The following is a 115,343-nucleotide window of genomic DNA, read 5'->3' as shown; positions in this document are numbered from 1 at the left end:
TGACCAATTCGCAGCACAATCTGGTGGCATTGGAAGGCTATGGCCTGAACATTGTGGGCGAACGCGCGATCCCGGCGGGATAGGTCTAACTGTCAGGCCGTGGCGCTGGCCGCCATGACCTGACGCCCGTCTGCGGCATAAGCGGCAAGTTCAAGGGCTTCGGCTCCGGTGCGCATCACCAGATGCAGCGCATCGCCGCAGATCGCCGGAGAAAGCCCACGAAACGCGAAGGTTTTCAGCGCATTATCGCCAAGTTCGCGCTGCGCCAGATCGAGCAGCAGCGTGGCGGTGAGCGGGCCGTGGACGACGGGGCCGCGATAGCCTTCTGTCTGCGTGGCATAAGCCCGGTCATAGTGGATACGGTGGCTGTTGAACGTGAGCGCCGAATAGCGGAACAGCAGCGCTTCATCGGGCACAATCGCACGGTGGACCGGCCAGACTGCAGGATCAAACATTGTATCGCCGAGCGGGGGCGGGTTTAGTGGCGCGCCGGCTGGCGCGGCGCCGCGATAGACCACTGTCTGCACTTCACGCACGGCCAGAACGCCATCGGCCTTCGTCTCATGCAGGATCTCCACGAACACCAACGGCCCTGTCTCACCGCGCTTTTCGGTGACCGCCGAAAGGGTAGAATTGCGTTCTATTTCAGCGCCAAGGTGCAGCGGATGTAAAAGCTCAAGCGTACTTGAGGCCCACATCCGGCGCGGCAAAGGCACTGGGGGAAGAAAGCTGCTGGCACCGTCATCGCGCACCGGGTGGCCATCTGCCCCAAGACGCGCGGTAGGGGCATCAGGCAGGCACAGGCACCAATGCAGGCCTTGCGGCACGGCATTACCTCGCGGTGGTTCGCGGTCGAGCGTGGCCAGCCAGCGCGTCACCAATCCGGCATCGACACGATCGGCGCGGCGTTCAGTGCGCCCGATCCACTCGCCCCACCCCTCTGTTCGTGTCGAGCGAGGTTGAGACATGGTGGGTGGTGTCTCGACTTCGCTTGACACGAACGGGATGTGGTTGTGGTCCCGTTTGTCCTTATCAGCCATCAATTGCGCCCTTCCAGCAATCCGCGCGCGATCACTTGTGCCTGAATTTCGGCGGCGCCTTCAAAGATGTTGAGGATGCGCGCATCGCACAGCACGCGGCTGATTTCGTATTCCAGCGCATAGCCATTGCCGCCGTGTATCTGCAGCGCAGCATCGGCGTTGGACCATGCCGTGCGCGCCGCCAACAACTTGGCCATGCCCGCTTCGATATCGCAGCGTTTGCCGGAATCCTTGGCGCGGGCGGCGGCATAAGTCAGCTCGCGCGCCATGACCATGTCCACCACGCTCATCGTCAGCTTGTCGGCCACGCGGGGGAAGCGGATGATGGGCTGGCCAAATTGCTTGCGGCTCAGTGCATAGTCCAGCCCCAGTTCCAGCGCGCGGCGCGCCACGCCCACCGCGCGGGCGGCGGTCTGAATGCGTGCGCCTTCGAAAGTGCGCATCAGGTGCTTGAAGCCCTGCCCCTCTTCCCCGCCCAACAGTGCATCGGCAGGCGCGCGCATTCCATCAAACTGCAACGCATATTCGCGCATCCCGCGATAGCCGAGTACCTCGATCTCGCTGCCAGTCATGCCATGCGCCGGGAAAGGGTCCGCCCCGTTCCCGCGCGGCTTGGGCACCAGCAGCATCGACAGGCCCGCATAGCCTTTTGCATCTGAAACCGTGCGCGCCAGCAGGGTCATCATATCGGAGCGCGCGGCGTGGGTAATCCACGTCTTTGCCCCATCGATCACCCAGTCATCTGCATCACGCCGCGCCCGCGTTTGCAGCGAGCCGAGGTCGGACCCGGTATCAGGCTCGGTAAACACGGCGGTTGGCAACACGTCGCCGCTGGCGATGCGTGGCAGCCAGTAGGCCTTTTGCGCATCGGTGCCGCCCAGGACGATCAGCTCGCCTGCGATCTCTGACCGCGTGCCCAATGACCCTGCGCCGATCCAGCCGCGCGAAAGCTCTTCAGTAACCACGCACATCACCAGCTTGCCAAGGCCAAGGCCGCCATAGCTTTCTGGAATGCACACGCCGAACGTGCCCAGTTCCGCCATGGCCTGAACCGTTGCATCGGGTATCAAATCATTGGCCAGATGCCATTTGTGCGCGTGCGGCAGAATCTCGGCATCAGTAAAACGGCGAAACTGATCGCGGATCGTATCAAGATCGGGATCGCCCAGACTGTCAGAGGGCCATTGACCGACCGCCAGCGCCTCGGCCACACTGGCGCGCGCGGCGGCATGATCGGTATCCAGCAGATCCGCGCAAGCCTGCGCCAGCGCCCGTGCCGCTGCACCAAGGCCCAGATCGGCGGGGCGAAAAACCTCGTTCTGGCTCATCGGCAATCCGCCCACCAGTTGGGCCAACGTTTCGGCAAAGGCCAGACGTGCGAGTTCGGCATCGAGCGCGCTGCCTGAACGCGCCTGCCATTCCGCCACCGCTTCAAGAGCAGCGACGCAGGTTGCCACCCACGCAACACCATGCGCCGCACGCTGATGTGCGTCGATCCGCTGGCCATCCAGCCGCGCCTTCAACGCGGCTTGTGCGGCCGAGCGATAGGCGCGCGCGGCCCCAAGTAGCTGTTCGAACATCCTGCCTCCCGCACGGGATCAGGTTGAAACCCTGCCGCGCAGGAACAAGGCTATGGCCGCCATGCCATAGGCGTCAACCGGGCTTTCCTGTCATTTTTGCAAAGCCCTAGCGTGGCTTTTGCCGGGGATAAATTTGGCAAAAAAAGGGGGCCAGCTTACGCGGGCCCCCTTGGAAAAGTTTGGGAGAGGATGCCTGAAAGGCATGCTCTACATCGGCCTTGTTAACGCTACCCGCAAGTGCGAACGGCGCGAAAGCAATTGCAGTTTATGCAATCATTGATCGTTTTGCCGCCAGCACCGTATTGCTGAGCAGGCAGGCGATGGTCATCGGCCCCACACCGCCCGGCACCGGCGTCACCGCCTTGGCATGATCAAGTTCGTGCGTGGCGCAGTCTCCCACAATCTTTGTCTTGCCATCGAAATCGGTTACGCGGGTAATGCCCACATCGATTACCACCGCGCCCGGCTTTACCCAATAGCCGCGCACCAGATGCGGCGCCCCTGCGGCGGCCACGATCACATCGGCCTTCCGCGCCACATCGGGCAGATCGCGCGTTTCGATATGCGTGACGGTCACCGTCGCTTCGCGTTCCAGCAGCAGCATCGATACCGGTTTGCCCACGATGTTCGATTTGCCGATCACCACCACATTAAGGCCGCGATAATCATCGATCACGCTATCCAGCAGTAACATCACGCCCAGCGGGGTGCAGGGCACCAGTCCGCCCGTGCCGGTGGATAGCCGCCCGACATTGACCGGGTGGAACCCGTCCACATCCTTGCCCGGATCGATCCGGTCAAGCACCAGCGCGGCATCGATATGTTTGGGCAGGGGCAACTGCACCAGAATGCCATGGACCCCGGCATCGGCGTTCAGCGAACCGATCAGCGCCAAGACATCAGCTTGCGGTGTATCGGCGGGCAGGCGGTGTTCGATCGAGGTGATCCCTGCCTTGCGGCACTGCGCGATCTTGCGTCCGACATAAACCTCGCTTGCCGGATCATGCCCGACCAGTATGACAGCTAGGCCCGGCGCCGGTGCGCCCTGGGCCACCATTTCCGCCACATCTGCTGCAGTGCGCGCCAGCACTTGCGCGGCCAGCGCTTTGCCATCGATAATCTGGGCCATTTCTTGCCTCACCCTACGTGTTTGAGGATGATTGTATGTGTTACATACAAATTTATCAACCGGCGTTTTGCGCAACCAATGCCTCGGGCACCACCTTGGCCAGCACGTGTGCCAGCGCGCGGGCATTGATATCCTTGGCCTTGGCCTCGCTCTCTGCCTCGGTATAGCAGCGCAGTTCGGGCGCGTTGCCCGATGGGCGCAAGTGGATCACCGCACCATTGGCGAAGGACATGCGATAACCATCGGTGGTGTCGATCCCGGTCGGCAGACCCGCAATTTCGCCAAACAGCCGTGCGGCGCGCGCCAGTTGCCCGGATTGCGTACCGGTGGAAAGCAACGCGATCAGCGCCGCACTGTGCTGTTGCGGAAAGTCTGCCACCCGATCGCTGAAGGTAAAACGCGGCGGCAGGCTGGCCACAACTTCGGCAATCGACCGTGCCTTTGCCGCCTGCACCACCGCGATGATCGGCAAAAGTGCATCGCGGGTTGGCAGTGCAGCCAATTCCCCCACGGCCGTACCCAGAAGGAACCCGCCATTGGCTTCATATCCGCACACGCATGCCGCAGGATCGGCGTCAGCCGCCTCCATCATAGCCGCAATGACATAGGGCGAGCCAATGCGCGTGCGCACCACGGTTGGCACTGCGCGGCTCAATTCCAGCACGGTGTTCGAACTGACCGGCGTGACCGCCACATCAGCGCCGAGGCTTTGCGCGCACAGCAGGCCCACCACATCGCCGCGCAGCCACACGCCGCGCGCGTCAGACACCAGCGGCCGGTCCGAATCACCATCGGTGGAAATGATGGCATCGACCGCATTGTCTGCCGCCCATTGCGCAGCCAGCGCGATGTCCTCTGCCCGGATCGCTTCGGTGTCCACTGGCACAAACACCGTTTCACGCCCGAATGGCACGGCTGTGCCGCCAAGCGCCTCAACCGCGCGCACCAGCACATCACGGCCCACCGCGGTGTGCTGATAAACCCCGACCGTCAGCCCAGCCAGCGCATCGGCCCCGAAGTGCCTGACATAACGGTCAATATAGGCAGGCACCACATCTACCACAGTGGACAACAGCACAGGTTCCAGCAAGCTGTCATCATTGCCGAAGCACGCGGGATCAGACACGATCTGTTGCGAGACAATCCCCGCCTCGTCACTTTTCAGCACTTCGCCATGCGGGCGATAGAACTTGATGCCATTGCGGTCTGCCGGGATATGACTCCCGGTGACCATGATCGATGGCATCGCCTCCCCCCCATTCGATCCCATGGCAAAGAGCGCCAGCGCGGGTGTGGGAACATGGCCGCAGAACACCACCTCGCCCCCGCAATCGCGCACCGCCGTGGCGCAAGCGGCCAGAATGCGCGGCGTGCTGGCCCGCAGATCGCCTGCCAACGCCACCTGCTGGCCATCGGAAAATTCGCCAATCTGGCGCAAATACTGAAGGAACGCGGTGGTATAGGCGTGGCACAGCTTGTCCGTCATCGCGCTGGCCAGCCCGCGCACGCCGCTGGTGCCAAAGGGGACGCCGCTGAGCTTCATCAGTTCGGCCACACTTGTGCCCGACAGTTGCCGATTCTCGTTCATGCCAGGGTGTTCCATTCCATAACGTCCGCCCGATAGCCGGAAGAATACCCTGACTGCAACGCGCCGTGTCCAACAACGGTCCCGCTACTGCGGCTGCACATGCACCGTAATGAACGTATATACGGCCTACAGCGCATGTGGCACTCTTTGCGTCTCAGCAAAAAAAGTTCACACACCGGTCCGACAAAGACACCAAATCGTGTCCACTTGTGCTGCAACTGCGAAATATGGAATTGTCTTGATCGATGGGTTCTCCGAACGCCGCTTCTCATAATGGTGCGTCTCATGGTGGCGGGTCAGACCACCATGCGCCGCGCTTCCGCGATTTCGTGCGATGGGCCAAGCAGGTGCTGGGGCCAGATGCGGTCTTCGTGCGGCTGGCGCTGCTCTATGGAGCGGCGATATCGCTGCTTTCGCTGGCAACGCCGATCTCTGTTCAGTTGCTGGTCAATTCGGTTGCCAACACGGCCCTGCCTGCCCCGCTGCTGACGCTGGCGGCATTGCTGTTTGCTCTGCTGCTGCTGTCCGGCATGCTCAGCGCGTTTCGCGTGCATTTGCTGGCCCGGTTTGAGCGGCGCTTTTTTGCCCGGCTGGTGGGCGAAATCACGCTGCGCGCGGTTCATGCGCAAAACCCGTTCTTTGTCGATGCGCGGCGCGGTGACCTGTTCAACCGCTTTTTCGACATGGGCGTGGTCCAAAAATCGTTGACGAGCCTGCTGATCGCTGGGTTCACCATACTGCTGCAAAGCATCGTCGGACTGGTGGTGACGAGCTTTTATCATCCGTTCTTCCTCGCGTTCAATCTGGTGCTCGTCGCCCTGGTGCTGATCATCTGGCGGATCTGGACCAATTCATCGATCGCCAGCGCTGTGGCCAAAAGCCATGCCAAGCATGCAACCGCCCACTGGCTGGGCACCGTTGGCAATTCCAACGGCGTTTACAAATCCAGCCGCCACATGACTTATGCGATCGAACGGTCAGACGCGGTAACGGCAAACTATGTCGCGGCGCATCGCCTGCATTTCCGCTATACTTTCGGACAGACCATTGCGCTGCTGCTGCTTTATGCCGTGGCAAGCTCTGGCTTGCTGGCAATGGGTGGCTGGCTGATCCTGCAGGGCGAACTGTCCATCGGACAGCTGGTTGCCGCAGAGCTGATCCTTTCGGGCGTATTCTATGGAATTGCCCAGCTCGGCACATATCTTGAGATATTCTACGAAATGGCCGGCAGCCTTGAAGAATTGCACCTGTTCTGGGAAGTGCCGCAGGAAGCCCCGGTGGAATCGGAAACCCCCTGCCCGCCCGATGGCGCGATCCGCCTGCGCGATGTGAAGCACGCGGGTTATACTTTCGACTTCTATGTGAACGCTGGAGCCCAGGTCGGCGTGATGGCCGCACCCGGGGTGGAGCGCGTTCTGGCCTCGCTGCTCAAACGGCTTGATGTTCCCAAAAGCGGTTTCGTTTCAGTTGGCGGCGCTGATCTGGGCACGTTCGACATGTATCGCCTGCGCTCTGACGTGATCGTGCTTGACCGGCCGACCATTGTGGAAATGAGCGTGCGCGAATACCTGGGCCTCAGCGCGCCCGGCCGCCCCGAAGCCATGATCGAAGCGCTTGAGCTGGTCGGTCTGGACCGGCGGATAAGCGCTTTGGATGGCGGGCTTGATGCTATCCTTTCAGGAACCGGCTGGCCGCTTTCGGTGGGTGAGACGATGGCGCTGAAGCTGGCAGGCGCGGTGCTGGCCCGCCCCCGTGTGCTGATGCTCTCCCCGCTTTATGACATGATCCCGCCCACCCGGCTTGATCGCGTGCTCAAGGCTCTGCGCCAAACCGGCACCACTGTGCTGCAATTCACTGAACGGCCAGAGGGCCTGAAGCGCGATCTGTGGATGTGGATCGGCAAGGATGCGCAGGCGGCATCGAGCGAGCTTACCGAGATCCTGCCCCTCACAAACGGAGGGCGTTGAGCCATGGCACCTGCTCCAAACCCCCTGGCTGTCCGCTCCGGCCACCACGATCTGACCGCATTCCGCACCCTGTCCACGCTGCAGGTGCCGCGCACCACGCGCACGCTGGGGCGGATGATTGCGGTGACCATCCCGTTACTGCTGATTGTGCTGTTCCTGGTCAAATGGGTGCAGACTGCGCCGGGCCGGGGCGAGGTAATCGCGCTCAACCCGCAGGACCGTGTGCAGATGATCACTGCGCTGGTGCCGGGCCGGGTGGAACAATGGTTCGTGTCCGATGGCCAGCTGGTGAAGAAGGGCGATCCGATTGCCCGGATCATCGATAACGATCCCAACCTGCTGCGCAGTCTTGCGGCAGAGCGGGAACAGGTGATGGCCCAGATCAGCGCTGCCGAACAAGCGATGACGACCGCGCGGCTCGACGTAAACCGCTTCTCGCAACTCTATACCGAGGGTCTGGCCGCACGGCGCGATTTTGAAGCGGCGCAGATCAAGGTCGCCGAACTCAATGCCAAGCTGGCTGAAACGCGCGCCAAGCTGAACAAGGTTGATATCGCGCTCAGCCGCCAATCGGCCCAGTTGGTCACCGCGCCGCGCGACGGGCGCATCCAGTCGCTCAACACCGCCGCCGGTGGCACACTGGTGAGCGCAGGTGATATGTTGGCCACGCTTGCGCCAGAAAATTCGCAGCGCGTGGTGGAATTGATGGTCGATGGCCGCGATGTGGCGCTGGTGCGCAAAGGGCAGCCGGTGCGGCTGCACTTCGAAGGCTGGCCCGCCATTCAGTTCAGCGGCTGGCCATCAGTGGCGCAAGGCATGTTCGATGGCCGCGTGCTGGCAATTGATCCTTCGGCGCAGGCCAGTGGTCTGTTCCGTGTGCTGGTGGAACCCATGCCCGGAAAGCCCGCCTGGCCGGACGACAACTACATTCGCCTGAATTCCAAGGTGCGCGGCTGGATCCAGATGGAAACCGTTACCATCGGTTATGAACTGTGGCGTCAGTTGAACGACTTCCCGCTGGAGTTCCCGACCCCGGTCGACACCGGCCCCCGCAAGGGGACCGCTGCCAAGGCGCTGTCCGACAAGGACGCGGGCAAGGCGGTGAAGTCTAACGGCTATGACAGCGAATACGGCGGGAGCGGGGACGGCAAATGATCCGCTCAAGGATGGCGGACCTGTATAACGGAGCCATACACACCAGAGTCATGCTGTCGCTCTCAAGCGCGCTGGCAATGGTTCTGGTGGCAGGTCCGGCGGTGATGCTGACAGGCTTTGCAACGCCCGCTGCCGCGCAGGCGCAGGCACTGCGCAAGGAGGCTGTGCAGCCCATCACCTTGCAGGATGTGCTGCAATCATCAGCTACCCACGCACCGCAGATCATCGAAGCGATGGCGCGCCAGCGGCAGGCCGATGCCCGCGCGCTGACGGTTGAAGGCCAGTTCGATTTGGTCTTCAACGCAGATGCCAACGCCCGCCCATTGGGCTTTTATAATGGCTCTGTGGCCGAAGTGGGCGCTTATCGCCCGCTGCAGAACAATGGTGGCCAGATCTATGGCGGCTATCGCCTGTCAGCCGGGGATTTTGCCAGCTACGAAGGCAAATCGGTCACCAACCAGTTTGGCGAGATCAAGGTCGGCGCGGTCTTTTCGCTGCTGCGCGACCGGATGATCGACGAGCGGCGCGGACGGCGCGAGATTGCCGGGGCCGATATCGAACTGGCCGCGCTTGACCTTGATCTGGTGGCGATCGGCGTGCAGCGCCGTGCGATTGAGGCCTACCAACTGTGGGTTGCCGCCGGGTTGCGCGTGCGCATCTTTCGCGAGCTGTTCGAACTGGCTGAAGCGCGGCAGGATTCAATCGAACGGCAGATCACGCTGGGCGCGCGCCCCGAAGTGCTCGGCATCGAAAACCGCCAGAATATCGTGCGGCGGCAGGCGCTGCTGGTCCGGTCGGAACAGGACCTGCAGCTTCAGGCCAATGCCTTGTCGCTGTTCCTGCGCGATGGTCTGGGCCAGCCAATAGTCCCATCGGCCAATCGCCTGCCCCCTCGGCTGACCGATGGGGTCACCCCGCGTCTGGTCGATCAGAGCACAGCCATTGCCGGACGGCCTGATCTTCAGGCGCTGCTCACGCGCATCGAACAGGCTGGCATCCGCGCACGCCTGGCCGAAAACGAACTGAAGCCAAGGCTTGATCTGCGTGTCGAAGCATCGAAGGACTTCGGGCCGGGATCACCCGTGCGCGAACCTACCGAAGGTTCATTCGGCTTGCGCTTTTCGGTGCCACTTGAACAGCGAGCAGCCAAGGGGCGCATTGCCGAAGTGGCGGCTGAACAGGATGCACTGCAAGTGCGACTGCGCTTTCTGGAAGAGCAGATCGGCGTTGAAATCGCCAACTTGCGCACGCAAGTGGCCGCTGCAGAGAAGCTGGCAGGCCTTGCCACGGCAGAAGCCGCGCTCGCCCGCCGCATGGCAGAGGCCGAACGGCGACGGTTTACTTTGGGGGCCAGCGATTTCCTGCTGGTCAACTTGCGCGAAGAATCACTGGCCGATGCCACGATCCGTGAAATCGACGCCAACTACCGCCACGCCGCTGCGCAGGCCGAACTGGTAGCAGCGCTGGCAGACCGCGATCAGTTGGGGCTTTAGGGGCAAAGGGATTATGTCGTTTGCCAACAGGGCGGATGAACAGCCCACCGTGCTGCGACTAACTTCGCTTATCGCTCAATAAGTCTCGCTCCCCTCGCGCAGGCGGGAGCAACTTGGGGTGGGCATTTTGTTATCGATGCAATCACAGAACACACGCCTCAACGCTGCTTCTTCGCAATCGTTGCGGTGAAATCGGGGTCCTTGTTGGCCACCCAATCCACGAATTTGCGCACGGCCGGATTGGCCAGCAGCCCTTCCACGTCCATGCCATAGCGCTGCAGTTCCGAATTGGTGAAATTCACGGTCAGCGTTTGCTGGCAGATGCTGTGCATCGGCACCACATCGCGCCCGCCCCGGCTTTTCGGCACGGGATGATGCCAGACAATGGTCGATCCGGTGGGACGGCCGCACAACCAGCAGGGAACGACAGGCGCAGGGGCATCATCATCGGCTTCGGGCTGTGGATCGTCAAAGCGACCATGTTTGGGATGTTTGCGGGCCATGGGCATGCCTTATAGCAACCGCGCATCCGCGCAATCACCCTGCTGTGCAGACCGAAAAAAGCGGGACGGCGCGCAAGCGCCGCCCCGCCAGTAAAAGGAACCCTGCAATGGCAGAGCCCTTCGGGTCGCAGGTGCCTTATATCCAGATCGGGCGGATCATGATGTGCGTTGGTTCACATTCATCAGGCGTAAAAACGCACGCATTTTTACATGGCGGTGGCGATATGCCCTATGTCGCTAATGCAAACAATTCTCATTGACGATTCACAACCGTCTGCATAAGGGCCGTGGCATGCGCAATCGGGCGATCACAGCGGTGGTATGGATCCACAAGTGGAGCAGCCTTGTCTGCACGCTGGCGCTGTTCATGCTGTGCCTGACAGGCCTGCCGCTGATCTTCCACGATGAAATCGAAGGGCTGGGCGGCAGCTCTTCCTTGCAAGGCCCCGCCTCTGCCCGCAGCGGCCAGCCGCTGGACCGCATCGTGGCTTCGGCCTTGCAGGATTATACCAAAGCCGCAGGCCAGCCCGGCGTGCCGCTGTTCATTGGCTTTTCGGCAGACAATCCGCTGATCACCGTCACCATTGGCCCGCGCGCCGATGCGCAAGAGGCGCAAATGCGGCTCTTCTCCTATGACCGCGCCACTGGCGCAGCGGTGGGTGAGGTAGAGCAGGGTGGCGTCATGGACTTCCTGCTGCAATTGCACACCGATCTGCTGCTGGGCCTTCCGGGCATGCTGTTTCTGGGGGCGATGGCGGTGCTGTTTGTGGTGGCGCTGATTACTGGTGTGTTGCTCTATGTGCCGTTTATGCGCCGCTTGGCCTTTGGCACTTTGCGGCATGACCGATCGGCGCGGGTGCGAAATCTGGATCAACACAACCTGCTCGGCGTGCTGGCGCTGGGCTGGATGCTGGTGATCGGGCTGACCGGTGCAATAAATGCCTTTGCCGATCCGCTGACCGCCATGTGGCGCAATGGCGAATTGCAGAGCATGGTAGCGGGTCAGAACGGCCAAGCTGCGCTCGCGCCTGCTGACTACGGCTCGATCGACAAGGCAATGGCCAGCGCGCAGGCCGCACTGCCCGGGCAGATGCCGCAGTTCATCGGCTTTCCGGGCGGCGCGTTTTCATCGACGCGGCACTATGCGATCTTTTTTCAAGGCGATACGCCGCTAACCAGCCACTTGCTGACGCCTGCACTGGTTGATGCCAGCACCGGCACACTTGCCGACGTGCGCCCGATGCCCGTCACCATGCAGGCGCTCATGCTGTCAAAGCCGCTGCACTTTGGCGATTACGGCGGGCTGGCGCTGAAACTGGTGTGGGCCGCGCTGACGCTGGCCACGCTGTGGGTGCTGTGGACCGGCCTTGTCCTGTGGATCGGGAAATGGCGATGAGCCGCCCGCGCCCGCAACCCACCCGCACGATCCTCGCCTTGCCCCTGCTGTTGGCCGCGCTGGCGCTGGCCGGATTGGTGCTGGGCCTGACCGGCGATGGCTGGCGTGATGTCCTGTCCGTAGCGCTGCTGGCGCTGCCTTGTGCCCTGTTTGTGATCCACTGGCGCCGCCGCACGCGGCGCGTTCCTTAAGTGAAAGCCTTGTTAAAAATGAACCGTTATTCCTTGCTCGCAGCTGTCGTCCTTTTGCCCGCCCCCGCCTTTGCGCAGGAAGCATCGCCAGAGGACATGCCGAAGGACATGAACGACATCGTAGTCGTCGCCAAAGCGCTGAACGCCACGCAAGTGCTGGGCGAGGGTGATCTGGGCGCACTGGGCCGCAAGCGGGCCGAGGACGTGCCCTTCACCATCCGCGCCTATAACGAAGCGCTGATCCTTAACCAGCAGCCGCAGACGCTGGGGCAGGTGCTGGAAAACGATCCGACCGTGCGCACCAGCTATGGCTTTGGCAATGCCGCAGAACAGTTTGTGATCCGTGGCTTTGCGCTGTTTGGCGATGATGTCGGGCTGAACGGGCTTTATGGCATTGCCCCGCGCCAGTTGATCGCGCCTGAACTGTTCCAGTCGGTCGAAGTGCTGAACGGGGCTTCGGCGTTTCTGAACGGCGCGGCGCCGGGGGGATCATCCATTGGCGGCGCGGTGAACCTGCAGTTGAAGCGTGCGGGCGAAGATCCGCTCAACCGCGTGACTGTGGGCTATATCTCCGAGGGCAATTTCGGCGGCAGCTTTGATGTTTCGCGCCGCTTTGGCGATGATGGCGCAGTGGGCGTGCGCCTGAACGCGGCGTTCCGCAGTGGCGATGTGGCCATTGATGGCGAATTCCGCCGCACCGCCGTGATCGGCGCGGCGTTCGACTGGCGCGATGACAACACGCGCCTGTTCCTCGATCTGGGATACCAGCGCGTGGAAGTGGATGGCCTGCGCCCAAAGGTGACCATCGGCACCACCTCGATCCCCGCCGTTCCGGGCGCTTCGGCCAATTATGCGCAACCGTGGACCTATACAGACTTGCGCGATGTGTTTGGCGTGCTGCGGTTTGAACAGGATCTGGCTGACAACGCCATGTTCCACATCAGCGCAGGCGCACGCGATGGCAGCGAGCAGGGCATCTATGGCGGGATCACCTTGTTGAATGCCGCCACGGGCGCGGCCAATGGCAATGGCCTGTTCGTGCCGCGCACCGACAACAACGAAGCGGTGGAAGCAGGCTTCACCGTGAAGCTGGGCAAGGCGATCACGCAGGAAATCAACTTTGGCGGCAGCGCGGTGTGGCAGGTCAACCGCAACGCATATGATTTCTTATACGGCCCGGGCTTTGCTGGATTTGCCACGAACATTTATGATGCGCCCGCCGTTCCCGTTCCGGCCTCGGCGCTGGTGGGAGGCGATCTGGACAATCCCTTCCCGATCAGCCGCAGCCGCCTGCTTTCGGCCTTTGCGTCTGATACCGTGGGCCTGTTCGGGGACCGCGTGCTGATTACCGGCGGGCTGCGGTTGCAGGACATTCAGGTGCAAAGCTACAGCTATTTCGGCGGCGCACAGACCGGCAGCTATCGCGAATCTGCCGTCACGCCGATCGTGGGCCTGGTGGTAAAGCCCCTGCCCGGTCTGTCGCTCTTCGCCAACCGCGTGGAAGCGTTGCAGCAAGGGCCGAGCGCACCGGTTGATCCGCTGGTGGTGAATGCGGGCGAAGTGTTCGGCCCGATCCGGTCAAAGCAGTATGAAGTGGGCGGCAAGCTGCAGCTTGGCCGGTTTGAGGCTGGGCTTTCGCTGTTCCGCATCGATCTGCCGGTGGCTTATTCGGTCGATGCCGGGACGGGCGACGGGCGCGTCCGCTTTGGCCTTAACGGATTACAGCGTAACGAAGGCGTGGAATTCACGCTGAATGGTGAACCAGTCGATGGCTTGCGCTTTATCGGCGGCGCATCGGTGATCGATGCCAAGCTGCGTCGCACATCTGGCGGGGCCAATCAGGGCAACCGCGCGGTGGGCGTGCCCGAATGGACCGGCAATGCGGGCGTGGAGTGGGACATTCCCTCCACCGGCTTCACGCTGACCGGCCGCGTGATCCATACCGGCAAGCAGGCAGTAAACGTGGCCAATACGCTGGAAATCCCGGACTGGACGCGGTTCGATCTGGGCGCGCGCTATGTGCTGATCACCGGCGGAAAGCCGCTGACCCTGCGGGCGGGCGTGGATAACGTGGCCAATACGCGGTTCTGGGCATCGGCGTTTGATGTGTTCTCCGCCGCGCTACTGCAAGGCCAGCCGCGCACCTTCCGCGCGAGTGCGTCGATAGACTTCTGAGGCCGCGCCGCAGCGCATGATGATGCGCTGCGGCGGAAAAGAGGGAACCAGCAGGGCGGGCTGACGTTGAGAAACGTATCAGCCCACTATTTCTGGAACCCGTATTGGACCCGCAAGGCCCCCATGACCCCGTTGTTGTCGATTTTGCACGCGCACGTGCTCTGCCACCAGCCCGCTTGCCCGCACAGGCCAGCCTGTTCCTTGATTTTGATGGAACGCTGGTCGATCTGATCGATCGGCCCGATGCGGTGCAAGTGACAGACCGGGTGCGCGCGCTGATTGCGGCGCTCTGCAACCGGATGGATGGCAGGTTGGCCATCGTGACTGGGCGCGAAGCCGCTTTCGTGCGGGCGCAGCTTGGCCTCAAGGGCGTGGGGATCGCCGGAAGCCATGGGCAGGAAATCCATTTCCCCGATGGCACCAGCAGCATTCCGGCAACGCCTGCGACCCTTGCCGATGCCGCAGCCAGTATAGCCCGCCTTGCCGCAGCCCATCCCGGCATTCTGGTAGAGCGCAAGCCGCTGGGCATAGCCATGCACTATCGCATGGCCCCGCATCTGGAAGGATGGAGCCGGACGCTGGCCGAAGAGCTGGCCGATGCCCATGGCCTGCAGTTGCAGCCGGGCAAGATGATGATCGAACTGCGCGCGCCGGGCGGCGATAAAGGCAGCGCCGTGGCGCGGTTCCTTGAAACGGAGCCGTTTGCGGGCACGGTGCCGATCATGGTGGGTGATGATCTGACCGACGAGCCGGGCTTTGCCGCCGCCACCGCCCATGGCGGATGGGGAGTGCTGGTGGGAGCGAATCGGCCCAGCGCGGCGCACTACCGCCTAGAAGGCGTGCAGCATGTCCTGGCATGGCTGGAAGGGGTGCTGGAATCATGAGCAGCCCTGAAAATCCGAACAACCTTGAGCTGTGGCCCATCGGCAATTGTCATGTCTCTGCCCTGATCGATGAGGCCGGCCGTTTTGTCTGGGCCTGCGTCCCGCGTGTTGATGGCGATCCGTTGTTCAGCGCGCTGGTGGGCGGGGAAACGCCGGAAAACGGCTTTTGGGACATCGCGCTGGATGGTGTGGTGCGCACGCAGCAGCGCTATTTGCGCAACACGCCTGTCGTTGTAACCCGGCACGAGGATGATCACGGCAACGCCATCGAAGTGACCGACTTCTGCCCGTTTTATAGCCATTCGGGCCGCACCTTCCGCCCGGTGGCCTTTGCGCGGATTGTCCGTCCCGTCAGCGGATCACCCCGCATCACCGTGCGGCTGCGCGCTACGCGCGATTGGGGGCAGCCATCGCCCGGCGTGGTCGGCGGCACTAGCCACATTCGCTATCCCGGTCCCGCCATGACCATGCGGCTGACCACCACTGCCCCTGTCGGCATGGTGGCGCAGGAACGCACGTTCCGGCTGGAGCGGCCGCTGCACTTCTACCTTGGCCCGGACGAGAGCTTTACCGGCAATATCGCGCGCACAGTGGACGATATGCTGGAGCGCACCTGCACCGAATGGCGCGGCTGGGTGCGCGGGCTTGCCATTCCGCTCGAATGGCAGGACGCGGTGATCCGCGCGGCCATCACGCTGCGCCTGTGCCAGCATGCCGAAACCGGCGCGATTGTGGCGGCGCTGACCACATCGATCCCCGAACACGCCGGGTCGGAACGCAACTGGGACTACCGCTATTGCTGGATCCGGGATGCCTATTACACGGTGCAAGCGCTGAACCGGCTGGGCGCATTGGATGTGCTCGAAGGCTATCTCGGCTATCTGCGCAACATCGTGGACGATGCCAAGGGCGGGCATATCCAGCCGCTTTATGGCGTGCTGGGCGAAGCGCGGCTGGAAGAGGGTTTTGCGCCTGATCTGCCCGGCTATCGCGGCATGGGACCGGTGCGCGTGGGCAATCAGGCCTATGAGCAGATACAGCATGATGCCTATGGCCAGATCGTGCTGTCGAGCGCGCAGGCGTTTTTCGACCAGCGCCTGTTCCGTCTGGCCGGGCACGAGGATTTCGAGGCACTGGAAAAGGTCGGAGAGCGGGCCTGGCTGAGCCACGATCAGGCTGATGCAGGCCTGTGGGAGCTGCGCACGCGGCAATCGGTCCACACCTATTCATCGGCCATGTGCTGGGCCGCGTGTGACCGGCTGGGCAATATCGCCGCCACGCTGGGTCTGACTGAGCGCGCTTCGCTGTGGAACATGCGCGCCGCACGCGTGCGCGAAAAGATCGAGACATCGGCATGGCGCGATGAAACGCAGCGGCTTTCCGCCACTTTTGCGGGTGATGATCTGGACGCCAGCGTGCTGCAATTGCTCGATTTGCGCTTTCTGGCGCCGGACGATCCGCGGTTCCTTTCAACCCTTTCCGCCATAGAGGAAGGCCTCAGGCGCGGCTCGCACATGCTGCGCTATGCGACCGAAGACGATTTCGGGCTTCCGCAGACGGCCTTCAATGTCTGCACTTTCTGGCTCATCGAAGCGCTCCACCTGACCGGACGGACAGACGAGGCCCGCGCTCTATTCGAGGAAATGCTGATGCGACGCACACGGTCCGGCCTCCTGTCCGAAGATATCGATCCGGTCACCGGCGAGCTATGGGGCAATTTCCCGCAGACCTATTCGCTGGTGGGCATTATCAACTGCGCTGGGTTGCTCAGCAAACCATGGACTTCAATCCGATGAGCGGGGTCGCTACTCGCTCGGGGAGCCGGCTTATCGTCATCTCGAACCGCGTCAGTGCAGGTGGCGGGGCGCAAGGCGGGCTGGCCGTGGCGCTCTCTGCTGCCCTTCGCGCCAATGGCGGCATCTGGTTCGGCTGGTCGGGCGAAGTAACCAGCCAGTTTACCGGCCACATCAATTTCCAGCGCACCGATGGCGTGGCCACTGCCACGGTCGATCTGGAAGAGCAGGACGTTGAGGAATACTACAACGGCTATGCCAACCGCACGCTGTGGCCGCTGTTCCATTACCGCATAGACTTGGCCGAATACGAACGCAGCTTTGCCGGTGGCTATGAACGCGCCAATGCCCGCTTTGCCGAAACCGTGCTGCCGCTGATCGAGCCGGACGATGTGGTATGGGTGCAGGATTATCACATGATCCCGCTGGGCCGCGAGTTGCGCAACCGGGGCGTTCGCAACCGCATCGGCTTTTTCCTGCACATTCCCTGGCCCCCGCGCCGCCTGCTGGCCACCCTGCCCGAAGCCGCCGCGCTGGTGGAAACGCTGTTCGCCTATGACGTGATCGGTTTCCACACACAGGAGTGGCTCGATTCTTTCGTCGATTTCGTGAAGGCGGAGATGGGCGCGACGGTGGATGACAGCGGCATTGTCCACTGCAATGGCCGCACCGCGCGGCTGGTGGCCTGCCCCATCGGCATCGATGCCCGCGCGTTTGGCGAAATGGCGCTCAGCGATGCCGCGCGGGCGGCCTATGATCGGCTAAAGGCCAGCCTTGTGGGACGTTCGCTGATTGTCGGCGTGGACCGGCTCGATTACTCCAAGGGGCTGGAAGAGCGCTTTCTGGGCTACGAACGCTTTCTGGAAGAGCATCCCGAGGAGCGCAAGGAGGTGGTGCTGTTGCAGATCGCGCCGCCTTCACGCGGGGCGGTGGAGAGCTATCAGCGCATCCGCTCAACGCTGGAAGGGCTGGCTGGGCGGATCAACGGCGCGCATGCCGGGTTGGACTGGGTGCCGATCCGCTATGTCAATCAGGGCTATCCACGCGATGTGCTGGCAGGCGTCTATCGCGCCGCGCGCATTGGCCTTGTCACCCCGTTGCGCGATGGGATGAACCTTGTGGCCAAGGAATATGTGGCCGCGCAGGACCCGGAAGACCCGGGCGTGCTGATCCTGTCGCGCTTTGCAGGCGCGGCTGAACAGATGCAGGACGCGCTGCTGGTCAACCCCTATAGCGCCGAGGAGCTGTCCGACGCGCTGCAACGCGCGCTGGTCATGCCGCTGGCCGAACGCAAGGCCCGCTGGCAGGCAATGATTGGCAATGTGCGCGCACGCGATGTGATGTGGTGGCTGGAAACCTTCCGGGATGCGCTTGAGGCGATTGATAGAGCCAAAGCGGCAGAAGAAAGCCCTGCTGACCGCCAACAACCCCTGATCGATCACCCGGCAATGTAAGACGATCCGGCAGCAACTTACGCGTGCGATTGCGTGCGCAAACGCACAGCAACACGGCTTGCTTTACACGATAGGAGCTTTGCAGGTAGCCTGATCAGGCTTGGCAGGGGAGATCGGGGGCATGGCATCGCAATACGGCGGTCGATCTGGAGGAGCCGGGGCGGGAGGCACCTGGTCCACCATGGCTGGCAACTCGCTCAAACTGCTGGATCCGTCAAAGCCCACACCGCTTTTGCTACCGGCACCACAACCCGCCTCGGCCCCGCCGCCTTCTGCCTCCCCTCCTCCGGCCCCTCCTCCGGCCCCTCCTCTGGCACCGCCGCCTGCTCCAGCTGTTTGTGCCATTCCCAAACCTGCGCCGTTAACGCCGGTGCAATCCTGCCCCTATCGCCTTCAAGCGCCAGGCGGCGTCGCCGGTCTCCTCGCCCCGCCCAAACCACAATCGCTTGAACCGTGCGATCTCAATGCGATGACGATCAGCCTGCCGCCGCCGGATGAAAGCTTGTGGACGCGGTTCACATCCCAGAACTGGCTGGGAAAGCTGATCAAGGAAAAGACCGCCAGCGGATTTCAGACCGTCACACTTGCCCCGTTTGACGGGATGCCTGTGCCGCCTGCCAAGATTTCCGGCCGGATCAGACTGCGCAATATCGAACTGCAGCTTGTCGCCCCGGTTGAAGGCAGCCGCAAAGGCGATCCGAAGAAGATCAAGGTAACGCTTGAGGCTGGCCCGGGATTCTGCGGTGCCAAGTCGCACCCCGATCTGTCCGTCACACCCCTGCCCCCCGGCCTGTCCGGCCCTATGCCCATGCGCGGGCGCACCTCGTGCGAGTTCAGCGTGCTGGCAAAGCCGATTAGAGACCCGGTGATCGGTTCAAGCCTGACACCACTGGCCTTTATGGCAGCGCTGATTCGGCAGACAGACCTTTCACGCACCTACACGATCAGTTCGGACACCTGCGGAAATCGCAATTCCACGCAGGCCGTCAGCGGATTGTCCTGCACGGTCAAGATTCTGCCCGAAAAAGTCCTGATCCTGAAGCTGAGCTTTCCCGAATCGATGAGCGGATCAGTCTCAGCTTCCAGAACCACAACGACAAACAGGAACGGCGGCACCACCACCCGGACCATGGAATCGAAAGTGGAAGGCGAGTTTTCCAACCAATTTGCCAGCCGCGATTCCCGTGGCGTCGCGCTGGATGGCGGGAAGGTCAGCCTTTCGGACAAGCAGGTCACGGTGACCGATAAGAGCGGCATGGTCACCAACGTTTCCCAACAGGAAGCGAAGATCGGCCGCACTATCGATCGCAAGGGCGCAGGGACGTTCGATACGAGCCACACCTACGGCTCTGTCGAAATGCTGGACCCGGCTTCGGGGGCGTCGAACGGGTCTGATTACAGGACGGTCAAAAGCGACAATGGCCTTGGCTATGTGGCCGGCATTGGCATCTCGGTCGAACACGATGGTGTGGAACTGGGATCATCGTTCAAGGACTTTGTGGAAATGATCTCGATGGCCAAATCGGTCATCGATGGTGCTGACAAGCTGGGCAACTGGTTGAATCGCAGCGTCCAGATCGGTTGGAAGGTCAGCGGTTCGGTCAAAGCCTTGTCGGGCGAGATCAAGGTGGTTTGGGGCATAAAGCAGTTGCCCGATGCAGCGCTGGTCGGGCGATATTTCGGCGCTGAACTGGAAATCACCATCATCGATGTCGCACTTGAAGTCAGCTTCGGCCTGTGCGTTGCGTTCCCCGGCCTTTCCGACGAAGAGGATCTGCTATCGGCCCGCATCATCGGCACCCTGTCTGGCAGCGTAAAACTGAAAGGTGCCTACGAGGAACTGACCAATTCCCCGGTCGTGGGCCGCACTGCAACGGTGACCGGTGCGGTCACACTGAAGCTGGAAGGCAAAATCGTTGCCGCCAAGATCATTCACATTTCGGCCGATGTCAGCGGGGGCGTCCAGACACAGGGCAAATGGGATGGCAGCATCGGCCAGCCGCCCGAATCGACCATATCAGTTGGCCTGACCCCGGTCGAAGCCAGCGCCTCGGTCAAAGTATTCTTCTGGACACGCAAATATGGCCCGGAAACGCTGATCGGCGAGACTGAGCCATTTTACGAAGTGAAACTCTAGGACACCTGCCATGTACGCAATCAAGGCCGACAGCCGGAATGTGCGGGCCACAGCCGCGCTCAATGATGTGCCGCTTGCTGCGTTGACCGGCACGAACATTGGCAACGTGATCGAATTTGCCGGGCGCTGGCTTGAAGATGGCGAAAACCGGCTGCGCATCACTGTGCTTGGCCCCAGCTTGCTGCGCGGGGGCAATCCCGGTTTTTTGGGGTCGGATGGCCAGCCGCTGGGCTCTGCACTGGATGAGGCCGAGGCATGGGTGCAATTGCATCGCCTGCCGCCAGATTTCGCAGGGGGCGAGGTCAACGGCGAAATCGTGGCCGAAACGCGCTGGCGGATTGCCGATGTGCCGGGCGAACCTGCCTTTCCCACAGGCTCCGAAAGCCGCTTTCTGGGCTCGGCCCTGCCCGGCATGCTCTGGCGCAATTCGCGCCTGCCTGCCGATGCTGCGCTGGCCCGCCCGCAACTGATCGCCTGGCTACGCGGACTAGCCTCTGCGCTGGAACAGGGAGACAGCAACGCGCTGGTCAATGCCGCAGAGCCGGGTATCCGTGACACTTGCGCCGCCATCGGCCAGAACGCCGATGCCCAGCTCGAAGGCTTTCGCGCCATGCTGCGCAGCCAGGCGCAAGGTCTGCAGCTCCTGCCTTTCCGCGACGAGGATGTGCGGATAGAACCCATTGCCTTTGGCCGCCTGCTGAACTGCAGCAGAACCGATGGCACCCCGCTGCTGCGCGCAGGCCCGCGCAGCGCGACCGACTTTGAAATCGAAATCCGGGCCGGCATGGTCAATGGCGGCTGGGTGATGTTCTGATGCTGGAAATTTCGGCAGGGGTGGCAGCGGCCTTTGCGGCCCAGCGGATTCCGGCGGTGGCACAGCAGATGGCGGATCTGATTGCCACCGCCAACCCCGATCTTGCCGCATCGATGCCCCGTGACGAACTGCTGAACAGAGCCTTGGCAGGCACGCAAGTGGCGGCGCGGTTCAACCTCGAATCTTCGCGCGATATCATGCTGGTGTGCCTTGCCCATGCAGTGTTCGGGCCAGACATGCTCTCGCGCCCTGGCTTCGAATGGGTTGGGCCGCTGCTGTCCGAACCGGTGGACGGGCCCGATACACGGGCTTTCCGCTTTCACACCCGGCTTTCCGAACTCGGCTGAACGCGCGCCAGACCAGCTATTCTAGAGCTATTGCTTTCCGGGCATCGTCCCGCAAAGAAGACGGGTCGCCCGTACCATTTGCAAAGGTTGAAAGCTTTGGCCAGCCCTGCCCCGCACAACATGCTTTCCTTGTTTCAGTCCACCTGCGATGCCACGCCCGATGCGCCGTTTCTGATTGATGAAAGCGGCGCGGTGCTGACTTATGCCGCCGCCCATGCCCGCGCCGCGCAACTGGCTCATGCGTTCCGGGCGGCGGGTGTGCAGGCGGGGGATCGCGTGGCGGTTCAGGTGGAAAAATCGCAAACCGCGCTGCTCACGTGGCTGGCCGCGTTGCAGGCAGGCGTCGTCTACTTGCCACTGAACATCGGCTATACCACGGGCGAATTGCGCTACTTCCTTGGCGATGCGTCGCCAGCGCTGGTGTTGTGCCGCCCGCAAGATGAAGCGGCGCTGTCTGCGCTCTGCGCGGACCTGGGGTTGCCCGCACTGCTCACGCTCGACGCCAACGGCACTGGCGGCTCGCTGATCGATGCCGCTGCCAATCAGCCGACGACCTTCGCCCACACGCCTGCCGATCCCGCAGGCCTTGCCGCCATCCTCTATACTTCGGGCACCACCGGGCGCAGCAAGGGCGCGATGCTGAGCCACGCCAACCTTGCTTCCAACGCGCTCACCTTGCGCGAATACTGGCGCTTCACCGCGCAGGACCGCCTGCTCCACGCGCTGCCGATCTTCCACACCCACGGGCTGTTCGTAGCCACCAACACCGTGGTCGCCAGCGGCGCGGCGATGATTTTCCTGCCCCGGTTCGATGCCGATGCGCTGGTGCGGCTGATGCCGCAGGCCTCGGTGCTGATGGGTGTGCCCACGTTCTACAGCCGCCTGTTGGCCCACCCCGGCTTCACCCGCGATCTGGCAGCGGGGATGCGCCTGTTCGTGTCCGGTTCCGCCCCGCTCTCTGCCGAAACCCACCGCGAATTCAGCGCGCTGACCGGCCAGGCCATCCTTGAACGCTATGGCATGACCGAAACCAACATGAACACGTCCAACCCCTATGACGGCTCACGCAAACCCGGCAGTGTCGGCTTCCCCCTGCCCGGCGTGGACTTGCGTATTGCCGATCCTGAAACTGCGGCTGTCCTGCCACAGGGCGAAATCGGCGTGATCGAGGTCAAAGGCCCCAACGTGTTCGGCGGTTATTGGCAAATGCCCGAAAAGACGCGCGAGGAATTCCGCGCCGACGGCTTTTTCATCACCGGCGATCTGGGCTTCATCGACCCGGAAGGCTATGTCCACATCGTTGGCCGCGCCAAGGATCTGATCATCGCAGGCGGCTTCAACATCTACCCCGCCGAAGTTGAAGCCGCATTGGACGAAATCCCCGGCATTGCCGAAAGCGCGGTGATCGGCGTGCCCCATGCCGATCTGGGTGAGGCCGTGGTCGCCGTGGTCAAGGCCACCGATGCGGCCTTGGACCAATCCGCCGTGCTGGCCGCTTTGACCAACCGCCTCGCCCGCTTCAAACAACCGCGCGCGGTGGTGTTCGTCGATGAACTGCCGCGCAACGCCATGGGCAAGGTGCAAAAAGCCCAGCTGCGCACAACTTATGGCGGTCTCTTCGCACAGTGATTTTCCTGTCGGTCGCCATCCTGATTGCCATTTTCATCGCTGCGGTGTGGCTGCCGGTGAACATGGGGCTGGTCGGCTTTGCCGCCGCGCTCGGCCTTGGCGTGTTCGTGGCCGGGCTTTCGGTCAAGGATGTGCTGGAGGGCTTTCCGGCCGATCTGTTTCTCACCTTGCTGGGCATCACCTATCTCTTCGGCATTGCCAGCCGCAACGGTGCGATTGATTGGCTGGTCGCGCGGGCCGCCGGTCTGCTGGGCACGCATACCGCCTTTTTGCCCGCGCTGATCTTCATCGTGGCAGGCACGCTGACAGCGCTGGGCGCAGTTGGCCCCGCTGCGGTTGCCATAGTGGCGCCTATTGCGCTGCGTCTTGCCCGCACCCACGGCTTTTCGGCGCTGATGATGGGCTTGCTTGTCGTCCATGGCGCACAGGCCGGATCGTTTTCGCCGATTTCGATCTATGGAGGAATCGCCAACAAGGTGCTGGCTGCCAGCGGCATCGTGCCAAACCCGGTTTACCTGTTTCTGGCCAGTGCCCTGTTCAATGCCGCCATCGCGCTGGTGATCTGGGCGGTCCATGCCCGGAGTGAGGCCATGGCAGGCATCACGCACCACGCCCCCGCGCCACTTCCGGCCGCGTTGGGCCGCGAAGGTGCGTGGACTTTGGCAGGCCTTGCCGCGCTGGCCGCAGGCGCACTGCTGTTCCGGGTGGAAATCGGCTTCATGGCGCTGCTGGTCATCCTTGCGCTGGCCGTTGTCGCACCTGCCACGCAGGAAGGCGCATTGAAACACGTGGATTGGTCCACGATCCTGCTGATCTGCGGCATCGTCATCTATGTCAGCCTGATGGAAAGGCTGGGCACGCTGGCAGCCGTCAGCGACATGATCGGCACGGTCGGCTCCCCGGCGCTGGCCGTGCTGCTGCTGTGCTATCTGGCCGGGGTGGTTTCGGCCTTTGCCTCGTCCACCGCGCTGCTGGGCGTGATGATCCCGCTGGCCGTGCCGATCCTTGCCGGATCGCAACTGTCGGTCATGGCAGTGATTTCGGCATTATGCGTGGCCAATACCATTGTCGATGTATCGCCCTTTTCCACCAACGGCGCGCTGATCGTCGGCAATTCGCCCGAGGCCGAGCGCCCCATCATGCTGCACAAGCTGCTGGGTTATACCGCCATCATGGTGGGCCTCGGGCCTCTGGTAGCTTGGGGCGTGTTCGTTGTCGCTTTTGGCCGATAGCGACTAACCCACCGCCGCCAGCGCCAGCGTCAGCAGTCCGAGCCCGGTCGCCATCCACATCCGCAGGCGCAGCCAATCGGGCGGCAGCGTTACCGCGCGGGCCAGCTTGGCATCTACCGCCGGGCTAGCCAAAAGGATCAGGCCCAGCACCGCCAGCGATGGCCCCGGCCAATGCCAACCTGCGATCCATGGCAGCAGCGTGGCCCACGCAACAAGGCTTGGCAGCACGGCGATGACATACAACCCGCCACTGCGCACCCCGCCCAGAAGCCCCGCCATCCACCACAGCCCGCCCAGAAAAGACAGGATCAGCGCGGCATAAAAGCATCCTGCGGCCAGCGCGCTCCACCCCAGCGGGCCGCCGCCAATCACCAGCCACACGCAGATGGCCTGTGGCAACCACCCGGCCAGCCCCAGCAGCACTACCGGAAAGGGCAGATTGAAACGGAACATGCGCGCAATTTTCCTTCAAGCAGATGCTTCTGCGATGCGCCTTCCCGAAAGTGCGGGCAACACGGCCCTCTTGCCACATCGTGAGTGCGCAGAGCGAGGCGTAGGGTTGCACTATGCCAAACTTCCCCCTCACCCGCGCCGATGCACTGGCCCGGCTCGCCGCCTTCGCCCCGCGCGCCGGGACGGCCTATGGCACGCGGCGCAATCTGGTCAGCGCCAGCGGCCAGCACGATAATGTCTCGCGCCTGTCCGCTGCCCTGCGCCGCCGCCTGATTTCGGAAGACGAAGTGGTGCAAACCGTGCTGGCACACCACCGCGCCGAAGCGGCAGAAAAGTTCATCGCCGAGGTGTTCTGGCGCACGTATTGGAAAGGCTGGCTGGAACAGCGCCCCGCCGTGTGGACGCAATACCTTGCCGATGTGGAGAGCCTGTCGGCTCAGCCCGGCCTGATCGCCGCTGCGGAAAAGGCCATGGCCGGGCGCACCGGCATTCCCGCCTTCGATCACTGGGCGCAGGAACTGGCCGATACCGGATACCTGCACAACTGGGCGCGGATGCAGGTCGCCTCGATCTGGACCTTCACGCTTGGCCTGCCCTGGCAACTGGGTGCGAAGTGGACGTTCGACCGACTGATCGATGCCGATCCTGCGTCGAACACATTGAGCTGGCGCTGGGTGGCGGGCCTGCACACGCCGGGCAAGACCTACCTTGCCAGCGCCGACCGGATTGCGGCGATGACCGGCGGCAAGCTGACCGCGCACGGCCTTGCCATCACTGCCGATGTGGCCGATGGAACAGCCCACCCCGCGCCCACACCCCCGCGTGAGGCCCTGCGCCCGGACCGCACCGCACCGTCGATCGTGCTGATCACGCCCGAAGATTGCAGCCTTGAAACCGTGCTTGATCTGGCAGAGGTGCGCGCCGTCGCTTTCGCCTTGCCCGCCAACGCGGCAGACAGCACCGCGCTGACCGATGCCGCCGCACGCGCCGAAGCACACTGGGAGGCCAAGGCTGTGGCCATAGAGGATGCCGCTGGCCTCGCCGCGCTGGCCCAGCAGCACGGTTGCGCACAGATCGCCACCGGCTTTGCCCCGGTCGGCCCCGTCGCAACCACGCTGGCCGAATGGCGCAAGACGCTGGATGCGCAAGGCGTGACCCTTACCGAAAACCTGCGCACTTGGGATCGGCAGGCATGGCCCCATTGCCGCAAGGGCTTTTTCCAGCTGCGCACCCGCGTGCCGGACCTGCTGCCGCAATACGCCTGATACCAACCTGCAACCTTGCCATCGGGGGGCGCTTGCGCGATGCTCGCCCCATGGGAAGGCCCATGGGAAGAATTGCAGGCACGACCTTGCGCGCGCTGATCGGTGCTGTGGTGCTGGCTGCGTCCAGCCCCCCCGCCCGTGCCGAACCCACACCACAGCAGCGCGCAAAGCTGGACGAAATGTTCGCCGCTGCCGATGCGCTGGATGAAGCGGCCAATCCTGCCGCCTATCGCAAGGCGTTTGAAGATGTGCTGGCCTTTGGCCGCACGCTCTATCCCGAAGGCCATCCGCAGCTTGCATGGCTGGAGGCCGAACAGGCCACCGCCGATTACCTGCAAGGCGATGTCCGGGGCGGCGCCGCACGGCTTGAACGCATCGCCGCCGTGCTCGATGCCGCCGGGCCAGAATGGCGCGAGCGGCGCATGCTGGTCGCCAATGCCCAAGTCGTCATGCACCTGACGCTGAGCGAATTCGACAAAGCGACCGCGCTGGGCCAGCAGGTGCTCGATTGGCGCATCGCCACGTCTGCCGGTCAGCCCAGTTCCAATCTGGCGGCAGCATGGTCGAACCTCGCCAATGCCCAGATCCGCAATGGCGAGACGGACAAGGCTATTGCCAGCGTGCGCGAAGCTATTGCCATCAACCGCCGCCTTTCCCCCATCCCCGCCAATGCCGCGCCCCATTTTGCCAATCTGGTGACCTTCCTCTATTCCTCCGGGCGGCTTGAAGAAGCCGCAGAAGAAGGCCGCAAGACGCAAGGGCTGTTGGAAAGCTTCCTGCCCGCAGGCCACCCGTTCCTTGCGGTCAACCTGAACACGATGGCGCGCGTGCTGATGGACCTTGGCCGCTTGGACGAGGCCGAGGCCGCCGCGCGCAAGGCCATGGACCTTGCCTATGCCCGCTTTGGCGAAAGCCAGCAGACGCTGAGCTATCTGGCCACGCTGGCCAATGTGCTGGCCGCCAACGGCAAGACCGCCGAGGCCCAGAACCTGGCCCGCGCGGCGTTTGACAAGATGGCGCAGGACCTTGGCCCGGAGGCTGACCGGGCACTGCTGGCGCGCGAAACGCTGGCCCTGACGCTGGCCGCAGAGGGGGATACGGCGCGCGCTCTGGCTGAATACGCCGCTGTGTCTGAAGTGCGAGGCCGTCGCTATCCTGCCCACCACCGCGAACGGATTGAAGGCGAAGACCGTCTTGCCGTCGCCGCTTTCGATGCAGGCGATCCGGCGCGAGCGCGGGCAGTGCAGCAAGGCGCGCAGGATTTGCGCCAGGCGGGCGGGCAACTGGCAGACAACGCCGCGCTGGTCGGCGAAGCCCGCCTTGCCGCTTTCGAAGCGCTTGCCGGTGATGCTCCGGCAGGCCTTACCCGCGCCCGCACAGCCGCCGAAGGGCTGGACGCGCGCCTGCGCGAACTGGAAGCCACTGGCGCGCGCCGCTCCGGCCTTGACCGATCCTTGCGCACCGGCTTTGGCTGGGCGCTCGAAGCCGCTGCGGTGGCGGGCGATGTTGCCGCCGCCTTCACGCTGGCCCAGCCCGTGGTCGAAGGCTCTGCAGGTATCGCCGCCCGCGCTGCCGCCCGCCGCATGGCCGCGCTCGATCCCGCCAAGGCCGCGCTGCTGCGCGAACGGCAGGATGCCGCCGTGGCCGTCCAGACCCTGCTCGACAAGCAACTGCGCCTTGCGGCCCTTGGCACGCCCGCCGATCGGTTGGCTAGGGTAGAGGCCGAACGCACAGCCGCAACTGCCCGGCTCGACGCCGTCACTCGCCAATTGGCCGAACTGGCCCCCGATCTTGTACGTAGTGAGGCGAGCGAGCGCCTGACCTTGCCCGCCGCGCAAGCGCTGCTGGACAAAGACGAAGCCCTGCTGATCGTCGCCCCCGGCCCGCAAGGTCTGGTCGTCCTCGCCGCCAATGGGCGCGATGCTGCCGTCGTGCGCAGCGCTCCCACCCGCCGCGCCACCGCGCTGGTCAAGCAATTGCGCACGGGGCTGGAAAACCCGGGCACTTTCGATCACGGTGCCAGCGCAGACTTGCGCGCGATGGTCTTTCCCGAAGCCATCACGCGCGTAATCGGCAAGCGCAAGCGGCTGCTGATTTCCAGTGGCGGCGCGTTCTCGTCGCTGCCCTTTGCCGTGCTGGCCAATGGCACGCCGCAGCGTCCGCGCTGGCTGATCGAAGATCACGCGCTGATCACCCTACCCGCGCTCGCCACGCTTTGGGCAAAACGCACGAACGCGCAGGCAAAACCGCGCGGCTTTCTGGCATTGGGCGCACCGCAGCTTGGCCCAAACAAGAACGCCGAAATCCAGCTCGCCAGCGCCACCCCCTTCCGCTCCGCCGCCAACGCCCAGCATCTTGCCGATCTCCCCGCCTTGCCCGCCAGCGCCAACGAACTTGCTGCCCTTGGCCAGGCGCTCGGCGCGCGCAGCAGCACAGTGTTGACCGGGGAACAGGCCACCGAAGCCGCGCTGCGCACCGCCGATCTGGCAGGCGTCGATGTGCTGGCGCTGTCCACCCATGGCCTTGTGGCGGGTGAGATTGATGGCCTGCACGAACCGGCGCTGGTGCTGACGCCTGCGGGAGAGAGTGATGGCCTGCTGACGGCTGACGAGATTATGGATTTGCACCTGACCGGCGCGTGGGTGGTGCTTTCGGCGTGCAATACTGCTGCGGGATCGGGTGTGGATGGCAGCGGCCTTGGCGGATTGGCGCGCGCTTTCCTCCATGCAGGCGCGGCCAATCTGCTGGTATCGCACTGGGCCGTGCGCGATGATGTGGCCGCGCGGCTATCGGTCGAAACGCTCTCGCAATTCGCGCGCGGCACCGATCCCGCCGCGGCCCTTCAGCGCGCAATGATCGGCATGGCAAAAGGCCGCGATGCCGCCCTGCGCGATCCCGCGCTATGGGCACCTTTCGTGGTGGTCGGGCGGTAGATCAGCCCTTATATCGGCGCGCACCACTTTTCGGAGTTTCTTATGCACGCCGCCATGCAAGCCCCCATGCAAGCCAAGGTTGTTCGGCTCACCACCACGGGCGGCCCCGATGTGATCGCATGGGCCGATGTCGAACTGCCCGCTCCTGCCGCAGGCGAAGTGCTGGTCGAACATACCGCCGTGGGTCTCAACATGATCGATACCTACCATCGCCGCGGCATCTATCCGCTGGCCATGCCCAGCGGGCTTGGCGTAGAGGCTGCGGGAAAAGTCGTGGCGGTGGGCGATGGGGTGGCCGAACTTGCGGTGGGGGACCGCGTGGCCAGCTTCGGCCCGGAACTCGGCGCTTATGCTACGGCCCGCATTTACAAGGCCGCCAGCCTGTTCAAGCTGCCCGATGGCATCAGCGATCATGTGGCCGCCGCCGCAATCCTGAAAGGCTTCACCACCGAATTCCTCGTTGAACGCTGCGCGCGGGTGCAGGCCGGGATGCCGGTGCTGGTCCACGCGGCCGCAGGCGGCGTGGGACTGCTGCTGGTGCAATGGCTCAAGCATGTGGGCGCAACCGTGATCGGCACTGTCTCGACCCAAGCCAAAGCGCAAGTTGCCTTTGCCGCAGGCGCAGACCACGTGATCAACTACAGCACTGATGCCGTGGCCCCTGCAGTGCGCGAATTAACAGGCGGCGCGGGCGTGCGCGTCACTTTCGATGGCGTGGGCATGGATACGTGGGAGGCCAGCCTCGATTCCACCGGAAAGCGCGGGCTGATCGTCAGCTATGGCAATGCCTCGGCCCCGGTCACCGGTGTTGCCCTTGGGCTGCTGGCGCAAAAAGGCTCGCTCTTCATCACGCGCCCGATGCTTTACGCCTATTACGAAGACCCGGTTGAGCGCGCCGCCGGTGCCGCGCGGGTGTGGGATCTGATCGCAAATGGCACCCTGGACGTAACCGTGGGCCAGACCTACTCGCTGGCTGATGTGGCACAGGCCCACGCCGATCTGGAAGCGCGGCGCACCACGGGATCAACCGTGCTGGTTGTGTAAAGCATCGCTCACCCCAGCCCGAACTGCGGCTTGCGCTTTTCCAGAAAGGCGGTTGTCCCCTCGCGGAAATCGGCCCCGGCAAAGGCTGAGGCAAACACGCCAAGGCTGGCTGCATCGTCGGCCGCCTGCCCATCCAGCACGTTGCGCACAAAGCCTTTGAGCGCCTGCGTGGAAAAGGGCGATGCGGCAAGCACTTGCGCCACCAGCGCGTCCTCGCTTGGCGCCAGTTCCTCCACCAACCCCACGGCCCTGGCCTCGTCTGCACTCAGCAGCATGCCGGTGTACAACATCCGCCGCGCCTGACCCGGCCCCACCAGATCGGTCAGCAGCTTCACATCGTGCAATGGATAGACCAGCCCCAGCTTGGCCGGCGTAATGCCAAAGCGCGCGCCCGGCCCGGCCACGCGCATATCGCACGCCAGCGCAATGCCGCAGCCACCGCCCACGCAATCGCCCTCCACCATCGCCACGGTGGGCAGGCGAAACCGGGTGAGTTCAAACTGCGCGCGGTTGATCGCTTGCTGATTGGCCGCCAGCCATGGCGCATCGTCCTTGTTGGACAGCAGTTCGGCAATATCTGCGCCAGCACAAAACGCGCCGCCATGGGCCGATTTCACCACCAGAACCCGCACCTGCGGATCGGCTGAAGCCTGCGCCAGCAGGTCTGGCAGCATTTGCCACATCGCCATTGTAAAGGCATTGCGTTTGTCCGCCCGGTCGATCAGCAGGCGCGCGATTCTTGCGTGGGCAGGCCCGTCCATTTCAAGTCTCAAGGTCACGCAAAGGCCCTCATCAGTTGCCGCACTTTGCGCATGGCCCTTGCCGCGCGGGGGAGCAAGTGCCAACGATGCGGCCCTTGCAAACCACAGACAGCCGAGAGCCACAAGCAATGCGCGACGACGAAGACCTGCTGGCCAGTTACAAGAAGGCCTACGACCGGCGGGTAGGCTTCGGGCAGAAGCCCGCGCTGATCATGATCGATTTCTGCATGGGCTATTTCGATCCGGCTTGCGAACTCTACGCCGATGTCGAGGCAGAACTGGCCAGCGCCCTGCGCATCCGCGCCGCTGCCCGCGCGGCAGGCGTGCCGGTGATCCTGACCAACGTGGTCTATCATCCCAGCGCGATCGATGGCGGGAGATTCTTTGAGAAAGCCGCCCCCCTGCGGCACTTCATTCAGGGTAGCCCGATGGGCGCATGGGCACCGGGCCTTGCGCCGCATGACGATGATCTGGTCGTCTCGAAACAATATCCCAGCGCCTTCTTCGGCACGACGCTGGCCTCAACGCTTACCGCGATGGGCACAGATTCCGTTCTGTTGACGGGCCTGACCACTTCGGGCTGCGTGCGCGCATCGTGCGTCGATGCGATGAGCCATGGCTTTCGCACCGCCGTCATCGCCGATGCCTGCGGCGACAGGCACCCGGCCCCGCATCAGGCCAACCTGTTCGACATGAACGCCAAATATGCCGACGTGGTGACCGAGGCCGAAGCGCTGACATTCCTGTCCGGCCTGAAACGCTAGGGCAGCGTTCGGGTCAGTTCGCTTTCGGCCCGAATGGCTTGTTCAGGCGTACGATGGTGATGTTCAGAACCGCCGCAAAACTGACCCACACCAGATAGGGCACCACCAGCCAGCTGGCGAGCACTGAAAACTCGCGCAGGCCGATGGCAAGCGCCAGCACCGATCCCCACAGGAATGGCACCTCGCCCAGCGCCCAGTCCGGCCTTTGCCGGGCAAAGAACAATGGCGACCACAGGAAATGGAACACGAAGTTCACCGCAAACAGCGTGATCACCCGCATCCGCCCGGCTTCATCCACCGCACCATCCCACGCCAGCACAGCGGCCCATCCAGCCAACCCGAGGATCAGCGTCCAGGCCGGTCCGAACAGCCAATCAGGCGGCTGCCACGAAGGCTTTTTCAGATTGCGGTACCACGGACCAATGTCGGTCAGGAGGCCGCCGGCCCCACCAAGGATGACAGCCCATAAAATGGCAGCGATGACATAGGGTTCGGGCATCATGCGCATATGGGGTAGGGGGAGGCATTGGGCAATGCGCAAAAGGTGCGCGTTGGCGGAATGTGATCCCACTCCCACCATGTCGTAAAGAGACGCCCCTCGCGCTGCCCCCCCTGATGTTGGAACCCGCTGCCAATGCGCGCATTCGCCTGCCATTGGGCCGGGTTGACCGTCTGTGCAAAGTGCAGGTCTATCCTGCGTCGGAAGGCACGCCGGTCAGGCTGTTCACAGATGCCAGCAAATCGGCCAGGCGATAGGGTTTGGGCAGAAATGCCTCGCCCGGTTCAAGTGTGCGATGCGTATCGCAATAGCCGGACAAGTAGAGCACCTTGATTCCCGGGATCACATTGCGCGCGCCCGCCCCCAGTTGCCAACCGTCGAGTATGCCGGGCATGCGGATATCGGTGCAGATCAGATCAAATGCGCTGTCTTTTTCAAGAATCGCCGCAGCGGCATCGCCACTGGCCGCTTCTACCACGCAGTGCCCGGCATCGCCGAGTTCATCGAACGCGACCTGCCGCACCAGAAATTCATCTTCAACCAGCAAAATCCGCAGCATCACGTCCCGCTTCCTTGGGCAGGTAAAGCGTAACGACCGTGCCGGTTCCCGGTTCCGAAACAATTTCCATGCGCCCGCCGATCTGTTCGACAAAGCCGTAGACCTGGCTAAGGCCCAGGCCACTGCCCGAACCCACTGGTTTGGTGGTGAAAAATGGCTCTGTCGCCCGTTGCAGCGTCTGCGCGTCCATGCCAGAGCCGGTGTCAGCAACGGTGAGCCGGATCTCGCGCCCGGTATCTTCTGCCTCGATGCGGATCACACCATCATCGGGGGTGGCATCACGCGCATTGATCACCAGATTAAGCACCGCGTTTTCCAACTGGTTGCGATCCACCACCACTGGCGGCAGATCAGGGTCAATGGCCACGTCCACTGCTATCCGCTCCCCAGCCGCGCGGACCAGCAGATCGTGAATGCCTCTCACGATGCTTTGCACGTTCTGCGCGACCAGCATCAGCGTGCCTTTGCGCGCAAAAGTCAGCAATTGCCCGGTCAGCTCACCGGCCCGCGTGGTGGCGGTCAGCGCGTTTTCCAGATTGCGCCGTTCGGGGGCCGCTTGCGGCGCATTGCGCAACGCGCGCTCGACATTGCCCGATACGATCATCAGCAGGTTGTTGAAATCGTGCGCGATTCCCCCGGTCAACTGGCCCAGCGCCTCCATCTTCTGCGCCTGCCGCAGCTGCGCTTCCACCACCGCGCGCTCCTCGGCCTCCCGGGTCAGCTGGTTGTTCAGCCGTTGCAGTTCGGCAGGCGTTGGCAAGGCCAGCAGTTTTGGCAACAACGGCCAGATCAGAATTGCCGTGGCAATGGAAACCAGCGCGGTGATCGCCTTGACCACGCCCTCCAGCCCATAGGCCGGAACCCACAGCACCAGAATGGAAAGGAAGTGCGTTGTTCCGCAGGCCAGAATAAACGCGGCAAACAGCCAGATCACCCAGGTGAACTGCAGTTCGCGCCGTCGGATCAGATAGACAGCCAATGCTACCGGAATCGAAAAGTAGGCAAGGCCGATAATCAGATCGGAAATCACGTGCAGCGCCAGCAGATCGGGCTGCCACAACAGGCAATAGCCGTGAGGCGGCATACCGGTTTCGATCAGCCAGCGTCTCAGTTCGTTCATCGCATCACCTTGTGCGCCCGGCCAATTAAGCAGGACCGGTTACCCTCGACTACGGTAAATTCCGCGTTAGTGCATGGCCTATCTTGGCGCTGCGACACGGAAATTTGTGTGGCTCATGTCAACCATCACTGGGTCCTGCGTCATTGGAACGTGAGTCATGGAGTTGCAATGAAACCGGCAATATAAGCCGCGCGTGTAACACTATTTCATGCCCTCGCTGCCTGCTTGAACGAAAGCCTCTACCCATGGCCTCGCCGATGAATCGCCGCGCCTTCAACCGCAATCTTGCCGCCACGGCCTTTGGCGGACTGGCCGCCATGCTGGGTGGGTGCGCCGGTGCAGCCATGCAAACCGCCACAGCGCAAAAGCGCCCGGTCGGCCCGCTGGTGCCCGATTCGGCGGGCATTCTCGATCTGCCCGAAGGCTGGGGCTACACGGTGATCTCGCGCATGGGCGATGCAATGGACGATGGCCATGTGGTGGCCGACAAGGCCGATGGCATGGGCTGCTTTGCCATTTCCCCGGGCAAAGTCGCGCTGGTGCGCAATCACGAACTGGGCGCCACCGATGGCGCGCGCGGCCCCTTTGCCGATCGCGCGGTGGACCGCACGTTTGATCGCTGGCAGGGCGGGCGCGCGCTCCCGGGTGGCACGTCAACGCTGGTCTATGATCTGAACTCGGGCCGGGTCGAGGCTCAATACGCATCGCTGGCCGGCACGATCCGCAACTGTGCAGGCGGCATCACGCCATGGGGCACCTGGCTCAGCTGCGAAGAGAACGTCTCGCGCGCAGGCAAAGGCCTGTCGCAGGATCATGGCTGGGTGTTCGAAGTGCCCGCCACTGCGCGCGGCCTGGTCGATCCGGTGCCGTTGAAGGGCCTTGGCCGCTTCAACCACGAAGCCGCCGCCGTCGATCCGCGCTCCGGCGCGGTCTACCTCACCGAAGACCGCGAAGACGGCCTGCTCTACCGCTTTGTGCCCTCCCGCCCCGGAGATTTGCGCGCCCCCGGCAAACTGCAAGCGCTCGGCCTCGCGTCGGGCCTTGGTGATACGCGCAACAAGGCCGCTGTATCCATGACACGCGCCATCCCGCTGAAAGTCCGCTGGATCGATCTGGACGGCACCGATTCTGTGCAGGACGATCTGCGCCAGCGCGGCCATGCTGCAGGTGCAGCCCTGTTTGCACGCGGCGAAGGCATCCACTTCGGCCTCAATTCCACCGGCGCGGGCGAGTTCTACTTCGTCTGCACATCGGGCGGCGCATCCGGGCTGGGGCAAGTCTTCCGCTACCACCCGCAGGACGATACGCTCGACCTGTTCTATGAATCGACCGATCCTGCCGCCTTCAACTTTGGCGATAACCTGACCATTGCCCCCAATGGCCACCTGATCGTGTGCGAGGATCAGTATACCGACATCACCGACAACCACCTGCGCGGCATCACGCCCGATGGCACCGCCTATGCGCTGGCCCGCTGCCGCCGCCAGACCGAACTGGCCGGTGCCTGCTTTGCGCCGGATGGCAGCACGCTGTTCGTGAATCTCTATAGCCCCGCGATGACGCTGGCGATCAAGTGGCAGGGATAAAGCTGCTCAAAGGGTTATCGTGCGGCTCACCAGCCCCAAACTAACAGGCCGGTGCGCAATGATGATCAGCGTCCGCCCCGCCAGTGCAGCCGCACACCTTTCTACAAACCGCTGCTCGCCCGCCGCATCGTACATCGATGTGGCTTCATCCAGCACATAGATCCGCGCGTCTTTCAACAGCGCGCGGGCAAGGGCTATGCGCTGCCCCTGCCCGCCCGATAGCCGCACGCCCCTGTCCCCGATCACCGTGTCCAGCCCTTCGGGCAGGGCGGCGATGAAATCCATCGCATCGGCCTGCTGCGCGGCGTGGACGATCTGCGCCTCGCTCGCGCCCGCCATGCCATAGGCGATGTTCTCGCGGATCGTGGCGTTCAGCAGTTGCGGCCGCTGCGGAACCAGCGCCACTTGCCGCCGCAGATCCTGCACCTGCACGCCGGCAATATCCTGCCCATCGATCAGAATGCGCCCGCCATCCGGTTCATGCAGCCGCAGCAGCAGCGCGATCAGCGTCGATTTGCCCGCACCATTGCTGCCTGAAAGCGAAACCGCCTCCCCCGCTGCAATCGTGCAGGAAAAGTCCTCCACCACGCGCCCCCGCCCGGCATAGCCGAACGAAACGCGCTCAAACCGCACTTCACCGCCGCCGTCTGGAGCCAGCGACACTCCCGCAGCGTAGCCCGCCTCCACCGGCGTATCGAGCACCGCACGCAACCGCCGCAATGTGCCCAGCGTGGTCTGCAACTGGCCCCAGACATTGACCAGCTCCCCCACCGGGCGCACCAGCGCGGCAGTATAAAGCAGCAGCGCGATGAACGCCTGCAGGCCCATCGCGCCCGTTTGCAGCCGCTGCCCGGCCAGCAGCAGCAGGGCAATCGTCACCATCGCCGCCACGCAGCCCAGCACCGGCCCGACCGTGGCCGAAAGGCTTTGTATCCGCACCGAAAGATCGCGCGCCCGCCCAACCCGCTCGGCATGGCGCGCCGCTTCGATCTCCTCGCGCGCATAGGATTTGAGCGCGAAGATCGTGGCCAGATTTTCGTCGGCCAGCGCAACGCACTGCGCCTCGGCCTCCTGCTCCTGCTCGGCCAGCTGCCGCATCGCCCGCCCCGTCAGCCGCGCCACCACATAATATGCAGGCACCAGAATCGGGAAGATCAGCCCCAGCACTGGATCGATCCCCACGATCAGCACAAAGGCCCCGGCCACCGTCACCAGCATCGGCAGCACCCGCACCATCGGGCCGGTGATGAACGTGCCCAGATGGCCGACCTCTTCGGTCACGAGCGCCAGAATGCTGCCGTGGCTCTGCGCATCATGCCACGAAAGTGGCAGCGCCTGCAGGTGCGCATACATGCGCTGGCGCAGACCCGCCAGAATCTCCGCCCCGGTCCGGGCCGAAAGTCTGCCCGCCAACACCGTCGCCGCTGTGCTCGCCACCAGCAGCGCAAAGATCACCGCCACCAATGAGCCTTGCGCCAATTCCTGTGACTGCAGCAACAGGCCCAGCACCCGCGCGCCCAGCCACGGCAGCGCCAGCGCGGCGGCCGATTGCACCAGCGCCAGCAGCACCAGCACGATCACCGCCCGCCGCCACGGCAGCGCCTCGCGCATCAATTGCCACAAGTCCCTCATAGGCAGGGTCTATCGGGCAATCGTGCCCCACATGCAACGCACGAGGATGCGCCTAGCCCGCCACCGCCTCACGCACCCGCGCCAACGCGGCCTCCACCGGGTCCGCCCCGCCCAGCATCGCAAAAGTGCGGTTCATCGCAAAAACGCAGTGCCCGTGGACCGTGGCCAGCAAGGATCGCGTCAGCCCCTCGGCCTCATCCTTGCGCGTGGGCGGCAGCGCGGCGCGCACTTCGGCCACCACGGTATCGAAAATCGCGCGCACTTCGTTCTGATAGCCCTCATCGGGCGCAGTATCTTCGGGCAGGCGGAAATCATAGATCGCCGCCCAGGCATGGCGGTGCCGCATCGCAAACTCGAAATAGGCAGTGATCGCCGCGCTCAGCCGCTCGGTCCCCGCAGCACCCTGCACTGCCGCAAGCCGCCGCACCAGATGATCGCGCCACAGCGCCAATGTGCGTCCGTTGATCGCCAGTATCAGCCCATCATAACTGCCGAACACGTTGTAGATTGTGCCGATGGAATAGCCGATCCGCTTGGCCACCTCGCGCGCCGAAAAATGCGCAAAGCCCACCTCCTCCATATGCCGCAGTCCGGTCGCGATGATGATCTCGCGCAGTTCGGCCCGGCTATGGTCTGATCGGCGCGCCATGGTTCAGGCCTGCTTCCGAACGAAGGGATACTTGAATTGCGCCAGATAGCCATCGGGCACCTTTTCCGGTACGCCATATCCACTCGGCCAGCGGCCTTCGGGCAGGTGATAAGTGCCGAACAGCTTGTCCAGCCATGGAAAGTGGATGGCAAAGTTCTTGTCGATGGCCTCGTCCTCGATCGCATGATGCCAGTGGTGAAAGCGCGGGATGACCAGAAACTTGCCCAACATATCAAAGTTCCCGCGCACATTGGCATGGATCAGCGAAGCATAGACATAGACCATGCCGACATAGGCCTGCATCACCGAAGGCGCAAAACCCAGCGTCAGCAGCGGCAATGACGTGATCCCGCGCAGCGCGATGATCTCCACAAAGTGCATCCGCGCGCCTGCCAGCCAGTCCATCGTCTTGGCGCTATGGTGCACCGCGTGGAAGCCCCACAGGAACGGCACGGTGTGGAACAGGCGGTGGAACCAGTACTGCGCCAGGTCGGTCAGCACCATGGCCAATGCAAACTGCACGACCCACGGCAAGCCGCCCACGGTGGACTGCACCCCATCCATCCAGCCGAACTTGGCATTGATATAGCTTGAAGGCGCCAGCGCCAGGAACGTGATGACCTGCACCATCATCGAACTGACGAGGAAGTAGAACAGATCTTCGCGCCATTCAGTGCGAAACAGGCGCTGTGCGGGCTTGTGCGGCACCAGCCGTTCCAGCGGTGCCAGCATCAGGCCGGTTGCGATCATGTTCACCGCAAAGAAGTCGATCCCGAAAAAGATGCCCCAATCGTGCGTTTCATGCGGCTGCACCGCCGCCCCGCCCAGAATCGTGGCCCCCAGCGCGAGCATCAGCGCAGTCATGCCCATCGCCTTGCGCGGGCGCAGCATCAGGCTGACCAGCGCCAGCGCATAAGCGCTTAGCAGCGTGCCATGCACCAGCGGGCGAAACCCGCTCCAGCCGCGCACCACTTCCAGTTCGGGCATCGATGCCATGGCCGGCCAGCGCAGCGCTGCCACAAAGCAAAGCCCCACTACCGCCAGCAGGATCGCAAAAAAGCCCGAAAACCAGCCCGTCCCAAATCCACGCGCGGCAACCGGCGCTTCCAGATCGCGCATCAGATTGCCCCAGATACCCCGCTTCACACCCATGATTCGCGCACTCCCCGTCAAAGGATGTCCGTGATCTGCCAAATTAATTGAACGCTGTCCAATATTTTATTGAACACCGTCTAATTATTCCCTATCAGACGATTCGCCGCTGCGGCTTCGGGGTTAACTTCGCCGGAAGAAGATGCGGTTAAACGAGCTTTCAAAGTGCGAAAGGTTGTCCATGCCATCTCCTGCATCAGGTCCAGATCTCAGCCTGCTTGCCAAGCGCCGCTTTGGCCCGATCTTCACGGTCCAGTTCCTCGGCGCGTTCAACGACAACCTGCTCAAGTTCGCGATGCTGTTCCTCGCCAACTTCGGCATCTTCGCCACCGATCCTGACAACGCCAAACTCTTGGCCGCCGTTGCCACTGGCCTGTTCATCCTGCCCTATTTCCTGTTCTCCGCACTTGCAGGGCAACTGGCCGATGCGATGGACAAGGCGCGGCTGATCCGCTGGATCAAGGGTGCAGAAGTGGGCATCATGGGGCTGGCGCTGGTCGGCTTCTGGCAGTTGTCGATCCCGCTCCTGCTCACCAGCCTGTTCCTGATGGGCCTGCACTCCACGCTGTTCGGCCCGGTCAAGTATTCGATCCTGCCCCAGCATCTTGCGACAAGCGAAGTCATGGGCGGCACCGGGCTGATCGAAGGCGGCACCTTCCTTGCCATCCTTGGCGGACAACTGCTCGCAGGCCTGATCCCACCATGGGAGGCTGGCATCGCCGCCATGGGCCTTGCCATGGTCGGTTTCCTCGCCAGCCTCGCCGTGCCCCCTGCCCCGCCCAGCGGCACGCTCCACCACATCGATTGGAACCTGTGGCGCGGCACGAAGGACATCCTTGCCACCGCCCGCACCGGGCGCGGCGTGTGGCTCTCGATCATCGGCATCAGCTGGTTCTTTGCCGCAGGGGCCGTGCTGGTCAGCGAATTTGCCCCGCTCGTCTCGGGCACGCTGGCCGCCAAGCAGGAAGTCGCCACGCTGTTCCTCGTCGTCTTCTCCGTCGCCATCGCCATCGGTTCGCTGATCGTGAACCGGCTGTTGAAGGGCGAGGTTTCCGCCCGCTGGGTGCCGCTCTCCGCGCTGATCCTCGCCTTCGGCCTGATCGACCTGTGGATCGCCACCAGCGGCTTTGCCGTCCGTACCGCAGGCGCGTCTACCGCGCAGTTCCTCGCCACCCCCGGCGCATGGCACATCCTGATCGATCTTGCGGTCATCGCACTGGCCGGCGGCATGTTCATCGTGCCACTTTACGCCATCCTTCAGGTCGCCAGCCCCGAAGATAAGCGTTCGCAGATCATCGCCGCCAACAACGTGATCAACGCAGGCCTCACCGTGCTGGCCGTCCTAGCCATCACCGGCCTTCTCGCTGCGGGCGTCGATGTCCCCGGCCTGATCGGCGCACTCGGCTTTGCCACGCTGTTCGTCGCGCTGGCCAGCGTCTGGCTCCTGCCCGAAACGCTGTTCAAGGACGTAATCCGCCTCACCCTGCGCCTACTCTACCGCGTGGAGGTCAACGGCATGGAACACATGCCCAAGCCCGGCACCCGCGCCGTGGTCGTCGTCAACCACGTCAGCTTCCTCGATGGCCTGCTGCTCGGCGCATTCCTGCCCGGCAAGCCGACCTTTGCGATCAACACCCAGATCGCGCGCTCGCTGATGATCCGCCCCTTCCTCAAGCTGTTCCGCGCCTTCCCGGTCGATCCCACCAACCCCATGGCCGCCAAGGCCATGGTCAAAGCGGTCAAGGAAGGCCGCACCCTCGTGATCTTCCCCGAAGGCCGCATCACTCGCACCGGTGCGCTGATGAAGGTGTTCGATGGCCCCGGCATGGTGGCCGACAAGGCCGACGCGCCGATCATCCCCGTGCGCCTCGATGGCCCGCAATTCACGCGCTTTTCCTACATGCGCGGCAAAGTCCGCCTGCGCTGGTTTCCCAAAGTTACGCTCACCGTCCTGCCCCCGCGCCGCTTTGCGATAGAGGGTGAAATGACCGCCCGCCAGCGCCGCGCCGTGGCCGGACGCCGCCTCTATGACGAGATGAGCGCGATGATGTTCGCCACGTCAGACACCCACCGCACCCTGTTCAGCGCCTTGTGCGAAGCGCGCGAAATCCACGGCGGCAAAGCGCTGGTCGTGGAAGACGTCAAGCGCGAACCGCTGAGCTATGACAAGCTCTTCGCCGGAACCACCGTGCTGGGCAAACGCTTGGCGCAAGGCACGGCACAGGGCGAGGCGGTGGGCCTGCTGTTGCCCAACGTCAACGGCGTGGTTGCCGCGTTCTTCGCGCTGCAATCCATCGGCCGCGTGCCCGCGATGCTCAATTTCACCGTGGGCGTGGCCAACATGCGCTCGGCCTGCCTCACCGCCGCCATCCGCACCGTCATCACCGCGCGCGCTTTTGTCGATCAGGCCAAGCTGCTGGATGTGATCGCCGCTTTGGAGGCCGATGGACTGCGCATTGTCTGGCTGGAGGACGTGGGCGCCACCATCGGCGGCTTCGAAAAACTGCGCGCGCTGCTCGGCGCTGGCCGTGCTGAAAAGCGCCATCTGAAACTTGGGCTATCCCCCGATGCCCCCGCCGTGATCCTGTTCACCAGCGGATCCGAAGGCGTGCCCAAGGGCGTCGTCCTCACCCACCGCAACCTGCTGTCAAACTGCGCGCAGCTTGCCGCCCGCATCGATTTCAACGCGAGCGACATCGTGCTTAACGCCCTGCCGGTGTTCCACTCCTTCGGCCTCACCGGCGGCACGCTTCTGCCCCTGCTCAGCGGCATCCGCGTGGTCCTCTACCCCAGCCCGCTGCACTACCGCATCGTGCCTGCGCTGGCCTATGACGCCAACGCCACGATCATGTTCGGCACCGATACGTTCCTGTCAGGCTATGCCCGCATGGCGCATGGGTATGACTTCTACTCGCTGCGCTACATCTTTGCGGGCGCTGAAAAAGTCCGCGACGAAACTCGGCGGACTTATGCCGAAAAGTTCGGCCTGCGCATCTTCGAAGGCTATGGCGCAACCGAGGCCGCGCCGGTCATCGCAGTCAACACGCCGATGCACTTCCTCGCTGGCAGCGTGGGGCGCGCCCTGCCCGCCATCGAAACCCGGCTTGAGGACGTCCCCGGCATCACCGAAGGCGGCCGCCTCTATATTCGCGGCCCGAACGTCATGGCCGGATACTTCCTCGCGTCAGACCCCGGAAAACTCCAGCCCCCGCACGAAGGCTGGCACGATACCGGAGACATCGTCACCATCGATGACTCCGGCTTCATCACCATCTGTGGCCGCGCCAAACGCTTTGCCAAGATCGGCGGCGAAATGGTCTCATTGCCCGCTGTCGAAGGATATGCCGCCAAATGCTGGCCCGGCTTCGATCACGCCGTCGTCACGCGCCCTGACCCCAAGAAGTGCGAACAACTCGTCCTCTTCACCACCGCGTCGGCTGCAACCCACAAACCGCTGCAAGCCTGGGCCCGCGCCAACGGCGTCACCGAACTGATGATCCCGCGCGATATCCGCGTGGTCGAAGCCCTGCCCGTGCTCGGCACCGGCAAGCTGGATTACGTGACGATGGGCGAACTGGCCGCAACCCCCGCCAGCACCGCCCCGGTTGATGAAGCAGAGGAAGAGGAAGCGTAACCGGCCATTTCACCCGTCATACACACCCTGCGCCATGAACCGCTCGATCCGCGCCTCTTCCTGCTGCACGTCGATGCCCCGGTTAGCCAGCCAGCCGTCATCGAAAATGGTCGAGGCATAGCGTTCGCCTGAATCGCACAGGATGGACACGATCGATCCATCCTGCCCCGCCTGCGCCATGCGCGTGGCCAATCGCGCGCAGGCCACCAGATTGGTGCCGGTCGATCCGCCCACCGCCCGCCCCAGATGGCGTGAAAGCACCCGCGCTGCGGCAATTGATGCGCGGTCCCCCACCACTTCCATGTGGTCCACCACGCTCGGCACGAACGAAGGCTCCACCGTGGGCCGCCCGATACCTTCGATCACGCTGACCCCCTCCGGTGCCTGCTGCACGGTGCGGTCCTGCCAGTGGCGGTGAAACACGGAAGCTTGCGGGTCGGCCACGCAAATCTGCGTGGGATGGCGGAAGTATCGCACAAAGCGGCCAATCGTGGCCGATGTGCCGCCGGTCCCTGCCCCGCACACGATCCAGGTGGGCACAGGATGCGGTTCGCGACGCATCTGGGCAAAGATGCTCTCGGCAATGTTGTTGTTGCCGCGCCAATCGGTCGCCCGCTCGGCATACGTGAACTGGTCCATGTAATGCCCGCCCTGCTCGCCCGCGATCTGCGCAGCCACGGAATAGACGGCTTTGGGATCGTCCACTTTACGGCACACCCCGCCAAGCGTTTCAATCGCGGCAATCTTTTCGCAGGTCGTGCTGGCCGGGATCACGGCAACAAAATGCAGGCCCAGCATCCGGGCGAAATAGGCCTCGGACACTGCCGTCGATCCCGATGATGCCTCGACAATCGTGGTTTCAGGGCCAATCCAACCGCTGCACAGCGCATGCAGGAACAACGACCGCGCCAGCCGGTGCTTCAGGCTTCCGGTCGGATGGCTGCTTTCATCTTTCAGATAAAGCGCAATGCCCGGCAGCGCTGGCAAGGACACTGGCAAAAGGTGCGTATCGGCAGACCGGGCATAGTCAGCCTCGATCCGCCCGATGGCCCAGTTGACCCATCCAGAATCGATCCGCGCTGATTCTGCGCTGATGCCATGATCACGCATCACAACCTTGTCCTTTGCCTTCCACACAAACTCCACTCACCCTGCCAACGCCCCGCAACCGTGATTGGCCAAACCGCTATTGGCTGCTTGATCCGGGCGGAGTACCACCCGTTCCTCGTCCTCGCAGCCAAAATAGGCAAGATTGAATTCTTGGGGGTCCGGGAGTGGGCTTGCAACGCTGCTGTCTGCGCCCAACCAGGCCCCTTCAACACTATCCTATCAGTTGTATAGCTAAATCAATTTAGCTAACAAGCCTTGGTTACCGATTGATTTACAACCCTTTTCAAGGACAGCACAGGCATGGCAACTGCCGGGAGCCGATTTTCAGACCCCGGGCAAGGCCTAATCGAAGCCGCCGCCCTGCTTGCGCTCGGCTGTTTGAACGGCGCGCTCGGCATGGCCGCGCCCGCCACTTTGCGCCTCTTCGCCTCGGGCCTGCTGCGCGATCTGCTCATCACCGCGCTGCGTCAGGAAGGGCACGCTTTCACCGATCAGCGCTTTCACGCTTGGTTTGCCGGGATCACGATGCTGACCGATCAGCAGCAGCATCCCGGCCGCCCACCCAAAGTGCTGTGCGAAGCGATCCTGACCGAATTGACGCACAGTCGCTGGGATCTGCTGGCCGACCTTGCCACACGCTTCCACGCGGCCCTGCTGGCACCAGGAGACCACATCGGCAGTGACACGGCCCACGAAACTGCACGTCAGGATGCTCAGTCGCTTATCGCCACCGCGCATGGTCTCATCGCCGGAATTACCCCCTCCCCCGATCCCATCGCCGATGTCGCGAATCTTCATCAGGCCGCAGCCGCGCACCGCCTCTTCGCCCCGGTTGAACGCGCGGCCGAACCGATTGCGATGGGCGCAATCAGGATGACAGTCGAACGTGCAGCCACCCCCAGCCCACGCTGGGCGCTGGAACTGCTCTGGGGGGCACATTGGCACGCCGCAGGCCTCTTGCCTCACCCTCTCCCCTTCCCCGGCCTGATCCGGCTCGATGCAATGGATTGCCACCACAAAGCCTATGGCGATGTGCCTGACGAGACAGCGGACAATGCACTGACCATTCAGGCCACATCCCTGCACGATGTCGCAAAAGTGCTATACGGCAACCTTGCCCAGGCCGATCAGCTCGCCCGGCATCTTGCCAACAGCCATCCGGGCAAACGCCGCTCTTCGCGCGCACCTGCTTTGCTTGAGCTTCTCACAGGGTTCGGCCCCTTGCGGTCGGCTCAGCTGGAAACACTGCTCGGCGTGACACGTTTGGGCCTTCGCGCGATGCTGGGCACGCTGGATGAGGTCGGCCTGCTCAGGCGCATCACGCTGGCCGGCGTGCACCTCTATTCGGTCGATCCCGGCGTGCGCCCGGTAGATCGCACCTACGAGCGTCCAACGGACACCACGTTCTCGGCAGGCGCGTTGGGGGAATATGATGCTGCCATGGCCGAAATTGACGCCTTGCTTACCCGGAGCGGTGCAAGTGTCGATGAAGAGGGGTGGGAGGACGAGGCCTGACAAGGATTAACCGGCCCACGCATTGTCTTCATCCCTTTTTCCAATCAGCATGATGCTTCTGGCCCAGTTAGAATCCTTTTAGATTGGGTTAGATAAGTTAAAGCGCGCGGCAACCTGCCCGACTCGCCAAGCCATCACGAGTCGGTGAAGCGGGGATGTTCCCGGAGTGTCGAAGCTGCGTTCCCGTAAGGCCGATGGTCTGTTCCCGATAGGTCGTTTGCGTGTTCCCGATAGGTCGATGATCGCCTCACATGCGTTCCTGAAGTATCGATGGTCGGGAAATCGCCGCTGATCGTTACCAGGCATTGAATCACTTTCGCATCGATCCGCGGATTAGAGGTTCAAAATCTGTGGATGAAGGCAGCCACGCCTAACAGCCCACCAATGCGGCATTCCGAAGCCCGACACATCAGGAACGGCATGCGCATGGTGTCACGTCTTTTTGAGAATAGAGCGGTGCGCGCTGGCAATCTGCACACAGCATATCAGCGGCGCAGCGTGTGTCCGTGCTTTTCGTGATGGCGCTTCACAAAACCGATGAACGCCTTTTGCCAGTTGGCCGGAAGCCGCGCAGCGTCGGCATTCACCCAGCGCTCGAACTCTGCGTGCAGGGCATGCAGGTCCCACCCCGGGCAAGTTTCGCGCAAGTGCTGGATCGTTTCGTCCGCCATGAATCCGCGTGTCGCGCTGTCGCTAAGGCCTGACACCGCTCGGCGGATCAGCGCGCTGGCATTGACAGTGTCGGCGGGCTTAGGTTCGCGCAATGCGATATCCCGATGTTTAGCGTCGCTGAACTCGCTTTCGGCTCGTGTAGCTTCGCTAAACTTCACTGCGCTTCGTTTCCCCGGGGAAACATGACGGGCGGCATTTGTCGTCGGGCGTTCGATAAGCTCGGGCTGAGCGGGTTTGGCAGCGAGCGCCATGTCCTCGATCCGCTCATCCTGAGCCTGTCGAAGGGTGCCGCCCAGCCCCCGTTCCGCCCCGTCCTTGCCATCCACCCGCCGCATGCGCAGCAGCGGTTCGCCACCCTTGGCAGTCTCCACCGACAGGCCATAGCCCGGCAGTGCGTCCTTTTCAGCAAGCTTCAGGATTTCGAACTTGAACCGCCGATATTCGCCCTCTGCGCCCGATTTCTCGAATAGAACCGGCATGGAAATGGCAAAGCCGCCCTCCCCTGCCCCGCCCGCATGCTTGCGCGCCACGCGATAGAGCCAGCGTTCGCGGCCGCCGGTAATGTCAAAATAGGCGCGGTCGATGGAGAGCACCCCGCCCTGCATCATTACGCCTTCCCAGAACCAGTTGGACAGCTCGATCGTCATCCCGCGTGATCGCTCGGTGCGCTCGTCCACCAGCTGCGTCCACCCATCGAGCCACGAGAACGTCGCCTCGCGCCGGTTTTCTGCGCGAATATTGGTCTTGATCGTGGTGGCCACCAACCGGTCCAGCGCTTGTCCCAGCAGTTCATAGGCGCGCCCGGTGGTGGGCCTTCCAATGGCGCGCAGCAGGTCATAAGGCATCAGATGCAGCTTGCGCGGCACATCATTCACCCCGCGCCGCGCCATATCGGCCAGCACGCTGGCGCAATAAATCAGAATATCGGCGTCCCAGATCGTCGCCATGCCATAGTCGGGGCTGGCTGATACATGCACCCACAACTTGCCATCTGGCGAAGTGTAATCAATCGGCTTGACCCGTTTGGATTTGGCCAGACTGAAGAACGGCCGCTCCATCATCTCGCGCTGATCGCGCAGCGGCATGTCTGCCACATAAGGCAGGAAAAGGTCGAACTGGCCGTTGTTGACCGGGGCAGGGCGGGAGCTGGCGGCGCGGGAGGTGGCGGGGCGAGGCCGGGTCACGCGGGTGTCGCTCCACGATGTTTCCCCGGGGAAACACGTCGCAGTAACTGGCCAAAGGGCGTGAAACTTCTTTCAACAGGCTCAGGGTGAGCGGAAGGTGAAGTGTCAAATTCGTGTTGTTGCAGCAGCCAGTGATGGCCGGCAGAAAGCCCAAAACCCCACTCAGCGGGAGCTTGCCAAAGGCCCATTCGAAAACGTTTCCCCGGGGAAACACACGCGGCGGTTGCATGTTTAGCTGCGCTGAACTCGCCTTCGGCTCGTTTCCCCGGGGAAACACCGCCACGCCTTCCAAAGAGCCCGCCACTCACCATCAGCGGTGCAGGCCCCGGCCTTCGATTTCCAGATCGACCAGCACGCACCGCGCCAGTTCAACCAGCTCTTCAAGGCTCATGCCCGAACCGGAATGCAGCCGCAGCGTTACACCCTGACGGTTTACCGACTGGAGGGTGAGGGCAGGGCGATCGAAATCGCTGTTATAGGTGACCGGGCCTCTGCGTTCTGTCTTCTGACCGGGTGCCGCAAGCAGTCTAGCGATGACTTCATTGGCGGAGATGGCGGCATCGCCACTGCGCCGCCGTTCGTCCTGCACGCGGGCCAACACTTTGGCCTCGCGCAAAATGGCGCTGGCAGCGGTGCGATCATCCAGTGCCTGCGCCAGCGGATAGGCCGGCTTCAGCTGCACGTCAGCCGGGCTGGCGAAAGCTGCCAGCACCTGATCGGGCAGGCTGGCCACTTTGAGCATCTTTGAAAGCCAACCCTTTGACAGCTTCAATCGCTCGGCCATGCGCGTCAGGTGGCTGCCATAATGATCGTGCAAGGCCTTGGCATAGTTGCGCGCCCGTTCCAGATCGGACACGTCCTTGCGTGCACGGTTCTCCAGATCGGCAAGGCGGAATGCGGCCTCGTCATCCAGCTGCGCCACTTGCGCCACGAACTGCATCTGCGGATAGGAATTGGCGCGCAGCCACGAGATCGACCAGTGCCGCCGGGTGCCCGCGATCACTTCGTAATCATGATCCGGGTCGCCCTCGATCCGCCGCACCACCGCGGGCACTTTCTGGCCACCTTCGGCAATGATCGAATCGATCAGCTCGCGGCAGGATTCCTCGGACAGGTGTTCATAGGATCGGGCGTTGCCCTTCCACACCCGCACCCGCGCCGGATCGAGCAACAGCTGCGTAATCTGCCGCACTTCGCCGCTCGCCACGCGGGCGAGGGCGCTTTCCCGGCCTAGCAAAGTGGTGCCGCGCAGCCTGTCACTCCGGGGGACGGGCGTTTCGGCTTCCGGCGGCGATTCGCTTGCTGTGTCGCCCGGATTTTCCGCTTTTGTTTCAGATACTCCCTCGTCAGCCAGCAGAGCTGCGAGATAATCGGATTGCTTACGCGCCATGGGTCAACTCCCTTGCATCAGCGCGGAACATAAAGCGAACACTATCGTGTAGGAAAGTGTCGGATGTGTTCTCGGTCAAACACGCTTCGACACGCTCAGCATGAGCGGGTTTTTGAGGACTGGTCGCAACCCAAACCCCGCTCGTCCTGAGCCTGTCGAAGGACACAGACGCAACCTGAGGATAAGAACCGCTCTCACGCATGGATCACATCCTCCTCCCGCGCCGGCGCCATGCGGCCCCAGCCTGCGCGGACCAGCTGTTCGATCTGGCCCATCGCCTCGTCCAGATTGGCGCGGCAGCGTTTGTGGGTGCGGGGGGTGCCGATCGGCTTTTCCAGCTCATAGACCGTCATCATGCGCAGCGCCGCGTGGCTGATTTCCGCGCTTTCAAGGATCGGCACGGGCAGCAGTGCAGGGCCGAAAGTCTGTTCCATGATCGTGCGGACCATTTCATGGCTGGGATCGCCGCCATCGAATTTGGAGCAGATCAGCCGCACGAACGTGTAATCAACCTCGATCCCGGCTTCGATCAACTGTGCGATCACCTGATCCATCATCGACAGGAACTGCACGGTCGAACAGAAATCGGGCGTCGTGGCGGCCAGTGGCACCAGCAGCGCATTGGCCGCCTGCATCACCGCCAACGAAATCGTGCCCAGCGCAGGCGGCGGATCGAGGATCACGATATCGTAATCGCGCGCCATATCGAGTAAGCCCGCTTTCAGCTTGCGGAAGCGCGCGGCCAGCACCGATTGCCCATCTGCGCCCGATGCAGCCAGTTCATATTCCACATCGAACAGTTCAAGGTTCGACGGGATCAGATCGACATTGGGCCACGGCGTGCGCTTGACCGCATAGAGCAGGTCGGTCTGCGTCGGGTCGATCGACAGATAAGGATACAGCGTTTCATCGCGCGTGATGTTGAAATGCGGGTTGAAACCGAACAGCGTGGTCGTCGTCGCCTGGCTGTCGCAATCGACCACCAGCACGCGATATCCCTGCACACCGAAATAGTGCGCCAAGTGCGTGGTCACGGTGCTTTTGCCCACGCCGCCCTTGAAATTCTGCACCGCGATGATCGCGGGCACATCGCCCGGCGCGCGGGCAGGGGAGGCACCCAGCACTTCGCGCATGTGCATCAATTCGTCCATCGAATAGCCCAGTCGCCGTCCGTTTTCCCCGGCGGGCGGGGCGGGCAGGCGGCCATCGTCTTCGGCCATGCGGATCCGGTTGGTGGAGCAGCCGAGCAGCTGCGCGGCCTCGGCAATGCCGATGCGGACATTGAGTCCCTTGCGGCTGTCTGGCAGAAAGGCCTTGCGCCGCAGACGCTCGATCATCTTCTCACCGGCTGAGGCAAGATCGCCGATCTGGCTGACAATTGAATTCGGATCAGTCATCACGCGCCTTTTTGAAGGTATTCCGTATTACGGATAACGGATTTCCTTCAATTGCGCAATCAGGCCTGCGAAAATGCGCCAGTCACCATATCTTGGTGCTGCGATCAGCTTTAGAACATGATCTGGTATAGCCTTGCCATGGCTCTGGCGTTTCCCCGGGGAAACACCGTCCCCCTGCGCCGGTTCGAATCGGGGCGCTGTCTGGCGTGACAGGAGGTACGGTGAAAGCCGACCAAATGACCAAATTTCCTGAGGTTCCTTCAGCGTCTGAATGGCACCAGTATGACCGGAGCGGGCCGAGTGAGGGGGTAGATCAGTGTGTTTGTTGAATTGTCACCGTAACAAGAATTCAATTTGACTCGATTTGCATTTTCATAAATTTTGCTTCCCGAAGCGCGGCGGGGGTTTTCATGGTAGCGAAGCCAAAGAAGATTGACGAAAGCTTTGGCGGAGCCTTCTTCGGTGTCGAGCCTGCAAAGCTCAATACCCCTGAGAGCCGTGGATCCATGGACTACAAAGGCCCAGCACTAGATTACATAAAGCTTAAAGATGGATCGCCGCCTCCTCAGTTGGATACCAAGCTGCAGCGGCTGATCGAAAGTAGCTGGAAGCATGCCAAGCCAACCGACGGCGCAATGCGCGGCAATGTCTTTGCTGGCGATCACCGGGTAATGCACCCCAGCGCCAGGCCGCCGGTCGCCGGCCCGCCTGCGGCCAACGCGCGCACCATGCCGCCATTGCCCCCTCGTCCGGGCCAGCAGCCACAGCTACCGATGGCCACGCAATACAAAGATGTTGCACCAATCGGCTACGATACGATCATCAACCTTAAGAAGGGCGGCCTTAGCTCGCTGCCTACAAACACCCGAAAAGAAAGAGATTTAAAGAACACTCAGGAGAAAAGCCTGCAGCATCTCATGACCACTGTCCCGGAGGACTGGAGCATCATGAGAGAGCTTAAAGTTGTTTCGGCTTACGCATTTCGCGGCGATAAAAGGTCGCCCGATCTGATAAATTCCGCAAGTGGTTTCCAGCCCCCAAGTAGCCGCACCGATGCAGGCTATATAAAAGACTGTATTCATCCTCATTTCGAAGCATATCTTCTGAAAAAATTTGGAATCAAGATCACCCTTGAACAACTCACCAAGATTATTTCACATACTGTTCCCTCCCCCGCCGAAAGAGAGTTGCTTGCTTATTACGTAATGTGGCGCGGGCAGGTGAAATCCGAGGAGATGCACGCAGGCCGAATGGTCGCACAGCAAGACCTTAAAGGATACATTTCAACCACGCGCGCGGTCAGTGTCGCAAAAGGCTTCGCTGGCGCGAATGGAGTGGTTTACGCGGTACGCGTGCGTGCGGGTTTTTTGATCCCCAGCCGGGGTAAGCACCAATGGACGCATCTTTTTGGCGAGGAAGAAATTGCCTGCCCTTCTTCCATCACTTGGGACGACGTCGTCGGCTATCGCAAATTGGCTGCCATGAAATTCGATGGCCCGGTTTACATAAGGCCCAGTCTGCTTTCCGCTGACCCGTCCGCCTTCGAAAAAATCTATCGCGGCCTTAGCGGCAAGCATACGATCTAACCCGGAAACCTCACCAGTGGTTGGAGAATGTAGCGTCAAGGCCAGATCTGACATATTGTTTGGGATTAGAGCACTTTCCGACCAACCTGGTTCACCGCGACTGCCGCAGGAAGCTCCTCGGCAAGGAGCCTTGCGCAGCTCTAAGGTGACATTTTGCCAAATCCCCAAATGCCCGATTTTCGCGTTCTAGCCGTTCCTATGCTGCGCCGCCGGGTACCAGCACGATCTTGCCGTTTACCGCGCGGTTTTCCAGCATGATTTGTGCCTCTGCAGCGCGTTCCAGTGCAAAGCGTGCGCCGACAATGGGGTTCAGCGCGCCGGTTTCAACAAGGGCATAAACATTCGCCATATCAGCGCGATAGGTCTCAACCCGGTGGCGAACCATCACATCTGCCAGATAGGTGACAACGCCTTTGCTGGCCGCAACCAGATCCAGCGGTGAGTAACGCCCCCCGGTCAACAAGGAGATCAGCGCCGCGGGCCGGAAGCGGCCACCACGACTGACCTCGTAAGCCCCGTAAAGCACACCGACCCCGCCATCGCGCAGAACTGCCATGCTGCGCTTTCGGAAGTGCCGTCCGCCAATATGATCATAGGCGGCAACGACCCCGCCTCCGCTGATTTCGAGAACTTTTTCGACAAAGGCGTTTGCCGCATAATCGATTGCCACACAGTTGTGCGACCGGACAAGATCCAGATTTCCGGCGGAACTTGTGCCAATTGCCCGGATCCCGCCCAAGGCAGCCATATCAACCAACAAGGTGCCAACGCCGCCACTGGCACCGTGAACCAGTATCCATTCCCCCTTTTCGGGCGCTGTGGCGCGCTTCAGCATTTGCCATGCGGTCAGGCCATTCAATGTTGCTGCAACAAGCTTTGCCGCATCGCAGCCTTCCGGGGCTTTGACCAACAGCTTTGCATCAACATTGCGCAGCGATGCGTAGCAGCCTGTTACGGTTATGCCACCAACCCGGTCACCTGCAGAAAACCCATCGACGCCATCACCAACACGGACAATGCGCCCGACAAAATCATAGCCGGGTACGAACGGCACTTTGACTCCGGGATATGCCCCCACCCGCATCGCTATGTCGGCATAGGCTACACCAGCGGCTTCAACCTCTACCGTAACTTGCCCAAAGCCCGGAGTTGCCAGCTGTACCGACCTGGCTGTGAGAACTTGCGCATCGCCTTTGCGCGGCACCCACATTTCAAGTGCATCCATCATGCTTTACATCCAGTGCAATTGTTGGCCGGAGAACAGGCTGCATCGCGCTGCGCAAACCGGTGATCAGCGTTGATTGTTATACCGCCTAGTCTCCATGCTAGTCTCCATGGCGGATTCGATCAATGAAGCGACCACCACCATCATCGCAGGGCTGGCAACCTCAACCGAACGCGGCACTTCTGCGCATGGAGGCAGCAAGCGAGGCGACAAAGGCTGTGAGCCGTGCCGGAACGGCCGGCATCTGCGCATGGACGGCATAGATGCCCACGTCGTGCGATCCTTGATAATCCGGCAGCACGCGCATCAGCGTTCCTGCGCGCAGTTCTTCGCTTACATCCCAAAGCGATCTGAGCGCTATGCCGCAGCCCCCGATTGCAAGTTCCCGCACGACTTCGCTGGAGTTGGTGCGAACATGGCTCTGCCCGTTGTGAAGGACGGTGCCATCTGGCCCATCAAGTTTCCAGGGCAACTGTGCCGTGGTGGCAAGGATGCGGTGATGTTTGAGATCTGGCAGCGAGACGGGTTCTCCCAGTGCCGAAAGATATTGCGGTGCCGCGCAGAGCACGCGGTGGCTGGTGCCGAGGCGCTGGCCAACCAGCCCTGCGCCAAGCCCTGCGCCAATGCGGATGGCCAGATCGCAAGAACCATCCAGCAGGTCGACGAACTCGTCCGAAAGATCGAGCGTGAGATCGACATCAGGGTTTGCGGCAAGGAAGCCGGGCACGCAGGGCAGCACGTGCATGCGACCGAACGACGTTGGTGCCGTTACCCGCAGCGGGCCACGGAGCAGATCGTGCCGACCGGAGATCCGCTCTTCTGCGGCCTGCAGCGTGTTGCGCAAAGGAAGCAGCGCATCATGCAGAGCTTTCCCCGCATCGGTCAGTGCAAGACGGCGCGTGGTGCGGTTGATCAGGCGGGTCGAGAGCCGCTCTTCCAGACGGACGAGGCGTTTGGACAGCGCCGCTGTTGAAATGCCCCTTGCGCGGGCCGCAGCCGAGATTGAACCGGCTTCCACGATGCCAAGGAAATGGTCGTAATCGGGATCGAACATTGTTAACCCATACAATAAGCTGTGTTGAATTCTTTCCTTCTACCGCATGCTTGGCATCGGCGATAGGTTCCGCAGACAAGCAGGAGAGTTTCGATGAACGCTTATGTCGATCGCGCAGGTCTGAAGATTGCTGGCGTCCTTGCCGAGTTCGTGGAACAGCGCGCCCTTCCGGGCACCGGGGTCGACGCAGACGCATTCTGGAGCGGTGCTGCTGATGTTTTTTTGCGCTTTGTCCCGCGCAACCGTGCGCTTTTGGCAAAGCGCGATGACCTGCAAGCGCAGATCGATGCCTGGCACAAGGAGCGCGCCGGCCAGCAGCAGGACATCGCGGCCTACAAGGCCTTCCTCACCGAAATCGGCTATCTCTTGCCGGAACCGGCACCATTTTGTGTTGCGCCCATCAACGTCGATCGCGAACTTGCCGAAGTTGCCGGTCCGCAGCTGGTGGTGCCCATTCTAAACGCCCGCTTCCTGCTGAACGCCGCAAATGCACGCTGGGGCAGTCTTTATGACGCGCTGTATGGCACAGACGCCATTCCCGGTGCGGCTGAGGGCAGGGGCTATGATGCCAAGCGCGGCGCGCAGGTCATCGCCTGGGCCAAGGCGTTCCTCGATCAAGCCGTGCCGCTGGCTTCGGGATCGTGGGCGGATTGGACAGGCGGCGAACTGGCGCTGCAGAACGCAGGGCAATTCGTGGGCCGGGCAGGGGACAATCTCCTTTTCAAGCACAACGGCCTGCACATCGAAATCGTGATTGATGCCACGCATCCGATTGGCAAGGGCGATCCTGCCAACATCGCCGATGTCGTGCTCGAAGCGGCGATTACCGCAATCTGCGATCTTGAGGATTCGGTCGCCGCCGTCGATGCCGAGGACAAGGTGGCTGCTTATGGCAACTGGCTGGGCCTGATGCAGGGCAATCTTGCGGACACTTTCGAGAAAGGCGGCAAGATGATGACGCGCCGCCTAAACCCGGACCGCAGCTATGTTGCGCCCGATGGCAGTGCGTTCACCCTGCCGGGCCGTTCGCTGCTGCTGGTGCGAAATGTCGGGCATCTGATGACCAATCCGGCAGTGCTTTTGCCCGATGGCAGCGAGGCGCCCGAGGGGATTCTTGACGGGATCGTTACCAGTCTGATCTCGATCCACGATCTGAAGCGCACAGGCAGCTTGCAGAACAGCCGCAGCGGCTCGGCTTATATCGTCAAGCCCAAGATGCACGGGCCGGAAGAGTGTGCATTTGCCAACGATCTGTTCGATGCGGTGGAAGACATGCTAGGCCTCTCGCGCCATACGCTCAAAATCGGCGTGATGGATGAAGAACGCCGCACCAGCGCCAACCTTGCCGCCTGCATCCATGCGGTGAAAGACCGGGTGATGTTCATCAACACCGGCTTTCTTGATCGTACCGGCGATGAAATGCACACCTCGATGCATGCCGGGCCAATGCTGCGCAAGGGCGACATGAAGACCAGTTCGTGGATCCTGGCGTACGAAGACCGCAACGTCCAGATCGGTCTTGCCTGTGGGCTTTCGGGCAAATCGCAGATTGGCAAGGGAATGTGGGCGATGCCCGACCGCATGGCCGACATGCTGGTGCAGAAGATCGGTCACCCGAAGACCGGCGCCAACACCGCCTGGGTGCCATCGCCCACCGCCGCCACGCTGCACGCCACGCACTATCATCAGGTCGATGTCTTCGCCCGGCAGGAACAGCGCCGCGCCGAGGGCATTGCCAGCCTTGATGCGCTGCTGACCATTCCCGTAGCAGCCGGCAAGAACTGGTCTGAAGCCGAAATACGCGACGAAATCGACAACAACGCGCAAGGCATCCTCGGCTATGTTGTGCGCTGGGTTGATCAGGGCGTAGGCTGTTCGAAGGTGCCGGACATCAACGATGTGGGCCTGATGGAAGACCGCGCAACGCTGCGCATTTCCAGCCAGCACATCGCCAACTGGCTGCTGCACGGCGTTGTTACCGCAGAACAGGTTGACGAAGCGCTGCTGCGCATGGCGGCCAAGGTCGATGCCCAGAACGCCGATGATCCGCTCTATCAGCCGATGGCAAGCGATCCGCAAGCCAGCCTTGCCTTTCAGGCCGCACGCGCGCTGGTCTTCGAAGGGTTGGCCCAGCCCAGCGGCTATACCGAACCGCTGCTCCACGCCTTCCGCCAGAAGGTCAAGGCAGCCTAATGTCAGCAGGCTCTGATTGCCGACAATGGTTGGCCAAGCCCCGTGTCAAGCACGGGGAGACGGGGCAGTGTCGTACAATTTGCTTTAGAGCCAGATGACTAGAGCCAAATGACGTAGGGGCTTTGCGGCTTACCCCAGCGCTTTCAACGCCGCACCTTTGCGGGCTTCATACCGGGCGGCCACGCCGCGGGTGAACTGCGGTGTGAAAACGGTGGAGACGGTGACGAATTCGGCCACGGCAGCGTCGGGCGTGATCGTCACCATCGTGTAGCCCTTCATGTCCTGATCGCAAAAGGCGACTTCGGGGCTTTGCGCGGTGATGATTTTGCCGAGGCCGGGGAGGAGCGAGCCGTAGGAGGGGCTGGTGATGGCGGTTGCGCCGAATTCTGCGCCGATGCGCGTGCCGCTATCGTCGTAGAGGTCGTTCGCCCATGCGGCGTGGCTGTCTCCGGCAAAGGCCAGCGGGTTTGCGCCGATTTTGCGCATGCTGGCGTAGAGCCGTTCGCGGGCAGGGGGGTAGCCGTCCCATGCGTCCATGTTGAAGGGAATGCCGGCCTTGAACGCGGCCTGAGAGCGGGCGATCTGGCCGCGATAGGCTTCGGGCATCTTGGCCAGCATCGCTTCGAACGTGGCATCGCCCAGCGCGGCGCGCAAATCTGGCCCCGGCACGCGCGCCATGACCACCTGATTGCCCAGCAATTGCCAAGGCTTGCCTGCCTTTACCGAGGCGGCGAAGGTGCTTTCCAACCACTGCAACTGCGCTGCGCCCAGCATTTCACGCGCAGGATCGTTGCGGGCGGCGAGCATGGCGGAGACTTGCGCCATATCGGGCGCTGCGCCTTTGCTGGCGATCTGTTCAGACCGGGCAAGCAGGCGGGTTTCGACCATGGCAAGCGTGGCGAGGTCGCCGAATTCGAAGCTGCGGTTGATCGCGGCAGGATCGGCCCCGGCCTTGGGATTGCGGATCGGCATCCATTCGAAATAGGCCTGAAGCGCAGCGGCTTTGCGCGCGCGCCAATCGCCTTCCTTGGCCGGATCGTGGTTCTCCGCGCCGCCGAGCCAGGCATCGTTGGCGGTTTCGTGATCATCCCACACGCAGATGAAGGCGGCGCGGGCGTGGGCGGCCTGCATCTGCGGATCGGCCTTCACCTGCGCATGGCGGCGACGGTAATCTGACAGGGTAACGATTTCGTGCGTGGGATCGGGCAGGCGGTTCAGCCGCTTGCCGATGTCTGCGCCATAGCCGTCTGCGCCGTATTCATAGATGTAATCGCCCAGATGCAGCACGGCATCGACGCGGTCCTGTGTGGCCAGATCGGCATAGGCATTGAACAGGCCGCCGGGATAGAGCGCGCAGGAGGCCAGCGCGATGACCAGTTTGTCAGTCTTGCCCACCGGGAGCGTGCGGAAGCGGCCCTTGGGGCTGGCGGTGCCATCGGCGGTGCGGAACCAGTACCAGTATTCGGTGGCGGGTTTGAGGCCTGCCACTTCGACCTTGGCGGTGTGATCGGCAGCGGCGGTGGCGGTGATCTTGCCCGATTTCAGCGGCTTTGCCGTGTCGCTGGTGGCCACATGCCAGGTGAGAGGCACATCGCCGCTTGCGCCTTCTGCCACGCTGGCGCGGGTCCACAGCACCGCGCCGTCAGCCGCCGGATCACCGCTGGCCACGCCGTGGCGGAAGCTGGCAGTCTTGAGCTTTGCGGCGGCGATGGCAGCAGGGGCCAGACCGATGCCGGTGCCCGCGCCCATGGCGGCGAGCAGATTGCGGCGGTTGATGGTGATCGTCATCGGTCTGGCTTCCTTGGTTGTCGTGTCAGGCTATCAGAACCGCGCGGTCAGCGCAGCGCCGAAGAAGCGCGGTTCGGCGGGGATGAAGGTGGGAATGCCGAAAGCGCGGCCGGTGTTGCCAGCATCCAGCAGATAGTCCTTGTTGGTCACGTTGCGCATGAAGGCCGAGATTTCATACTTGCCATCAGCAAACGACACACCGCCCCGCACGTTGACCAGTGTGACGGCCTTCTGGCTGAGCAGTTCGCTGTTGGGCAGTTCGAAGAAGATCTTGCTGCGATAGGTTACCGTCGGCGTCATGAACACGCGGATGCCATCGGCAACGGGGGCATCGATGGTGAAGCCGCCCGCCGCCTGCCATTCAGGCTGCAGGCGGAAGCGTGCGCCCGAGAAGGTGGGGGCAAAGGTGGTGTTCTTGTCGATCCCGCCATCGATATAGCCCACGTTGCCGAACAGGCGCAGCCAATCCGACGCTTTGATCGCCAGTTCCGCTTCAACCCCGAAGTTGCTGGCCGTGCCAGCGCTTTGCGTGATCGTGGTGCCATTGCCCTGCTGCACGCTGACCTGGAAGCCATCGTACTTCTGGTAATAGACGCCGATCGAGCCCGAAACCGGCCCGGTGGCGCCCTTAAGCCCCACTTCGTAATTCCACACGGTTTCTTCCGGCACGTTCTGCAGGTTCGCCTGCGGTGTGCCGTTCACCCGGGCCGCATTAAGCTGCACCACGGGGGAGCGACGGCCCTTCGAAATTGTGGCGAAGACGTTGGTCTGGTCCGACAGGCGATAGAGCACGTTGAAGCGCGGCAGGAAGGCGTTGGATTTTCCTGTCGCGCGGAAGGTCTTGCCGCCAGTATCGACCTGACCTGGCACCAGCGAGGTGGCGGTGGGGTTCAATGCCGGACGCGGGACGCGGGCGAAGTAGGTGGATTCGCGATCTTCCCACACATAGCGCGCGCCTACGGTCACTTCGATGGCAGGAGTGGGTATCCAGGTGGCGTCGGCAAAGACCGAGTAGGCGGTGTTGATGCCGCCGTTGATGAATTCCGACGAATAGGGGACTTGCGTGAACGCGCCATTGGTGGCGAGCGCGGTAGCCTGTGCGGCAGTGACGACGCCTGCGGAGTTGATGCAGCCAAGGCCGGGGATGATGTTGGCCGCACACTGCAAGAACGTGCCTTCTTCGGAGCTGAACGGCACGGCCTGTGTGCTGTCTTCCTTGAACACGTTCCACCCGGCAGAGGCGCGGATCGTGCTGGACTGATAGCTGAAGCGGCCTTCGTGGCTGGCCTGCCAACCCTTGGCGTTTTCAGCAAATTCCAGATACCACGCGGCGCTGCCATCGGCATCGAACACTTCGCGGCTATCAAATTCGCGGTAGCCGTTGACGGTGGTGAAAGTGATCTCGTCGGTCAGTTCGGCAGCAACGGTCAGGTTGGCGTCATAGACATCGCGGTTGAGGCCAAGCTGCGAATTGCCAAGGACCGCGGCGGAAAGAGGGGAGCCGCCAAGGTTGGCCTTGCCAAACGGATTGGCCGGGCCTGCCGACGTGGCATAAGTGCCCGAAACGAAGGGCGTGCCGCCGTTGCGCTGACGGTCATAAGTGCCGATAAGGTCCACGGTTACGCGGTCTGACGGTTTCCAGCGGATCGAAGTGCGCAGGCCAAGCTGGTCTTGTGCATAAAGCTCTTCTTCCTGCGAAGGAGCGAGATTTTCGACGTATCCGTTGCGCGTGCGCCATTCGAAGGCGATGCGGGCGGCGATCTTGTCATCACCGGAATTGAGGAAGCCGCCGAGCAGGGTCTGGCCGAAATTGCCGATGCCGCCGGTGATCATTCCCGAAACGCCCGGCTGCGGGCGGGCAGAGACGAGGCTGATTGCGCCAACGGCAGAGGCTGTGCCAAACAGTGTGGCTTGCGGGCCCTTGATCACTTCGACGCGTTCAAGATCATAGATCGCCTGATAGGACCCGCGTGACCGCGAGATATCGACGCCGTTGTAATAGAGCGTGACGCGCGGGCCCTGCTGCGCCGAGCCGGAATCCGAGGTGATGCCGCGGATCACGACGCCGGGATTGTTGGCGCTCTGCTCCTGAATGTTGAGGCCGGGGACATAGGCGGACAGCTCGTCAAGGTCTGAAACGCCCAGTTCGCGAATGCGATCACCAGTGACGGCTGAAATAGTGATTGGAACATCGACAAGTTTCTGTTCGAATTTCTGCGCTGTTACGACAATAGTATCAGCGGCTTCACCTTCAGGCGCCGGGGTAATATTGTCCTGTGCCCAAGAATTGGGTGCGAAAAGCAGTGTTGATACCAGTGCCGAACCGATCAATAGTGTTGTTTTCATTTGACCCACCTGTTGTGATGCAGGGCGGATAGGGTGGCAATGTTTCGCGGATGTGACGAAGATCACGTCCTTTTTTGCTGACGCGTGACGATCCGATACATCCTTCGGGGCAGGTTTTGCGCAAGATGCGCGCCTCGCTTGCCATTAATCGTCCGATTAATTACCCTGCTGCCAACAAGATCAAGCAGATTCGGGATGGGAGCGGCGCATGGCCGGAAGTGCTGGGCTGGACACGTTCGATTATATCGTGATCGGGGCAGGCAGCGCCGGAGCCGTGCTGGCGGCGCGGTTGACCGAAGATGCAGCTGTGCGCGTGCTGCTGCTGGAGGCGGGCGGGGCCAATACATCGGTGCTGGTGCGCATGCCGGCGGGCGTGGGCACGCTGATCAAGCAAAAGAGCAAACACAACTGGGGCTTCTGGAGCGAGCCGGAGCCGCACATGGATGGCCGCCGCATGTGGCATCCGCGGGGCAAGGGGCTGGGCGGATCATCCGCGATCAACGGCATGGTCTATATCCGGGGCCACGCGCGCGATTATGACCAGTGGCGGCAGCTGGGGCTTGAGGGGTGGTCCTATGCCGATGTCTTGCCCTACTTCCGCAAGGCCGAGGATTATTGCGCCAATGATCCAAATGGCGGCGCAGGCGAGTTCCATGGTGCAGGCGGGCCGCTGAAGGTGAATTGGGGCGAGCGGTCCGACCACCCCCTCTATCGCGGGATCATCGAAGCCGGGCGGCAGGCCGGGCACAAAGTGACGCCCGATTTCAACGGGGCGGATCAGGAAGGGTTCGGACGGTATCAGCTGACCATCAACGATGGAGAGCGATGGAGCGCGGCGCGCGGGTATCTGACACCGATTGTGGGCACGCGGCGCAATCTGCAGGTGGTGACCGGTGCGCGGGTGCACCGGATCGTGGTGGAAGGCGGGCGCGCGGTGGGGGTGGAATATAGCCTTGGGCAGGGCAAGCCGCTGCGATCGGCGCAAGCGGGGCGCGAAGTGCTGCTGTGTGCAGGGGCGTTTCAGTCTCCGCAAATCCTGCAATTGTCGGGCATTGGTGATCCCGAAAAGCTGAAAAGCCATGGCATCGCCCCGGTCCATGCATTGAAGGGTGTGGGCGACAACCTGCAGGACCATCTGGATGTGACGCTCAACTGGGCCTGCACGCAGCCGGTATCGCTTTACAGCGAGATAAAGGGGTTGCGGCAGCTTATGGTAGGGCTGCACTATATGCTGACGGGCAAGGGCACCGGGCGGCAAAACGGGCTGGAAGCGGGGGCCTTTCTTAAATCGCGGCCCGATCTGGACCGGCCCGATCTGCAGATCCACTTTGTGATCGCGATCATGCAGGAACATGCCAAGGTGCAGGTGAAGCGCGATGGCTTTACGCTGCACGTGTGCCAGCTGCGCCCGGAAAGCCGGGGCAGGGTGGGGCTGAGCAGCGCCGATCCTTATGCCGACCCTGCAATCATGGCCAATTTTCTGGCTGCTGAGGAGGACCGCCGGGTTGTGCGCGAGGGCATCCGCATCGCGCGGCATGTGGCGGCGCAGGATGCGCTGGCCCCCTATCGCGGCGAGGAAATCTGGCCCGGCGTGGCTGTGCAATCGGATGAAGATATCGACGCCTGGGTGCGGGCCAAGGGCGAGACGATCTATCACCCGGTGGGCACGGCAAAGATGGGCACGCGCGATGATCCGATGGCGGTGGTGGACAGGGACTGCAAGGTGATCGGGCTGGAGGGCCTGCGTGTGGTTGATGCTTCTGTCATTCCCCTGCTGATCGGGGGGAATACCAATGCCCCCACGATCATGATTGCCGAAAAGATCGCCGACGTGATCCGGGGGCGGGCGGCGCTGGCGGCTGCGGCCTGATAACGCAAACATAAATGCGACAGTGCAGGCTTGAAATCCATCTGATGTCTGCTTAGGGTAGCGTTACCAATTGTGAAGGCCCCTTGCGGGCTGACGGGACGCTTGCCGGGGGATGGATTGATGATGACAGGTCTTGCGGCTTGCCTTCCGCACGATCATGCGCAGGGGCTCTTTCTGGGCCGCGCGCAGAGCGAGGCCGGGCCGCATGTGATTATGCTGCGCCATGGCCGGATTTATGACATGACGGCGCTGGCCAGCACTTCATCGGGCGCGATTGCGCGGCGGGTGTTTGATGGCGGTGTGGAGCTTGGGGCGGTTTCCGATGGTCTGCCCGATGGCTGGCGGCTGATCACCCCGGTTGATCTTCAATGCATCAAGGCCTGCGGCGTGACCTTTGCGTTGAGCGCGATCGAGCGCGTGATTGAAGAGCGCGCGCGCGGCGATGCGGCCACTGCGGCCACGATCCGGGGGGATCTGGAAAGCAAGATCGGCGCAGGCATCCGCGCGGTGGTGCCAGGCAGTGACGAGGCTATGGCGCTGAAGGCACTGCTGATCGAACAGGACATGTGGTCACAATATCTGGAAGTCGCGATTGGGCCGGATGCGGAAGTCTTTTCCAAATCGCCGGTGCTTTCGACTGTTGGCCATGAGGCGCTGATCGGGGTGCGATCGGATTCCGCATGGAACAACCCCGAACCCGAAGTGGTGCTGGTGGTTGATCCGGCGGGCGAAGTCGTGGGCGCGATGCTGGGCAATGATGTGAACTTGCGCGATTTTGAAGGGCGGTCGGCGCTGCTGCTGTCCAAGGCCAAGGACAACACGGCATCGTGCGCGCTGGGGCCGTTCATTCGTCTGTTCGACGATGGCTTTGGCATTGATGATGTGCGCAGTGCGCAAGTGGAACTGGTGGTCGAGGGGCTGGACAACTTCCGCATGGAAGGCACCAACCACATGTCCGAAATCAGCCGCGATCCGCTCAATCTGGTGGAGCAGACGCTGAGCGAGCATCACTATCCCGATGGCTTCGTGCTGTTCTGCGGCACGCTGTTTGCGCCGGTGCAGGATCGCGATACGCCGGGCGCGGGCTTTACCCACAAGGTGGGGGACCGGGTGACGATCCGTTCGGAGCGGCTGGGCACGCTTTCCAACACGGTCACCACATCGCGCGATGCGCCGCCATGGACCAACGGCATTGCCGCATTCATGCGCAATCTGGCCCAGCGCGGGCTGGTGGACTGCGCATGAAACGCAGCGCTTCTGTGGCCGATGCTGCACATCATCATGTGCAACATATCGCGCAGCACCATATACCGCATCATGCCGATCCCCATGTCAACGAAGGGCGCGCCAAGGAGCGTGCGCAATATCCCAGCCTGCGGGGCAAGCGGGTGATCGTGACCGGCGGGGCGAGCGGGATTGGCGAGGCGATTGTGGCGGGCTTCGCGATGCAGGGCGCGCGCGTAGGCTTTGTCGATGTCGCGGCCGATGCGGCGAGCGCTCTGACAGCGCGGCTCGATGCGGATGCGGGCGTGGAATACACCCCGCTGCTGCGCGTGCAGGACGTGGCCGATTGCGATGGCCTTTCGCGGGCGATGAACAGCCTGGCCGAGGCGCTGGGTGGGTGCGATGTGCTGATCAACAATGCCGCCAGCGATGACCGGCACGAGATTGACGATGTGACGCCTGCCTATTGGGATGATCGCATTGCGGTGAACCTGCGCCATGCGTTCTTTGCGTCCAAGGCGGTGTGGCCTGCGATGAAGGCGCAAAGTGAAGGTGTGATCCTGAACCTCGGCTCGATATCATGGCATCTGGGGCTGGATGATCTGGCGCTCTATCAGGTGGCCAAGGCCGGGATCGAGGGACTTACCCGAAGCTTGGCTCGCGAGCTTGGCCCGTGGAACATCCGCGTGAACACGATCATTCCGGGCAACGTGCAAACCGAGCGGCAAATGCGCTGGTACACGCCCGAAGGCGAGGCCGAGATCGTGGCCGCGCAATGCGTGAAGAGGCGGCTGCAGCCCGAGGACATTGCCGCAATGGCGCTGTTCCTTGCGTCTGATGATGCGCGCTATTGCACGGGGCACGAATATTGGGTGGATGGTGGCTGGCGTTAATGCCTGATAAGTCAAGCGAATGATAAGAAGATTGTGGAGAGTGCGATGAGGAATTCCAAGGCAAAGTCCGCGCTTTCAGCGATTATGACGCTGACCATGCTGCACGCTTCGGGTGCAGCATTGGCGCAACCGGCTATAAGTTCGTCTACACGCACAGACGCGCTGCCGGTGGGGGCTTGCATCAACATGGGCAACCATCTGGAACCGCCCAGCGAAGGCGCATGGGGCCGGGCGATTGCCGACGATGACTTTGCGATTATCGCGAAGGCCGGATTCAAAACGATACGGTTACCGGTGCGCTGGACCGCGCACCTCGACAGCGCCGATCGGATTGATCCGAAGTTCATGGATCGCGTGGCGACCGTGGTGGCGCAGGCCCGCAAGGCCGGGCTGAACGTGATGTTGAACGATCACAACTTCGACGCGTTGATGACCGATCCCGACGGGCAGAAGCTGCGGCTTGCCACGGTGTGGCGGCAAGTGGCCGCACGCTTTGCCAAGGAGCCGCGCGAGCACGTGTGGTTCGAGATTGCCAACGAGCCGCACAACAAGCTGACCAACGCCAACCTGCTGGCAACGCTGGCCCCGGCGCTTGCCGCGATCCGTGAAAGCAATCCTGATCGGCCGGTGATTATTGGCGGCGAAAACTGGAGCGGCATCAATTCGCTGGCTACGTTGCAATTGCCCAATGACCCGCACGTGGTGCCGACGGTGCATTATTACGATCCGTTTGAATTCACGCATCAGGGAGCCGAATGGGTATCGCCCAGCCCGAAGATGGGCCGCGAATTCGGCACGGCGGCGGACAAGGCGCAACTGGCTGCCGATGTGGCCAAGTTGCAGGCCTATGTCCAGCGCACCGGCAAGACGCCGTTCATTGGTGAATTTGGCGCCATCGACAAGATCGGGCGGGAGCAGCGCGTGCTCTATATGGATACGGTGCGCAAGGGCTGGTCGCAGGCGGGCATTGGCACATGCGCCTGGGCCTATACCAACACCTTCCCGCTTTATGACAGCGCCAGCCGCCAGTGGGTGACCGGGATGCGCGCGGCGATGGGCCTGCCAGAAGATGTGGCTGAGCCACCAAAGGCGGCACCGATGACCTCATCGGCCCAAGGCCAGTCCCCCGCGCTTCAGGCGCTCGACGATGCGCTGCCCGGAAAACTGATCAACGATCCGACCAATCTGGACTGGCCCGTGTTCGGCCCCGGCGCAACCAGCAAGCCGGTGAAAACGCCCGAAGCACCCGGCGGTGGCGCGTTGCAGATCAAGACCGCGCGGCGCGGTGCGCAGATCTATGAAGTGGGGGCCAATGCGCCCATCAGCGCCGCGATCAAGGCGGGGCAGCGCATTACCGTGGCGTTCTATGCCCGCACGATCAAGGCCGAAACGCCCGACGAACAGGGCGTCATCGGCGTGCGCGTGCAGCAGAACATCGCGCCTTATGGCGGCTTTGCCGACACGACCCTGAAAGTGGGTGCGGAATGGAAGCTTTATGAAGTGACCGCCCTTGCCGACCGCGATCTTCCGGCGGGAGAGGCCGTGGTCGGGTTCCAGTTGGCTGGAGCCAAGCAGACCATCGAGATCGGCCAGACGATCGTTGTGGAAGGCGCGGCCAGCATTGTCGGCACGCCTGCCGCAGTTGCCACCGCAGCATTGCCGACGCAATTGGCGGGCAAGGGCACACTGGTGAGCGATGCGACAGCTTTTGACAAATGGGCGGTTTATGGCCCGGGTCTGACCAGCAAGGCGGGCCCTGCCAGCGGCGTTCCGGGCGGAAAGGCTCTGACGCTGAGCAACCCGGCAAAGACGCCGCAAGTGCACGATGTGGGCGTGCTGGTGCCGATCAATGCTCCTATTGCCGAAGGCGATATCATGATCGTGGGCGTGCTGGCGAGGGCGACAGAGAGCGAGTCTGCCGATGGCGTGGCGCGCATTGCCCTGCGCGTGCAGCAAAACGCCGAACCTTATGATGGGTTTGCCGACAACACTCTGCCGATTGGCCCCACATGGAAGCTGATCCAGCTGAAGACGCAGGCGCAGATCGATATTGCGCAAGGGCAGGGCGTGGTTGCGCTGCACTTTGGCGGGGCGCGGCATACAGTTGAAATTGCAGGTGTTTATGTCCTGAACGGCGTGGCACCTTGATCCTATCTGATAACCGGAGACCAGCGATGACCGTGACCCGCCGTGAAAGCCTGACAATGATGGGTGCGGCTGCGGCAACGCTGGCCGTTGGCTCGGGCAGCGCCATTGCGCAAGATGCGCCGCAACCATCGCTGAATGCTTTGGCCAAGGCCAAGGGCATGCGGTTCGGCTCTGCCGTGGCAGGTGGGGGTGGGGGCGGCACGTGGCGCAATCCGAAAAATGCCGCACTGGTGGCGGCAGAGTGCGGCGTGATCGTGCCCGAAAATGAACTGAAGTGGCAGGCGATCCGGCCATCGGCCACACGCTTTGAATTTGGCGCGTTTGATGGGATTGCCGATTTTGCCAAAGCCAAGGGGCTGGGCCTGCGCGGGCACACGCTGCTGTGGCACCGGCCCAAATGGATGCCGGGCTGGATGGAAACGCACGATTTTGGTGGGCAGCCTGCAACGGCCGCTGCGGCGATGATGACAAACCATGTGGAGACTGTCTGCGCGCGCTATCAGGGGCGCATCTCATCGTATGATGTAGTGAACGAAACCGTGTTGCCCGAAGACGGCAAGCTGGCGCAGACCGCGTTATCGCAAGCGATGGGTGGCACTGAGGCGTTGGTGGATTTGGCGTTTCATACCGCGCGCCGCGCAGCGCCCGAGGTGGAGCTGGTCTATAACGATTACATGAGCTGGGAGCCCGGCAACGAATTGCACCGCAAGGGCGTGCTGACGCTGCTCGAAGGGTTTCGCAAGCGCGGCACGCCTGTGGATGCTCTGGGCATCCAGTCACACCTGATTGCACCATTGCCGGGCGCTGCGCAGCAGCGCGAATGGCGGCGTTTCATCGATGAAGTGGTGGCGATGGGTTATGGCCTGGTCATCACCGAATTCGACGTGCGCGACCGGCAATTGCCGGCCGATGTGGCATTGCGTGATCGCGTAGTGGCCGAGACGACCAAAGCCTATTGTGACATGATGTTCAGCTATTCCCAGCTGCGCGATGTGCTGGCCTGGGGACTGGTCGACACGTTCTCGTGGCTGCAAGGGTTTGAACCGCGCAGCGACGGCGAAGTGGCGCGCGGGTGCCCCTATGACGTGGCGTTCAAGGCCAAGCCGATGCGTGAGGCAATTGCGGCGGCGTTTGCGGCGGCGCCTGTGCGGGGGTGATAGCCGGGTTGGTATTGCCCGGTTTCGATCAGGGCAATACCATCGGGATAGCGGATCGTGCCTTCGTCTGTTTGGCGAGTTTGCGGTCAAACGTTATGAACGACTGGCAATGGGCTGACAGGGCAAAATGCAGGGCATCGCCAAAATCCATGCCGCCTTCGAACCAGTCTAGCGCCGTGGCGACAGCTTGTGGCCCGTCTAAATTTACGTTGGGAAGCCCGCCCACAGCACGCAGTCCCGTGGCAATCATGCCGCGGGAAATGCCGTAGCCTGCGCGCAATACCCATTCGGTTCCGATCAAGACGGTCACCGGAATGTGGATCTCGCCCGCTTCAAAGGCTTTTCGGGCGATCTTTGCCTGCCTTGGGTCATCGCCGGTCAGGAAGCGGACTAGGACATTGGTATCAATCGCGCGCACGGCGCTGGGCCTCTGCCGCGATTGCCGCATCCATTTCTTCAAGCGAGAGCGGCTTGCCGGTGTGAGGCAGGGACGCAAACACAGCTTCGATGGATGTTGGCGGGAATGACGGACTGGCCCTGAGCAGCACGCCTTCGGGCGTTTCTTCAACTGTGAGGCGCGTGCCGGGCGGCCATTGGCGATGATCACGCACGGCTTTGGGCAGAATGACTTGCCCTTTGGTGGAAATCACGGTGGTGATCCGGTCCGGCCTAATCTTCGTCCAATGCGTGTGCAAGACGCCGGTAAGATACAGCGCAGCAGCACGACACGCAATAATTGAGACAAAAAATGGGGCGCTGGCAATGCCAGCGCCCCAGTGCTGTTCGCAGTGGTCGGAGCAGATCAGAGCGTCAAGCGCGCCGAAATGGTGAAGCGACGGTCTGTCTTGTACCACTGACGAGGGACCAGAAGGATCTTCTTGTTCGGATCAGCGGCGGGCCGATCATACACTGCAGCGGCCGTTTTCACGAGCGAGTCCAGCAGGTTGACGCCCTGAACGCCGAGCGTGAAGTTCTTGTTCACCCGCAGGAAAATCGAGGCATCGAGCTGACCATAGGGCCGCTGGAAGACAGGATCGAACGGCGTGATCACATCGCGCAGCGTCAGCAGGAACTGCGAACGCCAGCTGTAGGCTGCACGCACCGTGACCGCACCCTTTTCATAGTATGGCACGATGTTGAACGTGTGGCGCGACAGGCCCTGGAGCGGGAAGCTGTCACCCGGAATGGTCGACACGAGGCCTGCAGCAACGTCAGGATCGGTCGGGTTCAAGGTGGACTGCGGAACGCCCTGTGAATCGACGAAGGTGTAGTTTGCCTGCAAGCCAAGGCCGCCGAGAATGCCAGGCAGGAACGAGTAGTTCTGCTGATAAGCAACTTCGAAGCCCTTGATCTTGCCCACATCAGGCGAGTTGATCGGCTGCGTGGAGTTGACGAAGGCCGTGGCCGAACCCACCGGGATCTGGGTGGATGTGTTGGCATTGGTCAGCACGTTCTTCAGCCGTTTGTAGAACAGCGCGACCGTGAACTGACCGCCGTTTCCGAAGTAGTATTCGCCGGTGATATCGAAGTTGTCTGCTTCGATCGGACGCAGCAACGGATTGCCCGCAACGATATTGCCGGTGAGGAACGGCGCGTTATTGTTCACCGCCTGATCGGCGCGCACCGCAATCTGATCAATGCGCTGGAAGTTGCGGGTGAGGCCGAATTCGGGCGGCGTTACGCCCTTGAAGTAGGCGGCACGGAACTGCAGCCCGCCACCCATTTCAAGGCGGACGTTGAAGCTGGGCAGCCAGTATTCATAGCGCAGATTGGCAACCGATGGCACGAAGGCCGAAACCCCGCCGGTGTCAGATGCGACCAGAGCTTGTTGCACATCGCCCGGGAGACGGCAGAACGGACTGTTGTTCGGCTGTCCGTCCGGCTGCTGAACCGAGCACGCTTCAAGCTGGGTGCCAAACTGGTTTGCCGCCTGAGCGATGAACGATCCACCGAAGGCCTGGCGGTTGGTGCGGGTATAGCGCAGGCCGATGTTGCCCGAAATGCGCTTTTCACCACCCAGATCCTTGCCGAAGTTGGCCATCACATAGGCCGCGTTGTTTTCTTCGGTGGCAGAGTTCACTTCGCCGGGCAGGTATGAGGTGCCGGGGATTACGCCAACGCGCTGTGGCAGGGGACGCCAGCCCGTGCCACCATCCCATGACTGGTTGATGGCCAGTGCAAAGGCGCGGTAGGCCGCAACATCTTCTGCCGGGTTGCCATTATAGAACAAGCGCCCTTCGCCCGCCGGGCTGCCCGTGCGGCCGCCGAAGAAGTTGGGGAAGCTGTACACCGCGTAGCCCGGAGGCGTTTGCTGGCTGACTTCGCTGTCCATCCAGCGTGGGCCGCCATTGCCCCACTGTTCGGACAAGACACCCCAGTTGTAGGCGGAGAAACGCGCCACCTGATCACGCTTGGCATAACGATAGCCAGCCTTGATCGAATTGATGAACGAATCATCATCGAAGGTATAAAGCAGGTCAACACGTGCAGCGTCAGACTGGCCTTCGCTCTGCTCTTCGTGGTCCATCGACGAGCGCCAGAAGCTGTTGAACGGGCTGATGAAGCTTTGATTCGCGCCGGTGAAGTAGGTCTGGCTGCCTGCGCCATTGGGGCAGTTGGGGCTGCAGTTCTGAACCGGCAGCAATTCGATCTGCGGTAATTCGAAGCCGTTGTTGGTGATCTTGGCGTTCTGATAGGTGGTTGCCCAGATACCATTGTCGACGACATTCACGGTGGAATCGACGCGCTGGTAATCGAACGTCGCGGTCAGTCGCTCGCTCACCTTCCACTTCAGGTTGGCCGAGTAATCCTTGACGATGTTGTTTTCAACATGGCCACGGCGGATGTTGTTGCTTTGCAAGCCGAAGCCGGGAACGCGGCCAAAGCCGGTGGCGAAATCGGCATCCGCGCGCCAGCCGGTGGCACCGGTGATCACGCCGTTGTTGAAGACGCCGCTATCATTGAACGAGAATTGCGTCCCGGGCAGGGCAAAGGCACCACCGTTGCTGTCGACGTTGTCCGTCGCCACTTCGATGGTGTACTCACCCCAGTTCTGCTTGGCTTCGGTGCGCAGGAATTCGAATGTCGCCTCAAGCGCGCCGTCATTGCTGCGCCACTGCAGCGCGGCCGAGCCGCCGATACGTTCACGGTTGAAGCTTTGCGAACCGGCCACGGCACCTGCCGGGATCAGGCCATAGCTGGCGGCGGGAGCTGATCCTGCCGGCAGGATTTGCACGCCGTTGGCATCAAGCGGAATTGGGCGGAAGCGCGAAATGGCGATACGGTCTGCGCGGGTGAACAGCTGCGAATAGTTGAAGCTGCCCAGAATGCCGATATCACCGATTGGCGTCTGCCACTGGTTTGAAGCGACAATGGAGGCTGTCGGCGCGCTCTTGCGCACGAAATCGCCGTAGTTGTTTTCAACCGTTGCAGCGAGGAAGAAGCCCCGGCGATCAAACGGCTTGCGCGTGCGCAGATCGACCGTACCAGCGATGCCGCCCTCGATGCGGTCAGCCGGGACGGCCTTGTACACATCGACGCCGCCGAGCAGTTCGGCCGGGATATCGGCAAAGCCAAGGCCACGCCCGTTGTTAGCGGTAAAGGCATCGCGTCCGTTGAACTCCGAACGGACATAGGTAAGGCCGCGCACGACCACGCCAGAACCTTCGGCAGCGAAGTGATCGGGATCGACACCAGCGGCAAAGCGGTTGATCGAGATGCCGGGGATGCGCTGCAGCGTTTCGGTGACCGACCGGTCTGGCAGTGCGCCAATGTCATCAGCCGAGATGGAATCGACGATGGTATTGGAATTGCGCTTTTTCTTCTGTGCCGTTTCAAGGCTGGCGCGATAGCCGGTGACAATAATGGCGCCTGCCTGATCGGTGGCAGAAGGTGTTGCCGGGGTGGCCGCAGGCGTTTCTGCCGCGTCTGGTGCAGCCTGCTGATCCTGCGCCGTGGCGGGTGCAGCAATACCCAGCAATGTCAAAGCGATAAGCGAAGATCCGGCCATTGCGGCGGTCTTGCGCTGCCACGATGTGTGGCGCGACTTTGACAGACATGATTCCTCTGAAAATTGCATTTGCAGCCCCTCTCCCTAAACCGACGCAAACAAGTTAACGGCACCATTCGCTGGAGTCCGAAACCATGATTGCGCTAACATTGGGTTTTGATTACGTCAACACGGAACCAAGCGCAATAGTCATGCTGCGATTTGTGCTGCACTTTTATGCAGGCTTAATTAGCGCTATCGAACGCCTGTCAGGGGCTTAAGTCTGAGGTAGAAGACGCCGAACCGGGCGGGAGGATGAGCAAACCATGGCGACCATGACCAATCCAGCAAGACCGAGCAACGCAAGCGATGATCGCGGGCCGATTTCATCGGTGGTGATCGTAGGCGGGGGCACGGCAGGTTGGATGACGGCGGCGGCGCTGGCGCACCGGCTGGCGGGATTGCCGGTAGCGATCACGCTGATCGAATCAGAAGAGATCGGCACGGTTGGCGTGGGCGAGGCGACAGTGCCGCATATCCGCTTTTTCAACGCCCGACTGGGCATTGATGAAGCCGATTTCATGCGCAAGACCAGCGCTACGTTCAAACTGGGCATCGAATTTCGCAACTGGGGCCGCAAGGGCGACAGCTATATTCACCCCTTCGGCGCGTTTGGGGAAGAGATCGAGGGCGTGGCCTTCCATCACCATTGGGCGCGGTTTCGCCGGGCGGGCGGGGCCGATCCGATTGATGCGTTTTCTTTGCCGGTGCTGGCGGCAAAGCAAGACCGGTTTGCCTGGCCCGGCAGCGATCCAGACGCGCTTTTGTCTACCTATTCCTATGCCTATCAATTCGATGCCGGCAAGTATGCCGCCTATCTGCGCGCCTATGCCGAAGCGCGCGGCGTGAAGCGGATCGAGGGGCGCATTATCGACGTGATGCACGATGGCGCGTGCGGTGTGGTTGAAGGTGTGCGGCTGGACAATGATCTGCAGGTGGCAGGCGAACTGTTTGTCGATTGTTCGGGCTTTCGCGGGCTGTTGATCGAACAGACGCTGAAGACAGGGTATACCGACTGGTCGCACTGGCTGCCGTGCAATCGGGCAGTAGCAGTTCCCAGTGAGCGTTTGGGTGAGAGCGCGGGCGGGCTTTCGCCCTATACCCGCGCCACCGCGCTCGATGCCGGATGGACGTGGCGCATTCCGTTGCAGCACCGCACCGGCAATGGCCACGTCTATTGCAGTAGCTATATCTCCGATGATGATGCGGCGGCGGCCTTGCTGGCGCAGATCGAAGGCCCGGCGCAGGCCGACCCGCGCTTTCTGCGGTTTCTGACCGGCAAGCGCAACCGGCAGTGGAACCGCAATGTGGTGGCCATTGGCCTTTCGGCAGGCTTTCTGGAGCCGCTGGAATCGACCAGCATTCACCTGATTCAGCTGGGCATTGGGCATTTGATGGACCTGTGGCCTGCCCGCGATTTCGATCCGTTGCTGGCGCGCGAATACAACCGGCTGATGGATCTGGAATATGAACGCGTGCGCGATTTCCTGATCCTGCATTACCATGCGACGCAGCGCGATGACACGCCGTTCTGGAACTATGTGCGCACGATGAGCGTGCCCGATTCGCTGGCGCAGCGCATGGAAGCGTTCAAGGAGCGCGGGATCGTGGTGAATTACCGCGATGGCATGTTCCTCGATGCCAGCTGGATCGCAGTCTATATGGGGCAAGGCGTGGTGCCGCAGGCCGGTGATCCGCGTGGGGAGGCGATTGGCGATGCCAGCCTGTTCCTGCGGCTGGCCGAAATGCGCGATGAATATGCGCGGCTGGCGGCGACACTGCCGAGCCAGTCGAGCTTTATCGAGCGGATTGGCGCCAATGCGCATTGAGAGTTTGGCGATAATCGGTGGCGGGCTGTGCGGATGGATGGCGGCCAGCATGCTGGCGCGCAAGCTGCCGGATCTGCGCATCAGCGTCTTGTCTGCGCAGGGGGCCGAGCGTGGGCTGGGCATTGCAAGCCCTGCTGAAGTGCTGCTGCCGCAGGACATTGAAGTGGTGGCGCAAACCGGATGGCGCGGCGGTGATCTGCTGAAGCGCTGCCGTGCCAGCTTTACGCTGGGCACCGCGATGAGCGGGTGGCGCGCCGATGGGGTGCCAGCTTTCGTGCCGTTTGGAGAGATCGGTGCGGCGCTGGGGCCGGTGCCGTTTCATCAGCTGGTAGCGGTAGCACGTGCCCGGGGGCTGGCGGTAAACATCGCCAACTATGCACTGGCGGCGCTGTGTGCGCAGAGTGGGCGGTTTGCTCCGCCGCAAGGAGACGATGATTCGGTGCTGGCGACGCTGGCCTTCGGGCTGACGGTGGATGTGGCGCGGATGGCCGAGATGCTACGCACTGATGCAGCGAAGCATGGCGTGATTGAAGCCGGAGCTTGGACCGGTGGGGTGGATCGCGATGGCGATACCATCACCGCGCTGCATACGGCAGCGGGCGATGTGGTGAGCGCGGACCTGTTTGTTGATGCATCGGGCGCGGATAGCCCGCTGGCAGGCGCGTTTGAAAGCTGGGCGGAATGGTTTCCGTTTGACCGCGCGGTAACTGCGCTGCGGCCCGATCAGGGCGCGCCGCCGCTCTATGCCGATCTGGCCGCGCTGCCCGATGGGTGGCAGGCGTTTGTGCCTGTGGCAGGTGGGGTGGCCGAAACGCTGGTTGGCGGCTCTGCCGAAGGGGCAGGCGTGCAGCATTTCCGGCCCGGTCGGCAGGCACGAGCGTGGGAGGGCAATCTGGTGCGGATCGGCGCGGCGGCGCAGCAGCATGATCCGTGCGCCGGGCTGCAACTGCATCTGGCGCTGGCCGATGCGGCGCGGCTGGTGGCGCTGTTTCCTGCCGGTAGCGATTGCCGGGCCGAGGCGCAGGAGTATGATCGGCAGTGGCGCGAGGTGAGCGATTGCGCATTTGATTACGCTGTGCTGCGGCTGGCGCGCAATGGTGCGGCAGGTGCCGTGTGGGATGCCTTGCGCGCCACGGCATTGCCTGCGCGGACGAGCTATCGCCATGACCTTTATGCCGGGACCGGCCGCGTAGTGCTGCACGATGGTGAGGTGTTTGAAACGCCGGGCTGGGTAGCGCAGTTTGAGGCGACGGGCATAGCCCCGCGCCGTGCCGATGCACTGGCCGATGCGCTGCCGACTGAGGCGATTGCCGCGCATTTCGAGCGCATTCGCGCGGCGATGCTCGCGGGCTTGGCCAAGCTGCCGCCCCATGCGGCGCTGCTGGCGGAGATGCAGGCATGAGCGCGTCTGTTGATCGCGGGCCATTGCGCCGCGTGGTGATTGCGGGCGGCGGCACGGCGGGCTGGATGGCCGCAGCCGCGCTATCGCGCCTGTCGGGCAATGGCGTGACGCAGATCGTGCTGGTGGAATCCGAAGAGATCGGGACCGTCGGCGTGGGCGAGGCGACGATCCCGCCGATCAAGACCTTCAACGCCATGCTGGGCATCGACGAGGACGAATTCGTTGCCGCCACGCAAGGGACGTTCAAGCTGGGCATCGAATTTGCCGGTTGGGGGCGGGAGGGCGAGGCCTATCTGCATCCGTTCGGGGCCTATGGCGCGGACATCAGCGGGGTAAAGTTCCACCAGATCTGGCTGAAACTGCGCGCGGCGGGGATTCCGCTGCCGCTCGATGATTTCAACATGTCGGCCACGGCGGCGCGGCTGGGCAAGTTTGATCGGCCCGGCGGTGATCCGCGTTCGGCGCTGTCACAGCTCGACTATGCCTATCACTTCGATGCCGGGCTCTATGCCGCGTTCCTGCGCAAATATGCCGAAGCGCGCGGGGTGACACGGCACGAGGGGCGCATCACCCGCGTGGCGCTGGATGGGGAAAGCGGGCACATCGCGGCGCTGCATCTGGATGGGAAGCGCGTGATCGAGGGGGATCTGTTCATCGATTGCACCGGCTTTCGTGCGCTGCTGATCGGCGAAGCGCTGGGATCGGGGTACGAGGACTGGAGCCATTGGCTACCGTGTGACCGCGCCGTGGCGGTGCCTTGTGCGCGGACTGGTCCGTTGCTGCCCTATACCCGCTCCACCGCGCGCGCCGCCGGGTGGCAATGGCGCATTCCGCTGCAGCACCGGACCGGCAACGGCATAGTCTATTGCAGCCGCCATATGTCAGACGACGAGGCGACGGCCACGCTGCTGGCCAATGTGGATGGCGAGATTACCGGCGATCCGCGCCCCTTGCGCTTTACCACCGGTATGCGGGCACAGCCCTGGGTGAAGAACTGCGTCGCGCTGGGGCTGGCCAGCGGGTTCATGGAGCCGCTGGAATCGACCAGCATTCATCTGGTGCAGATCGGCATTTCCAAGCTGCTGGCGCTGCTGCCTGATCGCAGCTTTCAGGGCCATGAGCGCGAGGAATACAACCGGCTGACCGCGATCCAGTGGGCGCAGATCCGCGATTTCCTGATCCTGCATTACCACGCCAATGCGCGCAGCGATTCCGCGTTCTGGCGTGAATGCGCGACCATGCCGATCCCCGAAACGCTGGAACGCAAGCTGGCGCTGTTCCAAAGCACCGGGCGGCTGTTCCGTTATGACGATGAGCTGTTCACCGATGCGAACTGGACCGCGGTGATGGTGGGGCAGGGGGTGATGCCGCAGCGCCACGATCCGCTGGCCGATTCGCTCGACCAGCCACAAGTGCGCGACATGGCCCTGCGCATGACCGATGCGTTCCGCCGCACCGCGCGCGCCATGCCTGCGCATGCCGATTTTATAGCCCAACATTGTGCCGGGAGGCCGATTTGACCGATACCGCTATACCCGAAGACGACCGCCGCATTCGCAGCATCGCGATCATCGGCGGCGGCACCGCCGGCTGGATGACCGCCGCCGCGCTCGCCAAAGTGCTGGGGCCGAACTATGCCAAGATCACGCTGGTGGAATCCGACGAGATCGGCACCGTCGGCGTGGGTGAGGCGACGATCCCGCAGATCAACGTGTTCAACCGCATGCTGGGGATCGACGAGAACGACTTTGTCCGCCGCACCAAGGGCAGCTTCAAACTGGGCATCCAGTTCGTCGATTGGCGGCGCATCGGCCACAGCTATTTCCACCCCTTCGGCAAGTTCGGGCTGGATATGGAGGGCGTCTCGTTCCACGCCTTCTGGCTGCGGCTGAACGCGCTGGGCCGGGCTGGGCCGATCGAAGACTATACCCTGATGGCCAAGGCGGCCGAGACGGGCAAGTTCATGCGTTCGGTCAACGCGGGCAATTCGCCGCTATCGTCGATCAGCTATGCGTTCCATTTCGATGCCGGGCTCTATGCGCTGTTCCTGCGCGATCATGCCGAAAAGCGCGGGGTGAAGCGGATCGAGGGGCGGGTGGTGCAAGTGCATCAGCGCGGCGAAGATGGCTTCATCAGCGCGGTGGAACTGGAGGACAAGACGAAAGTTGAGGCCGATCTGTTCATCGATTGCACCGGCTTTCGCGGGTTGCTGATCGAACAGACGCTGAAGGCGGGTTATACCGATTGGTCCAACTGGCTGCCGTGCAACCGGGCGGTGGCGGTGCCTTGCACCGGCGGGCAGGACATTCCGCCCTTCACCCGCTCCACCGCGCGCGCCGCCGGGTGGCAATGGCGCATTCCGCTGCAGCACCGCATCGGCAATGGACATGTCTATTGCAACGAATACATTTCGGACGATGAAGCCGCCGCAACGCTGCTGGCCAATCTGGATGGCGAACCGCTGGCCGACCCGCGCTTTATCCGCTTCACCACCGGGCATCGCAACAAGTACTGGGACCGCAATGTGGTGGCCATCGGCCTGTCGTCGGGCTTCATGGAACCGCTGGAATCGACCAGCATCCACATGATCCAAAGCGGGATCGCGCATCTGCTGACCAATTTCCCCGACCGTTCGTTCAGCCCAATCGATGCCGAACGCTACAACCGGGTGATCCGCACCGAGAGCGAGGAAATCCGCGACTTTCTGGTCCTGCATTACAAGGTGACCGAGCGGGACGATTCGCCGTTCTGGAACTATTGCCGCAATATGGCGGTGCCCGAGCGGCTGGCCGAGAAGATCCGCGTGTTCGAAAATTCGGGCCGCACTTTCCGTGAAAACGAGGAACTGTTCAACGATACCAGCTGGTTTGCGGTGATGGCAGGGCAGGGCCTGCAGCCGCGCAGCCACGATCCGGTGGCCAATGTGCTGGACCTTGAAACCACGCAGCGGCGGCTGGACGAGATCCGCAGCACGGTGGAAGCGTCTGCTGATTTCATGCCCCGCCACCGGACCTATATTGCGCAGCACTGCGCAGCGTGACCCGGCCAAGATAGCGGTATCATTTTTTGGTGGTGAACCGCGTCGCGCGCTTGAATTTCCATGATGGCTCGGGTAGGCCCGCGCGGAAATAAATCAGACAAGATGGCCGAAAGGATGTACGGCCTGATAAGGAACCCGCGTGCCGACGAACACACTTGCAGCGATGAATCCCGTAACCGCCTCTCGCACCGGACCGGCAATCTACCCCAGCCTGCGGGGCAAGCGGGTGATCGTGACCGGCGGCGCGAGTGGGATTGGCGAGGCGATTGTGGCGGGCTTCGCGATGCAGGGCGCGCGGGTGGGCTTTGTCGATGTCGCGGCCGATGCGGCGAGCGCTCTGACAGCGCGGCTCCATGCGGATGCGGGCGTGGAATATACGCCGCTGCTGCGCGTGCAGGATGTGGCCGATTGTGATGGCCTTTCGCGTGCGATGAACAGCTTGGCCGAGGCGCTGGGCGGGTGCGATGTGCTGGTCAACAATGCGGCGAGCGATGACCGGCACGAGATTGATGATGTGACGCCTGCGTATTGGGATGATCGCATTGCGGTGAACCTGCGCCATGCGTTCTTTGCGTCCAAGGCGGTGTGGCCTGCGATGAAGGCGCAGGGCGAAGGCGTGATCCTGAACCTCGGCTCGATCTCGTGGCATCTGGGGCTGGACGATCTGGCGTTGTATCAGGTGGCCAAGGCTGGGATCGAAGGGTTGACGCGCAGTCTGGCGCGCGAGCTTGGCCCGTGGAACATCCGCGTGAACACGATCATTCCGGGCAACGTGCAAACCGAGCGGCAGATGCGCTGGTATACGCCCGAAGGCGAGGCCGAGATCGTGGCGGCGCAATGCGTGAAGGGTCGGCTGCAGCCCGAGGACATTGCGGCGATGGCGCTGTTTTTGGCGTCCGACGATGCCCGCTATTGCACCGGGCATGAATACTGGGTCGATGGAGGCTGGCGGTAATGGCAATTGCAGGCGCGGTGGAACAGGTTCTGGCATCGGGCTGCGAGCTGGGCGAAGGCCCGGTGTGGGATGCGGCGCGGCAGTGCCTGTGGTTCGTCGATATCAAGGCCCACGCAATCCACAGCTTCGATCCGGCAACGGGCCGCCATGAATCTTTCGAGGTTCATGATCAGGTGGGCTGGGTTCTGCCCGCACAGGGCGGAAAGCTGCTCGCGGGCCTGCGCGATGGGCTATACTTGTTCAATCCGGCCACCGGAAAATGCCGCGATTATTTCAGCAAGGACACCGGCAAATGCTCTCCGGTGGCCACCGTGCCGGGCGAGCCTGCGGGCAACCGGCTGAACGATGCCTGCGTTGATCCACAGGGCCGGGTGTGGTTCGGATCGATGGACGATGCCGAAGCCGAGGCGAGCGGGCGCTTTTACCGCGCCTTTCGCAACACGGTGGAGCCGCAAGGACCGGACGGGATCTGCATAACCAATGGTCCGGCGGTTTCGCCCGATGGGGACTGTCTCTATTTCACCGATACGCTTGCGCAGGCCATCCATGTTGCGCCACTGCATGACGATGGCACGGTTGGCGCGGCAAAACTGTTCGTCAGCACCGCGCGCGATTTTCCCGATGCCTGGGCCGATGGTCCGGTGTGCGATGCCGAAGGGTGTGTGTGGACGGGCCTGTGGAACGGCTGGGGTGTGGCGCGCTATTCGCCAAAGGGCGAATTGCTCGAAAAGGTCGATTTGCCGGTCGCCAATGTCACCAAGCTGGCCTTCGGTGGGCAGGATCTGACGCGCGCATTCGTGACAACCGCGCGCAAGGGGCTGGATGATGCCGCGCTGGCAGCGCAGCCGATGGCGGGCGATGTCTTTGCGTTTGATGTTGCAGTGCCGGGCTTTGCGGCGGCGCTGGCGGAGGTTTGGGCGTGATTGTGAACCGACTGACACTCTGGGCGATTTTGCTGGCGGGCACCGCTCCGGCACTGGCGGCTGAGCCGTTGGAGCTTGGCGCGGTGTGGACCGATCATGCGGTGGTACAGCGCGGGCAGCCGGTGCTGGTTGAAGGGCGTTCGGTGCCTTCAGGTGCTGTCTCGGGGCAGTTCGGGACCGAGCAGGTCACCGTAAAGGCGGACAAGCAGGGGCGTTTTACGCTGCGTTTTGCACCGCGTGCCGCTTCGGCTGAGCCGCTGACGCTGACCGTTTCGGCGGGCGGGTCCAGCGTGACGCGCACCGATCTGCTGGTGGGCGATGTGTGGCTCTGTTCAGGCCAGTCCAACATGGAATTCCCGGTGCGGCGCGCGCTGAACGGCGATACCGAGGCCGACAACGCCAGCGATCCGCAGCTGCGGCTGCTGCAGGTGCCAAAGGCGATTGCCTATGTGCCGCAAACCGGCTTTTCCGCGCCGACGGCTTGGACGCAAACGACGCCGCAGACCGTGCGCGAGTTTTCCGCCGCCTGTTACTTTATGGCGCGCGAATTGCGCCGGGCGCGTGGGGTGCCGGTGGGGGCGATACATGCCAGCTGGGGTGGATCGAAGGTCACGCCGTGGCTCGATCTCGAAGCGGGCGCGGCCATTGCCGGGGCGCCCGACATGGCGCTGCTGGCACAGTTCGAGCGTGAGCCGCTGGCCGCCGTAACCCGCTTCACCCCGCGCTGGACGGCATGGTATCAGGGGCAGACCGGCGGCACGCAGCCATGGGCAAAGCCCGATGCGCTGACGTGGCAGGCAGTGCCATCGATCAAGGGCTGGCAGGCGTGGACCGACACGCCGCTGGGCAGCAACACCATCGGCACGGTGTGGTTGCGGCGACAGGTGACGCTCACCGCTGCGCAGGCAAAGGCTGGTGCGAAGGTGGCGCTGGGCGTGCTTGACGATATGGACATGACCTTCGTCAACGGGCAGCCGGTGGGCAATACGTTCGGTTGGGATACCGAGCGCGTCTATGCCGTGCCGCCGGCGATGCTGCGCGAAGGCGTGAACGAGGTGATGGTTGCGGTGACCAATACTTATGGCAACGGCGGCTTTGCCAGCGCGCCTGAAAAGCTGGCGTGGCAAGTGGAGGGCGGCGAACGCTTCCCGCTGGCCGAAGGCTGGCGCTTTGCTATCGCGCCGGTGCAGGGCGATCCGCCGCGCGCGCCGTGGGATGCCAATGCCGGGGTGGGCCTGATGCACAATCGCATGATCGCGCCGTTGGGCCGCTTCGCGATGGAAGGCGCGGCGTGGTATCAGGGCGAGAGCGATGTCGGCACGGCGGACTATGACCGGCGCATGCAGGGCCTGATCGCAGGTTGGCGCGCGCGCTTTGGCAGCGGGTTGAAAGTGGCGGTGGTGCAGCTTGCCAACTATGGTGTGCCTGCCACCAAGCCTGCGCCATCGGGCTGGGCGCAGATGCGCGATGTGCAGCGCCGGATCGTGGCGGCAGATGCCAACGCCGCGCTGGTTTCGGCCATCGACATTGGTGAGCGGACCGACATTCACCCGGCCAACAAGCTGCTGCTGGGCCAGCGGCTGGGCATGGTGGCGCTGGATAAGCCTATGCCGATGCCGGTTTCGGCCACGCTGGAGGGCGCCCGCGTGCGGGTGCGCTTTGCGGGCGTTGAGGGTGGATTGCAGGCATGGTCGGCACAAGGGCCTATCGGGTTCGAGCTGTGCGATGCTGGCGATGTGTGCCGCCATGCCAATGCGCTGGTGGACGGCGATAGCGTGGTGATCGGAACCGGTGGCGAGGCGGCGGTCCGCGTGCGCTATGCCTGGGCGGATAGTCCGGTGGTCAACCTGTTCGATGCGCGCGGGGTGCCGGTGCCGGGGTTCGCGCTGGATGTGGGGCGGTAAAGGGTAATCACCATTCCCGCTCACCCTGAGCTTGTCGAAGGGTGCCAGAACCAAGGTCGCGCGGGATGCTTCGACAGGCTCAGCATGAGCGGGGTGTGGCGGAGGAGGCTAGATTAACGCGGCGCTGCGTCTGACTCCCGCCGGACCAGTTCATAGTCCAGGGTGGCGTGGCGGGCGGTGCGGGCATCGCCGTTGCGGGCTGAACGGATGTCCTGCACCAGCAGATCGAGCGCGGCTTCGGCCATCTGGCGGATCGGCTGGCGGATCGTGGTGAGTTCAGGCCAGATCGTAGAGGCCAAAGCCGTATCGTCAAACCCGCAAACGGTCAGATCGCGCGGGACTTCCAGATCGTTGCGGTGCGCAGCTGCGATGCAGCCAGCGGCCATATCGTCGTTCGAGGCGAAGATCGCGGTCGGCTTTTCGGGCAGGGCGAGCACCTGCATCGCGGCATCGAGGCCGGAGCGGTAGGTAAACTGTCCCTGTACGACCAGCGCTTCGTCCACGTCGACGCCTGCCTCGCTCATCGCATCGCGGAAACCGGCAAGGCGCAGTGCGCTGGCGGATTGTTGCGGATTGCCGATGATGAAGCCGATGCGGCGGTGGCCCAGATCGATGATGTGCCGCGTCATGTCATAGGCGGCCTGATAATCATCGATCATCACCACGCCGTGCTGCGCCTGCGCTTGGCCAGGGCCGATCAGCATGGCGTGCGTGCCCGCGCGGCGCAGGCGGGCGAGCAGCGCGGTATCATCGCACAAAGGCGGTGGCAGCAGGAAACCGTCGATCATGGTTTCGGCCAGCTTGGTGATCATCTTGGCCTGATCGCGTTCGGGATCGCAGCGTTCGACCACCAGATGCGCATCAAGCCGGCTGGCCGCGTCCATACACCCGATCAACAGTTCGCTGAGGTAAGCGGCAGAAGGGTTGGAATAGAGCAGCGCGATGCGCAGTTGCGAGGCGCCTGCAAGGCTGCGCGCGGCGCGGTTTGGCGCATAGCCCAGTTGCTTGATCGCCACTTCGACTGCCAGCTTGGTTTCTTCGCGCACACCGGTGCCGCCGTTGATGACACGGCTGACAGTCATCGGCGAACAATCGGCCAGACGGGCCACATCGTTTACAGTGGGACGGCCAGATTGCCGCCGCCGGGATCGGGTCTCATTCATGCGCTTTTGTCTCCCGCACAAATGTCCTGAAGGGGAGACTTGTGGTTTGCAAGCTGGATTGTGAACAGACAACGTCTGAATTTGGCGCGCCATGTTATATTGAGGCTTGCACCCCGGTGATGTTGCGTTAGAAAGATAGCGCTATCATTCATTTCATGGGTCAATGGCGGTAAGGCACGAATTGTCAGCAGTGGTATCAATCCACGCGCAATTCCAACGGTGTAACGGGAGAGGGAAATGGCTGCAACGCAGCAGGACAATACCAACATGGCGCTGGTCAGCGCGATCGTGGCGGTGGCAACGATCGGTGGCTTGCTTTTCGGTTATGATAGCGGCGCGGTGAACGGCACCCAATCGGGCCTAAAGGCTGCGTTCGCGCTAGATGACAATGGCCTTGGCTTTACCGTGGGTTCGTTGCTGGTTGGCTGCGCTGCAGGCGCATTCACCGCAGGTCGCGCGGCAGACCGGTTCGGCCGCAAGCGCATCATGGTGGGCTCGGCCATCCTGTTCCTGTTGGGCGCACTGGTGCAAGGCATTACTGACAATCACACCTTGTTCGTGATCGCGCGCTTCTTTGGCGGCATGGCGGTTGGCGCGGCCAGCGTGCTGTCGCCCGCCTATATCTCCGAAGTCGCTCCGGCGGCCATTCGTGGGCGGTTGACCAGCGTGCAGCAGGTGATGATCATCACCGGGCTGACCGCAGCATTTGTGGTCAACTATCTGCTTGCGCAATCGGCGGGCGATTCGCTGGGTGAGCTGGCCGGGCTTCCGGCGTGGCGCTGGATGTATCTGGCGCAGGCGGTTCCTGCCGTCGTGTTTCTGGTGGCGCTGCAATTCATTCCTGAAAGCCCGCGCTATTTGATCAGCAGCGGCCGTGAGGCGGAATCGCGCGCTGTGCTGACCCGTCTGTTCGGCCCGACCGAGGCAGAGCGCAAGGTTGACGAAATCCGCGCCTCGTTCGCCGTCGATCATCGCCCGCGTCTGGCCGATGTGCTGGCACCGGGCACCGTGCTGCGCCCGATCGTGTGGGCAGGGCTGATCATCGCGCTGTTCCAGCAGTTCGTGGGGATCAACGTGATCTTCTATTACGGCGAAACGCTGTGGAAGCTGGCGGGTGTTTCTGAAAAGGCCGCGCTTGAGCGCAATATCTTTTCCGGCATCGTTTCCATCGCCGCGTGCTTTGTCACCATGGCGCTGGTGGACAAGGTAGGGCGCAAGCCACTGCTGCTGGTCGGCTCTGCCGGGATGGCATTGTCACTGGGGGCGATGAGCTGGGCCTTTTCGCAAGGGACGCTGGATGCCGCAGGCGCATTGCAGATGGATCAGGATCTAGGCCTGATCGCGGTGATCGCGGCCAATATCTATGTGATCTTCTTCAATGTCAGCTGGGGCCCGGTAATGTGGGTCATGCTGGGCGAAATGTTCCCGAACCAGCTGCGCGGATCGGCGCTGGCGGTGTGCGGCCTGGCGCAGTGGGTGGCCAACTATGCCGTGGTGCAAAGCTTCCCGGCGATGGCCAGCGGCCTCGGTCTTGCCGAAACCTACATGCTCTACACTGGCAGCGCGTTCATCAGCTTCTTCCTGGTGAAGGCCTTCCTGCCTGAAACCAAGGGCAAGGAACTGGAACAGATGGAAGGCTGGGGCGGGCACTGAGCGCCTTTGACGACGAATAATACCGGCGGGCGCGAAGACGCTCAATTGGTCAAAGGGCCCGCCGGAGTTTAGGAGAGAGTATTCGATGAAAGCCGTTGCCAAGACCATCCGCTCCGCGCTGCTGACAGCGACTGCCGCCGTGATCGGCATTGGTTCCCCCGCCATGGCCAAGGATGCCGCAGTTGAAGTGGCCATCGATACGGCCAAGACCGGCCCGGTGATCGACAAGCACATCTTCGGCCAGTTTGCCGAACATCTGGGCACCGGCATTTATGGCGGGCTGTGGGTCGGCAAGGATTCGCCCATTCCCAACGTGCGCGGCATCCGCAGCGATGTGGTGGGCGCGCTGAAGGCACTGAAAGTGCCCAACGTGCGCTGGCCGGGCGGGTGCTTTGCCGATGAATACCACTGGCGCGATGGCATTGGCCCGGCGGAAAAGCGCCGCGTGCAGATCAACACCAACTGGGGCGGCGTGCCCGAGCCGAACACGTTTGGCACGCACGAGTTCATGGATTTTGCCGAAATGATCGGGGCCGATGCTTATGTCTCGGTCAATATCGGATCGGGCACGGCGGCAGAAGCTTCGGCGTGGATCGAATACATGACCGCCGAAAAGGACACGACGCTGGCCAAGGAGCGCGCTGCCAATGGCCATCCCGCACCGTGGAAAGTGCCGATCCTGGGCCTTGGCAACGAAAACTGGGGTTGCGGCGGGGCGATGTCGGCCACGCACTATGTTGAAGAAATGAAGCGGTTTTCGAACTTTGTGCGCAATTTCAACCCCGCGCAGCGCGAAGGCGCGGCGCGGATGAAGCGCATTGCGGTGGGCTGGGACAGCGGCACGCTGGACTATACCGAGGAAGTGATGAAGGCGTGGAAAGATCACGTCTATTCATGGGATATCGAAGGCGTATCGCTGCACAAGTACACCACAGGGGGCTGGCCACCGCACTTGCCATCCACCAACTTCGGCAATGCCGAATATGCGGAATCCATCGCCGATACGCTGGTGATGGATGAACTGATCGTCAAGCAGAAGGCGATCATGGACAAGTATGATCCCGACAAGAAGCTGATGATCGCGGTGGACGAATGGGGTGCATGGCTCCAGCCGACGCCCGGCAGCAATCCCGGCTTTTTGCAGCAGCAGAACAGCATGCGCGACGGCATCATCACCGCGCTCAACGTCAATATCTTTGCCCGCCATGCCGATCGCGTGAAGATCGCCAACATCGCGCAGATGATCAACGTGTTGCAGGCGATGATCCTGACCGATGGCAGCAAGATGGTGCTGACGCCGACCTATCACGTGTTCAAGATGTACGTGCCGTTTCAGGATGCACAGTTCACGCCGGTGACGTTTGACGCTGGCAAATATGTCAATGGCAAGCACACGCTGCCGCGCGTCGATGCGATGGCGGCCAAGGACAAGGCCGGACAGACGTGGGTGTCGCTCGTCAATGTCGATCCCGATGCGGGCACCAGCGTGACCATTCCTGGCTTCCGCAATGCCAGCGGCGAAGTGCTGACCGCGCCCAAGGTGGACAGCGTGAACACGTTTGATGCGCCTTCGGTGGTGGCGCCCAAGGCGGTGTCTTTCAAGGGCAGCGCCAGCGGCCTGACCGTGACACTCCCACCCCGCGCGGTGATGGTGCTGAAAATTTCGAAATAGCCTTACCGGCGGCGGTCAACAGCGCCCTCCAGCGATGATCGCCGAAACTGAACGGCCCGGGAAAGCAGTGCTTTCCCGGGCCTTTTTTGTGGGGCGGGGGTATGGCGAAGAAGTAGCTGGACCCCGGGTAAAGCCCGGGGTGACGATGGTTGGGCGTACTGCAAATTCACGAAAATATGAGAAATTCTTCGTCACCCCGGGCTTGACCCGGGGCCCTGCATAGCCCTTGCCGCAACCTTTGTACGGCTTAACGATCCAACGCGGCGAGCGCCCAGTTGACCGCCACAGTCTGCATTTGCGCGCGGTTGCCCTCGGCCACCAGTTCCAATATCTTCGCGCCCTTCACCGGCACCGCGATGTCAGCAGGCGCATCGCCGGGCTTCATCCAGCCAGTTTGCTTCAACAACTTCCCATCGGCATGAACTGCAAAGCGCACGCGGACAGTGGGATCGGCGACGGAATCATCCACTCCAGCCTTGGCAGTGAACGTGGCAAAGCCCTGATTTCGGACCTCCAACCGCGAATTGGCCAGCGTGCCGATGGCGCTGGAATACGTCTTTCCCGCCATCTTTGGCGTCTGGGCAAAGGGCGTGGCATCGGCCCGCGCACCGCCCCAGCCGCCATAGACCGGATGTTCGCCATCGGCCTTGGTTGATCGCCAGGGCAGCAGGCCGCGATAGACCATCGGATCGGCCATTGGGTGGACGATGCCGTCCACCGCCGGGTTAACGTTGCCCGGTTGCTCGGAGAGGTAGAGGCCTTGGGCGTGCTCGCGCGTGCCGCTCGCCTTGAACAGCAGCGTCTGGTGGCGGTCGAGGTGGACGGGCATTTCATCGGTGAACGATTTCGTGCCGCCATCCCACAGGTCGGTCAACGTGATCGGCTGGTCGGTGCGGTACTTCAGGTGCGCGGGCGTAAGCTTCACGTCCACCGGGCTGCCGGTGCGGTTGAACAGGGCCACCGCCTTGGTGCCATCAGCCAGCGTCTTGACGAAGATCTGCACGGTATCGCCATCATAAGCGAGCACGGCCTGATGCGCGGCGGCATCCTGATTGAGCGCGATGACCTGTGCATTGCCCAGCACGCCCATCATCGCCGGTGAAGCCTTGCGCAGATCGAAGCCGATGATCAGCGGCGCATTGAGCATGGCCCAGAGCGACATGTGCGAGCGGGCTTCGGTGATGTGCGCATCATCGAATTCGCCGCTGCCCACGAACAGCATGTCGGGATCGTTCCAGCTGTTGGGCTTGGCATAAAGTTCGCGCCGGGACGCAGAATCAAGATTGTGCAGCATGCGTTCCCAATTGGGCGAAATGTCCTCGCTCGTGCGCGAAAGGTTGCCCAGCGTGCGCGCCCATGATCGCACATCAGCCGATCCCCACAGGCAGATCGACAGCACGAAATCGTTGCCGGGCTTGTTGCGGGAAAGGGCTTGTCCCACCTGATCGAACAGGGATTTGACTGCCGGAATATCGGTGCGCGGGATCGTGTCGTAATCGATCAGCGGATCGAGCGCGCGCAAGCGGCCTGATGTGACCTGCGGGCTGTCAGCCGCCAGTGCGCGGATGCCGCAGCCATCGACCTTGATGTAATCAAAGTTCCATTCGCCGAAATAGAGCGCGATATCTTGATCGATGTTGCCATAAAGCCCGATCTCGCGCTCTGCCTGCGTGCCTGCGGGCTGGCCGGGACCGTTCGGATCACCATAAATCTGGCCGCAACTGTTGCGGCCGATTTCGCTGTAGATCCCGGCCTTGAAGCCCATCGCATGGAGCCGGTTGGTGAAAGGGCGGAAGCTGGTGTTGCCGTCTGCCGTGCGCGCCGATGGGAAATTGTCGGTGCGGATCAGCACGCGACCATCGCTTTGCCGCCGCTTGGCCCACCAGCCATCGTCGATGTTGATATAGCGATAGCCTTTGGCGGCAAGCCCGCTGTCAATCATCAACTGGGCCGAGGCGATGACCTTTTCCTCATCGATATCAGTGCCAAAGGCGTTCCAGCTGTTCCACCCCATCGGAGGCAAGGGCGCAGAGCCGCGCGTGGTGACACTCCATGTGCCACGGGCCTCAAGCGGCTTGTCGGCAGCGCTGGCCGGGGCGGCAAGCGCAGATGTGGCGAGCAGAGCGGTGGTAAGCAGGTGGGGCAGGCGCATGTGGCATTCTCCCATTATTCTTGGGCGCTTATCCGCCGCGCATGGCGCGGGCGATCATCGCACGAATCTGGCCATAGCCGCCATCGCGCAACGACCGCAGCACGCCGCGCCGCGCTTCGGGCAGGTGGGCAAGGGGGTGGCCATCAGGCCGGAACACGAAATGATCAAAGAAGGCGCGAAAGGCGGCGCGCTCTGCCTCTGGCCGTTCGGCGATGGCAATCATCGCGTGCAGCATCGACAGCAGAGGCGCGTCCGGCCCGATGGCGGTTGCATCCCACCAGTAATTGAGCATCACGTTGACTGGCGCGGTTGCTTCTACCTGATGCCACCAAAGCTTGGGCAGGAACAGCGCATCGCCGGGGCCAAGGTCCACCACCACCGCGCGCGCCTTTGCCGCGGCAAAGCGCGGGTAGGCGGGATTGCGCGGATCGGCAGCGGCCATGCTGACAGGCTGACCCGCCATCGTATGGTCGATCGGCCCGACATAAAGATCGGCAATGGCATCAGGCGGATAGAGCGTGAAGCGCCGCGATCCGGCCAGCACGCAGGCAAGGTTTTCATAGGCATCGTAATGACATGCCACGTGTGAGGCATTGCCGATCCAAAGGCGCGGTTCAACCGTTTGGGGAACAATTGGAAGGGCGTTCTCATCGGCGAAACCGGGCAGATAATGCAGTGCGGCAAGCGATCCGATATAGCAGGAGCCCGGCCGTGCGCCCGCAGCATGCTGCAGCATTTCCGCAAAAGCCTGTGGCAGGGCCATGGCTTCGCGGGTAAAGTTGAACCCGCTCAGGTCGTCATTGTAGAAATAGCGGCCTTCCGTGGCTTCGTTCCCTCTGAACACGTGTGGACGCTGTCCGCTGTCAAAGCGCGCAAGATAGGCCAGCGCCGTTGCGGGTGATGCCGCGCTCGCCGCCACGGCGGGAAGGTCTGCGCCAAGGCCACGGATGACCGCCGGTTGGGCTTTGGCGATGATTGCGCGCTGAAACGCCTCGGGATCGGCCAGCGCCGGGTCTTCGCAGGCAATTTCATGGACCATTGCTGGGAATCAGGCCCAGCTGGCCAAAGCTTTGCTTAGCCCGGATTGATCCCTGCCAGCATCCGGTCCAGCGGTGGCAATCGCCTGATTTTTGCGCCGGGCCATGGCCCCGATCTGGTGAATCGATCCCCGGATCGAGATGGCGGCTTGCAGCCAGCCGTTGCGAAATAGTCTGACGATATCTGCATCCGGCAGCGCTGACATGGCATCGCCGCTGATCGTGTAAAGCCCATTCAGTGCGATGTTTGAGCCATCATCGAACTGCAACTGGACGTCCACCGGTTCAACCAGGCGCAGCGCCACCAGGGCTTCAACGAAGGCTTCGGTCGGCGGCCCCATGGCCATCAATCGGCCAATCGCCTGCTGCACCACGCGCATAGCATCGGTTGGATCACCATGACCATCGAACAGAGCGATGGTGCCCCCAGAGGCAAAGCGCGGATGGGCAAGATCGATCGCGATGCTTTGCTCCACCGCATAGAACCCTTGCCGCGCCAGCTCCAGCGGCACGAAGGCGGGCGCGCCGCAATCCACTGTATCAACGAGCATTTCCTGCGGAGAAAAGCCGAACAGCGCGGCCAGTGCAAAGCGGCCGGTTTCAGGCGATTTGGCCAGCACCAGCGGGCAGGAAGCCGCGGCACGCTCAACTTCGGCCAGCACGATTTGTACCATGTGCGGGTGAGGGCCGCCCAGCGCGTGCATGCGCAATGCGCCATGAACTGCACTGTCGAGCAGTTCGAGTTTCTCCTGCATGCCTCGCTCTCCCTTCTTCTATGCGCCAAGCATGGCTTGCAGCGGCATTGTTCGCAATACTTATGTTCGCGCTATCACCACCGTGCCGGCCATGAGTGATGCGTGCTTGCCACAGTTTGAAGTGGCAGAGTCAAAAAGCAGACAATTACTTCTTGATAGCGCTACCCCGAAGCGATAGGACTATCCACACAAGGTGGCAGGAATGGCGCACCGGCATGGAGAGAGGTGGCGGGAGGCATGAACGCCAGCCCGGTGAAGGGCTCCCCTGCATGCCGATCGCATTCGTCTGTTGTTCGTCTGGGATCAGGTTTCCAGCCGAAAGCAGATGTTGCCACCTGTTCAGGCGGGGGTTCCGCCGAAGCCCGATGTGATTGGGCTTTGTTCGAGCAGGAGAGGGTACGGTGGGACAGGATATGAGCACCAGTTTTGCAGCGGGCGTTTCGCTACGCAGCGGGATCAGCGGCATCGCCATGGCGTTGACGCTAGCCGTTGCCCTGCCGTCACAGGCGCAGGCACAGATGGCCGAAGAAGCGCCCAGCGATGAATCGATCATCGTTACCGGTATTCGCGGATCGTTGCAGCGCAACATGGATATCAAGCGCACCGCTTCGGGTGTGGTCGATGCGATTTCCGCCGAAGATATCGGCAAGTTCCCCGATGCCAACGTGGCCGATGCGCTGCAGCGCCTGCCCGGTATCTCGATCCAGCGTTCGGGCTCTCGCGGTGAAGCCACAGGCGTTACCGTGCGCGGCTTTGGCGGAGACTTTAACGATACCCAGTTCGATGGCCGCCGCCTGTCTACTGCATCGGGCGGCCGCGCGGTGGATTTCACCACCATCGGGTCTGACTTCGTCACGCGGCTGAGCGTCTACAAAACGCCGGACGTGACGCTTGGTTCGGCAGCCATCGGTGCAACGATTGACGTTGCCCTGCCCAAGCCGTTCGATTCCATGGGCACCAAACTGGTGGCCAAGGCGCAAGCCGCGATTCAGGACCGCAATGGCAAGGTACGCCCATCGGGCGGCGTTTTGGCCAGCACCACTTTTGCCGATGATACGATGGGCATCCTTGCCTATGCCGCTTATCGCCGGGTCGATACCACTGCCAACCAGGTGTTTGTTCCGGGCTGGATCGGCAACCGATTTTACCAGTGCCAATCGCAGGCCGCTTGCGCGCCTGCTGATCTGACGCCTGACAAGAAGACCGTGCTGGGCTGGTTCCCGCAGCAGGTGGGTGCCAACCAGATCACCACCGAAGATGAGCGCATTGATGGACGCCTTGCCTATCAGTGGCGGCCAAGCGATACGCTTGAGCTGACCATCGATGGCACGTTCACGCGCCAGACTTTGCGCACCGCAGCCTATGGCTATGGGGCATGGTTCAACGGCGACGATTTGCGGAATCTTGAGCTGGACAGCAATGGCACTGCGGTTGACTTTAACCAGTTCGGCACGCCGATGGACTTCAACGCCGGCCTGACGCGGAATATCAACCAGACCTATATTGCCGGTGCAAACCTGAAGTGGGAAGCGACCGACAACCTGTCGTTCGATTTCGATGGTGCCATCTCGCGTTCGGTGCTGAACCCAGGCCGCAACGGCATCGTCAACAACATGAACATCGGTTATGGCGGGACGAACCCCGGCGGTCCTTTTGTTTCGACGCCTTGCACGTTCCCTGCCGGAGCAACGCCTTCAACGCCGCCGACCAGCTGCAGCACCTATGGCACGGTTCTGGGTTCCAACACCGGCTTTTCGATCCTTGGCAACAGCAGCCAATTCCTGCCGAGTATCAGCAACATCGGCCCTAACGGCGATATCAGCCGCTATGCCGACAAGTCGATCATGGGCAGCCACGTAATTGTGCGCAACCCGAACTATTTCACCGATCTGGTGAAGCAGTTCAAGTTTGTGGGCAAGTGGGAACAGGACGGCCTGAAGGTTCACTTTGGCGCGCGTTATGCGCAGGATGAATTCTATCAGGAAGGGCAGAACACTTTCGTCAACGGCACGTTCTTCCGTTATGGCGGATATGGCGCGCCATCGGGCCGTACCGGCGGTGTCTGGCCACTGCCGGCCAGCATCTATCAGGGCGATATCAGCACGGCCGGGTTCATCCCCGGGTATCAGGGCACGCTTGCGCCCACGATCGTCCAGTATGATCCCGAGGCGGTTTACAAGATTCTGGAAGCCACCGGTGGCGGCACCACGCTTCCGGCATTCGATCCGGCCAGCGTGCTGGGCGTGACCGAAAAGATCTGGGCGGCGTTCTTCAAGGTGACGTTTGACACCAACCTTGGCGGCATGCCGTTCCATGTCACCACGGGTGTGCGCAACGAGTATACCAAGCTCACTTCGCGCTCCATCGGCCGCCTGCCCACGCGCCTGATCACTGTTGCCACCGACCCTACGCTGATCGCGGTTGATGCGTTCACGCCGGAACAAACGATCCTGCGCGAAACGTCGTACAACTATCTGCTGCCCAGCATCGACGTGAAGCTGGAGGTGACCGACAAGCTTATCGCGCGCTTCGATGCCTCACGCACGCTGACCCGCCCGGCGCTGGGTGACCTGCGCCCGACGGTGAACCTTGGCACGCTGCGCCGTGGCAGTCTGGCCGCATCGGGCGGCAACCCCGATCTGCAGCCTTACGTGTCTGACAACTTCGATCTGGCGGCGGAATACTATTACGCTCCCAACTCGTATGCTTCGGTGAACTTCTTCCTGAAGAACATCAGCAACTTCATCGTTGGCGGGGTCAGCACGCAGACGATCAACGGGGTGATCGATCCGTTCACCAACCAGCTTGCCCAGTTCCAGGTCAATGGCCGTGTCAACGGACCTGACGGCACGGTAAAGGGTGTGGAACTGGCGCTGCAGCACGTGTTTGGTGACAGTGGCTTTGGCTTCAATGCCAATGGTACGATCGTCAACACCAATCGCAATTTCGACCCGACAGACATTTCGGGTTCGGCCTTTGCGATCACCGGGCTTGCCAATTCGGCCAACTTCGTCGGCTTCTTTGACAAGAACGGTCTGGAAGTGCGCGTTGCGGCCAACTGGCGCGATAGCTACCTGCTGGGCCTTGGCCAGACGCAGGGCGGCACCTTCGGGGCAGAGCCAGTCAACGTGAACCGCCAGTTCCAGGTTGATGCCAGCGCGAGCTATCAGGTGACCAAGCAGTTCACCGTGTTCGGTGAAGTGACCAACATCAACAACTCGAACTTCAGCACATATGGACGGTTCTCGAACATGCCGCTGGAAACCTTCAACTATGGCCGCCGCTTTGTGTTTGGTGCGCGGTTCAACTACTGACGAATGTGTAGGTGGCGCTGGCATTCGGGCTGGCGCCATCATCGCCCAAAGGGTTGGAGCGGGATCATAATGGTGCAGGCAGTGCGCAATGTCGTGATCGTGGGCGGTGGCACCGCCGGGTGGCTGACAGCGGCGATCATTGCCGCTAAACACAAAGCCCGCATCGGCCATGATTTTTCCGTTACTCTGGTGGAAAGCCCCAACGTGCCGATCATCGGCGTGGGTGAGGGGACATGGCCCACCTTGCGCTCCACACTGAAAAGCGTCGGTATTTCCGAAACCGATTTCTTCCGTGAATGTGATGCTGCGTTCAAGCAGGGCGCGCTCTTTGCCAAATGGACCACTGGCGCGGATGATGATGCCTACTATCACCCACTCGTCCTGCCGCAGCGCTTTGGCCAGCTGAACCTTGCGCCGCACTGGCTGGCGGGCACGTTGAACGAAGACGGCGCAAACGGGGATACGTTCTGTGATGCCGTCTGTGCGCAGGGGCGCATCTGCGATGAAAACCTTGCTCCCAAAACGATGACCAACGCCGAGTATGAGGGGCAGGCCAACTATGCCTATCACCTCGATGCCGGAAAGTTTGCGCCGTTCATGCAGCGGCATTGCACAGAAAAACTGGGCGTACGCCACGTTCTGGCCGATATGCGCCGCGTCATTCAGGACGAAAACGGCGATATCCGCGCCATCGAAACGGAGCAAGCGGGCGAAATTACCGGAGATCTGTGGATCGATTGCACCGGGATGCGCAGCCTGCTGCTGGGTGAAACGCTGGGCGTGGGGTTCAAGGACTGCAACGATGTGCTGTTTTGCGATACCGCGCTGGCGGTGCAGGTGCCCTATCCCGATCCACAAGCGCCGGTGGCCACGCACACCATTTCCACCGCGCAATCAGCGGGCTGGATCTGGGATATCGGCCTGCCCACGCGGCGCGGCGTTGGGCACGTCTATTCAAGCCGCCACATCAGCCGCGAAGATGCCGAGGCAGAACTGCGCGCCTATATCGGCCCTGCGGCCGATGGCCTTTCCGTACGCCAGATCGCTATCCGTTCGGGCCACCGCGAGATGTTCTGGAAGAACAATTGCGTAGCCGTGGGGCTGGCGGCAGGATTCCTTGAGCCGCTGGAAGCATCGGCCATTGTGCTGATCGAGCTTTCGGCCAAGATGGTTGCCGATCAGATGCCGCCCGCGCGCGAAGTGATGGACATCGTGGCGCGGCGCTACAACGAAAAAACCCACTACCGCTGGGGCCGGATCATCGATTTCCTGAAGCTGCACTATGTGCTGAGCAAGCGCCGCGATACCGCGTTCTGGCGTGACAACATGGACCCGGCCAGCATCCCCGAACGGCTGCAGGAATTGCTGGCGCTGTGGGAATATCAGCCGCCCTACATGCACGAAGAGTTTGACCGGGTGGACGAAGTGTTCCCCTCCGCGTCCTATCAGTATGTGCTCTATGGCATGGGTTTCCGCAGCGAAGTATCGGCCCGCGCGCTGGAGCCCGAAGTCCGCGATGCGCGCAAGGCGCGGCGGGAGAATGCAGATCAGACCGCGCGCATGCTGAACGGCCTGCCCAAGCACCGCGATCTCATTGACCGCATTGTGAAATACGGGCTGCAGCCGGTTTAGGATTGCACAGGCACCGTTCCTAAAACACAGGGATGGGCTGAGGTTACATACTAAACATTTTTAACGAGCGCAGGCCCGGAAAGTCTGACCCGACGCCCCGCCACCAATTGCAGCGTGTGGCGCATCTGGCCAAGCCGCACCACGCAAGGGCCACCTTCCATCGGATGAAGGGTGGCACTTGTCAGCGCCCCGCCCGACCATGCAAGATCGACCACGATCCCACCGCGCGCAACCACTCCCGTCACGCTGCCGGTGGGCCATGCCGCCGGAAGCGCAGGCAGCAGGTGCAGTGAGCCGCTGCTGCTTCGTAGAAGCATTTCCGCGATGGCCGTCGCGCCGCCGAAGTTGCCGTCGATCTGGAATGGCGGGTGCGCATCGAACATGTTGGGATATGTGCGCACCGGTGATATCAGCGCGCGCAAGATGGCATGCGCCCGCTCACCATCGCGCAGCCGTGCCCATAGCGCGATGCGCCATGCGGTGGCCCAACCGGTTGATTCATCGCCCCGCTGGTTCAGCGAAACGCGCGCCGCCTGTGCCAGTTCAGGCGTAGTGTCGGGATCGATCTGGTGGCCGGGATAAAGCGCATAGAGGTGCGAAACGTGGCGATGGTCCTGCTCGGGGGCGGCCTCGTCCCAGTCTTCCAGCCATTCCTGCAATTGCCCAGCCTTGCCGATGCGGTCAGGCGCGAGCGTGGCGCGGGTGGCGAGCAATTGCGCGGCAAAATCGGCATCGCGGCCCAGCACTTGCGCCGCGTTGGCGGTGCGGCTGAATAGATCGCGCAAGATCTGGCGGTCCATCGCAGGGCCTGCACAGACCGATGCGCCGAACGGATGCCGGTTTTCGGGCGAGATTGAGGGGGAGGTGATCAGCCCTTGCGGAGAGGGTTGCAGCGTATCGAGGAAGAACTCCGCCGCGCCGCGCATCAGCGGGTAGATTGCCGTTAGATAGGCCCGGTCGCGGCCATGGTCCCATCGGTCCCACAGCGCATTGCACAGCCACGCCCCGCCCAGGGGCCACATGCCCCAAGCCGCCCCGTCAATCGGGCTGGAGGCGCGCCACAGATCGGTGTTGTGATGCGCCACCCAACCACGCGCACCATAGATCTCGCGCGCGGTCTTCGCCCCGCTTACCGCCAATTCGCGCACCATGCGCAGCAATGGCTCGGTGCATTCGCCCAGATTGGCGGGATCGGCCAGCCAGTAGTTCATCTGGGTATTGATGTTGATCGTATATTTTGATCCCCACGGCGGCGTCGTGCTATCGTTCCAGATGCCTTGCAGATTGGCCGGTTGCGTGCCGGGTCGGGAAGAGCAGATCAGCAGGTAGCGGGCATAGGCGAAATAGAGCGCGGCCAACGCAGGCTCGTCGGTCTGGACATTGGCCCGGATGCGCGCGTCCGTGGGCAGAGCGCTCGCCGCGCCGAGATTTAGCGCGGTGCGCCGGTATAGACGGCGGTGTTCGGCCAGATGGGCATCGCGAAGGGTATCCCATGGCTTGGCGCGGGCAGCGGCAATCTGGCGCGTGGTTAATGCCACAGGATCGCCCGAAACATCACCGGGGCCGCGATAGCTGGTGCCAAGTGCGATGATGATCGTGGCTGAGGCTGCGTTTTCAACTATCAGGGCGCCGTCGCGGGCCTGCACCGTGCCGCCTTGCGCTTCCACACTGATCCGCGCGGCAAGGCGCAAAGCGGCGGGCACTCCATGATCCGCCCGGTTGCGGCCTTGCGCGATGATTTCCGTGCCGCTGGCGGTGACGTCTGCATCCTGTGGCGTTTCGAACCGCACGGCAAAGCGCAGCCGCGCGCCGCTGATGCGGATGGCGATCACCTGATCGACCGCGCTGGACAGCACCTCGCGCGTGATCGTGCCACCGGGCGTGTCAAACCGGGTGCGGGCAATCGCACGGTCAAGATCCAGTTCGCGGCGATAGACCGATGGTTCGCCATCAAGATCATGGTCGATGAACAGATCACCGAACGTCTGATAGGCCATCTGGCTGACCGGCCGCGCAATCAGGCGCTCGTTGGCCAAGGCTTCAGCCTCGGCAAAGCGGCGCTCGGTTATCAGCTGGCGGATATGGGCCACCGCTTGCGGGCCAGCTTGCGGGTTCCGCGGATCATAGGGGCCACCGCTCCACAGCGTGTCCTCGTTTAACTGGATGCGTTCGGATGCCGTGCCGCCAAACACCATCGCGCCCAGCCTGCCATTGCCCACGGGCAGTGCCTCGGTCCAGACTTTGGCGGGCTGGCGATACCACAACACATCGTTGCGGGGGGCCGCTGAATCCGGGGCGGGTTCGCCCGTCTTGCCAGAGGCCGTGCCAATCCCGGCAAGGCCCTGTCCCGCAATCGCCGCGCTGGCCGCGATAACCTGCCTTCGCGAAAGTGGCATCCTGCTTCCCGATCAATCGAGCTATGCGCCCGCGTCGGATAATAAGTATGAGTATATCCCAGCCTGTCCAGCAAAAGCTGCAAATTCAGGCCTTCTCAGGCAGATTGATATCGGCCAGCGCCAGTTCGATCAGGTGTTGCATGGCGGCGCGCGCGGCGGGGCCATTGCCATCTGCCACCGCTTCAAACAGCACGCGGTGATCGGGCAAGGGATCGCGCGGCAATTTGCGCGTGCGTTGCTTGTAGATCGTGGTCCAGCGCACCGCAGCAGAGATTGTGCTGGCCAGCGAAATCACGCCCATGTTGCCGGTGGCGCTAAGCAGCGTGGAATGAAACGCTTGGTCGGCTGCCTGCCCCAGCGGATTGGCCAGCGTATACTTCGCCATTTCCTCCAGCGCGTGTCCCATCTGCGCCAGTTGCGCGCCAGTGCGGCGTTTTGCGGCAAGCTCGGCTGCAGCCGGCTCGATGATCAGCCGCAGTTCGAACAGGTCATCGATGGCCTTCTGGCTGGGTTCGCCCTCAAACGTCCAAGCCAGCACATCGGGATCAAGGATGTGCCAGCGCGATGGATCGGTGATCTTGGTGCCAGCCTTTGGGCGGCTTTCGACCAGGCCTTTGGCGGCAAGGATGCGGATTGCCTCGCGATAGGCGGTGCGCGAAATCTGGTGGCGTTCGGCAAAATCAACCTCGCTGGTCAGCACGTGCCCCGGCGGATATTTGCCGGTGACGATGGCAATCCCCAGATCGCGCGCAATGCTCCCGTGCAGCCGCAGCGATTTGTCTGACCGGTCGATGGCCTTATCGTCTTGCTCGTTCTTTTGCGCCACGAAGCCCTCCTCGCTCCCTATTTGGCGGCAATTCTTGCAATGTCCAGCAGTTCGACAAAAGCACAGGCCCGCGCTTAACCGGGAAGGTCAAGCGCGGGCTTTCCGTTTCATCAGACCAAAGCTGTCAGAACCGGTTGAGCATGTTCTCCAGCCATTCCTGACGGCCCGAAACCGGCTTCGGATTCAGATCCTGCGCCACCGCCAGATCGGCGATTTCGGCAAGGCTCGATGCGCGGATGGTCTGGCCCAGTTCCCCGTTCCACCCGGCATAGCGCTCAGCCACGAAGCCATCGATGCGGCCATCGGCGATGATCGCTTCGGCGCGCAGCAGCGCCTTGGCGATCACGTCCACGCCGCCGATGTGGCCGTGGAACAGATCGGCCGCGTCCACCGACTGGCGGCGGACCTTGGCGTCGAAATTGAAACCGCCATCGGTGAAGCCGCCGGCGCGTTCGATCTCGATGCAGGCCAGCGTCAGCTCTTCGACCGAGTTGGGGAACTGGTCGGTATCCCAGCCATTCTGCGGATCGCCGCGGTTGGCATCGATCGAACCGAAAATGCCCAGCGCGCGGGCCATCGCGATTTCATGCTCGAACGTATGGCCCGAAAGCGTGGCGTGGTTGGCCTCGATATTGACCTTTACCTCGTTCTCAAGCCCGAAGCGCTTCAGGAAGCCATAGACGGTTTGGGTGTCAAAATCGTACTGGTGCTTGGTCGGCTCGTGCGGCTTGGGCTCGATCAGGATCGTGCCCGCAAACCCGATCTTGTGCTTATGTTCGACAACGAGCGAGAGGAACCGGCCAAAGTTCTCCTGCTCCACCGCCAGATCGGTGTTGAGGATCGTGTCGTACCCTTCACGGCCGCCCCACAGCACATAGTTCGCGCCGCCCAGACGGTGTGTGGCTTCCAGTGCGTCGCGCACCTGCGAAGCGCCCCATGCGTAAACTTCGGGGCGGGGGCTGGTGGCCGCGCCCGCCAGATAGCGCTGGTGGCTGAACAGGTTGGCCGTGCCCCACAGCAGCTTGCGGCCATGCGCGGCCTGCAGTTCTTCCAGATGATCGACTGCGCGGGCAAAGCTGGCGCGGAATTCGTTGATGGTGTCAGCCGGTGCCATCACATCCACATCGTGGAAGCAGTAGAATGGCAGGTCGAGTTTCTCGACGAACGAAAGCGCAGCTTCACGCTTGGCACGCGCGGCGTTTTCGTCCTGCGGGCCGTTCAGCCACGGGCGGTCAAACGTGCCTGCGCCAAACACGTCGCTGCCCGGCCAGCAGAAGGTGTGCCACATGCACACGGCAAAGCGCAGGTAATCTTCCATGCGCTTGCCAAAGACCATCCGGTCCTTGTCGTAATAGCGATAGGCCATATCGCTGGTGGCATCGGGGCCTTCATAGCGGACGGTATCGAATGCGTCGAAATAGGCAGCAGACATAAAGGGTTACTCCTTAAATGGCGGACAGCGCGGCATAGGCGGCGCGGAAACGGGCGCGCTTGGGGGCAAGCGCGGCGGCAAGGGCAGGATCGGGCTCGATCACGGCGCGCACCGGAGGGCGGGTGCAGACATCGGCAGCGCTGGCTCCGGTGACGGCCATTTGCGCAAGGCGAGCCCCGCCCAGCGCCGGGCCAACCTCACCCCCGTGCAGATAAACCAGCCGCACGCCCAAAACGCTGGAAAGGATGCGACCCCAGTGGGCAGACCGCGATCCGCCGCCGATCACGCAAAGCTCGTCGATCTGCGTGCCCGCGCTGCGCAGCGCATCGATGCCATCGGCATGGGCAAAGGCCACGCCCTCCAGCACGGCGGCGGCCATGCGCGGGGTGGTGCTTTCGTTGCCAAGGCCAATGAACGCGGCGCGGATGTGCGGATCGTTGTGCGGGGTGCGTTCGCCCGAAAGATAGGGCAGGAACAGTTCTGGCCCACAGGCTGCGCCAGCGCCTTCGGCCAGCGCGAAGAATTCAGCAGGCCCTGGCACATTGCAGGCCTTGGCCGCCCAGTCGATGCACGACGCGGCGGAAAGATGCACGCTCATCTGGTGCCACACGCCCGGCAGCGCATGACAGAAGGCGTGGACTGCCTGCGCCGGGTTGGGACGGAACGCGGCATTGGCGACGAAAATCACGCCCGATGTGCCCAGTGAAAGCATGCCCTGCCCATCGCCCAGCACACCCACGCCCAGCGCGCCTGCGGCATTGTCGCCCGCGCCCGCGACCACGGGCACGCGGCCCATGCCCCATGCTTTGGCCACATCTTCACGCAGAACGCCGGTCACGTCCGGCCCTTCGTGCAGGCGCGGCATGTGGCTGCGGTTCAGCCCGGTGGCGGCCAGCATGTCGTCAGACCAGTCGCGCGCGGCCACGTCCAGCCACAGCGTTCCCGCGCTGTCCGACATGTCGCTGGCCTTTTCGCCGGTCAGCGCCAGCCGCACGAAATCCTTGGGCAACAGCACGGTCTTGGTCGCGGCAAACACGTCCGGCTCGTGTGCGCGGACCCACGCCAGCTTGGGCGCGGTAAAGCCGGGCATCGCGATATTGCCGGTTATCTCGCGCGTGCGCGGCTCGGCGGCTTCGATCGCGGCGCATTCAGCAAAGCTGCGGCCATCGTTCCACAGGATCGCGGGGCGCAGCGGCTTGTCATCCGATCCCAGCAGCGTTGCGCCATGCATTTGCCCGGCAAGGCCAATACCCTCCACGCTCGCGCGGATGCTGGCATTGATGCCCAGCACGGCCTTGTGCGCCGCCTCCACCCACGCCGCCGGGTCTTGTTCAGACCACAACGGGTGCGGGCGGAAAACGGTAAGGTCGCTGCTGCTTTGCGCCAGCACTTCACCACTGGCGGCGGTCACCACCGCTTTTACGCAGCTCGTGCCAACATCAATGCCAAGATACATTTGGGTTACTTCGCCTTGAAAGGATCGATGGTCTGGATCGTGCCATCGGGATTGAAAGTCAGCTCGGTCACTTTCACGTTGCGCAGGTAGTTCTTGTTCGACAATTGCGTATCGGCATAGAACAGCCACCACTTGCCATCGTGCTGAAGCACGGAATGGTGCGTGGTCCAGCCCTGCACCGGCTTCAGGATATGCCCTGTGTACTTGAACGGGCCATAGGGGCTGTCGCCAATGGCATAGTTCAGGAAATGCGTGTCACCGGTGGAATAGGTGTAGTAATACTTGCCGTCCTTCTTGAAGACCCACGTTCCTTCAAAAAACCGGCGTTCATGATCGCCACCCAGCACTGGCTTGCCAGCTTCGTCCAGGATCACCGCATCGCGCGGGGTTTCGGCAAAGGTCTTCATGTCCGGGTTCAGCTTGGCCACCTTGCCGGAAAGCGCGGGCTTGTCGTCCTGCAGCAGGTCGGTGTCCGAACCGTTTGGATCGTACTTCCCGTTCGCCCAGCGCTGCAACTGGCCACCCCAGATGCCGCCGAAATACATGTAGGACGCGCCGTCAGCATCGGTGAAAACTGCCGGGTCCATCGAGAATGAGCCGGGGATCGGGTCTTTCTCGGCCACGAACGGCCCCATCGGATTCTTCGATGTGGCCACACCGATCTTGAACGCGCCCAGCCCGTTCTTGTCCTTCGATTTGTCGCGCGCGGGGAAATACAGGTAGTACGTGCCGTCCTTGTAGGCGGCATCGGGCGCCCACATCTGCTGCGAAGCCCACGGCACGTCCGCCACGTCGAGCGCCACCGGGCCGATCGTTACCGGGCCGCCAATCTTGTCCATGCGCAGCACGCGATAATCGCGCATCGCATATTGGTTGCCCAGATCATCGTCGGCCGTGGGCGTTTCAATGTCGTGCGAGGGATAGACATAGATCTTGCCGCCGAACACGTGGGCCGAAGGGTCTGCGGTATAGATCTCGGTGACCAGCGGTTGATCGCGGAAAGCGCTGGCGGGCAGGCCACCGTTGGCAGGGGCAGAGGCAGTGGCAGCAACAGGGGCTGCGCTATTGGCGGAAGCCACTTCGCTGCCTGTTGCAGTGCAGCCTGCCGTGGCCATTGCCGTTGTCAGGCACAGCGCTGCGGTGATCAATCTCGCCTTCATCGTCAGACATCCCTTTGCTTGCCGGTAATCCGGCTTCGGCGTGTCTGATAGCGCTACCTAAGAAAGACCGCAATCTGAATGTGCACGATCAGTTGCGCAAAATGTGCGAGGTTACCGCGAAGCCCGGGCCTTCAATCCGGTTGCGCCGCATTCCATGCAGAAATCAGCGCAGCAGCGCGATCATGCACTACCGCAGCATCGTCACCGGGCCGATAAAGACTGCCGCCCACGCCGATGCCGAACACGCCTGCGCTGCGGAATTCCGCCACATTGGCAGGCCCCACGCCGCCCACGGCCCAAACCCGCACCGCCTTGGGCAGCACTTCACGCAGGGCCTTGATATAACCGCTGCCCAGCACGGACCCCGGAAACAGCTTCAGATTCTCAGCCCCCGCAGCAAGCGCGGCAAAGGCTTCGGTCGGCGTCAAAAAGCCCGGCAGCACATCCATGCCAAGCTCAAGCGACCGTGCGATCACCGCAGGATCGACATTGGGCGATACCATGAAGCGCCCGCCCGCTGCCGCCAGCCGCTCGGCTAGCGCAGGGCTGGTTACGGTGCCCCCGCCAAACGCGGCACGGGTGCCCAGCGCTTCGACCATCGCGGCAATCGATCCATCGGGATCGGGCGAATTGAACGGCACTTCGATCAGGCGCACACCTGCGTCCACCAGCGCCGTTGCTATGGCCACGGCCTCATGCGTTTCGATCCCGCGCAGGATTGCCACCACGGGTGCGGCCCCTTCGGCCAGAACGTCGTCGATGGTCATGCTCTATTGCCCTGTGCCAGCGTGATGGCCTGTTGCAGCCCGGCCATAACCGCCGCATCGCCGTCCACGCTTTGCGTTGCCACGCCCAGATGCGCAAGCGCGCGGATATAAAGCCGTGCCAGAGCCTTGTCGCCGATCACTGTCACCCGTGCAGCTTCATGGGAAAACTGCGCCACCTCGCTGCCGATCAGCAGGCCCGAGACATAGCCCCTGGCCCATGCGCGCGACCGGCCATCCAGCATCCGCGCCGCGCGCGCTTCAAACAGCGCGCCGCTGACCGGTTCGGTGCAGCGCACAAGGCCCCGGTTGAAGCCTTCGTCGAAACCGGCTTCGTCGCTTGCACTGCTGACCGGGTCTTCCGGGCCAAGCAGCGATGTGTGTCGCGTGATGGTGGCATAAAGCTCACCAGTTGGCGCAGTGCGGAATCCGGTGATCGCTCCATCGCTGGTGGTGACCCATTTGCCGTGCGTGCCGGGAAGGGCAAACCGGTGTTCACCCTGTGCCAGCGCAGCGTCGAGGGCAATCGCCCCAAACACCTGCGTTTCCTCACCCCGCATCACTTCCGGCACGCCGTCCGCCGTGCGGAACGAAAGGCCGGGCAGCACTTCCACTTCCAGCCCGATCACCCGCAGTCGCGCCCGCGCCCTATGCCATAGCGCGGCATCGACCGGGCAGGGCGCATAAGGCGCGTGAACAAGCCCTGCTGGCGATCCGGCCATCCCGCACAGCGTGATCCGCTCCACCGGGCCGCGCGCCAGCCAGATCGACAGCATCCGCGCCAGCACCCGCTCTGCCGGTTCGGTCAGCGCGGTGGTGCCCGGCCCGTCGAGCCGTGCCGCCACGCGGCCCTCTTCGATCAGGAACAGCCTTAGCCGTGTGCTGCCCCAATCGCCGATGACACTGCGGTTCATCCCCCTCAGTCCTCGAAAGCGTCGGTCGTGCGGTGCGTCCCGCACAGGAAGGCATCGGCCACCAGCCGCAGCGGCGCAATGTCGATGTCGCTCGTGCCGCTATCAATCAGCTCGGCAAAGCGCGCATAGATCGCGGCATATTCGCGGTCGTCATCGGCATGGACCTGATCGGGCAGGCGCAATTCGGCCCCGCCTTTATGCAAAGTCAGCGTGCCAGCATCGGTTTCCACCACGATGTCCCACGTCTGCGGGCCGGTCTGTCGCCAGTCGAGGTCCATCGTCACCGGCGCGCCTGCCGTATCCTGAAAGCACAAGTCCGCCGCAATCGGCGCGGCGCGGTTTGCCGGGAAATCCAGCACTGCGCTGGTCAGGAAAATCGGCTGCGGCAGGATATGCGTGACGATGGACAGCGCATTGATCCCCGGATCGAACACGCCAAGGCCGCCCGGCTGCCAGATCCACGCCTGCCCCGGATGCCACACGCGCACATCCTCGCGCCAGGTTATCGCCACGCGCCGCACCGTGCGCCCCGCCAGCCACGCCCGCGCGCTTTCCACCCCTGCTGCAAAGCGCGAATGCCACGCGGCAAACAGGCTGGCCCCGCTCAGTGTCGCCTGATCCTGCAAGGCGGCAACTTCGGCCAGTGTGGCCCCTGGCGGCTTTTCCAGCAACACATGCAGCCCGCGTGCCAAGGCTTTGCTGGCCAGTTCCCGGCGCACTTGCGGTGGTGTGCAGAGCGCCACTGCATCAACCGCTGGCCCCTGTGCTAACAAGGCATCCAACGTGGCAAAATGCGGCACGCCTTCGAGCGCAGCACCATCGGGGCTGACCGTGGCGATTAACTCAAACGCGCCGTTCCCCGCAATCGCAGGCAAGTGCTGGTCCCGCGCAATCTTGCCAAGGCCAACAACAGCGATGCGGATCGGCATCATCGCGTCACAGCACCCGCACCGTAACCGGCACTGCCGGGTCGCCTGCCGCCCGCGTCAGCGGATTGCGGCAGGGCAGGGTGAACGGCGCAGCCTCAATCTCGAACACGTCGCCCTCCTGCGTGCGCACCGCATCGCTGAACGAAAGCGTGGCCGTGCCGAAGAAATGCACATGCACGTCGCCCGCGCGACGGAACAGATCGTACTTGAAGTGGTGGTGTTCCAGATTGGCGAGGCTGTGGCTCATATTATCCTCACCGGTCAGGAAAGGCTTTTCCCACAAGGTCTTGCCATCGCGCACGATACGGCTGGTGCCGCGAATGTCTGACGGAGTTTCCCCGATCAGCAGTTCGGGGCCGATGGCGGCGCAGCGCAATTTGGAATGCGCCAGCCACAAGTAGTTGTGCCGTTCGGTCACATGGTCCGAAAACTCGTTGGCCAGCGCAAAGCCAAGGCGGAACGGCGTGCCATCGGGGCCGATCAGATAGATCCCCGCAAGTTCCGGCTCTTCGCCACCATCCTGCGCAAAGCAGGGCATTTCAAGCGCTTGGCCGGGGCCGACCAATTGCGTGCCATCGCCCTTGTAGAACCATTCGGGCTGCTGGCCGACTCGTCCGCCATTTGGGCCGTCATCGGTTGGCTTGCCGCCCTCCAGCCCTTCAAGGAACATGCGCATGGAATCGGTCTGGTGCGCGGCAGCCGCCGCTTCACGGTGCATCTTGTCGCGCCCTTCGGCAGAGCCAAGGTGCGTAAGGCCGGTGCCGGTGAGTGCGAGGTGCGCCGGATCTGCGTGGTCTATCGGTGCAAGAAAATGCCCTGCGGCACATTCGCGTTCCAGATCGATTTCCGCACCCTTGGCACAGGCCAGCGCCTCTTGCGCAAGGCTGGTTCCAGCGGCTATCGCTCGGCTTGCCAGTTCGGTGGTCCGAACTACACCTAGCAGCACATAAGCGGCATCTGCATCGGCCAGAACGACACTGCGCGTGCCATCGGGCGCACGGTGCTGCAACAGACGTAGCGACATTGCGGGGGGTCCTTTCCTGCCGCTTAGAGCGTCAAAGTGCCATCGACCAGACGTGGCGATCCATCACCCATCGCCTCGTCGCGCAGTTCGGGTGGGAGCAAGGTGCCGCTCAGATTCTGGTAGCTCACCGGGCGCAGGAAGCGGTCAATCGCCATGCTGCCCACCGATGTGGTGCGCGAGTCCGACGTTGCCGGGAACGGTCCGCCGTGGACCATCGCGTGGCACACTTCGACGCCGGTGGGCCAGCCGTTGGCAAGAATGCGTCCGGCCTTCACTTCCAGCACTGGCAGCAAGTGTGCCGCAAGCGCTTCGTCGGCGGCGTTCATATGGAGGGTGGCGGTCAGTTGGCCTTCCAGCCCCTTGAGAAAGCTCAGCAATTCGGCTTCGTCTGCGCAGACGACAACGACCGACGATGCGCCGAACACTTCATGCCCCATCGCCTTTTCGGCAAGGAAAGCCTGCGCGGTGGTGCGGAACAGCGCGGCGTGGCCCTGTGTGGTCTCTCCGGCAAGGCCCTGCGCCAGCTTCTCGACGCCGGGAATGGTTTCCAGTGTGGCGACGCCATCCTTGTAAGCCTTGCAGATGCCGCTGGTCAGCATTGTCTGGGCCGCAGCGGCACTGATCGCTTCGGCTGCGGCGGCAAGGAAGGCGTCAAGCCCTTCGCCGTCCATCGCCAGCACAAGGCCAGGATTGGTGCAGAACTGGCCCGCGCCCATCGTCAACGATCCGGCAAAGGCAGTGCCGAGCGCAGAACCGCGCGCTTTCAGCGCTTCGGGCAGGAGCAACACCGGGTTGATGCTCGACATTTCGGCATAGACCGGGATCGGCACTTCGCGCGCCTGTGCCAGCTTTACCAGCGCCAGCCCACCACCGCGCGATCCGGTGAAGCCGACCGCGGCAATGCGCGGGTCCTGCACCAGCGCGGCACCCAGATCGTTCGACGGGCCGACGAGGTGGCCGAACACGCCTGCGGGAAGGCCACAAGCTTCCACGGCGCGGGCAATGGCGGCGGCGACCAGCGCGCCGGTCTGCGGGTGGGCGGGGTGGCCCTTGACCACCACCGGGCACCCGGCGGCGAGCGCCGAGGCGGTGTCACCGCCTGCCGTGGAGAAGGCGAGCGGGAAGTTGGACGCGCCGAATACTGCCACCGGGCCGACCGGGATCATGCGCAGGCGCAAGTCCGGGCGGGGCAGAGGCTGGCGATCGGGCAGGGCGGGGTCGATCCGCAACTGCTGCCATGCACCCTTGCGCACCACATCGGCGAACATTCGCAGCTGGCCGACGGTGCGGCCGCGTTCGCCTTCGAGCCGGGGGCGCGGCAGGCCGGATTCCAGCATGGCGGCTTCGATCAGGTCGTCGCCGATGGCGAGGATTTCAGCGGCGATGGTTTCGAGGAACGTGGCGCGATCTTCACGGGTCGTGGCGCGATAGGCGTCAAATGCCTCTGCCGCAGCGGCGCAGGCGGCGGCGACATCGGCGGGGCCGTGGACGGCAAAGGCAGGGCCAGTGGGCTCACCCGTGGCGGCCGCCAAGGAGCGGAATTCGGTCATCAATGAATCTCCTGATTTTGTCTGACATATTATCAGAGCGGCCAAAACGCAACCGTGTGCGTTCCGGCCTGAGGGAGCAGTTTGTTGGAGATCAGGCGTTGCTGGCGGTCGTCTTCGAACCCCACAGTGCATAGAACAGCACATACAATTCACACGCCGCCGTAAGCAGGAACGAGGCTTGCAAGCCATAGGCATCGGCCATCCAGCCCTGCACCACCACCAGCGCACCACCCGCAATTGCCATGATCAGCAAGCCCGATCCTTCCTCGGTCAACGGGCCAAGGCCCTTGATGCCGAGGGTAAAGATCGTGGGGAACATGATCGAGTGGAACAGGCCGACCAAAATCAGCGCCCACATCGCGGCAGGCCCGGTGGTGAACACGGTGACGAGCATGACCACGAATGCGCCCAGCGAGAACACCGCCAGCACCAGCCCTGCATCGACCTTTTGCATGATGGCAGAGCCCGCAAACCGCCCGATCATCATCCCGCCCCACAGGAACGTCAGGTAATTGCCCGCCTGTTCGGTGGTCAGATTGGCAATCTCGGGCTGGCTGACGAAATTCACGAACAGATTGGCCACGCCGATTTCGGCAATCAGGTAGATGAAGATCGCCGGGATGCCGAACACGAGATTGCGGTGCTTCCACAGCGAAAGTTTGGCCCGCTCTTCGGGCGCAAGGCGCTGCGTGGCGTTGCCCATGGCGGGCAAGGGAAAGCGTGCGATTACAATGGCAAGGATCACCAGAACCACGGCGACGAGGCCATAAGGCAGGATCACCGACTGCGCATCGGCCATGCGTTCAGCCTGCGTCAGCACGGTGCCCGAAGCAGACGTGCCGCCCTTTGACCGGCCAAGGATCAGGTACGCCCCGAACAGTGGGGCGAGCATCGTGCCGGCCGAATTCATCGCCTGCACCAGATTGAGGCGCGACGATGCGGTTTCTGGCTTTCCGACCACGGCGACATAGGGATTGGCTGCCACCTGCAGCAGCGTGATGCCGCTGGCGATCACGAACAGCATGACCAGCGTCACGCCATAAGACGGCAAGGATGCCGCCAGCATCATGCCCAGCGCGCCAGCTGCCATCACCAGCAGGCCAATCACCAGCGACTTTTGATAGCCGATCTTCTCGATCAGCTTGGCCGAAGGGATCGAGGCCACGAAGTAGGCTATGAACCACACCGATTCGATCAAAGTTGTCTGCGTATAGTTCAGATCGAACACGCTGCGCAGGTGTGGCAACAGCGTGTTGTTGATGACGGTGATGAAGCCCCACATGAAGAACAGACTGGCCAGCAGAGTCAGCGCAGGGCCATAGCGGGTGGGGGACATATCGCTTGAAATCTGGGCATTCCCGGAGTTCGAGGCCACTGGCGGCATGGTCTTGCGCTTCCTCTCGCAGGGTTTGATGCGGTGACGCTTGGCTTACCGTCTTGCGCACGTTCTATTTGTCGGACTATATCCGCGAAATGGTTGCGTCAATGGCCCCCTTGCTAGCTTAGTGAGGTGCCAGCTTGCCGCGACGACCGTGAGGAATGCCGGAAGGATGTTGAGGATGAGGATTGCGGGCAAGCCGAACTACGGCGCCGTATTGTTGATGGCGATGATGGTTCCGGCAATGGGCATGGCGCAAACGGCAAGCGCCGCCGAAGCCCGGCAGGAAAGCGCCGGCAAGTTGGCCGATGGCAGCGAAGCCTTTGCCGTGACGCTCAAGGCCGCAAATGGCGTTTCTGCCCGGGTCCTGACTTATGGCGCCACGCTGCAATCGCTGATCGCGCCGGGCCGTGATGGCAAGGCGGCAGACATCGTGATCGGCTATGACGATGTGCAGGCTTATGAAGCCAAGCCCAATTTCTTTGGCGTCACCGTGGGCCGCTTTGCCAATCGCATTGCCGACGGGCGCTTCACGCTGGATGGCAAAGCCTATCAACTGGCGCAGAACAACAACGGCAACAGCCTGCATGGCGGGGCCAAGGGCTTTGACAAGCACAACTGGAAGATCGTTTCGGTAAAGTCCGGGCCGGTCGCCAGTGTGGTGCTGTCGCTGGTCAGCCCCGATGGCGATCAGGGCTATCCCGGCACGCTGAACACGCAGGTGACCTACAGCCTTGATGAGCGTGGCAACCTTACCATCGCGTTCGACGCGCAGACCGACAAGCCCACCATCGTGAACATGACCAACCACGCCCTGTTCGATATGGCGGGCGAAGGATCGGCCATGGGCGCGATGGGCAATGTCCTGACCATTCCGGCAGCAGCCTATACGCCCGTCACCGAAAAGCTGATCCCCACTGGCGAGTTGCGCAAGGTCGCAGGCACCGTGTTCGATTTCCGTAAGCCCAAGCGCATTGCCAATGGCCTGCGCGATGCGACCGACCAGCAGATTCTGTTCGGGCGCGGCTATGACCACAACTTCGCGCTCAACAAGGGCGTCACCGCCACGCCACAATTGGCTGCCCGGCTGGAAGACCCGGCATCGGGCCGCGTGCTGGAAGTGTTGACCACCGAACCGGGCGTGCAGTTCTACACCGGCAACTTCATCGATGGCACGGTGACCGGCAAAGGGGGCAAGCTCTATCGCATGGGCGATGGCATTGCGCTGGAACCGCAGAAGTTCCCCGATGCGCCCAACCAGCCCACTTTCGTTTCCGCGCGGGTCGATCCCGGCAAGCCCTATCGCCACGTGATGATCTACCGCGTCAGCAAAGCCCGCAAGGCGCGCTGACTCCAGACCTTCCTCAAGACTTGCGAAAGCCACAATGACCGATACTCCCGACAGCCGCCCCAAGCTTCGCTCACGCGCATGGTTCGATAACCCCGACAATATCGACATGACCGCGCTCTATCTTGAGCGTTATCTGAACTTCGGGCTGAGCCTTGAGGAGCTGCGTTCGGGCAAACCGATCATTGGCATCGCGCAGACCGGCAGCGACTTGTCGCCCTGCAACCGCCACCATATCGTGCTGGCAGAGCGGGTGCGCGAAGGCATTCGCGAAGCGGGCGGCATCGCGCTGGAAATCCCGGTCCACCCCATTCAGGAAACCGGCAAGCGGCCCACAGCGGCGCTGGACCGCAACCTTGCCTATCTCGGGCTGGTCGAGGCGCTCTATGGCTATCCCATTGATGGCGTGGTGCTGACAACAGGGTGCGACAAGACCACGCCCGCCCTGCTGATGGCAGCGGCCACGGTCGATATTCCGGCTATTGCGCTGTCGGTCGGCCCGATGCTCAACGGCTGGTTCAAGGGCGAGCGCACCGGATCGGGCACGATCGTGTGGAAAGCGCGCGAGATGATGGCGCGCGGAGAGCTGGACAACGACGGCTTTATCAAGCTCGTCGCCAGTTCCGCGCCATCGACCGGCTATTGCAACACGATGGGCACGGCCACCACGATGAACAGTCTGGCCGAAGTGCTGGGCATGATGCTGCCCGGATCAGCCGCCATCCCCGCCCCCTATCGCGACCGGCAGGAATGTGCGTGGCGCACGGGCAAGCGCATCGTGGACATGGTGCACGAAGACCTGAAGCCTTCGGACATCATGACGCTGGAGGCGTTCCACAATGCCATCGTCGTCAATTCGGCCATCGGCGGATCGACCAATGCGCCGATTCATCTGGCCGCCATCGCCCGCCATGTGGGCGTGGACCTGCCGCTGACCGATTGGCAGCGGCTGGGCCACAAGATTCCGCTGCTGGTGAACCTGCAACCGGCGGGCGAATATCTGGGCGAGGATTACTACCGCGCAGGCGGCGTGCCCGCCGTGGTGGCGCAGCTGATCTCCCAAGGGTTGATCGCCGAAAACGCGATGACCGTGAACGGCAAGACGATGGGCGACAACTGCCGCGATGCGGTGATCGAGGATGAGAAGGTCATCCGGCCCTTTGCACAGCCGCTGCTGGCCGATGCGGGCTTCCTCGTGCTGTCGGGCAATCTGTTCGACAGCGCGATCATGAAGACCAGCGTGATCAGCGAGGAATTCCGAGCGCGCTATTTGTCCAACCCCGATGATCCCGAAGCGTTCGAAGGCCCCGCTGTGGTGTTTGACGGGCCGGAGGATTACCACGCACGGATCGATGATCCCGCCACCGGGATCACGCAGGACAGTGTGCTGTTCATGCGTGGCACCGGGCCAATTGGCTATCCGGGATCGGCTGAAGTCGTGAACATGCGCCCGCCTGCCTATCTGATCACCGCAGGCGTCAATGCGCTGCCGTGCATTGGTGACGGGCGGCAATCGGGCACATCGGGCAGCCCCTCGATCCTCAACGCCAGCCCGGAAGCCGCCGCGATGGGTGGCCTTGCCTTGCTGCGGACCGGGGACCGGGTGCGCATCGATCTGCGCAAGGGCACGGCGGACATGCTGGTGAGCGAGGCCGAGCTTGCCGAACGCCGCGCTGCGCTTGAGGCGGCTGGCGGCTATCCCTATCCGCCATCGCAAACGCCGTGGCAGGAAATCTATCGCGAGCGCGTGGGCCAGCTTTCCAGCGGCGGCATTCTGGAAGGTGCAGAGAAGTACCAGCGCATCGTGCACACACATGGCCTGCCGCGCGATAATCACTGACGGAAGCCTGCCAAGGCGGGCGTTACGAATTGCTACGTAGCGCCCGCCAGACCTGATGTTCAGAAAAGTGCTTCATTTCCTGCAGCTTAACCAAACCGCAACGGATGGTGGGCGAAAAGCTGCAAGATGCGGGCATTGCTGGAAATTTTCAGGCTGGACACAAGCGATGCGGAGCTCACGCGCGCCCAGTTCCGCTCGTTTTCGCGTCAGATGCCGCTGCTCTATGCGATTCTGGTGTGCAATGCCCTGGCGATTACGTTTACCTCGCTGGATTTCGCGCAGGCCATCAAAACTCTGGTCACCCCGGTTGCGATCTGCGCTGTGGCCATATCGCGTGCTTTATGGTGGTGGCAGCAGAAAGATACGGACCGGCTGAGTGATGCCGAGATCGTCCACTATCTGAAGCGAACCTGCACGCTGGCCGTGTTGATGACTCTGGCGTTCGAGGCGTGGTGCATCTGGGTTTATCAGACAGCAGATGGCTATGCGCGCAGCAATATCACGTTCTTCCTTGGACTTACCCAGGTGAGCACGGTCTTTTGCCTGATGACCTTGCGCGCGGCGGCCATGCGCGTGGCAGTGGTCTGCACGGTTTCGTTCGCGTTTTACTTTTCATGGGTGGATGGCGGCAGGCTTCTGCCGCAAACACTGGTGCTCAGCTGCGTCAGCGTTGGCATGATGGTGGTGACGTATAGCTATAACGGTGCCTTTTCCGAACTGATCCGATCCCAGCGTAATCTGCGCATGCGTCAGCACGAGACCGAGAAGCTGAGCGAGGAAAACCGCCGCATCGCCTTCAGCGATCCGTTGAGTGGGTTGCCCAACCGGCGTGAACTGCTGGCGCGGCTGGACCGGCTTGAGGCGCGCCGTGACCTGTCGCCCAATAGCCTTGCGGTGATCTTCATCGATCTGGACGGCTTCAAGGCGGTGAACGATGAACATGGCCATCAGGCTGGCGATACCCTGATCCGCAGCGTGTGTTTGCGGCTCAGGCAGCACTGCCCCGGCCATGCCACACTGGCGCGCGTTGGCGGTGATGAATTCGCCGTCGTGCTGGAATTGCCTCCGGGCCGGGCGTGGATAGAGGCCGGGGCACATTCCGGGGCACAGGCCGAGGCGCTGGCGCTGTCACATCGCATGCTTGAGGAAATTGCGCTGCCGGTGCTGGTGGACCGGCACGTGCTGCAGGTGGGGGGGTCTATCGGCATTGCCGCCAACATCGATGATGACGCCCGCCCGCGCGAATTGCTGCGCCGGGCCGATACGGCGATGTACCACGTCAAGACGCGCGGCAAAGGCCAGGTCGCCGTCTATGATGCAGGGTTCGATGAAGGGCGGCTGCGCCGGCTGGAGATCGAGGCGCAGATCGGATCGGGCCTCAACCACAACGAATTCGACGTGTTCTATCAACCCATTGTCGATGCGCAGAGCGGTGAGATCGTCTCAGCCGAAGCGCTGCTGCGCTGGCCGCGCCGCCCGCAAGGGCCGCTCTCGCCCGATGAATTCATCGATATTGCCGAGGCCACCGGGCAGATTCACCCGCTCGGCCTCTATGTGCTGGAGCGCGCCTGCCGCGAGATTGGTCCGCTGGGCGATCTGAAGCTCAGCGTCAATGTCTCGCCCGCGCAATTCCGCGATCCCGCGTTCGAACGGCAGGTCTGCCACGTGCTGGAACAGACGCGCTTTCCGCCTGAACGGCTGCAGTTCGAGATTACCGAAGGCTACCTGCTGGCGAACCCTGAACGCGTGGTCAACGCGGTGGAATCGTTCAAGGCGCTGGGCATGGCGGTCGCGCTTGATGATTTCGGCACCGGCTTTACCAGCATCCATTACCTGCGATCCTATGGCTTCAGCCACATCAAGATCGACAAATCACTGCTATCGGGCCTCGCGCCCGGGGCCAAGGCCACCATGCTGGTCACCGGAGCGATCACGCTGGCCTGTGGGCTGGACATGGCGGTGATTGCCGAAGGTGTGGAAACTGAAGTGCAGGCTGATATCCTGCGCGCCGCCGGGTGTCATGAATTGCAGGGCTATCTGTTCGGCAGGCCGATGCCGCTGGAGCAATTCATCACAGCCTGCCAAGCATCCGGCAGGCCCATGGCCGAACAGCGGCACCTGCGCGCGGCGCGGTAATTCGGGTGCACGCAATCCAAACCCGCTTCCCTTACCGATCCCCGCTCACCAACCTCAACCCCGCTAACCGGCCTCAACCCCGCTAACCGGCCCCAACCCGCTCACCCTGAGCCTGCCGAAGGGGGTTGGCGCGCGCAACGCGGGCATGCTTCGACAGGCTCAGCGTGAGCGGGTTGGGGGTTAGGTGATTGGGGGAGTTGAATGTCGTGACCTACGCCGCACCCTGCTTTTCCATGAACACCCGCGCGCGGTCTGCGGCCCAGTTCTGCAGCGCTTCGGTGCGCAGACGCGCGCCGTCGGGGTCAGCCTCCAGCGGCAGGACAGATTCCACGATGGCATCAAAATGCGCGCGCAGGGCGTCTTTCATTTCGGGGTAGGGGATCACGTAAAGCTGGTTGGCCTCAATCGCGGCCTTCACGTGCTGTGCCAGTTCCACCGGGTCCATGCCGTGCTGGTGGATCGAATGGAGCGAGGCGATGGAGTCCTCGTTTTCCACGTATCCGCTATGTCCGAATTGCGCGGGCCGCAGCTTGCTGGCTTCGGCAATGTTCGATTTGATATTGGCTGGGCACAGCACCGATACGCCGATCTGATACTTTTCCAGCCCCATGCGGTAGCCTTCCATCAGGTTCACCACGGCGGCCTTGGCGGCAGAATAGGGCGCGGCCAGCGCGCTGCCCATCAGCCCGCCAACCGATGACGTGGTGACGATATGCCCCGGCTTCCCGCTTGCGATCATGCGCGGCACGAAAGTGACCATACCGTTGATCACGCCGCCCAGATTGACGCCGATGATCCAGTCAAAATCATCGTAGCTGGTGTTTTCCACCGGGCCGAAGCTGTTCACGCCCGCCGTGTTGAACAACAACGTCGGCGCAGCGCCGAACACGGCCTCTACCTCGTCTGCCGCAGCGGCGTAGGCGGCGCGGTCCATGATATCGAGCGTGATGCCGTGGGCGGTGATGCCCTCGGCGGCAAGGTCAGCCACAGCCTTGGCCACGGCATCGGCGCGAATGTCGGCCACCACGATCTTTGCGCCCGCGCGCCCGAACACCTGCGCCTGTCCAAACCCTGCGCCCGATGCGCCGCCGGTGATGAAGGCAATCTGGTTTTCGAACGACTGCATGGTGTGGCTCCTCTGCCCTTAATATTGTTAGTGTTGCTTACAATATTGGCGAAATGAGAGCAAGCCATTCAGACCGCCCTAGCTGTCTACCATTCGCCTCTTCAAAGTTTCGCACAGTGGAACGCGCAGCAAGACCACCGATGGCAGTGGCGGAACCTGCGCGGTAGCTTCTCCCTAACGCGAAGATGCGCCGGTCAAGGACGCATCGCATGCTTGGAGGGGACACTTGTCCATGATCGTTTACCGTGCGCACAGTCGCGCCCTATTGGCAATTG

Annotated in this window: 85 protein-coding genes (2 of these 85 only partly in view); 45 read left to right on the top strand and 40 right to left on the bottom strand. The window is 62.6% G+C overall.

Annotated elements, in window-relative coordinates:
• Positions 1 to 83, top strand: the final stretch of a protein-coding gene (gene ribB / locus AC2A1F_RS06795) for a 3,4-dihydroxy-2-butanone-4-phosphate synthase (protein ID WP_484207973.1). Its footprint begins 1,192 nt before the window's first position; only the last 83 of its 1,275 coding nucleotides appear in the window; its start codon lies off the left edge, out of view; the stop codon is at positions 81 to 83.
• 9 nt (positions 84 to 92) lie between these two features.
• On the opposite strand, the gene AC2A1F_RS06790 is transcribed toward ribB, so the two are convergent.
• The 4 genes from AC2A1F_RS06790 to AC2A1F_RS06775 form a co-directional block, all read right to left on the bottom strand.
• Positions 93 to 968, bottom strand: a complete 876-nt coding sequence (locus tag AC2A1F_RS06790; protein ID WP_484208189.1) for an HTD2 family dehydratase — start codon at positions 966 to 968, stop codon at positions 93 to 95.
• 71 nt (positions 969 to 1,039) lie between these two features.
• The gene (locus AC2A1F_RS06785) at positions 1,040 to 2,620 is read right to left on the bottom strand and encodes an acyl-CoA dehydrogenase family protein (protein ID WP_484207972.1); all 1,581 of its coding nucleotides are present in this window, start codon (positions 2,618 to 2,620) and stop codon (positions 1,040 to 1,042) included.
• Positions 2,621 to 2,885: 265 nt separating this feature from the next.
• Complete coding sequence (locus AC2A1F_RS06780) at positions 2,886 to 3,749, bottom strand: bifunctional 5,10-methylenetetrahydrofolate dehydrogenase/5,10-methenyltetrahydrofolate cyclohydrolase (RefSeq protein WP_484207971.1); 864 nt, start codon at positions 3,747 to 3,749, stop codon at positions 2,886 to 2,888.
• A gap of 55 nt (positions 3,750 to 3,804) precedes the next feature.
• Positions 3,805 to 5,337, bottom strand: coding sequence for a phosphomannomutase (locus AC2A1F_RS06775; protein ID WP_484207970.1), 1,533 nt, complete (start codon positions 5,335 to 5,337; stop codon positions 3,805 to 3,807).
• 245 nt (positions 5,338 to 5,582) lie between these two features.
• Here AC2A1F_RS06775 and AC2A1F_RS06770 point away from each other — a divergent pair, with 245 nt between their 5' ends.
• From AC2A1F_RS06770 to AC2A1F_RS06760, 3 genes are read left to right on the top strand one after another with little or no spacing between them, the layout of a single operon-like run.
• Complete coding sequence (locus tag AC2A1F_RS06770; RefSeq protein ID WP_484207969.1) at positions 5,583 to 7,304, top strand: ABC transporter transmembrane domain-containing protein; 1,722 nt, start codon at positions 5,583 to 5,585, stop codon at positions 7,302 to 7,304.
• A 3-nt stretch (positions 7,305 to 7,307) separates the two neighbouring features.
• A complete protein-coding gene (locus AC2A1F_RS06765) occupies positions 7,308 to 8,459 on the top strand; it encodes an efflux RND transporter periplasmic adaptor subunit (RefSeq protein WP_484207968.1) in 1,152 nt (383 codons plus the stop codon).
• On the top strand, positions 8,456 to 9,952 hold the full coding sequence (locus tag AC2A1F_RS06760; protein ID WP_484207967.1) for a TolC family protein: 1,497 nt from the start codon (positions 8,456 to 8,458) through the stop codon (positions 9,950 to 9,952). Before AC2A1F_RS06765 ends, AC2A1F_RS06760 begins: the two co-directional genes overlap by 4 nt.
• A gap of 158 nt (positions 9,953 to 10,110) precedes the next feature.
• On the opposite strand, the gene AC2A1F_RS06755 is transcribed toward AC2A1F_RS06760, so the two are convergent.
• Entirely contained in the window at positions 10,111 to 10,455 is a 345-nt protein-coding gene (locus AC2A1F_RS06755; RefSeq protein WP_484207966.1) for a hypothetical protein, read from the bottom strand.
• A gap of 107 nt (positions 10,456 to 10,562) precedes the next feature.
• On the opposite strand from AC2A1F_RS06755, the gene AC2A1F_RS06750 reads away from it, so the two are divergent.
• The 12 genes from AC2A1F_RS06750 (at position 10,563) to AC2A1F_RS06695 (ending at position 24,507) form a co-directional block, all read left to right on the top strand.
• Positions 10,563 to 10,715 (top strand): hypothetical protein, encoded by a 153-nt coding sequence (locus AC2A1F_RS06750; RefSeq protein ID WP_484207965.1) that lies wholly within the window; start codon positions 10,563 to 10,565, stop codon positions 10,713 to 10,715.
• 32 nt (positions 10,716 to 10,747) lie between these two features.
• Entirely contained in the window at positions 10,748 to 11,851 is a 1,104-nt protein-coding gene (locus tag AC2A1F_RS06745; protein ID WP_484207964.1) for a PepSY-associated TM helix domain-containing protein, read from the top strand.
• Complete coding sequence (locus AC2A1F_RS06740; protein ID WP_484207963.1) at positions 11,848 to 12,042, top strand: hypothetical protein; 195 nt, start codon at positions 11,848 to 11,850, stop codon at positions 12,040 to 12,042. The genes AC2A1F_RS06745 and AC2A1F_RS06740 overlap by 4 nt, the downstream gene beginning before the upstream one ends.
• Before the next feature lie 18 nt (positions 12,043 to 12,060).
• A complete protein-coding gene (locus AC2A1F_RS06735) occupies positions 12,061 to 14,217 on the top strand; it encodes a TonB-dependent receptor (protein ID WP_484207962.1) in 2,157 nt (718 codons plus the stop codon).
• A 176-nt stretch (positions 14,218 to 14,393) separates the two neighbouring features.
• Positions 14,394 to 15,101 (top strand): trehalose-phosphatase, encoded by a 708-nt coding sequence (otsB, locus tag AC2A1F_RS06730; protein ID WP_484207961.1) that lies wholly within the window; start codon positions 14,394 to 14,396, stop codon positions 15,099 to 15,101.
• A complete protein-coding gene (locus AC2A1F_RS06725) occupies positions 15,098 to 16,897 on the top strand; it encodes a glycoside hydrolase family 15 protein (protein ID WP_484207960.1) in 1,800 nt (599 codons plus the stop codon). Before otsB ends, AC2A1F_RS06725 begins: the two co-directional genes overlap by 4 nt.
• Positions 16,894 to 18,348, top strand: a complete 1,455-nt coding sequence (locus AC2A1F_RS06720; RefSeq protein ID WP_484207959.1) for an alpha,alpha-trehalose-phosphate synthase (UDP-forming) — start codon at positions 16,894 to 16,896, stop codon at positions 18,346 to 18,348. The genes AC2A1F_RS06725 and AC2A1F_RS06720 overlap by 4 nt, the downstream gene beginning before the upstream one ends.
• 469 nt (positions 18,349 to 18,817) lie before the next feature.
• Entirely contained in the window at positions 18,818 to 20,485 is a 1,668-nt protein-coding gene (locus AC2A1F_RS06715; RefSeq protein ID WP_484207958.1) for a hypothetical protein, read from the top strand.
• A 10-nt stretch (positions 20,486 to 20,495) separates the two neighbouring features.
• A complete protein-coding gene (locus AC2A1F_RS06710) occupies positions 20,496 to 21,299 on the top strand; it encodes a hypothetical protein (protein WP_484207957.1) in 804 nt (267 codons plus the stop codon).
• Positions 21,299 to 21,646 carry a hypothetical protein gene (locus AC2A1F_RS06705; protein WP_484207956.1) on the top strand — a complete coding sequence of 116 codons (348 nt, stop codon included), beginning with the start codon at positions 21,299 to 21,301 and terminating at the stop codon, positions 21,644 to 21,646. Before AC2A1F_RS06710 ends, AC2A1F_RS06705 begins: the two co-directional genes overlap by 1 nt.
• Before the next feature lie 120 nt (positions 21,647 to 21,766).
• Entirely contained in the window at positions 21,767 to 23,275 is a 1,509-nt protein-coding gene (locus AC2A1F_RS06700) for a malonate--CoA ligase (RefSeq protein WP_484207955.1), read from the top strand.
• A complete protein-coding gene (locus tag AC2A1F_RS06695) occupies positions 23,272 to 24,507 on the top strand; it encodes an SLC13 family permease (RefSeq protein WP_484207954.1) in 1,236 nt (411 codons plus the stop codon). Before AC2A1F_RS06700 ends, AC2A1F_RS06695 begins: the two co-directional genes overlap by 4 nt.
• A 3-nt stretch (positions 24,508 to 24,510) precedes the next feature.
• Here the strand turns inward: AC2A1F_RS06695 and AC2A1F_RS06690 are convergent, their stop codons facing one another.
• Positions 24,511 to 24,960 carry a DUF3429 domain-containing protein gene (locus tag AC2A1F_RS06690; RefSeq protein ID WP_484207953.1) on the bottom strand — a complete coding sequence of 150 codons (450 nt, stop codon included), beginning with the start codon at positions 24,958 to 24,960 and terminating at the stop codon, positions 24,511 to 24,513.
• Positions 24,961 to 25,073: 113 nt separating this feature from the next.
• On the opposite strand from AC2A1F_RS06690, the gene AC2A1F_RS06685 reads away from it, so the two are divergent.
• The 3 genes from AC2A1F_RS06685 (at position 25,074) to AC2A1F_RS06675 (ending at position 30,202) form a co-directional block, all read left to right on the top strand.
• Positions 25,074 to 26,225: an FAD-binding domain-containing protein gene (locus AC2A1F_RS06685; RefSeq protein ID WP_484207952.1), complete on the top strand. Its 1,152-nt coding sequence runs from the start codon at positions 25,074 to 25,076 to the stop codon at positions 26,223 to 26,225.
• A 62-nt stretch (positions 26,226 to 26,287) separates the two neighbouring features.
• A complete protein-coding gene (locus tag AC2A1F_RS06680; protein WP_484207951.1) occupies positions 26,288 to 29,158 on the top strand; it encodes a CHAT domain-containing tetratricopeptide repeat protein in 2,871 nt (956 codons plus the stop codon).
• A gap of 66 nt (positions 29,159 to 29,224) precedes the next feature.
• Complete coding sequence (locus tag AC2A1F_RS06675) at positions 29,225 to 30,202, top strand: quinone oxidoreductase family protein (RefSeq protein ID WP_484207950.1); 978 nt, start codon at positions 29,225 to 29,227, stop codon at positions 30,200 to 30,202.
• Between the two features lie 8 nt (positions 30,203 to 30,210).
• On the opposite strand, the gene AC2A1F_RS06670 is transcribed toward AC2A1F_RS06675, so the two are convergent.
• Positions 30,211 to 30,981, bottom strand: a complete 771-nt coding sequence (locus AC2A1F_RS06670; RefSeq protein WP_484208188.1) for an enoyl-CoA hydratase/isomerase family protein — start codon at positions 30,979 to 30,981, stop codon at positions 30,211 to 30,213.
• 110 nt (positions 30,982 to 31,091) lie between these two features.
• Between AC2A1F_RS06670 and AC2A1F_RS06665 the strand changes: the two genes are divergently transcribed.
• Positions 31,092 to 31,727: an isochorismatase family protein gene (locus AC2A1F_RS06665; RefSeq protein ID WP_484207949.1), complete on the top strand. Its 636-nt coding sequence runs from the start codon at positions 31,092 to 31,094 to the stop codon at positions 31,725 to 31,727.
• Between the two features lie 13 nt (positions 31,728 to 31,740).
• On the opposite strand, the gene AC2A1F_RS06660 is transcribed toward AC2A1F_RS06665, so the two are convergent.
• The 3 genes from AC2A1F_RS06660 to AC2A1F_RS06650 all read right to left on the bottom strand — a co-directional run bounded on the left by AC2A1F_RS06660 (position 31,741) and on the right by AC2A1F_RS06650 (position 33,905).
• Complete coding sequence (locus tag AC2A1F_RS06660) at positions 31,741 to 32,226, bottom strand: TspO/MBR family protein (protein WP_484207948.1); 486 nt, start codon at positions 32,224 to 32,226, stop codon at positions 31,741 to 31,743.
• A 190-nt stretch (positions 32,227 to 32,416) separates the two neighbouring features.
• Positions 32,417 to 32,785 (bottom strand): response regulator, encoded by a 369-nt coding sequence (locus AC2A1F_RS06655; protein ID WP_484208187.1) that lies wholly within the window; start codon positions 32,783 to 32,785, stop codon positions 32,417 to 32,419.
• Entirely contained in the window at positions 32,763 to 33,905 is a 1,143-nt protein-coding gene (locus AC2A1F_RS06650) for a sensor histidine kinase (RefSeq protein WP_484207947.1), read from the bottom strand. The genes AC2A1F_RS06655 and AC2A1F_RS06650 overlap by 23 nt, the downstream gene beginning before the upstream one ends.
• Positions 33,906 to 34,150: 245 nt before the next feature.
• On the opposite strand from AC2A1F_RS06650, the gene AC2A1F_RS06645 reads away from it, so the two are divergent.
• The gene (locus AC2A1F_RS06645; protein ID WP_484207946.1) at positions 34,151 to 35,491 is read left to right on the top strand and encodes an alkaline phosphatase PhoX; all 1,341 of its coding nucleotides are present in this window, start codon (positions 34,151 to 34,153) and stop codon (positions 35,489 to 35,491) included.
• A gap of 6 nt (positions 35,492 to 35,497) precedes the next feature.
• On the opposite strand, the gene AC2A1F_RS06640 is transcribed toward AC2A1F_RS06645, so the two are convergent.
• From AC2A1F_RS06640 to AC2A1F_RS06630, 3 genes are read right to left on the bottom strand one after another with little or no spacing between them, the layout of a single operon-like run.
• Positions 35,498 to 37,123 (bottom strand): ABC transporter ATP-binding protein, encoded by a 1,626-nt coding sequence (locus tag AC2A1F_RS06640; protein ID WP_484207945.1) that lies wholly within the window; start codon positions 37,121 to 37,123, stop codon positions 35,498 to 35,500.
• Between the two features lie 52 nt (positions 37,124 to 37,175).
• Complete coding sequence (locus tag AC2A1F_RS06635; protein WP_484207944.1) at positions 37,176 to 37,772, bottom strand: TetR/AcrR family transcriptional regulator; 597 nt, start codon at positions 37,770 to 37,772, stop codon at positions 37,176 to 37,178.
• A 3-nt stretch (positions 37,773 to 37,775) separates the two neighbouring features.
• On the bottom strand, positions 37,776 to 38,924 hold the full coding sequence (locus tag AC2A1F_RS06630) for a sterol desaturase family protein (RefSeq protein WP_484207943.1): 1,149 nt from the start codon (positions 38,922 to 38,924) through the stop codon (positions 37,776 to 37,778).
• 181 nt (positions 38,925 to 39,105) lie between these two features.
• Here AC2A1F_RS06630 and AC2A1F_RS06625 point away from each other — a divergent pair, with 181 nt between their 5' ends.
• Positions 39,106 to 42,558, top strand: coding sequence for an acyl-[ACP]--phospholipid O-acyltransferase (locus AC2A1F_RS06625; RefSeq protein WP_484207942.1), 3,453 nt, complete (start codon positions 39,106 to 39,108; stop codon positions 42,556 to 42,558).
• Positions 42,559 to 42,567: 9 nt separating this feature from the next.
• Here the strand turns inward: AC2A1F_RS06625 and AC2A1F_RS06620 are convergent, their stop codons facing one another.
• Positions 42,568 to 43,668 (bottom strand): PLP-dependent cysteine synthase family protein, encoded by a 1,101-nt coding sequence (locus tag AC2A1F_RS06620; protein ID WP_484207941.1) that lies wholly within the window; start codon positions 43,666 to 43,668, stop codon positions 42,568 to 42,570.
• A gap of 300 nt (positions 43,669 to 43,968) precedes the next feature.
• On the opposite strand from AC2A1F_RS06620, the gene AC2A1F_RS06615 reads away from it, so the two are divergent.
• On the top strand, positions 43,969 to 45,183 hold the full coding sequence (locus AC2A1F_RS06615; RefSeq protein WP_484207940.1) for a hypothetical protein: 1,215 nt from the start codon (positions 43,969 to 43,971) through the stop codon (positions 45,181 to 45,183).
• 485 nt (positions 45,184 to 45,668) lie between these two features.
• Here the strand turns inward: AC2A1F_RS06615 and AC2A1F_RS06610 are convergent, their stop codons facing one another.
• The 3 genes from AC2A1F_RS06610 to AC2A1F_RS06600 form a co-directional block, all read right to left on the bottom strand.
• The gene (locus tag AC2A1F_RS06610) at positions 45,669 to 46,958 is read right to left on the bottom strand and encodes a replication initiator protein A (protein WP_484208186.1); all 1,290 of its coding nucleotides are present in this window, start codon (positions 46,956 to 46,958) and stop codon (positions 45,669 to 45,671) included.
• Positions 46,959 to 47,349: 391 nt separating this feature from the next.
• Positions 47,350 to 48,429 (bottom strand): ParB/RepB/Spo0J family partition protein, encoded by a 1,080-nt coding sequence (locus AC2A1F_RS06605; protein WP_484207939.1) that lies wholly within the window; start codon positions 48,427 to 48,429, stop codon positions 47,350 to 47,352.
• A gap of 194 nt (positions 48,430 to 48,623) precedes the next feature.
• Positions 48,624 to 49,826, bottom strand: a complete 1,203-nt coding sequence (locus tag AC2A1F_RS06600; protein WP_484207938.1) for an AAA family ATPase — start codon at positions 49,824 to 49,826, stop codon at positions 48,624 to 48,626.
• Positions 49,827 to 50,236: 410 nt separating this feature from the next.
• Here AC2A1F_RS06600 and AC2A1F_RS06595 point away from each other — a divergent pair, with 410 nt between their 5' ends.
• Positions 50,237 to 51,412, top strand: a complete 1,176-nt coding sequence (locus AC2A1F_RS06595; RefSeq protein WP_484207937.1) for a hypothetical protein — start codon at positions 50,237 to 50,239, stop codon at positions 51,410 to 51,412.
• 196 nt (positions 51,413 to 51,608) lie between these two features.
• Here the strand turns inward: AC2A1F_RS06595 and AC2A1F_RS06590 are convergent, their stop codons facing one another.
• Complete coding sequence (locus AC2A1F_RS06590) at positions 51,609 to 52,640, bottom strand: alcohol dehydrogenase catalytic domain-containing protein (protein WP_484207936.1); 1,032 nt, start codon at positions 52,638 to 52,640, stop codon at positions 51,609 to 51,611.
• 160 nt (positions 52,641 to 52,800) lie between these two features.
• Entirely contained in the window at positions 52,801 to 53,691 is an 891-nt protein-coding gene (locus AC2A1F_RS06585) for a LysR family transcriptional regulator (RefSeq protein WP_484207935.1), read from the bottom strand.
• Positions 53,692 to 53,784: 93 nt separating this feature from the next.
• Here AC2A1F_RS06585 and AC2A1F_RS06580 point away from each other — a divergent pair, with 93 nt between their 5' ends.
• On the top strand, positions 53,785 to 55,884 hold the full coding sequence (locus AC2A1F_RS06580) for a malate synthase G (protein ID WP_484207934.1): 2,100 nt from the start codon (positions 53,785 to 53,787) through the stop codon (positions 55,882 to 55,884).
• 129 nt (positions 55,885 to 56,013) lie between these two features.
• Here AC2A1F_RS06580 and AC2A1F_RS06575 read toward each other — a convergent pair whose 3' ends face one another.
• The gene (locus tag AC2A1F_RS06575) at positions 56,014 to 57,672 is read right to left on the bottom strand and encodes an alkaline phosphatase D family protein (RefSeq protein WP_484207933.1); all 1,659 of its coding nucleotides are present in this window, start codon (positions 57,670 to 57,672) and stop codon (positions 56,014 to 56,016) included.
• Between the two features lie 33 nt (positions 57,673 to 57,705).
• Positions 57,706 to 60,018 (bottom strand): TonB-dependent receptor, encoded by a 2,313-nt coding sequence (locus AC2A1F_RS06570; RefSeq protein ID WP_484207932.1) that lies wholly within the window; start codon positions 60,016 to 60,018, stop codon positions 57,706 to 57,708.
• Between the two features lie 208 nt (positions 60,019 to 60,226).
• Here AC2A1F_RS06570 and AC2A1F_RS06565 point away from each other — a divergent pair, with 208 nt between their 5' ends.
• The 5 genes from AC2A1F_RS06565 to AC2A1F_RS06545 all read left to right on the top strand — a co-directional run bounded on the left by AC2A1F_RS06565 (position 60,227) and on the right by AC2A1F_RS06545 (position 67,310).
• Positions 60,227 to 61,888, top strand: a complete 1,662-nt coding sequence (locus AC2A1F_RS06565) for a choline dehydrogenase (protein WP_484207931.1) — start codon at positions 60,227 to 60,229, stop codon at positions 61,886 to 61,888.
• A 120-nt stretch (positions 61,889 to 62,008) separates the two neighbouring features.
• The gene (locus AC2A1F_RS06560) at positions 62,009 to 63,133 is read left to right on the top strand and encodes a fumarylacetoacetate hydrolase family protein (RefSeq protein ID WP_484207930.1); all 1,125 of its coding nucleotides are present in this window, start codon (positions 62,009 to 62,011) and stop codon (positions 63,131 to 63,133) included.
• Positions 63,130 to 64,005, top strand: coding sequence for a D-xylose 1-dehydrogenase (xylB, locus tag AC2A1F_RS06555; protein ID WP_484207929.1), 876 nt, complete (start codon positions 63,130 to 63,132; stop codon positions 64,003 to 64,005). The genes AC2A1F_RS06560 and xylB (AC2A1F_RS06555) overlap by 4 nt, the downstream gene beginning before the upstream one ends.
• 45 nt (positions 64,006 to 64,050) lie before the next feature.
• Complete coding sequence (locus tag AC2A1F_RS06550; RefSeq protein ID WP_484207928.1) at positions 64,051 to 66,153, top strand: glycoside hydrolase family 5 protein; 2,103 nt, start codon at positions 64,051 to 64,053, stop codon at positions 66,151 to 66,153.
• 26 nt (positions 66,154 to 66,179) lie between these two features.
• Entirely contained in the window at positions 66,180 to 67,310 is a 1,131-nt protein-coding gene (locus AC2A1F_RS06545) for an endo-1,4-beta-xylanase (RefSeq protein WP_484207927.1), read from the top strand.
• Positions 67,311 to 67,338: 28 nt separating this feature from the next.
• Here AC2A1F_RS06545 and AC2A1F_RS06540 read toward each other — a convergent pair whose 3' ends face one another.
• From AC2A1F_RS06540 to AC2A1F_RS06530, 3 genes are all read right to left on the bottom strand, one after another.
• Positions 67,339 to 67,728 (bottom strand): type II toxin-antitoxin system VapC family toxin, encoded by a 390-nt coding sequence (locus AC2A1F_RS06540; RefSeq protein WP_484207926.1) that lies wholly within the window; start codon positions 67,726 to 67,728, stop codon positions 67,339 to 67,341.
• Positions 67,715 to 67,960, bottom strand: coding sequence for an AbrB/MazE/SpoVT family DNA-binding domain-containing protein (locus AC2A1F_RS06535; protein WP_484207925.1), 246 nt, complete (start codon positions 67,958 to 67,960; stop codon positions 67,715 to 67,717). Before AC2A1F_RS06535 ends, AC2A1F_RS06540 begins: the two co-directional genes overlap by 14 nt.
• 152 nt (positions 67,961 to 68,112) lie before the next feature.
• Entirely contained in the window at positions 68,113 to 71,388 is a 3,276-nt protein-coding gene (locus AC2A1F_RS06530; protein ID WP_484207924.1) for a TonB-dependent receptor, read from the bottom strand.
• Positions 71,389 to 71,624: 236 nt separating this feature from the next.
• On the opposite strand from AC2A1F_RS06530, the gene AC2A1F_RS06525 reads away from it, so the two are divergent.
• The 7 genes from AC2A1F_RS06525 (at position 71,625) to AC2A1F_RS06495 (ending at position 81,411) form a co-directional block, all read left to right on the top strand.
• Positions 71,625 to 73,187 (top strand): tryptophan halogenase family protein, encoded by a 1,563-nt coding sequence (locus AC2A1F_RS06525; RefSeq protein WP_484207923.1) that lies wholly within the window; start codon positions 71,625 to 71,627, stop codon positions 73,185 to 73,187.
• On the top strand, positions 73,177 to 74,589 hold the full coding sequence (locus tag AC2A1F_RS06520; RefSeq protein WP_484207922.1) for a tryptophan 7-halogenase: 1,413 nt from the start codon (positions 73,177 to 73,179) through the stop codon (positions 74,587 to 74,589). The genes AC2A1F_RS06525 and AC2A1F_RS06520 overlap by 11 nt, the downstream gene beginning before the upstream one ends.
• Positions 74,586 to 76,109: a tryptophan halogenase family protein gene (locus AC2A1F_RS06515; protein ID WP_484207921.1), complete on the top strand. Its 1,524-nt coding sequence runs from the start codon at positions 74,586 to 74,588 to the stop codon at positions 76,107 to 76,109. The genes AC2A1F_RS06520 and AC2A1F_RS06515 overlap by 4 nt, the downstream gene beginning before the upstream one ends.
• On the top strand, positions 76,106 to 77,629 hold the full coding sequence (locus AC2A1F_RS06510; protein WP_484207920.1) for a tryptophan halogenase family protein: 1,524 nt from the start codon (positions 76,106 to 76,108) through the stop codon (positions 77,627 to 77,629). Before AC2A1F_RS06515 ends, AC2A1F_RS06510 begins: the two co-directional genes overlap by 4 nt.
• A 163-nt stretch (positions 77,630 to 77,792) precedes the next feature.
• Positions 77,793 to 78,584 carry a D-xylose 1-dehydrogenase gene (gene xylB, locus AC2A1F_RS06505; protein WP_484208185.1) on the top strand — a complete coding sequence of 264 codons (792 nt, stop codon included), beginning with the start codon at positions 77,793 to 77,795 and terminating at the stop codon, positions 78,582 to 78,584.
• Positions 78,584 to 79,507, top strand: coding sequence for an SMP-30/gluconolactonase/LRE family protein (locus AC2A1F_RS06500; RefSeq protein WP_484207919.1), 924 nt, complete (start codon positions 78,584 to 78,586; stop codon positions 79,505 to 79,507). The genes xylB (AC2A1F_RS06505) and AC2A1F_RS06500 overlap by 1 nt, the downstream gene beginning before the upstream one ends.
• Positions 79,504 to 81,411, top strand: coding sequence for a sialate O-acetylesterase (locus tag AC2A1F_RS06495; protein WP_484207918.1), 1,908 nt, complete (start codon positions 79,504 to 79,506; stop codon positions 81,409 to 81,411). Before AC2A1F_RS06500 ends, AC2A1F_RS06495 begins: the two co-directional genes overlap by 4 nt.
• A 113-nt stretch (positions 81,412 to 81,524) precedes the next feature.
• On the opposite strand, the gene AC2A1F_RS06490 is transcribed toward AC2A1F_RS06495, so the two are convergent.
• On the bottom strand, positions 81,525 to 82,574 hold the full coding sequence (locus AC2A1F_RS06490) for a LacI family DNA-binding transcriptional regulator (RefSeq protein WP_484207917.1): 1,050 nt from the start codon (positions 82,572 to 82,574) through the stop codon (positions 81,525 to 81,527).
• Positions 82,575 to 82,811: 237 nt separating this feature from the next.
• Here AC2A1F_RS06490 and AC2A1F_RS06485 point away from each other — a divergent pair, with 237 nt between their 5' ends.
• Positions 82,812 to 84,227 (top strand): sugar porter family MFS transporter, encoded by a 1,416-nt coding sequence (locus AC2A1F_RS06485; protein ID WP_484207916.1) that lies wholly within the window; start codon positions 82,812 to 82,814, stop codon positions 84,225 to 84,227.
• 85 nt (positions 84,228 to 84,312) lie between these two features.
• Positions 84,313 to 85,899 (top strand): alpha-N-arabinofuranosidase, encoded by a 1,587-nt coding sequence (locus tag AC2A1F_RS06480; RefSeq protein ID WP_484207915.1) that lies wholly within the window; start codon positions 84,313 to 84,315, stop codon positions 85,897 to 85,899.
• Positions 85,900 to 86,146: 247 nt separating this feature from the next.
• Here AC2A1F_RS06480 and AC2A1F_RS06475 read toward each other — a convergent pair whose 3' ends face one another.
• Genes AC2A1F_RS06475 through AC2A1F_RS06465 form a run of 3 tightly spaced genes read right to left on the bottom strand, consistent with a single transcriptional unit; the run spans position 86,147 to position 89,843 of the window.
• Positions 86,147 to 88,051, bottom strand: coding sequence for an NPCBM/NEW2 domain-containing protein (locus AC2A1F_RS06475; protein ID WP_484207914.1), 1,905 nt, complete (start codon positions 88,049 to 88,051; stop codon positions 86,147 to 86,149).
• 28 nt (positions 88,052 to 88,079) lie between these two features.
• Positions 88,080 to 89,090 (bottom strand): cupin-like domain-containing protein, encoded by a 1,011-nt coding sequence (locus AC2A1F_RS06470; RefSeq protein ID WP_484207913.1) that lies wholly within the window; start codon positions 89,088 to 89,090, stop codon positions 88,080 to 88,082.
• A 9-nt stretch (positions 89,091 to 89,099) separates the two neighbouring features.
• Entirely contained in the window at positions 89,100 to 89,843 is a 744-nt protein-coding gene (locus AC2A1F_RS06465) for a SapC family protein (protein WP_484207912.1), read from the bottom strand.
• A gap of 413 nt (positions 89,844 to 90,256) precedes the next feature.
• On the opposite strand from AC2A1F_RS06465, the gene AC2A1F_RS06460 reads away from it, so the two are divergent.
• Both AC2A1F_RS06460 and AC2A1F_RS06455 read left to right on the top strand, forming a co-directional pair.
• On the top strand, positions 90,257 to 93,157 hold the full coding sequence (locus tag AC2A1F_RS06460) for a TonB-dependent receptor (protein ID WP_484207911.1): 2,901 nt from the start codon (positions 90,257 to 90,259) through the stop codon (positions 93,155 to 93,157).
• A gap of 69 nt (positions 93,158 to 93,226) precedes the next feature.
• Positions 93,227 to 94,789 carry a tryptophan halogenase family protein gene (locus tag AC2A1F_RS06455; protein ID WP_484207910.1) on the top strand — a complete coding sequence of 521 codons (1,563 nt, stop codon included), beginning with the start codon at positions 93,227 to 93,229 and terminating at the stop codon, positions 94,787 to 94,789.
• A gap of 50 nt (positions 94,790 to 94,839) precedes the next feature.
• On the opposite strand, the gene AC2A1F_RS06450 is transcribed toward AC2A1F_RS06455, so the two are convergent.
• The 11 genes from AC2A1F_RS06450 to AC2A1F_RS06400 form a co-directional block, all read right to left on the bottom strand.
• Positions 94,840 to 97,185 carry a glycoside hydrolase family 95 protein gene (locus tag AC2A1F_RS06450; RefSeq protein ID WP_484207909.1) on the bottom strand — a complete coding sequence of 782 codons (2,346 nt, stop codon included), beginning with the start codon at positions 97,183 to 97,185 and terminating at the stop codon, positions 94,840 to 94,842.
• A gap of 85 nt (positions 97,186 to 97,270) precedes the next feature.
• A complete protein-coding gene (locus tag AC2A1F_RS06445; protein WP_484207908.1) occupies positions 97,271 to 98,011 on the bottom strand; it encodes a FadR/GntR family transcriptional regulator in 741 nt (246 codons plus the stop codon).
• 124 nt (positions 98,012 to 98,135) lie between these two features.
• Positions 98,136 to 99,443, bottom strand: coding sequence for a xylose isomerase (xylA, locus tag AC2A1F_RS06440; protein ID WP_484207907.1), 1,308 nt, complete (start codon positions 99,441 to 99,443; stop codon positions 98,136 to 98,138).
• A gap of 13 nt (positions 99,444 to 99,456) precedes the next feature.
• Positions 99,457 to 100,899, bottom strand: a complete 1,443-nt coding sequence (gene xylB, locus AC2A1F_RS06435; RefSeq protein ID WP_484207906.1) for a xylulokinase — start codon at positions 100,897 to 100,899, stop codon at positions 99,457 to 99,459.
• 5 nt (positions 100,900 to 100,904) lie between these two features.
• Entirely contained in the window at positions 100,905 to 102,059 is a 1,155-nt protein-coding gene (locus AC2A1F_RS06430) for a glycoside hydrolase family 43 protein (RefSeq protein WP_484207905.1), read from the bottom strand.
• 131 nt (positions 102,060 to 102,190) lie between these two features.
• Positions 102,191 to 102,826, bottom strand: a complete 636-nt coding sequence (locus tag AC2A1F_RS06425) for a 2-dehydro-3-deoxy-6-phosphogalactonate aldolase (RefSeq protein ID WP_484207904.1) — start codon at positions 102,824 to 102,826, stop codon at positions 102,191 to 102,193.
• On the bottom strand, positions 102,823 to 103,737 hold the full coding sequence (locus AC2A1F_RS06420) for a 2-dehydro-3-deoxygalactonokinase (protein WP_484207903.1): 915 nt from the start codon (positions 103,735 to 103,737) through the stop codon (positions 102,823 to 102,825). Before AC2A1F_RS06420 ends, AC2A1F_RS06425 begins: the two co-directional genes overlap by 4 nt.
• A 5-nt stretch (positions 103,738 to 103,742) precedes the next feature.
• Positions 103,743 to 104,669 carry a Gfo/Idh/MocA family protein gene (locus tag AC2A1F_RS06415; RefSeq protein WP_484207902.1) on the bottom strand — a complete coding sequence of 309 codons (927 nt, stop codon included), beginning with the start codon at positions 104,667 to 104,669 and terminating at the stop codon, positions 103,743 to 103,745.
• A gap of 4 nt (positions 104,670 to 104,673) precedes the next feature.
• Complete coding sequence (gene araD1 / locus AC2A1F_RS06410) at positions 104,674 to 105,690, bottom strand: AraD1 family protein (protein ID WP_484207901.1); 1,017 nt, start codon at positions 105,688 to 105,690, stop codon at positions 104,674 to 104,676.
• A gap of 23 nt (positions 105,691 to 105,713) precedes the next feature.
• Entirely contained in the window at positions 105,714 to 107,240 is a 1,527-nt protein-coding gene (locus AC2A1F_RS06405) for an aldehyde dehydrogenase (NADP(+)) (protein ID WP_484207900.1), read from the bottom strand.
• A gap of 91 nt (positions 107,241 to 107,331) precedes the next feature.
• Positions 107,332 to 108,576, bottom strand: coding sequence for a sugar MFS transporter (locus AC2A1F_RS06400; protein ID WP_484208184.1), 1,245 nt, complete (start codon positions 108,574 to 108,576; stop codon positions 107,332 to 107,334).
• A gap of 265 nt (positions 108,577 to 108,841) precedes the next feature.
• Between AC2A1F_RS06400 and AC2A1F_RS06395 the strand changes: the two genes are divergently transcribed.
• From AC2A1F_RS06395 to AC2A1F_RS06385, 3 genes are all read left to right on the top strand, one after another.
• A complete protein-coding gene (locus tag AC2A1F_RS06395) occupies positions 108,842 to 109,969 on the top strand; it encodes an aldose epimerase family protein (protein ID WP_484208183.1) in 1,128 nt (375 codons plus the stop codon).
• A gap of 34 nt (positions 109,970 to 110,003) precedes the next feature.
• Positions 110,004 to 111,806: an IlvD/Edd family dehydratase gene (locus AC2A1F_RS06390; protein ID WP_484207899.1), complete on the top strand. Its 1,803-nt coding sequence runs from the start codon at positions 110,004 to 110,006 to the stop codon at positions 111,804 to 111,806.
• 126 nt (positions 111,807 to 111,932) lie between these two features.
• Positions 111,933 to 113,942: a putative bifunctional diguanylate cyclase/phosphodiesterase gene (locus tag AC2A1F_RS06385; RefSeq protein WP_484207898.1), complete on the top strand. Its 2,010-nt coding sequence runs from the start codon at positions 111,933 to 111,935 to the stop codon at positions 113,940 to 113,942.
• A gap of 211 nt (positions 113,943 to 114,153) precedes the next feature.
• Here the strand turns inward: AC2A1F_RS06385 and AC2A1F_RS06380 are convergent, their stop codons facing one another.
• A complete protein-coding gene (locus tag AC2A1F_RS06380; protein WP_484207897.1) occupies positions 114,154 to 115,068 on the bottom strand; it encodes an SDR family NAD(P)-dependent oxidoreductase in 915 nt (304 codons plus the stop codon).
• A gap of 232 nt (positions 115,069 to 115,300) precedes the next feature.
• On the opposite strand from AC2A1F_RS06380, the gene AC2A1F_RS06375 reads away from it, so the two are divergent.
• A protein-coding gene (locus AC2A1F_RS06375) for a c-type cytochrome (protein WP_484207896.1) crosses the window boundary here: on the top strand, positions 115,301 to 115,343 show its 5' portion. It continues 302 nt past the right edge of the window; only the first 43 of its 345 coding nucleotides appear in the window; it begins with the start codon at positions 115,301 to 115,303; its stop codon lies beyond the right edge, outside the window.

This window comes from Novosphingobium sp. HNCC26BN242, from assembly GCF_057180525.1.
The sequence above is the reverse complement of the archived record's forward strand: the minus strand, read 5'-3'. Positions and strand labels throughout refer to the sequence as shown.

Coding starts and splice junctions, on each gene's coding strand:
- AC2A1F_RS06725 (WP_484207960.1), top strand. CDS start 15,098: ATGAGCAGCCCTGAAAATCCGAACAACCTTGAGCTGTGGCCCATCGGC.
- AC2A1F_RS06715 (WP_484207958.1), top strand. CDS start 18,818: ATGACGATCAGCCTGCCGCCGCCGGATGAAAGCTTGTGGACGCGGTTC.
- AC2A1F_RS06465 (WP_484207912.1), bottom strand. CDS start 89,843: ATGCAGGAGAAACTCGAACTGCTCGACAGTGCAGTTCATGGCGCATTG.
- AC2A1F_RS06420 (WP_484207903.1), bottom strand. CDS start 103,737: ATGAACCGCAGTGTCATCGGCGATTGGGGCAGCACACGGCTAAGGCTG.
- AC2A1F_RS06680 (WP_484207951.1), top strand. CDS start 26,288: ATGGGAAGAATTGCAGGCACGACCTTGCGCGCGCTGATCGGTGCTGTG.
- AC2A1F_RS06745 (WP_484207964.1), top strand. CDS start 10,748: ATGCGCAATCGGGCGATCACAGCGGTGGTATGGATCCACAAGTGGAGC.
- AC2A1F_RS06685 (WP_484207952.1), top strand. CDS start 25,074: ATGCCAAACTTCCCCCTCACCCGCGCCGATGCACTGGCCCGGCTCGCC.
- AC2A1F_RS06470 (WP_484207913.1), bottom strand. CDS start 89,090: ATGGTCCATGAAATTGCCTGCGAAGACCCGGCGCTGGCCGATCCCGAG.
- AC2A1F_RS06380 (WP_484207897.1), bottom strand. CDS start 115,068: ATGCAGTCGTTCGAAAACCAGATTGCCTTCATCACCGGCGGCGCATCG.
- AC2A1F_RS06430 (WP_484207905.1), bottom strand. CDS start 102,059: ATGAAGGCGAGATTGATCACCGCAGCGCTGTGCCTGACAACGGCAATG.
- AC2A1F_RS06590 (WP_484207936.1), bottom strand. CDS start 52,640: ATGATGGATGCACTTGAAATGTGGGTGCCGCGCAAAGGCGATGCGCAA.
- AC2A1F_RS06485 (WP_484207916.1), top strand. CDS start 82,812: ATGGCTGCAACGCAGCAGGACAATACCAACATGGCGCTGGTCAGCGCG.
- AC2A1F_RS06755 (WP_484207966.1), bottom strand. CDS start 10,455: ATGGCCCGCAAACATCCCAAACATGGTCGCTTTGACGATCCACAGCCC.
- AC2A1F_RS06550 (WP_484207928.1), top strand. CDS start 64,051: ATGAGGAATTCCAAGGCAAAGTCCGCGCTTTCAGCGATTATGACGCTG.
- AC2A1F_RS06645 (WP_484207946.1), top strand. CDS start 34,151: ATGGCCTCGCCGATGAATCGCCGCGCCTTCAACCGCAATCTTGCCGCC.
- AC2A1F_RS06415 (WP_484207902.1), bottom strand. CDS start 104,669: ATGATGCCGATCCGCATCGCTGTTGTTGGCCTTGGCAAGATTGCGCGG.
- AC2A1F_RS06395 (WP_484208183.1), top strand. CDS start 108,842: ATGGCGATGATGGTTCCGGCAATGGGCATGGCGCAAACGGCAAGCGCC.
- AC2A1F_RS06480 (WP_484207915.1), top strand. CDS start 84,313: ATGAAAGCCGTTGCCAAGACCATCCGCTCCGCGCTGCTGACAGCGACT.
- AC2A1F_RS06620 (WP_484207941.1), bottom strand. CDS start 43,668: ATGCGTGATCATGGCATCAGCGCAGAATCAGCGCGGATCGATTCTGGA.
- AC2A1F_RS06500 (WP_484207919.1), top strand. CDS start 78,584: ATGGCAATTGCAGGCGCGGTGGAACAGGTTCTGGCATCGGGCTGCGAG.
- AC2A1F_RS06525 (WP_484207923.1), top strand. CDS start 71,625: ATGGCGACCATGACCAATCCAGCAAGACCGAGCAACGCAAGCGATGAT.
- AC2A1F_RS06720 (WP_484207959.1), top strand. CDS start 16,894: ATGAGCGGGGTCGCTACTCGCTCGGGGAGCCGGCTTATCGTCATCTCG.
- AC2A1F_RS06585 (WP_484207935.1), bottom strand. CDS start 53,691: ATGTTCGATCCCGATTACGACCATTTCCTTGGCATCGTGGAAGCCGGT.
- AC2A1F_RS06665 (WP_484207949.1), top strand. CDS start 31,092: ATGCGCGACGACGAAGACCTGCTGGCCAGTTACAAGAAGGCCTACGAC.
- AC2A1F_RS06740 (WP_484207963.1), top strand. CDS start 11,848: ATGAGCCGCCCGCGCCCGCAACCCACCCGCACGATCCTCGCCTTGCCC.
- AC2A1F_RS06700 (WP_484207955.1), top strand. CDS start 21,767: ATGCTTTCCTTGTTTCAGTCCACCTGCGATGCCACGCCCGATGCGCCG.
- AC2A1F_RS06660 (WP_484207948.1), bottom strand. CDS start 32,226: ATGCCCGAACCCTATGTCATCGCTGCCATTTTATGGGCTGTCATCCTT.
- AC2A1F_RS06575 (WP_484207933.1), bottom strand. CDS start 57,672: ATGACGATCACCATCAACCGCCGCAATCTGCTCGCCGCCATGGGCGCG.
- AC2A1F_RS06760 (WP_484207967.1), top strand. CDS start 8,456: ATGATCCGCTCAAGGATGGCGGACCTGTATAACGGAGCCATACACACC.
- xylB (WP_484207929.1), top strand. CDS start 63,130: ATGAAACGCAGCGCTTCTGTGGCCGATGCTGCACATCATCATGTGCAA.
- AC2A1F_RS06605 (WP_484207939.1), bottom strand. CDS start 48,429: ATGGCGCGTAAGCAATCCGATTATCTCGCAGCTCTGCTGGCTGACGAG.
- AC2A1F_RS06595 (WP_484207937.1), top strand. CDS start 50,237: ATGGTAGCGAAGCCAAAGAAGATTGACGAAAGCTTTGGCGGAGCCTTC.
- AC2A1F_RS06455 (WP_484207910.1), top strand. CDS start 93,227: ATGGTGCAGGCAGTGCGCAATGTCGTGATCGTGGGCGGTGGCACCGCC.
- AC2A1F_RS06400 (WP_484208184.1), bottom strand. CDS start 108,576: ATGTCCCCCACCCGCTATGGCCCTGCGCTGACTCTGCTGGCCAGTCTG.
- AC2A1F_RS06405 (WP_484207900.1), bottom strand. CDS start 107,240: ATGACCGAATTCCGCTCCTTGGCGGCCGCCACGGGTGAGCCCACTGGC.
- araD1 (WP_484207901.1), bottom strand. CDS start 105,690: ATGTCGCTACGTCTGTTGCAGCACCGTGCGCCCGATGGCACGCGCAGT.
- AC2A1F_RS06450 (WP_484207909.1), bottom strand. CDS start 97,185: ATGCCACTTTCGCGAAGGCAGGTTATCGCGGCCAGCGCGGCGATTGCG.
- AC2A1F_RS06690 (WP_484207953.1), bottom strand. CDS start 24,960: ATGTTCCGTTTCAATCTGCCCTTTCCGGTAGTGCTGCTGGGGCTGGCC.
- AC2A1F_RS06630 (WP_484207943.1), bottom strand. CDS start 38,924: ATGGGTGTGAAGCGGGGTATCTGGGGCAATCTGATGCGCGATCTGGAA.
- AC2A1F_RS06545 (WP_484207927.1), top strand. CDS start 66,180: ATGACCGTGACCCGCCGTGAAAGCCTGACAATGATGGGTGCGGCTGCG.
- AC2A1F_RS06475 (WP_484207914.1), bottom strand. CDS start 88,051: ATGCGCCTGCCCCACCTGCTTACCACCGCTCTGCTCGCCACATCTGCG.
- AC2A1F_RS06770 (WP_484207969.1), top strand. CDS start 5,583: ATGGGTTCTCCGAACGCCGCTTCTCATAATGGTGCGTCTCATGGTGGC.
- AC2A1F_RS06785 (WP_484207972.1), bottom strand. CDS start 2,620: ATGTTCGAACAGCTACTTGGGGCCGCGCGCGCCTATCGCTCGGCCGCA.
- AC2A1F_RS06530 (WP_484207924.1), bottom strand. CDS start 71,388: ATGCAATTTTCAGAGGAATCATGTCTGTCAAAGTCGCGCCACACATCG.
- AC2A1F_RS06565 (WP_484207931.1), top strand. CDS start 60,227: ATGGCCGGAAGTGCTGGGCTGGACACGTTCGATTATATCGTGATCGGG.
- AC2A1F_RS06515 (WP_484207921.1), top strand. CDS start 74,586: ATGAGCGCGTCTGTTGATCGCGGGCCATTGCGCCGCGTGGTGATTGCG.
- AC2A1F_RS06580 (WP_484207934.1), top strand. CDS start 53,785: ATGAACGCTTATGTCGATCGCGCAGGTCTGAAGATTGCTGGCGTCCTT.
- AC2A1F_RS06520 (WP_484207922.1), top strand. CDS start 73,177: ATGCGCATTGAGAGTTTGGCGATAATCGGTGGCGGGCTGTGCGGATGG.
- AC2A1F_RS06790 (WP_484208189.1), bottom strand. CDS start 968: ATGTCTCAACCTCGCTCGACACGAACAGAGGGGTGGGGCGAGTGGATC.
- AC2A1F_RS06385 (WP_484207898.1), top strand. CDS start 111,933: ATGCGGGCATTGCTGGAAATTTTCAGGCTGGACACAAGCGATGCGGAG.
- AC2A1F_RS06775 (WP_484207970.1), bottom strand. CDS start 5,337: ATGAACGAGAATCGGCAACTGTCGGGCACAAGTGTGGCCGAACTGATG.
- AC2A1F_RS06390 (WP_484207899.1), top strand. CDS start 110,004: ATGACCGATACTCCCGACAGCCGCCCCAAGCTTCGCTCACGCGCATGG.
- AC2A1F_RS06650 (WP_484207947.1), bottom strand. CDS start 33,905: ATGAACGAACTGAGACGCTGGCTGATCGAAACCGGTATGCCGCCTCAC.
- AC2A1F_RS06635 (WP_484207944.1), bottom strand. CDS start 37,772: ATGGCGCGCCGATCAGACCATAGCCGGGCCGAACTGCGCGAGATCATC.
- AC2A1F_RS06425 (WP_484207904.1), bottom strand. CDS start 102,826: ATGACCATCGACGACGTTCTGGCCGAAGGGGCCGCACCCGTGGTGGCA.
- xylA (WP_484207907.1), bottom strand. CDS start 99,443: ATGTCTGCTGCCTATTTCGACGCATTCGATACCGTCCGCTATGAAGGC.
- AC2A1F_RS06490 (WP_484207917.1), bottom strand. CDS start 82,574: ATGAATGAGACCCGATCCCGGCGGCGGCAATCTGGCCGTCCCACTGTA.
- AC2A1F_RS06780 (WP_484207971.1), bottom strand. CDS start 3,749: ATGGCCCAGATTATCGATGGCAAAGCGCTGGCCGCGCAAGTGCTGGCG.
- AC2A1F_RS06600 (WP_484207938.1), bottom strand. CDS start 49,826: ATGACTGATCCGAATTCAATTGTCAGCCAGATCGGCGATCTTGCCTCA.
- AC2A1F_RS06655 (WP_484208187.1), bottom strand. CDS start 32,785: ATGCTGCGGATTTTGCTGGTTGAAGATGAATTTCTGGTGCGGCAGGTC.
- AC2A1F_RS06560 (WP_484207930.1), top strand. CDS start 62,009: ATGATGACAGGTCTTGCGGCTTGCCTTCCGCACGATCATGCGCAGGGG.
- AC2A1F_RS06735 (WP_484207962.1), top strand. CDS start 12,061: ATGAACCGTTATTCCTTGCTCGCAGCTGTCGTCCTTTTGCCCGCCCCC.
- AC2A1F_RS06675 (WP_484207950.1), top strand. CDS start 29,225: ATGCAAGCCAAGGTTGTTCGGCTCACCACCACGGGCGGCCCCGATGTG.
- AC2A1F_RS06750 (WP_484207965.1), top strand. CDS start 10,563: ATGGCAGAGCCCTTCGGGTCGCAGGTGCCTTATATCCAGATCGGGCGG.
- xylB (WP_484207906.1), bottom strand. CDS start 100,899: ATGTATCTTGGCATTGATGTTGGCACGAGCTGCGTAAAAGCGGTGGTG.
- xylB (WP_484208185.1), top strand. CDS start 77,793: ATGAATCCCGTAACCGCCTCTCGCACCGGACCGGCAATCTACCCCAGC.
- AC2A1F_RS06765 (WP_484207968.1), top strand. CDS start 7,308: ATGGCACCTGCTCCAAACCCCCTGGCTGTCCGCTCCGGCCACCACGAT.
- AC2A1F_RS06705 (WP_484207956.1), top strand. CDS start 21,299: ATGCTGGAAATTTCGGCAGGGGTGGCAGCGGCCTTTGCGGCCCAGCGG.
- AC2A1F_RS06615 (WP_484207940.1), top strand. CDS start 43,969: ATGGCAACTGCCGGGAGCCGATTTTCAGACCCCGGGCAAGGCCTAATC.
- AC2A1F_RS06460 (WP_484207911.1), top strand. CDS start 90,257: ATGAGCACCAGTTTTGCAGCGGGCGTTTCGCTACGCAGCGGGATCAGC.
- AC2A1F_RS06640 (WP_484207945.1), bottom strand. CDS start 37,123: ATGAGGGACTTGTGGCAATTGATGCGCGAGGCGCTGCCGTGGCGGCGG.
- AC2A1F_RS06710 (WP_484207957.1), top strand. CDS start 20,496: ATGTACGCAATCAAGGCCGACAGCCGGAATGTGCGGGCCACAGCCGCG.
- AC2A1F_RS06625 (WP_484207942.1), top strand. CDS start 39,106: ATGCCATCTCCTGCATCAGGTCCAGATCTCAGCCTGCTTGCCAAGCGC.
- AC2A1F_RS06570 (WP_484207932.1), bottom strand. CDS start 60,018: ATGAAAACAACACTATTGATCGGTTCGGCACTGGTATCAACACTGCTT.